General features: G+C 53.9%; 99 protein-coding genes, 2 tRNA genes and 1 pseudogene (1 of these 102 running past the window's edge). 67 read left to right on the top strand and 35 right to left on the bottom strand.

Annotated elements, in window-relative coordinates; translation table 11 throughout:
• Positions 1-68 precede the first annotated feature (68 nt).
• The 12 genes and pseudogenes from serC to OGX80_RS10340 all read left to right on the top strand — a co-directional run bounded on the left by serC (position 69) and on the right by OGX80_RS10340 (position 14,613).
• On the top strand, positions 69-1,157 hold the full coding sequence (gene serC / locus OGX80_RS10395) for a 3-phosphoserine/phosphohydroxythreonine transaminase (RefSeq protein WP_115181761.1): 1,089 nt from the start codon (positions 69-71) through the stop codon (positions 1,155-1,157).
• 70 nt (positions 1,158-1,227) lie between these two features.
• The gene (gene aroA / locus OGX80_RS10390; RefSeq protein ID WP_012133019.1) at positions 1,228-2,511 is read left to right on the top strand and encodes a 3-phosphoshikimate 1-carboxyvinyltransferase; all 1,284 of its coding nucleotides are present in this window, start codon (positions 1,228-1,230) and stop codon (positions 2,509-2,511) included.
• A 181-nt stretch (positions 2,512-2,692) separates the two neighbouring features.
• Positions 2,693-3,376 (top strand): (d)CMP kinase, encoded by a 684-nt coding sequence (cmk, locus tag OGX80_RS10385; protein ID WP_012133018.1) that lies wholly within the window; start codon positions 2,693-2,695, stop codon positions 3,374-3,376.
• 113 nt (positions 3,377-3,489) lie between these two features.
• The gene (gene rpsA / locus OGX80_RS10380) at positions 3,490-5,163 is read left to right on the top strand and encodes a 30S ribosomal protein S1 (RefSeq protein WP_012133016.1); all 1,674 of its coding nucleotides are present in this window, start codon (positions 3,490-3,492) and stop codon (positions 5,161-5,163) included.
• Positions 5,164-5,320: 157 nt separating this feature from the next.
• Positions 5,321-5,605 carry an integration host factor subunit beta gene (gene ihfB / locus OGX80_RS10375; RefSeq protein ID WP_000167332.1) on the top strand — a complete coding sequence of 95 codons (285 nt, stop codon included), beginning with the start codon at positions 5,321-5,323 and terminating at the stop codon, positions 5,603-5,605.
• A gap of 682 nt (positions 5,606-6,287) precedes the next feature.
• Entirely contained in the window at positions 6,288-8,552 is a 2,265-nt protein-coding gene (locus tag OGX80_RS10370) for a ComEC family protein (protein ID WP_115181760.1), read from the top strand.
• A gap of 36 nt (positions 8,553-8,588) precedes the next feature.
• Positions 8,589-10,337 (top strand): lipid A ABC transporter ATP-binding protein/permease MsbA, encoded by a 1,749-nt coding sequence (gene msbA / locus OGX80_RS10365; protein WP_104868839.1) that lies wholly within the window; start codon positions 8,589-8,591, stop codon positions 10,335-10,337.
• Positions 10,334-11,311: a tetraacyldisaccharide 4'-kinase gene (gene lpxK, locus OGX80_RS10360; protein ID WP_115181759.1), complete on the top strand. Its 978-nt coding sequence runs from the start codon at positions 10,334-10,336 to the stop codon at positions 11,309-11,311. The genes msbA and lpxK overlap by 4 nt, the downstream gene beginning before the upstream one ends.
• Positions 11,312-11,354: 43 nt before the next feature.
• Positions 11,355-12,588, top strand: a pseudogene (locus tag OGX80_RS10355) (winged helix-turn-helix domain-containing protein).
• A gap of 51 nt (positions 12,589-12,639) precedes the next feature.
• Complete coding sequence (gene ycaR / locus OGX80_RS10350; RefSeq protein ID WP_012133009.1) at positions 12,640-12,822, top strand: protein YcaR; 183 nt, start codon at positions 12,640-12,642, stop codon at positions 12,820-12,822.
• Positions 12,819-13,565 (top strand): 3-deoxy-manno-octulosonate cytidylyltransferase, encoded by a 747-nt coding sequence (kdsB, locus tag OGX80_RS10345; RefSeq protein ID WP_012133008.1) that lies wholly within the window; start codon positions 12,819-12,821, stop codon positions 13,563-13,565. Before ycaR ends, kdsB begins: the two co-directional genes overlap by 4 nt.
• A gap of 154 nt (positions 13,566-13,719) precedes the next feature.
• A complete protein-coding gene (locus OGX80_RS10340) occupies positions 13,720-14,613 on the top strand; it encodes a YcbJ family phosphotransferase (RefSeq protein ID WP_012133006.1) in 894 nt (297 codons plus the stop codon).
• On the opposite strand, the gene elyC is transcribed toward OGX80_RS10340, so the two are convergent.
• Positions 14,590-15,369 carry an envelope biogenesis factor ElyC gene (gene elyC, locus OGX80_RS10335; RefSeq protein WP_115181757.1) on the bottom strand — a complete coding sequence of 260 codons (780 nt, stop codon included), beginning with the start codon at positions 15,367-15,369 and terminating at the stop codon, positions 14,590-14,592. The two genes, OGX80_RS10340 and elyC, sit on opposite strands and share 24 nt — an antisense overlap.
• Before the next feature lie 135 nt (positions 15,370-15,504).
• Between elyC and cmoM the strand changes: the two genes are divergently transcribed.
• From cmoM to OGX80_RS10300, 7 genes are all read left to right on the top strand, one after another.
• On the top strand, positions 15,505-16,284 hold the full coding sequence (gene cmoM / locus OGX80_RS10330; protein WP_049009006.1) for a tRNA uridine 5-oxyacetic acid(34) methyltransferase CmoM: 780 nt from the start codon (positions 15,505-15,507) through the stop codon (positions 16,282-16,284).
• Positions 16,285-16,287: 3 nt separating this feature from the next.
• Positions 16,288-17,610, top strand: coding sequence for a chromosome partition protein MukF (gene mukF / locus OGX80_RS10325; protein ID WP_058668967.1), 1,323 nt, complete (start codon positions 16,288-16,290; stop codon positions 17,608-17,610).
• On the top strand, positions 17,591-18,295 hold the full coding sequence (gene mukE / locus OGX80_RS10320; RefSeq protein WP_024130476.1) for a chromosome partition protein MukE: 705 nt from the start codon (positions 17,591-17,593) through the stop codon (positions 18,293-18,295). Before mukF ends, mukE begins: the two co-directional genes overlap by 20 nt.
• Complete coding sequence (gene mukB, locus OGX80_RS10315) at positions 18,295-22,764, top strand: chromosome partition protein MukB (RefSeq protein WP_115181756.1); 4,470 nt, start codon at positions 18,295-18,297, stop codon at positions 22,762-22,764. Before mukE ends, mukB begins: the two co-directional genes overlap by 1 nt.
• Before the next feature lie 272 nt (positions 22,765-23,036).
• On the top strand, positions 23,037-24,899 hold the full coding sequence (gene ldtD / locus OGX80_RS10310) for a L,D-transpeptidase (RefSeq protein ID WP_047457756.1): 1,863 nt from the start codon (positions 23,037-23,039) through the stop codon (positions 24,897-24,899).
• Between the two features lie 180 nt (positions 24,900-25,079).
• Positions 25,080-25,628, top strand: a complete 549-nt coding sequence (gene mepK, locus OGX80_RS10305) for a peptidoglycan L,D-endopeptidase MepK (RefSeq protein WP_012132998.1) — start codon at positions 25,080-25,082, stop codon at positions 25,626-25,628.
• A gap of 28 nt (positions 25,629-25,656) precedes the next feature.
• Positions 25,657-26,304, top strand: a complete 648-nt coding sequence (locus tag OGX80_RS10300) for an MBL fold metallo-hydrolase (RefSeq protein WP_012132997.1) — start codon at positions 25,657-25,659, stop codon at positions 26,302-26,304.
• A 73-nt stretch (positions 26,305-26,377) separates the two neighbouring features.
• On the opposite strand, the gene aspC is transcribed toward OGX80_RS10300, so the two are convergent.
• From aspC to pncB, 4 genes are all read right to left on the bottom strand, one after another.
• Complete coding sequence (gene aspC / locus OGX80_RS10295; protein WP_047457753.1) at positions 26,378-27,568, bottom strand: aspartate transaminase; 1,191 nt, start codon at positions 27,566-27,568, stop codon at positions 26,378-26,380.
• Between the two features lie 184 nt (positions 27,569-27,752).
• On the bottom strand, positions 27,753-28,871 hold the full coding sequence (gene ompF / locus OGX80_RS10290) for a porin OmpF (RefSeq protein WP_047457749.1): 1,119 nt from the start codon (positions 28,869-28,871) through the stop codon (positions 27,753-27,755).
• Between the two features lie 595 nt (positions 28,872-29,466).
• On the bottom strand, positions 29,467-30,867 hold the full coding sequence (gene asnS / locus OGX80_RS10285) for an asparagine--tRNA ligase (RefSeq protein ID WP_104868834.1): 1,401 nt from the start codon (positions 30,865-30,867) through the stop codon (positions 29,467-29,469).
• Between the two features lie 215 nt (positions 30,868-31,082).
• Positions 31,083-32,285 carry a nicotinate phosphoribosyltransferase gene (gene pncB / locus OGX80_RS10280; protein WP_071258278.1) on the bottom strand — a complete coding sequence of 401 codons (1,203 nt, stop codon included), beginning with the start codon at positions 32,283-32,285 and terminating at the stop codon, positions 31,083-31,085.
• Between the two features lie 685 nt (positions 32,286-32,970).
• Here pncB and OGX80_RS10275 point away from each other — a divergent pair.
• Together OGX80_RS10275 and pepN are read left to right on the top strand one after the other, a co-directional pair.
• Positions 32,971-33,978, top strand: a complete 1,008-nt coding sequence (locus OGX80_RS10275) for a stealth family protein (protein WP_012132987.1) — start codon at positions 32,971-32,973, stop codon at positions 33,976-33,978.
• A 214-nt stretch (positions 33,979-34,192) separates the two neighbouring features.
• A complete protein-coding gene (gene pepN, locus OGX80_RS10270) occupies positions 34,193-36,805 on the top strand; it encodes an aminopeptidase N (protein ID WP_058668969.1) in 2,613 nt (870 codons plus the stop codon).
• A gap of 72 nt (positions 36,806-36,877) precedes the next feature.
• Here the strand turns inward: pepN and ssuB are convergent, their stop codons facing one another.
• Genes ssuB through ssuE form a run of 5 tightly spaced genes read right to left on the bottom strand, consistent with a single transcriptional unit; the run spans position 36,878 to position 41,129 of the window.
• Entirely contained in the window at positions 36,878-37,645 is a 768-nt protein-coding gene (gene ssuB, locus OGX80_RS10265; RefSeq protein ID WP_153258370.1) for an aliphatic sulfonates ABC transporter ATP-binding protein, read from the bottom strand.
• Positions 37,642-38,433, bottom strand: a complete 792-nt coding sequence (ssuC, locus tag OGX80_RS10260; RefSeq protein WP_012132983.1) for an aliphatic sulfonate ABC transporter permease SsuC — start codon at positions 38,431-38,433, stop codon at positions 37,642-37,644. The genes ssuB and ssuC overlap by 4 nt, the downstream gene beginning before the upstream one ends.
• 11 nt (positions 38,434-38,444) lie before the next feature.
• The gene (ssuD, locus tag OGX80_RS10255; RefSeq protein WP_114848413.1) at positions 38,445-39,590 is read right to left on the bottom strand and encodes an FMNH2-dependent alkanesulfonate monooxygenase; all 1,146 of its coding nucleotides are present in this window, start codon (positions 39,588-39,590) and stop codon (positions 38,445-38,447) included.
• Complete coding sequence (locus OGX80_RS10250) at positions 39,587-40,561, bottom strand: sulfonate ABC transporter substrate-binding protein (RefSeq protein WP_012132981.1); 975 nt, start codon at positions 40,559-40,561, stop codon at positions 39,587-39,589. Before OGX80_RS10250 ends, ssuD begins: the two co-directional genes overlap by 4 nt.
• The gene (gene ssuE, locus OGX80_RS10245) at positions 40,554-41,129 is read right to left on the bottom strand and encodes an NADPH-dependent FMN reductase (protein ID WP_012132980.1); all 576 of its coding nucleotides are present in this window, start codon (positions 41,127-41,129) and stop codon (positions 40,554-40,556) included. The genes OGX80_RS10250 and ssuE overlap by 8 nt, the downstream gene beginning before the upstream one ends.
• Positions 41,130-41,372: 243 nt before the next feature.
• Between ssuE and pyrD the strand changes: the two genes are divergently transcribed.
• Both pyrD and zapC read left to right on the top strand, forming a co-directional pair.
• Positions 41,373-42,383 carry a quinone-dependent dihydroorotate dehydrogenase gene (gene pyrD, locus OGX80_RS10240; RefSeq protein ID WP_049009865.1) on the top strand — a complete coding sequence of 337 codons (1,011 nt, stop codon included), beginning with the start codon at positions 41,373-41,375 and terminating at the stop codon, positions 42,381-42,383.
• Positions 42,384-42,553: 170 nt separating this feature from the next.
• Positions 42,554-43,096: a cell division protein ZapC gene (zapC, locus tag OGX80_RS10235; RefSeq protein WP_024130474.1), complete on the top strand. Its 543-nt coding sequence runs from the start codon at positions 42,554-42,556 to the stop codon at positions 43,094-43,096.
• Here zapC and OGX80_RS10230 read toward each other — a convergent pair.
• On the bottom strand, positions 43,093-44,202 hold the full coding sequence (locus OGX80_RS10230; RefSeq protein WP_115181754.1) for a YcbX family protein: 1,110 nt from the start codon (positions 44,200-44,202) through the stop codon (positions 43,093-43,095). The two genes, zapC and OGX80_RS10230, sit on opposite strands and share 4 nt — an antisense overlap.
• 153 nt (positions 44,203-44,355) lie before the next feature.
• On the opposite strand from OGX80_RS10230, the gene rlmKL reads away from it, so the two are divergent.
• The 6 genes from rlmKL to rmf all read left to right on the top strand — a co-directional run bounded on the left by rlmKL (position 44,356) and on the right by rmf (position 52,281).
• Positions 44,356-46,464, top strand: coding sequence for a bifunctional 23S rRNA (guanine(2069)-N(7))-methyltransferase RlmK/23S rRNA (guanine(2445)-N(2))-methyltransferase RlmL (gene rlmKL / locus OGX80_RS10225; protein ID WP_058668971.1), 2,109 nt, complete (start codon positions 44,356-44,358; stop codon positions 46,462-46,464).
• A 12-nt stretch (positions 46,465-46,476) separates the two neighbouring features.
• Entirely contained in the window at positions 46,477-48,384 is a 1,908-nt protein-coding gene (locus tag OGX80_RS10220; RefSeq protein ID WP_115181753.1) for an ABC transporter ATP-binding protein, read from the top strand.
• A gap of 14 nt (positions 48,385-48,398) precedes the next feature.
• A complete protein-coding gene (pqiA, locus tag OGX80_RS10215) occupies positions 48,399-49,652 on the top strand; it encodes a membrane integrity-associated transporter subunit PqiA (RefSeq protein WP_047457723.1) in 1,254 nt (417 codons plus the stop codon).
• Positions 49,653-49,656: 4 nt separating this feature from the next.
• Positions 49,657-51,297 carry an intermembrane transport protein PqiB gene (pqiB, locus tag OGX80_RS10210; RefSeq protein ID WP_047457720.1) on the top strand — a complete coding sequence of 547 codons (1,641 nt, stop codon included), beginning with the start codon at positions 49,657-49,659 and terminating at the stop codon, positions 51,295-51,297.
• Positions 51,294-51,857, top strand: a complete 564-nt coding sequence (gene pqiC / locus OGX80_RS10205; protein WP_104868829.1) for a membrane integrity-associated transporter subunit PqiC — start codon at positions 51,294-51,296, stop codon at positions 51,855-51,857. Before pqiB ends, pqiC begins: the two co-directional genes overlap by 4 nt.
• A 256-nt stretch (positions 51,858-52,113) precedes the next feature.
• The gene (gene rmf, locus OGX80_RS10200; RefSeq protein ID WP_012905338.1) at positions 52,114-52,281 is read left to right on the top strand and encodes a ribosome modulation factor; all 168 of its coding nucleotides are present in this window, start codon (positions 52,114-52,116) and stop codon (positions 52,279-52,281) included.
• A gap of 142 nt (positions 52,282-52,423) precedes the next feature.
• On the opposite strand, the gene fabA is transcribed toward rmf, so the two are convergent.
• The gene (gene fabA / locus OGX80_RS10195) at positions 52,424-52,942 is read right to left on the bottom strand and encodes a bifunctional 3-hydroxydecanoyl-ACP dehydratase/trans-2-decenoyl-ACP isomerase (protein ID WP_012132970.1); all 519 of its coding nucleotides are present in this window, start codon (positions 52,940-52,942) and stop codon (positions 52,424-52,426) included.
• 68 nt (positions 52,943-53,010) lie between these two features.
• Positions 53,011-54,771 (bottom strand): AAA family ATPase, encoded by a 1,761-nt coding sequence (locus tag OGX80_RS10190; RefSeq protein WP_104868827.1) that lies wholly within the window; start codon positions 54,769-54,771, stop codon positions 53,011-53,013.
• A gap of 185 nt (positions 54,772-54,956) precedes the next feature.
• Between OGX80_RS10190 and matP the strand changes: the two genes are divergently transcribed.
• Positions 54,957-55,409 (top strand): macrodomain Ter protein MatP, encoded by a 453-nt coding sequence (gene matP, locus OGX80_RS10185; protein ID WP_012132968.1) that lies wholly within the window; start codon positions 54,957-54,959, stop codon positions 55,407-55,409.
• A gap of 74 nt (positions 55,410-55,483) precedes the next feature.
• Here the strand turns inward: matP and ompA are convergent, their stop codons facing one another.
• Together ompA and sulA are read right to left on the bottom strand one after the other, a co-directional pair.
• On the bottom strand, positions 55,484-56,530 hold the full coding sequence (ompA, locus tag OGX80_RS10180; RefSeq protein WP_047463714.1) for a porin OmpA: 1,047 nt from the start codon (positions 56,528-56,530) through the stop codon (positions 55,484-55,486).
• A gap of 355 nt (positions 56,531-56,885) precedes the next feature.
• On the bottom strand, positions 56,886-57,395 hold the full coding sequence (gene sulA, locus OGX80_RS10175) for an SOS-induced cell division inhibitor SulA (RefSeq protein ID WP_012132966.1): 510 nt from the start codon (positions 57,393-57,395) through the stop codon (positions 56,886-56,888).
• Positions 57,396-57,611: 216 nt separating this feature from the next.
• Here sulA and OGX80_RS10170 point away from each other — a divergent pair, with 216 nt between their 5' ends.
• Positions 57,612-58,235, top strand: a complete 624-nt coding sequence (locus OGX80_RS10170; protein WP_071258272.1) for a TfoX/Sxy family DNA transformation protein — start codon at positions 57,612-57,614, stop codon at positions 58,233-58,235.
• On the opposite strand, the gene yccS is transcribed toward OGX80_RS10170, so the two are convergent.
• Complete coding sequence (gene yccS, locus OGX80_RS10165) at positions 58,204-60,351, bottom strand: YccS family putative transporter (protein WP_024130467.1); 2,148 nt, start codon at positions 60,349-60,351, stop codon at positions 58,204-58,206. The two genes, OGX80_RS10170 and yccS, sit on opposite strands and share 32 nt — an antisense overlap.
• 18 nt (positions 60,352-60,369) lie before the next feature.
• Positions 60,370-60,816, bottom strand: a complete 447-nt coding sequence (locus OGX80_RS10160) for a YccF domain-containing protein (protein ID WP_012132963.1) — start codon at positions 60,814-60,816, stop codon at positions 60,370-60,372.
• A 123-nt stretch (positions 60,817-60,939) separates the two neighbouring features.
• Between OGX80_RS10160 and helD the strand changes: the two genes are divergently transcribed.
• A complete protein-coding gene (helD, locus tag OGX80_RS10155) occupies positions 60,940-62,994 on the top strand; it encodes a DNA helicase IV (protein ID WP_115181752.1) in 2,055 nt (684 codons plus the stop codon).
• Positions 62,995-63,025: 31 nt separating this feature from the next.
• On the opposite strand, the gene mgsA is transcribed toward helD, so the two are convergent.
• Both mgsA and OGX80_RS10145 read right to left on the bottom strand, forming a co-directional pair.
• Positions 63,026-63,484, bottom strand: a complete 459-nt coding sequence (mgsA, locus tag OGX80_RS10150) for a methylglyoxal synthase (RefSeq protein WP_012132960.1) — start codon at positions 63,482-63,484, stop codon at positions 63,026-63,028.
• Positions 63,485-63,599: 115 nt separating this feature from the next.
• A complete protein-coding gene (locus tag OGX80_RS10145) occupies positions 63,600-64,262 on the bottom strand; it encodes a DUF2057 family protein (protein WP_012132958.1) in 663 nt (220 codons plus the stop codon).
• Between the two features lie 173 nt (positions 64,263-64,435).
• On the opposite strand from OGX80_RS10145, the gene OGX80_RS10140 reads away from it, so the two are divergent.
• Complete coding sequence (locus tag OGX80_RS10140; protein WP_049008447.1) at positions 64,436-64,849, top strand: CoA-binding protein; 414 nt, start codon at positions 64,436-64,438, stop codon at positions 64,847-64,849.
• Between the two features lie 60 nt (positions 64,850-64,909).
• Here OGX80_RS10140 and hspQ read toward each other — a convergent pair whose 3' ends face one another.
• Positions 64,910-65,227 carry a heat shock protein HspQ gene (hspQ, locus tag OGX80_RS10135; protein WP_012132956.1) on the bottom strand — a complete coding sequence of 106 codons (318 nt, stop codon included), beginning with the start codon at positions 65,225-65,227 and terminating at the stop codon, positions 64,910-64,912.
• 57 nt (positions 65,228-65,284) lie between these two features.
• Positions 65,285-66,475: a 23S rRNA (cytosine(1962)-C(5))-methyltransferase RlmI gene (rlmI, locus tag OGX80_RS10130; protein ID WP_049008455.1), complete on the bottom strand. Its 1,191-nt coding sequence runs from the start codon at positions 66,473-66,475 to the stop codon at positions 65,285-65,287.
• Between the two features lie 94 nt (positions 66,476-66,569).
• Here rlmI and yccX point away from each other — a divergent pair, with 94 nt between their 5' ends.
• Entirely contained in the window at positions 66,570-66,851 is a 282-nt protein-coding gene (gene yccX, locus OGX80_RS10125) for an acylphosphatase (RefSeq protein WP_058668976.1), read from the top strand.
• On the opposite strand, the gene tusE is transcribed toward yccX, so the two are convergent.
• Together tusE and yccA are read right to left on the bottom strand one after the other, a co-directional pair.
• Positions 66,848-67,177 carry a sulfurtransferase TusE gene (gene tusE / locus OGX80_RS10120; protein ID WP_115181751.1) on the bottom strand — a complete coding sequence of 110 codons (330 nt, stop codon included), beginning with the start codon at positions 67,175-67,177 and terminating at the stop codon, positions 66,848-66,850. The genes yccX and tusE overlap by 4 nt on opposite strands.
• 90 nt (positions 67,178-67,267) lie before the next feature.
• Positions 67,268-67,927, bottom strand: a complete 660-nt coding sequence (gene yccA, locus OGX80_RS10115; RefSeq protein ID WP_012132952.1) for an FtsH protease modulator YccA — start codon at positions 67,925-67,927, stop codon at positions 67,268-67,270.
• A 370-nt stretch (positions 67,928-68,297) separates the two neighbouring features.
• Between yccA and OGX80_RS10110 the strand changes: the two genes are divergently transcribed.
• Positions 68,298-68,385 (top strand) — tRNA-Ser (locus tag OGX80_RS10110).
• 135 nt (positions 68,386-68,520) lie between these two features.
• Here OGX80_RS10110 and pgtP read toward each other — a convergent pair.
• On the bottom strand, positions 68,521-69,912 hold the full coding sequence (pgtP, locus tag OGX80_RS10105) for a phosphoglycerate transporter PgtP (protein WP_115181750.1): 1,392 nt from the start codon (positions 69,910-69,912) through the stop codon (positions 68,521-68,523).
• 394 nt (positions 69,913-70,306) lie between these two features.
• Between pgtP and pgtC the strand changes: the two genes are divergently transcribed.
• From pgtC to OGX80_RS10070, 7 genes are all read left to right on the top strand, one after another.
• Positions 70,307-71,539 (top strand): phosphoglycerate transport regulator PgtC, encoded by a 1,233-nt coding sequence (gene pgtC / locus OGX80_RS10100; RefSeq protein ID WP_181899082.1) that lies wholly within the window; start codon positions 70,307-70,309, stop codon positions 71,537-71,539.
• An 11-nt stretch (positions 71,540-71,550) separates the two neighbouring features.
• The gene (gene pgtB / locus OGX80_RS10095; RefSeq protein WP_407057111.1) at positions 71,551-73,545 is read left to right on the top strand and encodes a two-component system sensor histidine kinase PgtB; all 1,995 of its coding nucleotides are present in this window, start codon (positions 71,551-71,553) and stop codon (positions 73,543-73,545) included.
• Positions 73,535-74,782 carry a two-component system response regulator PgtA gene (pgtA, locus tag OGX80_RS10090; protein ID WP_115181747.1) on the top strand — a complete coding sequence of 416 codons (1,248 nt, stop codon included), beginning with the start codon at positions 73,535-73,537 and terminating at the stop codon, positions 74,780-74,782. The genes pgtB and pgtA overlap by 11 nt, the downstream gene beginning before the upstream one ends.
• Before the next feature lie 125 nt (positions 74,783-74,907).
• A complete protein-coding gene (locus OGX80_RS10085) occupies positions 74,908-75,348 on the top strand; it encodes a DUF2946 domain-containing protein (protein ID WP_115181746.1) in 441 nt (146 codons plus the stop codon).
• Positions 75,349-75,432: 84 nt separating this feature from the next.
• Positions 75,433-77,487, top strand: a complete 2,055-nt coding sequence (locus OGX80_RS10080; protein WP_115181745.1) for a TonB-dependent copper receptor — start codon at positions 75,433-75,435, stop codon at positions 77,485-77,487.
• A gap of 164 nt (positions 77,488-77,651) precedes the next feature.
• Positions 77,652-78,230, top strand: a complete 579-nt coding sequence (locus OGX80_RS10075) for a PhoP regulatory network YrbL family protein (RefSeq protein ID WP_012132942.1) — start codon at positions 77,652-77,654, stop codon at positions 78,228-78,230.
• Between the two features lie 93 nt (positions 78,231-78,323).
• Entirely contained in the window at positions 78,324-79,430 is a 1,107-nt protein-coding gene (locus OGX80_RS10070; RefSeq protein WP_012132941.1) for an acyltransferase family protein, read from the top strand.
• Between the two features lie 55 nt (positions 79,431-79,485).
• Here the strand turns inward: OGX80_RS10070 and OGX80_RS10065 are convergent, their stop codons facing one another.
• The 3 genes from OGX80_RS10065 to OGX80_RS10055 are packed head-to-tail and all read right to left on the bottom strand — an operon-like array spanning position 79,486 to position 82,195.
• On the bottom strand, positions 79,486-80,352 hold the full coding sequence (locus OGX80_RS10065) for an ABC transporter permease (RefSeq protein WP_115181744.1): 867 nt from the start codon (positions 80,350-80,352) through the stop codon (positions 79,486-79,488).
• Positions 80,324-81,166, bottom strand: a complete 843-nt coding sequence (locus OGX80_RS10060; protein ID WP_101744364.1) for an ABC transporter ATP-binding protein — start codon at positions 81,164-81,166, stop codon at positions 80,324-80,326. The genes OGX80_RS10065 and OGX80_RS10060 overlap by 29 nt, the downstream gene beginning before the upstream one ends.
• A 21-nt stretch (positions 81,167-81,187) precedes the next feature.
• Positions 81,188-82,195 carry an ABC transporter substrate-binding protein gene (locus tag OGX80_RS10055; RefSeq protein WP_012132938.1) on the bottom strand — a complete coding sequence of 336 codons (1,008 nt, stop codon included), beginning with the start codon at positions 82,193-82,195 and terminating at the stop codon, positions 81,188-81,190.
• Between the two features lie 242 nt (positions 82,196-82,437).
• On the opposite strand from OGX80_RS10055, the gene OGX80_RS10050 reads away from it, so the two are divergent.
• The 6 genes from OGX80_RS10050 to OGX80_RS10025 all read left to right on the top strand — a co-directional run bounded on the left by OGX80_RS10050 (position 82,438) and on the right by OGX80_RS10025 (position 88,022).
• Positions 82,438-83,460 (top strand): malate/lactate/ureidoglycolate dehydrogenase, encoded by a 1,023-nt coding sequence (locus OGX80_RS10050; RefSeq protein WP_115181743.1) that lies wholly within the window; start codon positions 82,438-82,440, stop codon positions 83,458-83,460.
• 253 nt (positions 83,461-83,713) lie between these two features.
• Complete coding sequence (cuyA, locus tag OGX80_RS10045) at positions 83,714-84,727, top strand: D-cysteate sulfo-lyase (protein WP_115181742.1); 1,014 nt, start codon at positions 83,714-83,716, stop codon at positions 84,725-84,727.
• A complete protein-coding gene (gene cuyB, locus OGX80_RS10040; protein WP_012132933.1) occupies positions 84,724-85,443 on the top strand; it encodes a cysteate racemase in 720 nt (239 codons plus the stop codon). The genes cuyA and cuyB overlap by 4 nt, the downstream gene beginning before the upstream one ends.
• A gap of 28 nt (positions 85,444-85,471) precedes the next feature.
• A complete protein-coding gene (locus tag OGX80_RS10035) occupies positions 85,472-86,479 on the top strand; it encodes a taurine ABC transporter substrate-binding protein (RefSeq protein WP_115181741.1) in 1,008 nt (335 codons plus the stop codon).
• Entirely contained in the window at positions 86,476-87,246 is a 771-nt protein-coding gene (locus OGX80_RS10030) for an ABC transporter permease (RefSeq protein WP_047457674.1), read from the top strand. The genes OGX80_RS10035 and OGX80_RS10030 overlap by 4 nt, the downstream gene beginning before the upstream one ends.
• Entirely contained in the window at positions 87,246-88,022 is a 777-nt protein-coding gene (locus OGX80_RS10025; protein ID WP_115181740.1) for an ABC transporter ATP-binding protein, read from the top strand. Before OGX80_RS10030 ends, OGX80_RS10025 begins: the two co-directional genes overlap by 1 nt.
• Before the next feature lie 33 nt (positions 88,023-88,055).
• Here the strand turns inward: OGX80_RS10025 and OGX80_RS10020 are convergent, their stop codons facing one another.
• The 3 genes from OGX80_RS10020 to cbpA all read right to left on the bottom strand — a co-directional run bounded on the left by OGX80_RS10020 (position 88,056) and on the right by cbpA (position 90,622).
• Entirely contained in the window at positions 88,056-89,162 is a 1,107-nt protein-coding gene (locus OGX80_RS10020; RefSeq protein WP_115181739.1) for a 4Fe-4S binding protein, read from the bottom strand.
• A gap of 234 nt (positions 89,163-89,396) precedes the next feature.
• Complete coding sequence (cbpM, locus tag OGX80_RS10015) at positions 89,397-89,702, bottom strand: chaperone modulator CbpM (RefSeq protein ID WP_047457663.1); 306 nt, start codon at positions 89,700-89,702, stop codon at positions 89,397-89,399.
• Positions 89,702-90,622, bottom strand: coding sequence for a curved DNA-binding protein (gene cbpA, locus OGX80_RS10010; RefSeq protein ID WP_047457661.1), 921 nt, complete (start codon positions 90,620-90,622; stop codon positions 89,702-89,704). The genes cbpM and cbpA overlap by 1 nt, the downstream gene beginning before the upstream one ends.
• Positions 90,623-90,851: 229 nt before the next feature.
• On the opposite strand from cbpA, the gene OGX80_RS10005 reads away from it, so the two are divergent.
• The 14 genes from OGX80_RS10005 to agp all read left to right on the top strand — a co-directional run bounded on the left by OGX80_RS10005 (position 90,852) and on the right by agp (position 105,004).
• The gene (locus tag OGX80_RS10005; protein ID WP_047457658.1) at positions 90,852-91,217 is read left to right on the top strand and encodes a hypothetical protein; all 366 of its coding nucleotides are present in this window, start codon (positions 90,852-90,854) and stop codon (positions 91,215-91,217) included.
• 48 nt (positions 91,218-91,265) lie between these two features.
• Positions 91,266-93,152 carry a cytochrome c biogenesis protein CcdA gene (locus OGX80_RS10000; protein ID WP_115181738.1) on the top strand — a complete coding sequence of 629 codons (1,887 nt, stop codon included), beginning with the start codon at positions 91,266-91,268 and terminating at the stop codon, positions 93,150-93,152.
• The gene (locus tag OGX80_RS09995) at positions 93,149-93,772 is read left to right on the top strand and encodes a DsbA family protein (protein WP_115181737.1); all 624 of its coding nucleotides are present in this window, start codon (positions 93,149-93,151) and stop codon (positions 93,770-93,772) included. Before OGX80_RS10000 ends, OGX80_RS09995 begins: the two co-directional genes overlap by 4 nt.
• Positions 93,762-94,268, top strand: coding sequence for a protein disulfide oxidoreductase (locus OGX80_RS09990; RefSeq protein ID WP_115181736.1), 507 nt, complete (start codon positions 93,762-93,764; stop codon positions 94,266-94,268). The genes OGX80_RS09995 and OGX80_RS09990 overlap by 11 nt, the downstream gene beginning before the upstream one ends.
• Positions 94,269-94,450: 182 nt before the next feature.
• Positions 94,451-95,266 carry a Na(+)-translocating NADH-quinone reductase subunit C gene (locus OGX80_RS09985; protein WP_115181735.1) on the top strand — a complete coding sequence of 272 codons (816 nt, stop codon included), beginning with the start codon at positions 94,451-94,453 and terminating at the stop codon, positions 95,264-95,266.
• A 349-nt stretch (positions 95,267-95,615) separates the two neighbouring features.
• A complete protein-coding gene (locus tag OGX80_RS09980; protein ID WP_012132915.1) occupies positions 95,616-97,502 on the top strand; it encodes an FTR1 family iron permease in 1,887 nt (628 codons plus the stop codon).
• Between the two features lie 40 nt (positions 97,503-97,542).
• On the top strand, positions 97,543-98,070 hold the full coding sequence (locus tag OGX80_RS09975; RefSeq protein WP_012132914.1) for an iron transporter: 528 nt from the start codon (positions 97,543-97,545) through the stop codon (positions 98,068-98,070).
• A 103-nt stretch (positions 98,071-98,173) separates the two neighbouring features.
• A complete protein-coding gene (locus tag OGX80_RS09970) occupies positions 98,174-99,553 on the top strand; it encodes a Fe-S-containing protein (RefSeq protein WP_000119836.1) in 1,380 nt (459 codons plus the stop codon).
• Positions 99,554-99,555: 2 nt separating this feature from the next.
• Positions 99,556-100,839: an ABC transporter permease gene (locus OGX80_RS09965; protein ID WP_012132913.1), complete on the top strand. Its 1,284-nt coding sequence runs from the start codon at positions 99,556-99,558 to the stop codon at positions 100,837-100,839.
• A complete protein-coding gene (locus tag OGX80_RS09960; protein WP_000729219.1) occupies positions 100,829-101,959 on the top strand; it encodes an ABC transporter permease in 1,131 nt (376 codons plus the stop codon). Before OGX80_RS09965 ends, OGX80_RS09960 begins: the two co-directional genes overlap by 11 nt.
• 4 nt (positions 101,960-101,963) lie before the next feature.
• The gene (locus OGX80_RS09955; RefSeq protein ID WP_000117262.1) at positions 101,964-102,659 is read left to right on the top strand and encodes an ABC transporter ATP-binding protein; all 696 of its coding nucleotides are present in this window, start codon (positions 101,964-101,966) and stop codon (positions 102,657-102,659) included.
• On the top strand, positions 102,646-103,131 hold the full coding sequence (locus OGX80_RS09950) for a TlpA family protein disulfide reductase (RefSeq protein WP_012132911.1): 486 nt from the start codon (positions 102,646-102,648) through the stop codon (positions 103,129-103,131). Before OGX80_RS09955 ends, OGX80_RS09950 begins: the two co-directional genes overlap by 14 nt.
• Positions 103,132-103,155: 24 nt before the next feature.
• Positions 103,156-103,641 carry a hypothetical protein gene (locus tag OGX80_RS09945; protein WP_000874189.1) on the top strand — a complete coding sequence of 162 codons (486 nt, stop codon included), beginning with the start codon at positions 103,156-103,158 and terminating at the stop codon, positions 103,639-103,641.
• Positions 103,642-103,762: 121 nt separating this feature from the next.
• On the top strand, positions 103,763-105,004 hold the full coding sequence (gene agp / locus OGX80_RS09940) for a bifunctional glucose-1-phosphatase/inositol phosphatase (RefSeq protein ID WP_047457637.1): 1,242 nt from the start codon (positions 103,763-103,765) through the stop codon (positions 105,002-105,004).
• A 36-nt stretch (positions 105,005-105,040) separates the two neighbouring features.
• On the opposite strand, the gene OGX80_RS09935 is transcribed toward agp, so the two are convergent.
• Both OGX80_RS09935 and wrbA read right to left on the bottom strand, forming a co-directional pair.
• Complete coding sequence (locus OGX80_RS09935; RefSeq protein ID WP_047457633.1) at positions 105,041-105,268, bottom strand: YccJ family protein; 228 nt, start codon at positions 105,266-105,268, stop codon at positions 105,041-105,043.
• Positions 105,269-105,288: 20 nt separating this feature from the next.
• The gene (wrbA, locus tag OGX80_RS09930; protein ID WP_047457630.1) at positions 105,289-105,885 is read right to left on the bottom strand and encodes an NAD(P)H:quinone oxidoreductase; all 597 of its coding nucleotides are present in this window, start codon (positions 105,883-105,885) and stop codon (positions 105,289-105,291) included.
• A gap of 385 nt (positions 105,886-106,270) precedes the next feature.
• Here wrbA and OGX80_RS09925 point away from each other — a divergent pair, with 385 nt between their 5' ends.
• A complete protein-coding gene (locus tag OGX80_RS09925; RefSeq protein WP_012132907.1) occupies positions 106,271-106,444 on the top strand; it encodes a con-10 family general stress protein in 174 nt (57 codons plus the stop codon).
• A 201-nt stretch (positions 106,445-106,645) separates the two neighbouring features.
• The gene (rutR, locus tag OGX80_RS09920) at positions 106,646-107,284 is read left to right on the top strand and encodes an HTH-type transcriptional regulator RutR (RefSeq protein WP_012132906.1); all 639 of its coding nucleotides are present in this window, start codon (positions 106,646-106,648) and stop codon (positions 107,282-107,284) included.
• On the opposite strand, the gene OGX80_RS09915 is transcribed toward rutR, so the two are convergent.
• Positions 107,281-107,676: a lysozyme inhibitor LprI family protein gene (locus OGX80_RS09915; protein ID WP_012132905.1), complete on the bottom strand. Its 396-nt coding sequence runs from the start codon at positions 107,674-107,676 to the stop codon at positions 107,281-107,283. The two genes, rutR and OGX80_RS09915, sit on opposite strands and share 4 nt — an antisense overlap.
• 127 nt (positions 107,677-107,803) lie before the next feature.
• A complete protein-coding gene (gene putA / locus OGX80_RS09910) occupies positions 107,804-111,766 on the bottom strand; it encodes a trifunctional transcriptional regulator/proline dehydrogenase/L-glutamate gamma-semialdehyde dehydrogenase (protein ID WP_058668989.1) in 3,963 nt (1,320 codons plus the stop codon).
• Here putA and OGX80_RS09905 point away from each other — a divergent pair.
• The 3 genes from OGX80_RS09905 to phoH all read left to right on the top strand — a co-directional run bounded on the left by OGX80_RS09905 (position 111,765) and on the right by phoH (position 115,048).
• A complete protein-coding gene (locus OGX80_RS09905) occupies positions 111,765-112,031 on the top strand; it encodes a hypothetical protein (RefSeq protein WP_142757156.1) in 267 nt (88 codons plus the stop codon). The genes putA and OGX80_RS09905 overlap by 2 nt on opposite strands.
• Before the next feature lie 157 nt (positions 112,032-112,188).
• Positions 112,189-113,697: a sodium/proline symporter PutP gene (gene putP, locus OGX80_RS09900; protein WP_024130454.1), complete on the top strand. Its 1,509-nt coding sequence runs from the start codon at positions 112,189-112,191 to the stop codon at positions 113,695-113,697.
• 562 nt (positions 113,698-114,259) lie between these two features.
• On the top strand, positions 114,260-115,048 hold the full coding sequence (phoH, locus tag OGX80_RS09895) for a phosphate starvation-inducible protein PhoH (protein ID WP_012132901.1): 789 nt from the start codon (positions 114,260-114,262) through the stop codon (positions 115,046-115,048).
• Between the two features lie 200 nt (positions 115,049-115,248).
• Here phoH and OGX80_RS09890 read toward each other — a convergent pair.
• Positions 115,249-115,343 (bottom strand) — tRNA-Ser (locus tag OGX80_RS09890); it runs 123 nt beyond the window's last position.

Genomic DNA, 115,343 nt, shown 5'->3' with positions numbered 1-115,343 from the left:
ATCCGTCGTCCTGCCTTGCGCAGACGTCCGGGTGTTGAGGCGATAATAACGCAACGTGGTGAGGGGAAATGGCTCAGGTCTTCAATTTTAGTTCAGGTCCGGCAATGCTACCGGCGGAAGTGCTTAAACTGGCTCAACAGGATCTGCGTGACTGGCACGGTCTTGGTACGTCAGTAATGGAAATTAGCCACCGCGGCAAAGAATTTATCCAGGTCGCAGAGGAAGCGGAACAGGATTTTCGCGATCTCCTTAGCATCCCCTCCAACTACAAAATATTGTTCTGCCACGGCGGCGGCCGTGGGCAGTTTGCGGCAATTCCGTTAAATATTCTGGGCGATAAAACGTCGGCGGATTACGTTGATGCCGGTTACTGGGCGGCCAGCGCCATTAAAGAAGCGAAAAAATACTGTTCGCCAAACGTGATTGACGCCAAAGTCACGGTTGATGGTCTGCGTGCGGTCAAACCGATGAGCGAGTGGCAGCTTTCTGATAACGCCGCTTACGTTCATTATTGTCCGAACGAGACTATCGACGGTATCGCAATTGATGAAACGCCGAATTTTGGTTCGGATGTCGTTGTGGCTGCGGATTTCTCATCCACAATTCTTTCCGCGCCGCTGGATGTGTCGCGTTATGGCGTGATCTACGCCGGGGCGCAGAAAAACATCGGCCCGGCGGGGCTGACAATTGTGATCGTGCGTGAAGATCTGTTAGGTAAAGCGAACATCGCTTGCCCGTCTATCCTTGATTACACCGTGCTGAACGACAACGACTCGATGTTCAATACCCCGCCGACCTTTGCCTGGTATCTCTCTGGCCTGGTGTTCAAATGGCTGAAAGCGCAGGGCGGCGTTGCGGCGATGAACAAAATCAATCAGCAAAAAGCGGAACTGCTGTATGGCGTGATTGATAACAGTGATTTCTACCGTAACGATGTGGCGAAATCGAATCGTTCACGTATGAATGTGCCTTTCCAGCTAGCGGACAGCGCGCTTGATAAAGTCTTCCTGGAGGAGTCTTTCGCTGCGGGTCTGCATGCGCTGAAAGGTCATCGTGTGGTGGGCGGAATGCGCGCCTCTATCTATAACGCAATGCCGCTTGAAGGCGTGAAGGCGTTGACGGATTTCATGGTCGATTTCGAGCGTCGCCACGGCTAATTCGTTTTCTTTTTTCATCCCCACAGCCAGCCTGTGGGGTTTTTATTTCTGTTTTTGAGAGTTGAGTTTCATGGAATCCCTGACGTTACAACCCATCGCGCGGGTCGATGGCACCATCAATCTGCCTGGCTCCAAGAGTGTTTCGAATCGCGCTTTGTTGCTGGCGGCATTAGCAAGCGGTACCACTGTTCTGACAAACCTGCTGGACAGCGATGATGTTCGCCATATGCTGAACGCGCTGAGTGCGTTGGGGGTCAGTTATACCCTTTCCGCCGACCGTACCCGCTGTGAAATTACCGGGCAGGGCGGCGTATTACATGCCGAAGGCGCGCTGGAACTGTTCCTGGGCAATGCGGGAACGGCGATGCGTCCGCTTGCCGCCGCGCTGTGCCTGGGGGCAAATGATATCGTGCTGACCGGTGAGCCTCGCATGAAAGAGCGCCCGATCGGTCATCTGGTCGATGCGCTGCGTCAGGGCGGTGCGAAGATTGATTATCTGGAGCAGGAAAACTATCCGCCTCTGCGTCTGCGCGGCGGTTTTAGCGGCGGTCACGTTGAGGTTGATGGCAGCGTCTCCAGTCAGTTCCTCACCGCGCTGCTGATGACTGCGCCGCTTGCGCCGCAGGATACGACGATCGCAATTAAAGGCGATCTGGTGTCCAAACCGTATATCGACATCACGCTGAACCTGATGAAAACATTCGGCGTTGAGGTTGAGAACCAGAATTACCAGCGTTTTGTGGTGAAAGGGGAGCAGCAGTATCGTTCACCGGGTCAATATCTGGTGGAAGGCGACGCGTCATCCGCTTCTTATTTCCTTGCCGCTGGCGCCATTAAAGGCGGAACGGTAAAAGTGACGGGGATTGGGCGCAACAGTATGCAGGGCGATATCCGCTTTGCCGACGTACTGGAGAAGATGGGCGCCACCATCACCTGGGGCGATGACTTCATTGCCTGTACGCGCGGTGAATTGAACGCTGTGGATATGGACATGAACCATATCCCGGATGCGGCGATGACCATCGCCACGGCGGCGTTGTTTGCTAAAGGCACCACCACGCTGCGTAATATCTATAACTGGCGTGTGAAAGAGACTGACCGCCTGTTTGCGATGGCGACGGAACTGCGTAAAGTCGGCGCTGAAGTAGAAGAGGGGCATGATTTCATTCGTATCACGCCACCGGCTCAGTTGCAGTTCGCCGAAATCGGCACCTATAACGATCACCGTATGGCGATGTGTTTCTCGCTGGTCGCGTTGTCGGATACGCCGGTGACGATTCTCGATCCGAAATGTACCGCCAAAACCTTCCCGGATTACTTCGAGCAACTGGCGCGTATTAGTACGCCTGCCTGATAAAAGTAAAACATTGTCATCTTTTGGGCTGGTTCTTCGCCAGCCCGCTATAATTGCGCAAATCTTCCTCATCTGATGACAGACAAAATGGGTTTTTGCATACAAAGATAACGATTGTGAGCGTTGGCGCGTATAATGCGCGGCGTTCACGTTAACGGTATGCCTGTTTAAGGAGAAAAAGATGACGGCAATTGCCCCGGTAATTACCATTGATGGCCCAAGTGGTGCAGGTAAAGGCACCTTGTGCAAGGCAATGGCGGAAGCATTGCAATGGCATCTGCTAGACTCGGGCGCGATTTATCGTGTACTGGCGCTGGCGGCCTTACATCATCATGTTGATGTCACCTCTGAAGACGCTCTTGTACCGCTTGCGTCTCATCTGGATGTTCGTTTTGTCTCAACCAATGGCAATCTGGAAGTCATTCTGGAAGGGGAAGATGTGAGCGGGGAAATCCGCACGCAAGAAGTCGCGAACGCGGCATCTCAGGTCGCTGCATTCCCGCGCGTGCGCGAAGCGCTTTTGCGCCGCCAGCGTGCGTTTCGCGATGCGCCAGGGTTGATTGCTGATGGCCGCGACATGGGAACGGTGGTATTCCCTGATGCGCCAGTAAAAATTTTCCTGGATGCGTCTTCTGAAGAACGCGCTCACCGCCGTATGCTACAGTTGCAGGAGAAGGGCTTTAGTGTTAACTTTGAACGCCTTTTGGCCGAGATAAAGGAACGTGACGACCGCGATCGTAATCGCGCTGTCGCGCCGCTGGTTCCTGCTGCCGATGCTTTAGTTCTGGATTCTACCCGATTAAGCATTGAGCAAGTGATTGAAAAAGCGTTACAATACGCGCGCCAAAAACTGGCACTCGCTTAAGTGCGACCGAATTTGTAGTACCCCCGCTGCAATGGATTGACAGTGGGTATGTGAAACAACCCCATCCGGCATGGAGCCAGGTGGACGTTAAATATGAAACCTGAAGATTAAACATGACTGAATCTTTTGCTCAACTCTTTGAAGAGTCCTTAAAAGAAATCGAAACCCGCCCGGGTTCCATCGTTCGCGGCGTTGTTGTTGCTATTGATAAAGATATCGTACTGGTTGACGCTGGTCTGAAATCTGAATCCGCCATTCCGGCTGAGCAGTTCAAAAACGCCCAGGGCGAACTGGAAATCCAGGTTGGCGACGAAGTTGACGTTGCTCTGGATGCAGTAGAAGACGGCTTCGGCGAAACCCTGCTGTCCCGTGAAAAAGCGAAACGTCACGAAGCCTGGATCACGCTGGAAAAAGCTTACGAAGATGCTGAAACTGTTACCGGTGTTATCAACGGCAAAGTTAAGGGCGGCTTCACTGTTGAGCTGAACGGTATTCGTGCGTTCCTGCCAGGTTCCCTGGTAGACGTTCGTCCGGTGCGCGACACGCTGCACCTGGAAGGCAAAGAGCTTGAATTCAAAGTCATCAAGCTGGATCAGAAGCGCAACAACGTTGTGGTTTCCCGTCGTGCCGTTATCGAATCCGAAAACAGCGCAGAACGCGATCAGCTGCTGGAAAACCTGCAAGAAGGCATGGAAGTTAAAGGTATCGTCAAGAACCTCACTGACTACGGTGCATTCGTTGATCTGGGTGGCGTTGACGGCCTGCTGCACATCACCGACATGGCATGGAAACGCGTTAAGCATCCGAGCGAAATCGTAAACGTTGGCGACGAAATCACTGTTAAAGTGCTGAAGTTCGACCGCGAGCGTACTCGTGTATCTCTGGGCCTGAAACAGCTGGGCGAAGATCCGTGGGTAGCTATCGCTAAGCGTTATCCAGAAGGTACCAAACTGACTGGTCGCGTGACCAACCTGACCGACTACGGCTGCTTCGTTGAAATCGAAGAAGGCGTTGAAGGCCTGGTTCACGTTTCCGAAATGGATTGGACCAACAAAAACATCCACCCGTCCAAAGTTGTTAACGTTGGCGATGTAGTGGAAGTTATGGTTCTGGATATCGACGAAGAACGTCGTCGTATCTCCCTGGGTCTGAAACAGTGCAAATCCAACCCGTGGCAGCAGTTTGCGGAAACCCACAACAAGGGCGACCGTGTTGAAGGTAAAATCAAGTCTATCACTGACTTCGGTATCTTCATCGGCCTGGACGGCGGCATCGACGGCCTGGTTCACCTGTCTGACATCTCCTGGAACGTTGCAGGCGAAGAAGCAGTTCGTGAATACAAAAAAGGCGACGAAATCGCAGCAGTTGTTCTGCAAGTTGACGCAGAGCGTGAGCGTATCTCCCTGGGCGTTAAACAGCTCGCAGAAGATCCGTTCAACAACTGGGTTGCTCTGAACAAGAAAGGCGCTATCGTAACCGGTAAAGTTACTGCTGTTGACGCTAAAGGCGCAACCGTAGAACTGGCTGACGGCGTTGAAGGTTACCTGCGTGCTTCTGAAGCATCCCGTGACCGCGTTGAAGATGCGACTCTGGTTCTGAGCGTTGGCGACGAAGTTGAAGCTAAATTCACCGGCGTTGATCGTAAAAACCGCGCAATCAGCCTGTCTGTTCGTGCGAAAGACGAAGCTGACGAGAAAGATGCAATCGCAACTGTTAACAAACAGGAAGATGCAAACTTCTCCAACAACGCAATGGCTGAAGCTTTCAAAGCAGCTAAAGGCGAGTAATTCTCTGAAACTTCGGGTGTTTTATCCCGAAGTTTGATGAGTTTACTTGACAGATTACAAGATTCGTCCTGTAATCAAGCACTAAGGGCGGCTACGGCCGCCCTTAATCAATGCAACAACAGCAGCAGCCAATTTGCTTACAGGAACCGGAGGAATCATGACCAAGTCAGAATTGATTGAAAGACTTGCAACCCAGCAATCTCACATTCCCGCGAAAGCGGTTGAAGATGCAGTAAAAGAGATGCTGGAACATATGGCCTCGACTCTTGCGCAGGGCGAGCGTATTGAAATCCGCGGTTTCGGCAGCTTTTCTTTGCACTACCGCGCACCTCGTACCGGACGTAACCCGAAGACTGGCGATAAAGTAGAACTGGAAGGAAAGTATGTTCCGCACTTTAAGCCGGGTAAAGAACTGCGCGATCGCGCCAATATTTACGGTTAAGTTTTAACGAAAAACTTGATCCAGAAAAAAGCACCTAAATGGTGCTTTTTTCATTTCTGCATTCCGACCGGAAAAGAGACTTTAACGCCGCCATCAGGCATAAACCTATGCCTGATGGCGCTACGCTTATCAGGCCTACAGATATGTACCTGTGACTCCGTAGGCCGGATAAGACACTTTGCGTCGCCATCCGGCACAAAGCAGCGCCTGATGGCGCTACGCTTATCAGGCCTACAGATATGTACCTGTGACTCCCGTAGGCCGGATAAGACGCTTTGCGTCGCCATCCGGCACAAAGCAGCGCCTGAAGACGCTACGCTTATCAGGCCTACAGATATGTACCTGTGACTCCGTAGCCGGATAAGACGCTTCGCGTCGCCATCCGGCATAAAGCAGCGCCTGATGGCGCTACGCTTATCAGGACTACAGGTATGCTCCCGTGACTCAGTAGGCCGGATAAGACGCTTTGCGTCGCCATCCGGCATAAAGCAGCGCCTGATGGCGCTACGCTTATCAGATCTACAGATGCGTTCTCGTAGGCGTAACTGGAAAGCCCCTCTCATTTTTATGTGCATCTTGCATTCCTAACGTGAAAACCACGGAATTTGCGCCGAATAACCACAAATTGTCGCCAGACAAACGTTAGCTAAATCTGCACACTTCTTGTAACAGGGAGGTGTCTATGAAAATAACAACGGTCAGCGTGTGTGCATTATGCGGAATTCTTCCGCTAATATTCTTACCTGTACTTCCCGGTTCGTTGTGTCTCATTGGCATATTTTGTTTTGCCTGCGCGCTGTCCTTTGTTCCATATAAATATACGCAGTACGCCAGCTTGACCCTGCTGTTTTTTCTCTGGGGAATACTTGCTGCAAAGCAAGCCGTCTGGCCGGGTAATACCTTGCCTGGCGCAACACAAGAAGCCGTGGTGCAAATTACGGCGACCGATCATGCCACCACACATTACGGGCAAATTACCCATGTACAGGGGAAACGCCTGTTTCCCTCGGTGGGCGTTGTTCTTTATGGACAATATTTGCCCGGCGAGGTGTGTGCAGGTCAACGTTGGGCGATGAAACTAAAAGTCCGTGCCGTGCATGGTCAGCTTAATGAGGGGGGATTTGATAGCCAGCGTTATGCGCTCACGCAACATCAGCCTCTGAGCGGCCGGTTTCTGCATGCGACGGTCATCGAATCGTCATGTAGTTTACGCGCGCGTTATCTTGCCTCCCTCAATACCACGCTGGCGCGCTACCCCTGGCAGCAGGTTATCCTGGCATTAGGCATGGGCGAGCGTTTATCAGTATCGCAAGAGGTCAAAAATATTATGCGCGATACTGGTACAGCGCACCTGATGGCCATTTCAGGGTTGCATATCGCCTTTGCCGCACTGCTGGCCGGAGGATTGATTCGTGGCGCGCAATTTTTACTTCCCACCCGGTGGATTCATTGGCAAACGCCGTTAGTGGGAGGGATTGTGTGCGCGACGTTTTATGCCTGGCTCACGGGGTTACAACCCCCCGCGTTGCGTACGGTTGTGGCGCTGGCATCGTGGGGATTACTGAAGCTGAGCGGTCGGCAATGGAGCGGTTGGGAGGTCTGGTTCTGCTGTCTGGCGGCAATAGTGATTGCCGATCCGATTGCTGTTCTGTCGCAAAGTCTGTGGCTTTCGGCCTTTGCCGTCGCTGCGCTTATTTTCTGGTATCAGTGGTTTCCTGTACCGGCCTGGGCGTTGCCTTGGGCAGGGAAAGTCGCGTTGGACCTCGTTCACTTACAGTTGGGCATTACGCTTCTGCTCTTACCTGTGCAAATAGCGCTTTTTCATGGCGTAAGTGTGACCTCTTTTCTGGCGAATCTGTTTGCTGTTCCTTTGGTTACATTTATCTCTGTACCACTGATACTGGCGGGAATGATCGGCCATTTGATCGGGCCGCTGATGGCTGAAGAAGGCCTCTGGGCGCTGGCTGACGCCTCTCTGGACGTGTTGTTCCGGGCGCTGAAAAGTCTGCCGGAAGGGTGGATTAATATTGATTATCGCTGGCAATACTTGTCTTTGGCTCCCTGGTTAACGCTTATGGCGTGGCGATTGAATGCCTGGCGAACTTACCCGGTGATCTGTTTGTCTGGCGTGTTGCTGTTGAGCTGGCCGTTATGGCGTACGCCGCGCACGGAGGCGTGGCAGGTTCATATGCTGGATGTCGGACAGGGGCTGGCGATGGTTATCGCGCATAACGGGAAAGCGATACTTTATGATACGGGACGCGCCTGGCCGGATGGCGATAGCGCACAGCAGCTCATCATTCCCTGGCTACGCTGGCACAATCTGGAACCTGAGGGGATTATCCTGAGCCATGAACATCTGGATCATCGGGGTGGCCTGTCATCATTACAGAAGACGTGGCCTTCGCTCTGGATACGAAGCCCATTAGGCTGGAAGGGCCATCTGCCGTGCTTTCGTGCGGAGCAGTGGACGTGGCAGGGGCTATCCTTCAGCGCACACTGGCCGATTAAAGGAAACAGGGAAAAGGGCAACAACCATTCCTGCGTGGTTAAAGTGGATGACGGAAAGCAGAGTATTTTGCTGACGGGCGATATTGAATCTCCGGCTGAACAAAAAATGCTAAGTCGTTATTGGCGTCATTTGCAGGCGACAATCATTCAGGTTCCGCATCATGGCAGTAATACATCGTCGTCATTAGCGTTAATTCAACGGGTTGAGGGCCTGGCCGCGCTGGCGTCGGCATCGCGCTACAACGCCTGGCATCTGCCTTCCTGGAAGGTACAACAGCGCTATCAACAGCAAGGTTATCAGTGGCTGGATACCCCGCATCAGGGGCAAATTTCGGTGGATTTTTCCCCGCAAGGCTGGCGCATACGAGGTTTACGGGAGCAAATTTTACCTCGTTGGTATCATCAGTGGTTTGGCGTGTCAGAGGATAACGGGTAGAATATGCGGCTATTTCAACAAATGCTGGTTTTTTGAATGCATAACGATAAAGATCTCTCTACGTGGCAGACGTTCCGCCGACTGTGGCCTACCATTGCGCCTTTCAAAACTGGGCTGATCGTGGCGGGTGTCGCGTTGATCCTCAATGCGGCCAGCGATGCTTTTATGTTATCGCTCCTCAAACCATTGCTGGACGATGGTTTTGGTAAAACAGATCGATCGGTGCTGCTTTGGATGCCGCTGGTGGTTATTGGCCTGATGATATTACGTGGTATCACCAGCTATATTTCCAGCTATTGTATTTCATGGGTATCGGGCAAAGTGGTGATGACCATGCGCCGTCGTCTGTTTGGTCATATGATGGGGATGCCTGTTGCATTCTTTGATAAACAATCAACGGGGACACTGCTTTCTCGTATTACCTATGACTCAGAACAGGTTGCGTCATCGTCTTCCGGGGCGTTGATTACGGTCGTGCGTGAAGGTGCATCGATCATCGCTTTGTTTATCATGATGTTCTATAACAGCTGGCAACTGTCGATCATTCTGGTCATTTTGGCGCCTGTTGTGTCTATTGCGATTCGCGTGGTATCGAAGCGTTTCCGTAGCATCAGTAAAAACATGCAAAACACGATGGGGCAGGTGACCACCAGTGCAGAGCAGATGCTGAAAGGCCACAAAGAAGTGCTTATCTTTGGCGGTCAGGAAGTTGAAACGAAGCGTTTTGACAAAGTCAGCAATAAAATGCGTCTGCAAGGGATGAAAATGGTGTCTGCATCATCCATCTCTGATCCGATCATTCAGCTGATCGCGTCTCTGGCGCTGGCCTTTGTTCTCTATGCGGCTAGCTTCCCGAGCGTAATGGACAGCCTGACTGCGGGTACGATTACCGTCGTATTCTCATCAATGATTGCCCTGATGCGTCCTCTGAAATCGCTGACCAACGTCAATGCGCAGTTCCAGCGTGGCATGGCGGCGTGCCAGACGCTGTTTGCTATTCTGGATAGCGAGCAAGAGAAAGACGAAGGCAAACGCGTAATTGAACGTTCGACGGGCGATCTGGAATTCCGCAATGTGACCTTTACCTATCCGGGGCGTGAAACGCCAGCGCTGCGCAATATCAATCTGCACATTCCGGCGGGTAAGACGGTTGCGCTGGTTGGGCGTTCCGGTTCAGGTAAATCAACCATTGCCAGTCTGATCACGCGTTTCTACGACATCAATGAAGGGAATATCCTGATGGATGGACACGATCTGCGTGAATATACCCTGTCTTCATTGCGTAATCAGGTCGCGCTGGTTTCGCAGAATGTGCACCTGTTTAACGATACGGTTGCGAACAACATCGCCTATGCGCGTACTGAAGAGTACAGCCGCGAGCAAATTGAAGAAGCGGCGCGTATGGCGTATGCCATGGACTTTATCAGCAAGATGGATAACGGTCTGGATACGGTTATCGGCGAGAACGGCGTACTGCTTTCTGGTGGCCAGCGTCAGCGTATCGCGATTGCCCGTGCGTTGCTGCGTGACAGCCCAATCCTGATTCTGGATGAAGCCACCTCTGCGCTGGACACCGAATCCGAACGCGCGATTCAGTCCGCGCTGGATGAGTTGCAGAAAAACCGTACTTCGCTGGTTATCGCGCACCGCCTTTCAACGATTGAACAAGCTGATGAAATTGTCGTGGTGGAAGACGGGATTATTGTTGAGCGTGGAACCCATCGCGAATTGCTGGAGCAGCGCGGTGTGTATTCGCAACTGCATAAAATGCAATTTGGCCAATGATCGCCCGCATCTGGTCTGGTGAATCGCCCCTGTGGCGTCTGTTGCTCCCACTCTCCTGGCTGTATGGCCTGGTGAGTGGGGGGATTCGCCTGTGCTACCGGCTGGGAATTAAACGCGCCTGGCGTGCGCCGGTGCCGGTCGTTGTCGTCGGAAACCTTACGGCGGGAGGCAACGGAAAAACGCCGGTCGTTATCTGGCTGGTCGAGCAACTGCAACAGCGCGGCATTCGCGTGGGGGTTGTTTCTCGGGGGTATGGCGGTAAAGCGGCGTCTTATCCGCTGTTGCTTACTCCACAAACGTCCTCTGCGGAAGCGGGCGATGAGCCGGTACTGATCTATCAACGAACCGGCGCGCCTGTTGCTGTCTCGCCGGTTCGCTCAGACGCAGTAAAAGCGATTCTCGCGCGTCACGATGTACAAATTATCGTGACGGATGACGGGCTACAGCATTATCGTCTGGCGCGCGATATTGAAATCGTTGTCATCGACGGCGTGCGTCGGTTTGGCAATGGCTGGTGGTTGCCCGCAGGGCCGATGCGTGAGCGCGCCAGTCGGCTTAAATCGGTAGATGCGGTGATCGTCAACGGCGGCGTTGCCAGACCAGGAGAAATTCCGATGCAGCTGGCGCCAGGGCTGGCGGTCAATTTATGCACCGGTGAGCGCCGTCATGTCGCGGAGTTAAGTAACATTGTCGCGATGGCGGGGATTGGCCATCCTCCACGTTTCTTTGCTACGCTCGAAGCGTGTGGGGCGTCGCTACAGAAATGCGTTCCGTTGGCCGATCATCAGTCTCTCGCCTCTAACGATGTGAAGGCGTTAGTAACCGACGGGCAAACGCTGGTCATGACGGAAAAAGATGCCGTTAAATGCCGGGGATTTGCCGAGGACAACTGGTGGTATTTACCTGTAGACGCGCGTTTGTCGGGTGAACAACCTGACGCACTGCTTGAACAACTCATCTCGCTGGCTAGCTAGCACAAATTGATGTGGCGGCAGCGAACGATTCCCGGAGTTATACATGTCGTTGCCGCATCTCTCTCTTACGGATGTTCGTCATCTCCATCTTGCTGCGCAAGGTTTGCTGAAAAAGCCCCGCCGTCAGGCATTGCCTGCGGATATTCTCGCGACGATTTCGCGCATGTCTTTATTGCAAATCGATACGATCAACGTTGTGGCGCGCAGCCCCTATCTGGTGCTGTTTAGCCGCCTGGGGCCACTACCTGCAACAGTGGCTGGACGACTCGTTGTCGCGTGGCGAACTCATGGAATACTGGGCGCATGAGGCCTGTTTCTTACCGCGTAGCGACTTTACGCTAATTCGTCACCGTATGCTGGCGCCTGAGAAGATGGGCTGGAAGTACAAAGCATCGTGGATGCAGGAACATGCCGATGAGATCGCGCAGTTGATCCAGCATATTCACCATAACGGCCCTGTGCGCTCAGCGGATTTTGCGCATCCACGCAAAGGCGCCAGTGGATGGTGGGAATGGAAGCCGCATAAGCGCCATCTTGAAGGATTGTTCACTGCCGGGAAAGTCATGGTTGTAGAACGGCGCAACTTTCAGCGCGTGTATGACCTGACGCAACGCGTGATGCCGCACTGGGACGATAAACGCGATTTACTGTCGCAGGCAGAAGCAGAAATCGCCATGCTGGATAATAGCGCGCGCAGTCTGGGGATTTTTCGCGAGCAGTGGCTGGCGGATTACTATCGCCTGCGGCGACCTGAAGTGAAAACGTGGCGTGATATCCGCGTTGAACAAGGGCAACTGGTTCCCGTTCAGGCCGACAGGCTGGGGGCAATGTGGCTACACGCCGATCTGTTGCCGCTACTGGAGCAGGCGCTGAACAATAAGCTCACCGCTACGCATAGCGCGGTTTTATCCCCTTTTGATCCCGTCGTCTGGGACCGGAAACGGGCAGAGCAGTTGTTCGATTTTAGCTACCGCCTGGAATGCTATACCCCGGCGCCTAAACGCCAGTACGGCTATTTTGTTTTGCCGCTGCTGCATCGGGGGCAGTTGGTTGGGCGTATGGATGCCAAAATGCATCGCAAAACGGGCGTGCTGGAAGTCATATCGCTCTGGTTGCAGGAGGGGGTTAAACCGGGCCCGACGCTGCAAAAAGGGTTGTTACAGGCGATTAATGCGTTTGCTCGCTGGCAACAGGCCAGCCGCGTCACGCTAGGGAACTGCCCATCCGGCTTGTTTGCAGAAAATTGTCATGGCTGGGAAATAGACGCGGTCTCATAAACGATTATGTTAATATTGATGGATTCACAATCCGGTCCATCTGGAGGAACTATGGATCATCGTCTACTTGAAATCATTGCCTGCCCGGTATGCAACGGCAAACTCTGGTATAACCAGGAAAAACAAGAACTGATTTGCAAACTGGATAACCTGGCTTTCCCATTGCGCGATGGCATTCCGGTATTGCTGGAAACGGAAGCGCGTTCCATTACTGCTGATGAGAGTAAATCATGAGTTTTGTGGTCATTATTCCCGCTCGTTTTTCGTCCACGCGTCTGCCCGGTAAGCCTTTACTGGATATCAACGGCAAACCGATGATCGTGCATGTTCTGGAACGCGCGCGCGAATCTGGCGCTGAACGCATTATTGTCGCGACGGACCATGAAGATGTCGCTCGCGCGGTAGAAGCGGCGGGTGGGGAAGTCTGCATGACGCGCGCTGACCATCAGTCCGGGACGGAGCGTCTGGCGGAAGTCGTCGAAAAATGCGGTTTTAGCGATGATACCGTTATTGTGAACGTGCAGGGCGATGAGCCGATGATCCCGGCGGTGATTATTCGTCAGGTGGCGGAAAACCTGGCGCAGCGCCAGGTTGGTATGGCGACGCTGGCGGCGCCGATTCACGGTGCTGAAGAAGCCTTTAATCCTAATGCAGTGAAAGTTGTGCTGGACGCTGAAGGCTATGCGCTTTATTTCTCGCGTGCGACGATCCCCTGGGATCGCGATCGTTTTGCGAAAAGCCTTGAGACCGTGGGCGACACGTTCCTGCGCCATCTGGGAATTTACGGCTATCGCGCCGGGTTTATTCGCCGCTACGTGAACTGGCAGCCCAGCCCGCTTGAGCATATTGAGATGCTGGAGCAGCTTCGTGTGCTGTGGTATGGCGAAAAAATCCATGTCGCCGTCGCCAAAGAGGTCCCGGGAACGGGCGTTGATACAGCCGAAGATCTTGAGCGCGTTCGCGCCGAAATGCGCTGATATCCGCTATCGCACTCCTCTCGCAAATGGGAGGAGTGTCGTATCGTTACGATTTTCCCTTCATTTTTCTTTTCATCAATTGATCTCATCCGGGTGACATCTGTCCATACGGCGCTCATTATAAAAGCAGTGGCGTTTATGAGGGCAATCTGAAATGGAACAGCTGCGAGCCGAACTGAGTCATCTGCTGGGCGAAAAACTCAGCCGTATAGAGTGCGTGAGTGAAAAGGCGGATACGGCCTTGTGGTCGCTGTACGACAGTCAGGGAAACCCGATGCCGCTGATGGCGAGAAGTTTTACGACCCCCGGCGTGGCGCAGCAACTGGCATGGAAAACGACCATGCTGGCGCGTAGCGGCACGGTACGCATGCCGGTTGTCTATGGCGTGATGACGCATGAGGAACACCCCGGGCCTGATGTCCTGCTGCTGGAGCGTCTGCGTGGCGTCTCTGTGGAAGCGCCCGCCCGCACGCCTGAGCGCTGGGAGCAGTTGAAGGATCAGATTGTAGAAGGTTTGTTAGCCTGGCATCGACAGGACAGCCGGGGTTGCGTGGGCGCGGTGGATCATACGCAGGAAAATATCTGGCCGTCCTGGTATCGCCAGCGTGTTGAAGTGCTATGGACGACGTTAAACCAGTTCAACAACACCGGGTTAACCATGCAGGATAAACGCATTCTGTTTCGTACCCGGGAGTGCCTGCCTGCGCTGTTTGAAGGATTTAATGATAATTGCGTGCTCATCCACGGCAATTTTAGCCTGCGCAGTATGCTGAAAGACGCCCGCAGCGATCAGCTTCTGGCGATGGTGGGGCCTGGCGTTATGCTGTGGGCGCCACGAGAGTATGAACTGTTTCGGCTGATGGACAATGCGCTGGCGGAAGGGTTGCTCTGGCATTATCTGCAACACGCGCCAGTGGCGGAATCGTTCATCTGGCGGCGTTGGCTTTATGTGTTATGGGACGAAGTCGCGCAGCTGGTCAATACCGGGCGTTTTAGCCGCTCCAACTTTGACCTCGCGACAAAATCACTGCTGCCCTGGCTCGCCTGACGCGCCTTTCAGCCACTGCCAGATGCGCCCCAGCGTTTCATAACCGGCGCGATCGCTATGCATCAACCATACCGGGGAGGGAATTGCTCGCTCCCACGGATTTAACGGTGAATCTATCGCCAGTTGATTGGCTGGCGCAGGCAGCGGATGTAACCCAACATTCTGGAAGAAGATCATGGCGCGCGGTAAGTGGGAGGCGGAAGTGACCAGCAGGAAAGGGGAATCGCCGATGGCCTGTTTCACCGCTTCCGCCTCTTCTTCGGTATCTTTTGGCTGATCCAGCGTGATGATGTCGCTGCGCGGCACACCCAGCGATTGTGCCACTCTTGCACCCGCTTCTGCCGTACTCACGCGATTGGTTTTTGCCGCCGCGCCCGTAAAGATCAGTTTCGATCCCGGATTGACCAGCCAGAGGCGTACGCCTTCGTTCAGACGTGGGAGGCTGTTATTGATCAGATTCGAACTGGGCGCCCACTGGGGGTTCCAGGTGTAGCCGCCGCCCAGTACCACGATATAGTCTACTTTTTGCGTTCCCTGCCAGGTGGGGTAACTGTCTTCAATCGGTTTGAGCAAACGGTCAGCAACAGGTTGCAGGCTTAACAGAAATATTGCCAGCCATCCCAGGCTGATAAACGCCTTCCCGGTTTTCTGAAAGCGGCTAAACCATACCAGCGCCAGCCCCACGCCCATGATGAGCAGCATAAAGGGAAGCGGCAGCAACAGACCGCCAGTCACTTTCTTCAGAGTAAAAAGCATCCTTTTTGGTTCCTTTTTTGACCATACAGCAGGGGATCAGCAGGGATATTACACCAGACAGGTTAAATATCGCCGCGACTATGACAAAATAGCTTCTTTTTAAAAGCACACCTGAGCCAGCCTGTGGAGAGTCCGATGCGGGACCGCAATTTTGATGACATTGCTGAAAAGTTTTCCCGTAACATCTACGGAACCACCAAAGGACAGCTGCGACAGGCGATTCTGTGGCAGGATCTTGATCGGTTGCTGGCGGAATTCGGCGAGCAAAAACTGCACATCCTGGATGCTGGCGGCGGAGAGGGGCAAACGGCCATCAGAATGGCGGAGCGTGGGCACCAGGTTACATTGTGCGATCTGTCCGGCGAGATGATCGCGCGTGCGCAGCAGGCGGCAGAAGCAAAAGGTGTGAGCGGAAACATGCATTTTATACAATGCGCCGTTCAGGATGTCGCTTCGCATTTGGAAACCTCCGCTGATCTGATATTGTTTCATGCTGTGCTGGAGTGGGTGGCGGAACCGGTCGGCGTGTTAGAGACGCTTTGGTCAGTTTTGCGTCCCGGCGGAGCACTGTCGTTAATGTTCTACAATGCTAACGGCCTGTTGATGCATAACATGGTGGCAGGGAACTTTGACTATGTGCAGGTGGGGATGCCAAAACGCAAAAAGCGTACGCTTTCGCCAGACTATCCACGTAAACCCGAGCAGGTTTATCAGTGGCTGGAAGATATTGGCTGGCAGATTACCTGTAAGACCGGCGTACGCGTATTTCATGATTATCTGCGTGAGAAGCATCAACAGCGTGACTGCTATGAGATGTTAGTTGAATTAGAAACGCGTTATTGCCGCCAGGAGCCGTATATTAGCCTTGGCCGCTACATTCATGTCACCGCGCGCAAACCGCAGATGCAAGGATAACTTATGAGTGAATTTTCCCAGACAGTCCCCGAACTGGTTGCCTGGGCCAGAAAAAATGACTTTTCCATCTCTCTGCCGGTAGACCGACTTTCGTTCCTGCTGGCGGTAGCCACGCTGAACGGCGAGCGCCTGGACGGGGAGATGAGTGAAGGCGAACTGGTGGATGCGTTCCGCCATGTCAGTGATGCGTTTGAGCAAACCAGCGAAACCATCGGCGTGCGCGCCAACAACGCGATCAACGATATGGTACGTCAACGTCTGCTGAACCGCTTTACCAGCGAGCAAGCGGAAGGCAACGCCATTTATCGCCTGACGCCGCTCGGGATTGGCATTACCGATTACTACATCCGCCAGCGTGAGTTTTCCACGTTGCGCCTTTCCATGCAGCTATCCATTGTCGCGGGTGAACTGAAGCGGGCGGCGGATGCGGCAGATGAGGGCGGCGACGAATTTCACTGGCATCGCAACGTTTATGCGCCGCTGAAATATTCGGTCGCGGAAATTTTCGACAGCATCGACCTGACCCAGCGCATCATGGATGAGCAGCAGCAGCAGGTAAAAGACGACATTGCGCAGTTGCTGAACAAAGACTGGCGCGCGGCGATTTCGAGTTGCGAACTGCTGCTTTCTGAAACATCCGGCACGCTGCGTGAGTTGCAGGATACGCTCGAAGCAGCTGGCGATAAATTGCAGGCCAATCTGTTACGCATCCAGGACGCCACGATGGCGCATGACGACCTGCATTTTGTGGATCGTCTGGTGTTCGATCTGCAAAGCAAACTCGATCGCATTATTAGCTGGGGTCAGCAATCCATCGACCTGTGGATTGGCTATGACCGACACGTACACAAATTTATCCGTACCGCGATTGATATGGATAAAAACCGCGTCTTTGCCCAGCGACTGCGCCAGTCCATCCAGAGCTATTTTGATGAGCCGTGGGCGCTGACCTATGCCAACGCCGATCGTCTGCTGGATATGCGCGATGAAGAGATGGCGCTGCGCGATGAAGAGGTGACCGGCGAACTGCCGCCGGACCTGGAATATGAAGAATTTAACGAGATCCGCGAACAACTGGCGGCGATCATCGAAGAACAGCTGGCTATCTATAAATCCAGACAAGCCCCACTGGATCTCGGCCTGGTAGTGCGCGAATATCTGGCGCAATACCCACGAGCGCGTCACTTCGACGTGGCGCGTATTGTTATCGATCAGGCGGTACGTCTTGGCGTAGCGCAAGCAGACTTCACCGGACTGCCAGCCAAATGGCAGCCGATTAATGATTACGGAGCCAAGGTACAGGCGCATGTCATTGACAAATATTGAACAAGTGATGCCGGTTAAGCTGGCGCAGGCGCTGGCAAACCCGTTATTTCCGGCGCTGGATAGCGCATTACGCTCCGGCAGACATATCGGTCTGGATGAGCTGGATAATCATGCCTTCCTGATGGATTTCCAGGAGTATCTGGAAGAGTTTTACAGTCGCTATAACGTCGAACTGATTCGCGCGCCGGAGGGTTTTTTCTACCTGCGCCCGCGTTCCACGACGATTATCCCGCGCTCTGTCTTGTCTGAACTGGACATGATGGTGGGTAAAATCCTCTGCTATCTCTATCTCAGCCCGGAGCGGTTGGCGAATGAGGGGATTTTTACCCAGCAGGAACTGTACGATGAGCTGCTCGCTCTGACAGACGAAGCCAAATTGCTGAAACTGGTCAACAACCGCTCAACGGGGTCTGACGTGGATCGTCAGAAACTACAGGAGAAGGTGCGCTCGTCGTTAAACCGTCTGCGTCGCTTAGGGATGGTGTGGTTTATGGGCCATGACAGCAGCAAATTCCGCATCACGGAATCGGTGTTCCGCTTTGGCGCGGATGTGCGTACCGGTGACGATCCGCGTGAAGCGCAGCGTCGCTTAATCCGCGATGGGGAAGCCATGCCGGTTGAAAATCACCTGCAACTCAACGATGAGACCGAAGAGAATCAGCCGGACAGTGGAGAGGAAGAATAATGATTGAACGCGGTAAATTTCGCTCACTAACGCTGATTAACTGGAACGGCTTTTTTGCCCGCACCTTTGACCTCGATGAGCTGGTCACCACGCTATCCGGCGGGAACGGCGCCGGTAAATCCACCACGATGGCGGCGTTCGTCACGGCGCTGATCCCGGACTTAACCTTACTGCATTTCCGTAACACCACGGAAGCCGGGGCCACCAGCGGATCGCGCGATAAAGGCCTGCACGGTAAGCTGAAAGCGGGCGTCTGTTATTCCATGCTCGACGTCCTCAATTCCCGCCATCAGCGTGTTGTGGTGGGAGTACGTTTGCAGCAGGTCGCCGGACGCGATCGCAAAGTTGATATCAAACCGTTTGCCATTCAGGGCTTGCCGATGTCGGTGCAGCCGACGCAGCTGGTGACCGAAACGCTGAACGAGCGCCAGGCGCGCGTGTTGACCCTCGCGGAGCTGAAAGAGAAGCTCGATGCGATGGAAGGCGTGCAGTTTAAGCAGTTTAACTCGATCACCGATTATCACTCACTGATGTTCGATCTGGGCATCATTGCCCGCCGTCTGCGTTCTGCGTCCGATCGCAGCAAGTTCTATCGTCTGATTGAAGCCTCGCTGTACGGCGGGATCTCCAGCGCGATTACCCGTTCCCTGCGTGACTACCTGCTGCCGGAAAATAGCGGCGTGCGTAAAGCGTTCCAGGATATGGAAGCCGCGCTGCGTGAAAACCGTATGACGCTGGAAGCGATCCGCGTAACCCAGTCGGATCGTGACCTGTTCAAGCATTTGATTAGCGAAGCCACTAACTACGTGGCGGCGGACTACATGCGCCATGCCAACGAACGCCGGGTTCATCTGGATAAAGCGCTGGAGTTTCGTCGCGAGCTGTACACATCGCGTAAGCAACTGGCGGCGGAACAGTACAAACACGTCGACATGGCGCGTGAACTGGGCGAGCACAACGGTGCGGAAGGGGATCTGGAAGCGGATTACCAGGCCGCCAGCGACCACCTGAACCTGGTGCAGACCGCGCTGCGTCAGCAGGAGAAGATCGAGCGCTATGAAGCGGATCTCGATGAGTTGCAAATTCGTCTCGAAGAGCAAAATGAAGTGGTGGCTGAAGCCGCCGACATGCAGGAAGAGAACGAAGCCCGTGCGGAAGCCGCCGAGCTGGAAGTGGATGAACTGAAAAGCCAACTGGCGGACTATCAGCAGGCGCTGGATGTGCAGCAGACGCGCGCGATTCAGTACAACCAGGCGATCCAGGCGCTCGACCGCGCCAAAGCGCTTTGTCATCTGCCTGACCTGACGGCGGACAGCGCCGCAGAATGGCTGGAAACGTTCCAGGCGAAAGAGCAGGAAGCAACGGAAAAACTGCTTTCGCTGGAACAGAAAATGAGCGTGGCGCAAACCGCGCACAGTCAGTTTGAACAGGCATATCAGCTGGTGGCCGCCATTAATGGCCCGCTGGCGCGTAATGATGCCTGGAGCGTGGCGCGTGACCTGCTGCGCGAAGGCGTGGAACAGCGTCACCTGGCGGAGCAGGTTCAGCCGCTGCGTATGCGTCTGAGTGAGCTGGAACAGCGCTTGCGCGAACAGCAGGAAGCTGAACGTCTGCTGGCGGAATTCTGTAAACGTCAGGGCAAACATTTCGACATTGATGAGCTGGAAGCGCTGCACCAGGAGCTGGAAGCCCGCATCGCCGCCCTGTCGGATAGCGTTTCTAACGCCCATGAACAGCGTATGACGCTGCGTCAGGAGCAGGAGCAACTCCAGTCCCGCATTCAGCACTTAATGCAGCGCGCCCCGATCTGGCTGGCGGCGCAAAACAGTCTGAATCAGCTGTGCGAACAGAGCGGTGAAGAGTTTACCTCCAGCCAGGAGGTAACCGAGTATCTGCAACAGTTGCTGGAGCGCGAGCGTGAAGCGATTGTAGAGCGTGACGAAGTTGGCGCGCGTAAGAACGCGGTTGACGAAGAGATTGAACGTTTAAGCCAGCCGGGCGGCTCGGAAGACTCGCGTCTGAACGCGCTGGCGGAGCGTTTTGGCGGCGTGTTGCTGTCGGAAATCTATGATGACGTCAGCTTCGAAGACGCGCCGTACTTCTCCGCGCTGTACGGCCCGTCCCGTCATGCTATCGTGGTGCCGGATCTGTCGCTGATCGCCGAACAGCTTGAAGGGCTGACGGATTGCCCGGAAGATCTCTATTTCATCGAAGGGGACCCGCAGTCGTTCGATGACAGCGTCTTCAGCGTTGATGAGCTGGAAAACGCGGTGGTGGTGAAAACCGCCGAGCGTCAGTGGCGTTATTCCCGTTTCCCGACGGTGCCGATCTTTGGTCGCGCCGCGCGTGAAAACCGTATTGAAAGTCTGCATGCTGAGCGCGAAGGGCTGTCTGAACGCTTTGCGACGTTGTCCTTCGACGTGCAGAAAACTCAGCGTCTGCATCAGGCGTTCAGTCGTTTTATCGGCAGCCATCTGGCGGTCGCGTTTGAGGCCGACCCGGAAGCGGAAATTCGCCAATTGAATGGCCGTCGCGTTGAACTGGAACGCGCGCTGGCTACGCATGAAAACGACAACCAGCAGCAGCGTATTCAGTTTGAACAGGCGAAAGAGGGCGTCTCCGCTCTGAACCGCTTACTGCCGCGCCTGAACCTGCTGGCGGACGACACGCTGGCTGACCGCGTGGATGAAATTCAGGAACGTCTGGATGATGCGCAGGAAGCGGCGCGTTTTATACAGCAACACGGTAATCAGTTAGCCAAACTGGAGCCGATCGTCTCGGTTCTGCAAAACGATCCCGAACAGTTTGAGCAACTGAAAGAAGATTACGCATACTCCCAGCAAACGCAGCGGGATGCGCGTCAGCAGGCTTTTGCGCTGACCGAGGTCGTACAGCGTCGGGCGCACTTCAGCTATTCCGACTCGGCCGAAATGCTGAGCGGCAACAGCGATCTGAACGAAAAACTGCGTCAGCGTCTGGAACAGGCGGAAGCCGAGCGTACCCGTGCCCGTGAAGCGTTACGCGGTCATGCCGCGCAACTCAGCCAGTACAATCAGGTTCTGGCCTCACTGAAAAGCTCGTATGACACCAAGAAAGAGCTGCTGGGCGACCTGCAACGTGAATTACAGGATATCGGCGTGCGTGCCGACAGCGGTTCGGAAGAGCGCGCGCGTATCCGCCGTGACGAACTGCATACGCAACTGAGCAATAACCGCTCACGTCGTAACCAGCTGGAAAAAGCGCTGACCTTCTGTGAAGCAGAAATGGATAACCTGACCCGTAGACTGCGCAAGCTGGAACGCGATTATCATGAAATGCGCGAGCAGGTGGTCACCGCGAAAGCCGGGTGGTGCGCGGTGATGCGGATGGTGAAAGATAACGGGGTAGAGCGCCGTCTGCATCGTCGCGAGTTGGCTTATCTGTCGGCAGATGAACTTCGCTCCATGTCGGATAAGGCGTTGGGTGCGTTGCGTCTGGCGGTGGCGGATAATGAACACCTGCGTGATGTATTACGTATGTCGGAAGATCCAAAACGACCGGAACGTAAGATCCAGTTCTTCGTGGCGGTTTACCAGCATCTGCGGGAGCGTATTCGCCAGGATATCATCCGTACCGATGACCCGGTTGAGGCCATCGAACAGATGGAAATTGAGTTGAGTCGCCTGACGGAAGAGCTAACCTCCCGCGAACAGAAGCTGGCGATCAGCTCGCGCAGCGTGGCGAACATTATTCGTAAGACGATTCAGCGCGAACAAAACCGTATTCGTATGCTGAACCAGGGGCTGCAAAACGTCTCATTCGGTCAGGTGAACAGCGTGCGTCTCAACGTTAACGTGCGGGAAACGCATGCGACCTTGCTGGATGTTCTTTCCGAACAGCATGAGCAACATCAGGATCTGTTTAACAGCAACCGCCTGACCTTCTCTGAAGCGCTGGCGAAGCTGTATCAGCGCCTGAATCCGCAGATTGATATGGGGCAGCGTACGCCGCAGACCATTGGCGAGGAGCTGCTGGATTACCGTAACTATCTGGAGATGGAAGTCGAGGTCAACCGTGGTTCAGACGGCTGGCTGCGTGCGGAGTCCGGCGCGCTGTCTACCGGTGAAGCGATTGGTACCGGGATGTCCATTCTGGTGATGGTAGTACAAAGCTGGGAAGACGAAGGCCGCCGCTTGCGCGGAAAAGATATCTCCCCATGCCGCCTGCTGTTCCTTGATGAGGCTGCGCGTCTGGATGCGCGTTCCATCGCGACGCTGTTTGAACTGTGCGAACGTCTGCAAATGCAGCTTATCATCGCAGCGCCGGAAAACATCAGCCCTGAGAAAGGCACCACCTATAAGCTGGTGCGTAAGGTTTTCCACAATACCGAACACGTTCATGTGGTCGGACTGCGTGGCTTCGCCCCACAACTGCCGGAGACCCTACCTGGCACTGGCACCGAAGATGCCTCGTCGCAGGCCGCCGGGTAAGTAAGATGAAGACGGCCTTCGCGCCGTCTTTTTTCATCATAAAATCGATCAATAGAAGTCTGAAAAGCACCTTACACCAGGTGCTTTTTCTTTAAACTTCTTTACATTAGGTTAGGCAAAACCTTTTTGATGTTTATATACTGAAGGTAAGCCTGACGAGTAAGCAGGCTTGCTCGTCATACTTCAGAAGGTATTGGCGTTTTCAGGTTTTTACCCAATGTGAGCGGGCAACCTGGCTATTCAAAGTATGATAAAGAAACAGGGGGCAAGGGATGTTGCTTAACAAAATTTGTAGTCGTCGGCTGTCGGCAATCAGTTTATGCCTGGCCGTAACATTTGCTCCACTGTTCAGTGTGCAGGCCGATGAGCCTGAAATGATTCCTGGCGACAGTTCAGCGACCGTCAGCGAACAGCCTACCGCGTTGTCACAGCCGCAAGCGCAATCGCCTGCGACAGCGGTAATGGCGGGGATTCAGCCGCTGCCGGAGGGGATCTCTGCGGAGAAAGCCCGGGCTGAATTACAATCGCAACTTCCTTCTGGTTATACGCCGGTTTATCTGAATCAACTGGAACTGCTGTATGCCGCCCGCGATATGCAACCAATGTGGGAAAATCGCGATGCGGTGAAAGCGTTTCAGCAGCAGCTGGCGGAAGTGGCCATCGCCGGGTTCCAGCCGCAATTTACCACCTGGGTCGCGCTGCTGACCGACCCGTCAGTCACCGGTCTGGCGCGAGATGCTGTTTTATCCGACGCCATGATGGGCTATCTCCATTTCATCGCCAATATTCCCGTAAAAGGGACGCGCTGGCTGTACAGCGACAAACCTTATGCGCTGGCAACACCGCCGCTTTCGGTGATCAACCAGTGGCAGGTTGCGCTGGACAACGGTCAACTGACGACGTTTGTCGCCAGCCTTGCGCCACAGCATCCGCAATACGCCGCGCTGCATGATTCACTGAAAAAGCTGGTTAGCGACGCTCGTCCCTGGCCACAGTTGACCAGTACCGCGACGTTGCGTCCTGGTCAGTGGAGCAATGATGTGCCTGCGCTGCGTGAGATTTTACAGCGTACCGGTATGCTGGAAGGCGGGCCTAAGATAGCGCTCCCGGGGGATGACGTGGCGGCCGATGTGGTTGTCAGCCCTTCCGCCGTCGCAGTGGAGCCTGCCGCCGTGAAACCTGTCGCCCGGCAATCCACTCAGCGCAGCCAACCCGCTCCGGCAGTCCGTGCGGCTTATGATCGTGAGCTTGTTGATGCGGTGAAACGTTTTCAGACCTGGCAAGGGCTGGGGGCGGATGGCGCTGTCGGCCCGGCGACGCGCGAATGGCTGAATGTGACGCCTGCGCAACGTGCGGGGGTGCTGGCGCTGAATATTCAGCGTTTGCGTTTACTGCCAGGAGAATTATCAACGGGCATTATGGTCAATATTCCGGCCTATTCGCTGGTTTATTACCAGAACGGCAACCAGGTGTTGGCTTCCCGGGTGATTGTTGGCCGCCCCGATCGGAAAACGCCAATGATGAGCAGCGCGCTTAATAACGTGGTGGTGAATCCGCCCTGGAATGTGCCGCCAACGCTGGCCCGAAAAGATATTCTGCCCAAAGTCTGGAATGATCCGGGGTATCTGGAACGCCACGGTTATACCGTTATGCGCGGCTGGAACAGCAAAGAGACGATTAACCCGTGGCAGGTGGACTGGTCGACCATTACGCCATCGAACCTGCCGTTCCGCTTCCAGCAGGCGCCGGGCGCGCACAACTCGCTGGGGCGTTACAAATTTAATATGCCAAGTTCAGACGCGATTTATCTGCACGATACGCCGAATCACAATCTGTTCCAGAAAGATACGCGAGCGCTCAGCTCCGGCTGCGTGCGTGTGAATAAGGCCTCTGAGCTGGCAAATATGCTACTTCAGGATGCTGGCTGGAACGATACGCGGATTTCGGATGCGCTGAAGCAAGGTGATACCCGGTACGTCAACATCCGCCAGAATATTCCAGTGAATCTGTATTACCTGACGGCGTTTGTGGGAGCAGACGGACGCACTCAGTATCGTACAGATATTTACAATTATGATCTGACTGCGCGATCCAGCGCACAAATTGTGTCAAAAGCAGAACAATTAATCAGGTAAATGAAGAAGTTCTGATAAATCTGTTGTCGTAATATTGGTCATCGGCAGGGCTGATTCGCTGCAAGCCCCGCCGTTGCTGGGGATGGGCCACCTTGACGTCGGTTTTTTTGCCAGTTAAGGTGCCCCTCGTGCGCCAGAAGTGCATATTAACGAAAACATTTACCTGTAGACCTGATTATCATGGACAAATTTGACGCTAATCGCCGCAAGTTGCTGGCGTTTGGTGGCGTTGCTCTCGGTGCCGCCATCTTGCCTACGCCAGCATTTGCCACACTCTCCACCCCACGTCCGCGTATTTTGACACTGAACAACCTCCATACCGGAGAGTCAATTAAAGCGGAGTTTTTCGACGGAAGAGCCTATATTCAGGATGAATTAGCAAAACTAAACCATTTTTTCCGTGATTTTCGCGCGAATAAAGTGAAAGCCATCGACCCAGGATTGTTCGATCAGCTCTTCCGCCTGCAAGGCCTTTTAGGCACCCGTAAGCCCGTACAGCTCATCTCGGGTTACCGCTCACTGGATACCAATAACGAACTGCGTGCGCACAGTCGTGGAGTGGCGAAAAAAAGCTACCACACGAAAGGGCAGGCGATGGATTTCCATATTGAAGGCGTTTCGTTAAGTAATATTCGCAAAGCTGCGTTATCTATGCGCGCAGGTGGTGTAGGATACTACCCACGCAGTAACTTTGTGCATATTGACACCGGGCCGGCACGGCACTGGTGATCCGCAGACTTAACGAAACAGGAGCAGTATGAACTATCGTATTATTCCGGTCACCGCATTCTCCCAGAACTGTTCATTGATCTGGTGTGAGCAAACCCGTCTGGCCGCGCTGGTCGATCCCGGCGGCGACGCACAGACCATCAAACAGGAAGTGGACGCCAGCGGCGTGACGTTGATGCAGATCCTGCTTACGCACGGTCATCTCGATCATGTTGGCGCGGCGGCGGAACTGGCGAAGCATTATGGCGTGCCAGTGATCGGCCCGGAAAAAGAAGATGAGTTCTGGCTACAGGGTTTACCGGCGCAAAGTCGCATGTTTGGTCTGGAAGAGTGTCAGCCGCTGACGCCTGACCGTTGGCTGAATGAGGGAGATCGTATTAGCGTAGGGAATGTGACTTTACAGGTGTTGCATTGTCCTGGGCATACGCCGGGCCATATCGTCTTCTTTGATGAGTCTTCACGGCTACTGATTTCCGGTGACGTGATCTTCAAAGGCGGCGTTGGGCGCAGCGATTTCCCGCGTGGCGATCACGCTCAGCTGATTGATTCGATCAAGCGTAAATTATTGCCGTTGGGCGATGATGTGACGTTTATTTCGGGTCATGGGCCGATGTCGACGCTTGGCCATGAGCGGCTGCATAACCCGTTCCTGCAAGATGAAATGCCGGTCTGGTAAATTCTTGTCCGGTCTGCAATGGGAAACCACTGTAGGCCGGGTAAGCGCCAGGCACTACCTGGCGCTATGATACTTACAGTACGGCGACAATGGCTTCGCACAGCGGAGCCATGTTATCCGGCGTCATTCCAGCCACGTTGACGCGACCAGAAGCCACCGCATATACGCCAAACTCTTCACGCAGACGCAGTACCTGCTCTTTCGTCAGGCCGCTGAATGAGAACATGCCATTCTGTTTGGTGATAAAGCTGAAATCGCGATCTGCGCCTTTTTCCTGCAACGTATTGACGAACAACAGACGCATGCGCTGAATACGCTGGCGCATATCGGTCAGTTCCTGTTCCCAGATAGCACGCAGGGCATCGTTGCTCAGGATAGTCGCTACAACGGATGCGCCGTGTGCCGGAGGGTTAGAGTAGTTGGCGCGAATGGCGGATTTCATCTGGCTGAATGCGCGATCAACGGTTTCTGCATCTGCGGCAACCAGCGTACAGGCACCGACACGCTCGTTATACAGGCCAAAGTTTTTAGAGTAGGAACTGGCGACGATCAGCTCTTTATGCAACGCTGCGAACGCACGCAGACCTTCCGCGTCCTCTTCCAGACCGCGAGCAAAACCCTGATAGGCGAAGTCAAACAGCGGCAGCCAGCCTTTTTCGACAGAAAGCTGAGCCAGCGTTTGCCACTGTTCCAGCGTCGGATCGATACCGGTTGGGTTATGGCAGCAGCCATGGAACAGAACGACGTCACCAGCCTGCGCGTTATTGAGGCTTGCCAGCAAGGCATCGAAATCAAGCGCGTGGTTTTCTGCATCGTAATAAGCGTATTCGCACACTTCCAGACCGGCGGAATTAAACACGCCCTTATGGTTTGGCCAGCTTGGATTACTTACCCACACGCGTTTTACCGCCGTATTTTTTGCCAGGAAGTCCGCGGCAACACGGAGCGCGCCAGTACCGCCTGGCGTTTGCGCGGTGCGAGCGCGTTTGTCATTGATCAGCGCGCTACCTTTGCCAAACAGTAATTCCTGCGTGCAACGGCCGAATTCTGGAATACCATCAATACCGAGATAGTTTTTGGTGGTTTCATTTTCCAGTAAATACTGCTCGGCTTTTTTAACGCTGGTTAACACCGGCGTTTTGCCTGTCTCATCTTTATAGACACCGATACCAAGGTTAATTTTTCCGGGACGGTCATCGACACGAAACAGATCGGCCAGGCCCAGAATAGGGTCGGCAGGGGCGGCGGTAATGTTCTCAAACATGACGAGGTTCCATTGTGGTTACAGAAGGGAAATCCGTAATCAGGTTAACGGCAGATTTACAAAATGCCAACTGTTAGTGACAAAAAGCCTGAGTGTTTTTTTAAGACGCCAGATTTTGCTGGCAGACATAAAAAAACAGGACCGAAGTCCTGTTTTTTAGGCATTTAACAAAGAGGTCTGCTGATTAGAACTGGTAAACGATACCTACAGCAACCGTGTCGTCAGAGCCTACGCCCAGTTTGTTGTCAGAATCAATCTGGTTGATGATGTAGTCAACATAGGTGGACATGTTTTTGTTGAAGTAGTAAGTCGCGCCAACTTCTACGTAGTTGACCAGATCTTCGCTACCCACGCCTTCAACGTTTTTGGCTTTGGACTTGGTGTAAGCGATGGACGGACGCAGACCGAAGTCGAACTGATACTGAGCAACTAACAGGATGTCCTGAGTTTTGTTGGCGAAGCCGCCGTCGATAGCCGTGGCGTTACGGGTTTCACCGTAGTTGGCTGCCAGGTAGATATTGTTGGCGTCGTATTTCAGACCAGTAGCCCACTGCTCAGCGGTTTTACCACGACCAGCAAGGCGAGAATCTTGCTGAGCGTTGGTGCGGTCAGCGGCACCGTAAGCACCAACGATACCAAAGCCTTCGAATTCATAGCTCAGAGATGCACCCCAGCCGTCGCCGTTAGAGCGCTGTACGTCGCTGAAGTTACTGGAATCGTCTGCGTTAACAACGTAGTTGCTTGCGCGCTCGTTTTTGCCCAGATACTGAACGCCGAAGTTCAGGCCGTCAACCAGACCGAAGAAGTTGGAGTTACGGTAGGTTGCCACACCGCCAACACGGCCAACGAAGAAGTTATCGCTGTATGCGGTGTCACCACCAAATTCTGGCAGCATATCGGTGTAGCCCAGTGCATCGTAAACGATACCGTAGTTACGACCGTAGTCCAGAGAACCCGCATCGCCGAGTTTCAGACCCGCGAATGCCAGACGGGTTTTGTTGCCTTTCTGAGAGTCAGAACCACCTTCGGATCTGTTACCGCTGAACTGGTATTCCCACTGGCCGTAACCGGTCAGTTGATCGTTAATCTGAGTTTCACCTTTAAAACCCAGACGTGCATAGGTCTGGTCGCCATCACCGCCGTAGCTGTTTTTGCCGTTGTCTTTAGAGAAGTAGTGCAGACCTACCGCTTTACCATAGAGGTCCAGTTTATTGCCATCTTTGTTATACACTTCGGCTGCGTTTGCGGCGCCAGCTGCCAGCAGGGCAGGGATTACCACTGCCAGGATATTACGCTTCATCATTATTTATTACCCTCATTGGTTTTTATATGACACCTGCCACTGCCGCCAATAAATTCTGTCAATAAAAATTTACGGAACTATTGATGAGAGTTTGGTGTCTTTATGTGTCTGACAAGCATCTTTCCATTCAAACCACCGTTTCGCTACCGTGAAAGTGCTACAAAGATAAAGAATTAGTTTCAAAAAGAAAAAATATGTAACTAAATGTTTTATTTTTGGCGCTTTGTGAACGACTTCAAATTTCGGGCCAATTTCAGCCACCATTTCCCATTTTTATTTCTATTTATATGATTTCCTTATGTTTAATTTTTCTAAACATAGCACTTACTGCAAATGTGATTGAACACGGGTGTGATTGATAACTTTTTTCAGACGTCTGGAATGCCGTGCGATTGATTGAAAATTATGCTATCAGGTGAGGGAAAACTAATCCGCAATGATCGGAGGGATTATTTTTTGTACTGAGATGTTGCAATGAAATATCAGGTAACAGGAAGGGGGAGTTGAGGGGCTTGTTTTTAGATTTGTTTACTTCTTATCCATAAAACTTGACATTCTGAGAGAGAAAAAGGCCAGCAAAGCTGGCCTTTTAAAATCAGAAACTGGCGTTACGTGGAGTACGCGGGAACGGAATCACATCACGAACGTTTTGCACGCCGGTGACATAAGCGATCAGACGCTCGAAGCCGAGACCGAAACCTGAATGCGGAACAGTACCGTAGCGGCGCAGATCGCGATACCACCAGTAATCTTCTTTATTCAGGCCCATTTCCGCCATACGGGCATCCAGTACGTCCAGACGCTCTTCACGCTGGGAACCCCCAATGATTTCACCAATGCCCGGCGCCAGAACATCCATTGCCGCCACGGTTTTACCGTCTTCGTTAAGGCGCATATAAAACGCTTTAATGTCTTTCGGGTAGTTTTTCACTACCACTGGCGCTTTAAAGTGCTCTTCTGCCAGATAGCGTTCGTGCTCAGAGGAGAGATCCACACCCCAGTAAACCGGGTTTTCGAATTTCCTACCGCAGTTTTCCAGAATTGTGACCGCATCGGTGTAATCAACCTGGGCGAAGTCCGCATCAATAAAATGTTCCAGACGAGAAATCGCATCTTTATCGACACGCTCGGCGAAGAATTTCATATCATCCGCGCGTTCATCCAGTACGGCTTTGAAGACGTATTTCAGCATCGCTTCGGCAAGGCCAGCTACGTCATTCAGGTTGGCAAAGGCGACTTCCGGCTCCAGCATCCAGAACTCAGCCAGGTGGCGGCTGGTGTTGGAGTTTTCTGCACGGAATGTAGGGCCAAAGGTATAGATTTTGGACAGGGCGCACGCATAGGTTTCGCCGTTCAACTGGCCGGATACGGTCAGGAAGGACTCTTTACCGAAGAAGTCTTTATCAAAATCGACTTTGCCCTGGTCGTTACGCGGCAGGTTTTCCAGATCCAATGTTGATACACGGAACATTTCACCCGCGCCTTCGGTATCGGAGGCGGTAATCAACGGCGTCGAAACCCAGAAGAAACCCTGCTCGTCAAAGAAACGGTGCAGCGCTTGCGCCAGCGTATGGCGCACGCGCGCCACTGCGCCAATCATATTGGTGCGCGGACGCAGGTGCGCGACTTCACGCAGATATTCGATACTGTGGCGTTTCGCCGCCATCGGATAGGTATCAGGATCTTCAACCCAACCGGTTACTTCAACCGTGGTGGCCTGAATTTCAAAACTTTGCCCTTGTCCTGGAGACGCAACGACTTTACCCGTGACGATAACCGAGCAGCCGGTTGTCAGACGCAATACGTCTTCATTGTAATTGGGCAGAGAATTATTAATGACAGCCTGTACAGGATCAAAGCAGGAACCGTCATAAACGGCGAGGAAGGAGATGCCAGCTTTTGAATCTCGGCGGGTACGCACCCATCCGCGCACGGTGACTTCGCTGTCAACGGCTACGCGGCCCTGGAGTACGTCGGCTACAGGCACAACGCTCATAATATTCTCTCTGTTAATAGTCGGAAAAAATAAACACTTGTCCACCCTGCTTGGGGGGATACCTATGTTACCTGGCATCTGCAATCAGACAAGCAGAATTCGCAGCTGGAACGAAAGATTTCGGAAATAAACATGAAAAGGGAAGCAAAGTCGCGATAAGACGCGCTTTCTGTCGACCGGATAGCGGCGCAAGCGCGTTATCCGGCCAACAATGATTAACTGGCTTTCTTTATATGAGGAAGGTCAAAAGCTTTACGTAATGCACGCACAAAAGCTTTGTCATGACAGATTGTTTTCCCCGGGCTGTCTGACAATTTGGCGACCGGTTTGCCGTTACATTCCACCAGTTTGATGACAATATTGAGCGGCTTCACCTGCGGGATATCGCAGGTCAGACGGGTGCCAATACCAAAGCTCAACTGCACGCGTGAAGAGAAGTGACGATAGAGATCGACCGCTTTCTTCAGATCGAGGTTATCTGAGAAGACCAGCGTCTTACTCAGCGGGTCAATGCCCAGCTTCTGGTAATGGGCGATGGCTTTTTCACCCCATTCAACCGGATCGCCAGAATCGTGGCGTAAGCCCTGATAACGCGTGGCAAATTCGGTGCCGAAGTCGCGTAAGAAAGCGTCCATCGTGATGCAGTCCGTCAGCGCGATACCGAGCTGGTTAGGGTATTCATTCAGCCAGGCGGCGAGAGCTGCGCGCTGACTGGTTGCCAGATCCGGGCTGATTTGCTGATGTGCCTGGAACCATTCATGCGCCTGTGTGCCCATAGGCGTAAGCGACAGCCGACGGGCGAGATCGTAGTTACTGGTGCCGACAAACCACGGTTCCTGCTGAAGGCGTTTGACGATGGCCTGCTGCACTTCGCGAGAGAAACGGCGACGGGTGCCGAAATCCATCAGATGGAAGCGGGACATATCGAGATCGGCGGTTAATGCAGAGAAATCGACGAGTTTACTTTCCAGCGCATCAAGCGCCTGCGCCACACCCATTTCCGGCGAGCGGTAACGGTGCACCAGTTCGCTGATCACCGCCAACAGCGGGACTTCCCACATGATGACTTCGCGCCACGGACCGGTTAAGCGGATGTTTAGCTTCCCGTTATCGTTGGTCACGCAGACCTGTTCCGGGTTATAGCGGAAGTCACGTAACCAGTTGAGATAATCAGCTTTAAAGAAGGGCAGGCCGGAGAGCCACTGGAACTCGTCCTCCTGAAGTTGCAGGTGTTGCATTGCATTCACCTGCTCGCGAATAGCGTCGGCGTAAATACCGAGCAGGTCGTCACCACGGCAACGAAATTCAGCCGCTACATGCACATCATAGTAGTGGTGAAAAACGGCTTGCTGCATATGCAACTTATAAGCGTCTGTATCCAGCAACGAGTGCAGAACAGGAGAAGCGAATTGTGTCATAGGTGCGCAGTAGCATCCTCTCACGGGAGCGTTTAGTACAATAAACAACTAAGAAAACCGCTGGAGTATACCTTGTTTAGCGATTTATTGAACCCCGATCACAACATAAGCTGTCTTTGCGGTCGAGTGCATTTCGTGCCGCGTGTTATGAAAATGTAGAACGTATGCTATTAACTCTTTGAATTTAATCACTGTTAGCCCCCGATGCCGCGCCCTGAGGGGCTGGTGGAGACAATGTTCATCCCGCCCCCAATAATCAAATTGATCAGATCGTGAAATATCGACGCGTAAGAATCATCTCATCGTTTGTTTTTTCTTCAAAAATCATTCTGCATTACCGGATAACAGGGCGATTCTATGACTTCTGTCCTTGATTTCATCTGAATCCGTCATGTATCATTTTCGCGATAAAGTATCGCAGAGCCTGTTCGAACCCAGGAAAACCCTCTATTACCTGGGCTTATCAATATTGAATCTTTATTCTCAAAGGCTTAAAGGGTATGAAAACGTGCCCGGCTGATGCTTTTATTACCTGATTATTTATGCGCGACTCACCGCTCCGGCGGGTTCATCGTCAGGCAATTTAACCGTGCTCATCTTGTTTGCCTTTGCCTTGATGGGGTTAAAAATAGCCTTTCGGACTTGTTATATTTTATGAGCGCAATGATTATTTGAGATAAAAACGATGAGTGATATTGATTTTGTTGTTTTATGGGTTGATTCAACCGATGTAGCCTGGCAAGAAAAGTTTACTGAGTTCAAAGGAAAAGGTAGCCACGGTGAGAGAGCTGTCCACCCTGCGCGGTTCAGGGATATGGGTATCTTTAAATATTGGTTCAGATGTGTCGAAAAATATGCGCCATGGGTAAGAAAAGTACATTTGGTTACCTGTGGACAAATTCCGTCATGGATCAATGTTGAACATGAAAAATTAAATATTGTCTTTCATGATGAGTTTATTCCGTCGGAATATTTACCAACGTTCAACTCTAATACGATAGAGCTAAATCTTCATCGGATAAAAGATCTCAGTAATAAATTTGTTTTATTTAATGACGATACGTTCATTACCTCTCCTTTGCGGGAAGATTTTTATTTTGATAATGGCTATCCCAATGACTTCCTCATCATAAAAAAACAATCACCTAAAAATAAAGATGAGATCATAATGAGGTCGTCAGAATTTCTTAATGTCAGTGTTTTAAATACGCATATTAATAAAAAAACAATAATCAAAGAAAACAGACGTAAATACTATAGCTTACGTTATAAAAAAGGTCTGTTGAAAAATTTTATGAACCGCCGTGCAAGTTATTTTGAAGGCTTCTACGGTAAGCATCTTCCGCAGCCATTCCTGAAAAGTACATTCACTGAGATATGGCAGGCCGAAGAGGAGTTGTTGAAAAAATCATCAAGCAAAAGGTTCAGAGAGCCATTATGTTTAACGCAGTATTTATTCAGGTACTGGCAACTGGCCCACGGTAACTTTAATCCTAAGAACCCGGAAGGGCGTGGAGTATATTTCAATTTGTCGTCCAGTAACATAAACGAGGCCATCAAGACGCTGTCAAATGGCACCGCGCAGGCCTGTTTTAATGACACTGAAAAGTTACACGATTTTGAAAAGGTAACGACTACGCTAAGAAATGCCTTTGAAATGAGGCTTGGTCATAAATCAAGTTTTGAGATTTAAGCCTGTGGTTCTCATTGTACTGGCGATGTGACGTTTTCATTTGGCTGGTGGGCGCCTGAACGGCCTCCGTGATTTTAAACGTGACGCCTTTATGTTATAAAAATGTAGCAAAAAGAGTGTTTGTGTCTGAAAAGATGAACATTCTGCATAGCGCGATTTCGACAACAGGAATAGACTGGAGTCGGGACTCTACAAAAGATGCTAAAGGTTTTTTATGACACAACAGCCACAAGCCAAATACCGTCACGACTACCGTGCCCCGGATTACCAGATTACTGACATTGATTTGACCTTTGACCTGGATGCTGAGAAAACCGTCGTTACAGCACTGAGTCAGGCTGTCCGTCATGGCGCATCTGATGCGCCCCTTCGCCTGAGCGGTGAAGATCTGCGACTGGTATCCCTCCATGTAAACGATGCGCCGTGGACCGACTACAAAGAAGAAGAGGGCGAGCTGGTGATCGGCAGCCTGCCCGAGCGCTTTACCCTGCGCATTGTGAATGAGATCAGCCCGGCGGCGAACACGGCGCTGGAAGGCCTGTACCAGTCAGGCGACGCGCTGTGTACGCAGTGTGAAGCGGAAGGTTTCCGCCACATAACCTGGTATCTCGACCGCCCGGATGTGCTGGCGCGGTTTACCACCAAAATCATCGCCGATAAATCCAGATATCCGTTCCTGCTTTCCAACGGCAACCGTATTGCGCAGGGTGAACTGGATAATGGCCGTCACTGGGTGCAGTGGCAGGACCCGTTCCCGAAACCCTGTTACCTGTTTGCGCTGGTGGCGGGTGATTTCGATGTACTGCGCGATACCTTCATCACGCGTTCTGGCCGGGAGGTGGCGCTGGAACTGTACGTTGATCGCGGCAATCTGGACCGTGCGCCGTGGGCGATGACTTCGCTGAAAAATTCCATGAAATGGGATGAAGAGCGTTTCGGCCTGGAGTATGACCTCGACATCTACATGATCGTGGCGGTGGACTTCTTCAATATGGGCGCGATGGAGAATAAAGGTCTGAACGTCTTTAACTCCAAGTATGTGCTGGCCCGCACCGATACGGCGACCGACAAAGATTATCTCGACATTGAGCGCGTTATTGGTCACGAATATTTCCACAACTGGACGGGTAACCGCGTTACCTGCCGCGACTGGTTCCAGTTGAGTCTGAAAGAAGGCCTGACCGTTTTCCGCGACCAGGAATTCAGTTCCGATCTCGGCTCCCGCGCGGTGAACCGCATCAGCAACGTGCGCACCATGCGCGGTCTGCAATTTGCTGAGGACGCCAGCCCAATGGCGCATCCTATCCGCCCGGATAAGGTCATTGAGATGAACAACTTCTACACCCTGACCGTCTACGAGAAGGGCGCGGAAGTGATTCGTATGATCCACACGCTGCTGGGCGAAACGAATTTCCAGAAAGGGATGCAGCTTTATTTTGAGCGTCATGACGGCAGCGCCGCTACCTGTGATGACTTTGTGCAGGCTATGGAGGATGCGTCTAATGTCGATTTGTCTCACTTCCGCCGCTGGTACAGCCAGTCCGGCACGCCGGTTGTCAGCGTACGGGACGACTATAACCCGGAAACGGAACAGTACACGTTGACCATTAGTCAGCGTACGCCTGCGACGGCGGATCAGGCAGAAAAGCAAGCGCTGCATATTCCGTTCGCGATTGAGCTGTACGACAACGAAGGCAACGTTATTCCGTTGCAGAAGGGCGGTCATCCGGTCAATTCCGTGTTGAATGTAACCCAGGCGGAGCAAACCTTTGTCTTTGACAATGTGTATTTCCAGCCGGTGCCAGCACTGCTGTGCGAATTCTCCGCGCCGGTGAAACTGGAGTACAAATGGAGCGATCAGCAACTGACGTTCCTGATGCGTCATTCGCGCAATGACTTCTCACGTTGGGACGCGGCGCAAAGCCTGTTGGCGACGTATATTAAGCTGAACGTTGCGCGCCACCAGCAGGGGCAGCCGCTGTCGCTGCCGGTACATGTGGCGGATGCCTTCCGGGCGGTTCTGCTGGATGAGAAAATCGATCCGGCGCTGGCGGCGGAAATTCTGACGTTGCCTTCGGTGAATGAGATCGCGGAACTGTTCGAGATCATCGATCCGCTGGCGATTGCCGAAGTCCGCGAAGCGTTGACCCGCACGCTGGCGGCGGAACTGGCAGACGAGTTCCTGGCAATCTATAACGCGAATCATCTTGATGAGTACCGCGTTGAACACGCCGACATTGGCAAGCGTACGCTACGCAATGCCTGCCTGCGCTTCCTGGCCTTTGGTGAAACCCACCTGGCGGATACGCTGGTGAGCAAGCAGTACCATGAAGCCAATAATATGACCGATGCGCTGGCGGCGCTGTCGGCGGCGGTCGCGGCGCAATTGCCGTGCCGTGACGCGTTGATGCAGGAGTATGATGATAAGTGGCATCAGGACGGACTGGTCATGGATAAATGGTTTATCCTGCAATCCACCAGCCCGGCGGATAACGTGCTGGAAACGGTGCGTGGCCTCCTGAAGCATCGCTCTTTCAGTATGAGCAACCCGAACCGTATTCGTTCGTTGATTGGCGCATTTGCCGGGAGCAATCCGGCGGCGTTTCATGCTGAAGACGGCAGCGGCTATCAGTTCCTGGTCGAAATGCTGACGGACCTCAACAGCCGTAACCCACAGGTGGCATCACGCCTGATTGAACCGCTGATTCGTCTGAAACGTTACGATGCGAAGCGCCAGGAAAAAATGCGCGCCGCGCTGGAGCAACTGAAAGGGCTGGAAAACCTCTCTGGCGATCTGTTCGAGAAGATTACCAAAGCGTTAGCCTGATAATATTGCCGGATGCGTCCGGCCTACCATTTACGTGTAGGCCGGATAAGCAACTGCGCCATCCGGCATTTTTTAACCGTGCTTGCGTAGCGGAGCCTCATTTTCGCCACGTTGCATCACCCGACCCAACACTTCCGCTTCCAGTTCCGCTAAACGTACCGTCCCCAGACGGCGCGGCCTCGCGATATCCACCGTCAAGTCCAGACCAATTTTCCCGTCCTCGATCAACAGAACCCGATCGGCCATTGCCACGGCCTCGCTGACGTCATGCGTGACCAGCAGCACTGTAAAACCGTGCTCTTGCCATAACGAGACGATCAAATCCTGCATTTCCAGCCGGGTCAGGGCATCCAGCGCGCCGAGAGGTTCATCCAGCAGCAGTAATCCCGGCCGGTGGATCAGCGCGCGGGCCAGCGCGACACGCTGTTTCTGCCCGCCGGACAGCGCCACAGGCCACTCCGCCGCCCGGTTTTCGAGACCGACCGCCGCCAGCGCCTGACGCGCCGCATCCCGCCAGCCGCCTTTCAGACCCAATCCAACATTATCGATCACCGACTTCCACGGCAGCAGGCGCGCATCCTGGAACATCATACGCGTGTCGTCCTGGATCTCGGCCAGCGGCGTTGTTCCGGCAAGCAATTCTCCAGCCGTAGGGGATTCCAGACCGGCCAGCAGACGCAGCAGCGTACTTTTCCCGCCACCGCTGCGTCCAACCACCGCCACAAATTGCCCGGCGGGAATATGCAGATCCAACTGGTTCAGCACCGTGTTGTCAGCATATTGTTTGGTTACCGCGTTGAGCAGTAGCGGCGTTCCCTGATTAAGACGAGCGGTATTCATACGGTTGCCTCTTTCGTGTAATAAGCAGGATTCCAGCGCAGCCAGACGCGCTCTAACAGCTGCGCGCTGACGTCGGCGAGTTTACCGAGCAGGGCATACAAAATAATCGCGACCACGACGATGTCCGTTTGCAGGAATTCCCTGGCGTTCATCGCCAGATAGCCGATCCCGGCGTTCGCCGAAATGGTTTCCGCCACAATCAGCGTCAGCCACATCAACCCGAGCGCAAAACGGACGCCAACCATAATAGAGGGCAGGGCGCCGGGGAGGATCACATGCACAAACAGCGGGAAACCGGATAAGCCATAGCTGCGAGCCATCTCCACCAGACCCCGATCGATATTACGAATCCCATGCCAGGTATTGATATAAATCGGAAACAGCGTTCCCAGCGCTACGAGAAAAATTTTCGCGCTTTCATCGATCCCGAACCATAAAATCACCAGCGGGATCAGCGCCAGGTGCGGCACGTTACGCAGCATTTGTACTGAAGTATCCAGCAGACGTTCTCCCCACCGTGACAAACCGCTGATCAGCCCCAGCGTCAGACCGATAGAACCGCCAATTGAAAAGCCGATGAAAGCGCGCCACGAACTAATGGCCAGATGCTGCCAGAGTTCGCCGCTGGCGGAGAGTGTCCAGAATGCCGCGATCACCCCTTCAGGAGAGGGGAGTATGCGGGTTGACAACCAGCCCATCGAAGAGGCTATTTGCCAGACCGCCACGATGCCCACCGGTAAAAACCAGGGGGCAACGCGCAATAACCATTTGTTTGTGGGCGTTGCCATTGGCGTACTCCTTAACTCTGCGCGGCTTTACGGGGGATAAATTCATTGGCAACCGCTTCGCCTTGCTGATGCAGAGGCTGCGGCTGCGGAATTTCCGGGATGGCGACGTCCAGATGCGGGAACAGCAGTTCGCCCACGTTGTAGGCTTCTTCCAGATGCGGATAACCGGAGAGCACAAAACTGTCGATACCCAGCGCCGCGTACTCATTAATACGTGCGGCGACGGTCGGGCCATCACCCACCAGGGCGGTTCCCGCGCCGCCGCGCACCAGCCCGACGCCTGCCCACAAGTTAGGGCTGATCTCCAGTTGATCACGCTTACCGTTATGCAGCGCGGCCATCCGGTGCTGACCGACAGAATCCGTTCTGGCGAATGCGGCCTGTGCTTTGGCGATCGTATCGTCATCCAGGTGAGCAATCAGGCGATCGGCCGCACGCCAGGCCTCTTCATTGGTTTCACGCACAATGACGTGCAGGCGGATGCCGAAACGGATTTTACGCCCGCGAGCCGCCGCTTTGGCGCGTACCTGTTCAATTTTCTCTTTTACCTGCGCAGGCGGTTCGCCCCAGGTGAGATAGAGATCGACCTGCTCAGCGGCGAGATCCTGCGCGACATCCGATGAACCGCCAAAATAGAGCGGTGGATACGGTTGCTGAATGGCAGGGAAGAACAGTTTTGCGCCACGAACATGAATATGTTTACCGTTGAAGTCCACCGTCTCGCCTTGCAGCAGGCGTCGCCATACCTGCGTAAACTCGGATGAGGCTTCATAGCGTTCGGTGTGGTCAAGGAAGACGCCGTCACCGGCCAGTTCCTGCGGATCGCTACCGGTAACCAGATTAAACAGCGCGCGGCCATTGGAGAGTCTGTCCAGCGTTGCGGCCTGACGGGCGGCAACCGTTGGCGACGTGACGCTTGGGCGCAGGGCGACCAGGAATTTCAGTCGCTGTGTGACCGGAATCATTGAGGCGGCAACCAGCCAGGCGTCTTCGCAGGAACGCCCGGTTGGGATCAATACGCCCGTAAAGCCCAGGCGGTCCGCCGTTTGCGCGATTTGTTGCAGGTAACTGTGATCGACCGGGCGCGAGCCTGCTTCGGTTCCCAGATAATGCCCGTCACCGTGGGTAGGTAAAAACCAGAACATATTCAGGCTCATAATTTTGCTCCTTCTTGTTGAGTGGGCTGCCAGATACGCTGGCGAATATCAATTTTTTTCGGCACCAGACGGTTGTCGTAAAACAGATCGGCGGTTTGCTGCTGCAAGGTAGCGACAGAGGCGCTCACCGGCGTAATGGTGGTTGGCGGGCGATGATCCAGATAGGTGGCAATCACCGGTTCAGGCAATCCCATCGTTTTTGCCAGCAGGGTGATACTTTGTTCACGCTGGCTTATCGTTAACGCATCGGCCTGACTGAAGGTGTCCAGAACGCCCTGAATGAAGCTGCCGTTCTTTTCGGCATAAGGGCGCGCCGCCAGATAGAACGAACCGGTTTGTTTCAGGTCGGTCCCGTCTTTCAGGACGCGAACGCCACCCTGCAACAGCGCAGCGGAATAGTAAGGGTCCCAGATTGCCCACGCATCGACATTCCCTTGCTGGAACGCGGCGCGGGCGTCTGCTGGCGTCAGGTATGTGGCCTGGATATCGGTAAATTTAAGTCCGGCCTGTTGCAGTGCGCGCAGCAGCAGATTGTGCGAACTGGAACCTTTCTGGAAGGCGACTTTGTGTCCTTTCAGATCCGCGACGGTTTTTATCGGACTGTTTTCAGGGACGAGAATGACCTCGGCTTTTGGTTTGGGAGGCTCAACGCCAACATAAACCAGGTCCGCCCCGGCAGCCTGCGCAAAAATAGGGGGGATATCGCCGGTACTGCCGAGATCGATACTGCCGACATTCAATGCCTCCAGCATTTGCGGGCCTGCCGGGAACTCAACCCAGGAGATTTTGGTTTGCGGGTAACGCTTCTCCAGCAGTTGGTGGCTTTTCGCCAGCACCATACTGATGCTGCCTTTCTGATAGCCGATGCGCAGTGCGTCAGGCGCTGACTCTGCCGCGTGTGACCAGGCCGAAAGCGAGAGCAATCCGGCCAGCGCCAGCCATTGAGGACGATGTCTGAAAAATTTAAACATGGGCAACGCCTCGTGGTGAATGAATGACGGGAACCGGCACATCGCGGCGGTGCAACGCTTGCCAGAATGTTTCAAGCGCGCTGTCAAGGCGATGTTGTAAATTAGGGGTGAACTGCGGTTTATGCTGGTAATCAATCACCTGAGAATCGTCGGCAAACACGCCGTGCAGGATCTCTTGTGCTTTCAGCGCGCTCAGCACCGGCTTGAGCGCGTAGTCAACGGCCAGTAAATGGGCGACAGTACCGCCGGTTGCCAGCGGTAATACGGCTTTGCCTTCCAGCGCTCGTTCAGGAAGCAGGTCGAGCAACGTTTTTAACGCCCCGGAATAGGCGGCTTTATAAACCGGCGTTGCGACGATCAGCCCGTCTGCATCCTGTAATTGTTCTATAAATGTTTTTAACGCCGGGCTGTCGAAACGCGCATATAGCAAGTCTTCGGGGTCAAAGTTATGCAAATTCCAGTGGCTGACTTCGACGTCCAGACTGTTCAGTTTTTCCCGGGAATATTCCAGTAACGCACTGGAACGAGAGGGAAAGCGTGGGCTTCCCGCCAGAGTGATGACGCGCATAATCTCAATCTCCCCTTATAACCAATTATTCGATTTTCATTAACATTGATAACAATTTGTGCAGTCTGACAGAGAGATTTTGTTTACCGAAATGATTTATGCGGGATAGAAAAGTTGGAAATTGAATAAAAAGAGGACAACAAGGAAAACGATTGCTATTTATTGCCGCAAGTCAATTCCCTTTTCGCTGGATATCGCACATAATACGCCCCCGGTCTGCACACCGGGAATCCAGGAGAGTTCATGTACTACCCCTTCGTTCGTAAAGCCCTTTTTCAGCTCGATCCAGAGCGCGCTCATGAATTTACGTTTCAGCAATTACGCCGTGTAACAGGCACGCCGCTGGAAGCGCTTGTCCGACAGAAAGTCCCTGCGAAGCCAGTAAGCTGCATGGGGCTGACATTTAAGAATCCGCTCGGCCTTGCTGCGGGTCTGGATAAGGACGGAGAGTGCATCGACGCTCTGGGCGCAATGGGATTCGGATCGATTGAGATCGGAACCGTGACGCCGCGCCCTCAGCCAGGTAACGATAAGCCGCGCCTTTTCCGCCTGGTTGATGCCGAAGGGTTGATCAACCGGATGGGCTTTAATAATTTGGGCGTTGATAACCTGGTAGAGAATGTCAAAAAAGCGCATTTCGACGGTATCCTCGGAATTAATATCGGCAAAAATAAAGATACGCCGGTAGAGAATGGCAAAGATGACTATCTGATTTGTATGGAAAAAATCTATGCATATGCCGGTTATATCGCCATTAATATCTCTTCGCCAAATACCCCAGGGTTACGTACGCTACAATATGGCGAGGCGCTGGATGATTTGCTGACGGCAATTAAAAATAAGCAAAATGATCTCCAGACGATCCACCATAAATATGTTCCGATCGCGGTAAAGATCGCCCCGGATCTTTCTGAGGACGAATTGATCCAGGTGGCCGACAGTTTAGTTCGCCATAATATTGATGGTGTGATTGCGACAAATACGACGCTCGATCGTTCTCTGGTTCAGGGAATGAAAAATTGCGATGAAACGGGTGGTTTAAGCGGTCGACCATTACAGTTAAAAAGTACAGAAATTATTCGCCGACTGTCCCAGGAATTGAAAGGACAGTTACCGATTATTGGCGTCGGCGGGATAGATTCTGTCATCGCGGCGCGTGAGAAGATGGCTGCTGGCGCTACGCTGGTACAAATTTATTCCGGCTTTATTTTTAAAGGCCCGCAACTGATTAAAGAAATCGTTACCCATATTTGATTCTTTTCTCTCATTATCAGACAACCAGGGCTTTATTTCCGGCCCTGGTTGTTTTATATTCCTTCATTGTTGCTTATTTAAACATTTTAGGCTTTGCTTATTAAGGTAATAAACGAAGCGGTGAAAAAGGACATTTTTGCAACAGGGTGATGGAAACGGGAGAGAGTACAATGCGAATTAAACCTGACGATAACTGGCGCTGGTATTATGATGAAGAGCATGACCGAATGATGCTCGATTTAGCCAATGGCATGTTATTTCGCTCGCGCTTTGCTCGCAAAATGCTCACGCCGGATGCATTTTCGCCGTCTGGTTTTTGTGTCGATGATGCCGCGCTCTATTTCTCTTTTGAAGAAAAATGTCGCGATCTCGAATTATCGAAAGAACAAAAAGCGGAACTGGTGCTCAATGCGCTGGTGGCGATCCGTTATCTGAAACCACAGATGCCAAAAAGCTGGCATTTTGTCGCACACGGCGAGATCTGGACGCCAACGGTGGGTGATGCCGCCTGCGTGTGGCTTAGCGATACCGAAGAGCAGGTGAATTTACTGGTGGTTGAGCCGGGTGAAAACGCGGCGCTGTGCCTGCTGGCCCAGCCCGGTGTCGTCGTGGCTGGACGCACTATGCAGCTTGGCGATGCGATTAAGATCATGAACGACAGACTGAAGCCGCAACAGCGACTCGCCAGCTTCAGCCTTGAACAAGCGGTTTAATTTCCCAGCCTGAGCGCGGTTTTTGGCACGCAGCTACAGCTAAGAATCGTTCCGTCATCGTTAATCGCTGATTTTTTCAGCGGACTCACTTCGCCTTCCAGCAGCGTTATCCGGCAACTGCCGCAGATCCCGGCCCGACATGAATAAGGGATGCGGATACCCTGATTCTCCAGTTGTTCAAGCAGCACCTGTTGGTTATTCCCACGAAAGGTTTGCCCCTGCCAGTCGATAGTGACTGTTGTATCAGGCTGTTTTTCCGGCGCCACCGCATCATCAGAATTTGCGGCGCCATAAGGTTTGGCGGGGGCGGTTGCGAGAATGTCAACCTCATCGCCTACGCGAATGACGCCGCTGTTACGCGCAATCAGGTTCTGCCCGAAATCAACATCGCCGTTGTCCTGCGCCGTGCGAAAGGTTTGCAAGGTTGCCAGCGGCTCACCCGTTGGGTGCTTTTGCCCTTTCTCAGGGCTGACGGTGGTGAAAATACAACGGCTGCATGGTTTTGCGACATCAAAGACGACGTCGCCGATACGAATGACCTTCCAGGTGTCTTCTTCCCAGGGCGCCGCGCCGGAAACGACCAGATTGGGGCGAAACTGTTCTATTTTCACGCCAGCCGGGCAACGCTGCTGTAAGTCGCGCAGTGAGGCCTCGTTGGCCAGCAGAAAGGGATAACCATCGGCAAATGACAACGGCACATCGTCGCGGCGTTTGACTCTGCGCGTAAGTTGGGAGCCGACCCAGCGTAATTGCACGTCACGGGAAAAGAATCCGCTTAACCACTGATTTATCGCGTCCGGGGCGATACGGGCAGTAAAATGGTTTCCCCAGACTTCGGTTGGCGCATCCTGCGCGGCGAAATCAGCAAAGCGTACCACCACGCTGCTGCCATCCGGGGCGCTAAGATGTAATCCGTCGTGTAGCGGAGAAGGCGTAAAGCGCACCATTTGCGGAAACTGGCGGGCGGTAATAAAGGTGCCATCAGGTTCAGTAACCATAAAGATACGATCGAAAGCCAGGCCACTGATGTCTGCCAGCGCATGCGTCAGGCCGATGCCGCGCATCGATTTGACCGGATGAATAAAAAGCCGGGTTAACGTCACCACTGTACAGCCCTCGAACGAAAATAAGCTTTCAATCTTATGACATGAGCGCCAGATTAGCTATATAAGCCCCATCCTTCACGCTTGTCGCTGCGAGGCAACGCGAAAGATTTTGTGTATAATGCGCAGCAATTTTCTTAGAGTAAAAGTGACAATATGAATTCTCTGTTTGCCAGTACGGCCCGCGGGCTGGAAGAGCTGTTAAAAACTGAACTTGAAAACCTGGGCGCTGCGGATTGCCAGGTGGTTCAGGGTGGTGTCCATTTTCAGGGCGACACGCGGCTTGTGTACCAGAGTTTAATGTGGAGCCGCCTGGCCTCGCGCATTATGCTGCCGATGGGAGAGTGCAAGGTCTACAGCGATTTAGACCTGTACCTCGGCGTGCAGGCAATCAACTGGACAGAGATTTTTAATCCAGACGCCACCTTTGCCGTACATTTTAGTGGGCTGAACGACACCATTCGCAACAGCCAGTATGGTGCAATGAAAGTAAAGGATGCGATTGTTGATGCGTTCACGCGTAAAAACCTGCCGCGTCCTAATGTCGATCGTGAATCTCCAGATATTCGCGTTAACGTCTGGCTGAACAAAGACACTGCCAGCATTGCCCTCGATCTGAGCGGCGATGGTCTGCACCTGCGCGGCTATCGCGATCGTACCGGTCTGGCACCAATTAAAGAGACGCTGGCGGCGGCCATCGTGATGCGTTCCGGCTGGCAGCCGGGAACGCCGCTGCTCGACCCGATGTGTGGTTCCGGTACGCTGCTGATCGAGGCCGCAATGTGGGCGACCGATCGCGCGCCGGGTCTGCATCGTGGTCACTGGGGCTTTAGCGGCTGGGCGCAGCATGATGAGGCTATCTGGCAGGAAGTCAAAGCAGAAGCGCAAACCCGCGCCCGTAAAGGGCTTGCGGAATATAGCTCGCATTTTTATGGTTCTGACAGCGATGCCCGCGTGATTGAACGTGCGCGCAGCAACGCCCGTCGCGCAGGCATCGGTGAGTTGATTACCTTCGAGGTAAAAGATGTCGCCCAACTGAGCAACCCGCTGCCGAAAGGGCCGTACGGTACGGTAATCAGCAACCCGCCGTATGGTGAGCGTCTGGACAGCGAACCGGCGCTGATTGCGCTGCACAGCCTGCTGGGGCGCACCATGAAAAATCAGTTCGGCGGCTGGAGCCTGTCGCTGTTCAGCGCCTCGCCGGATCTGCTGAACTGCCTGCAACTGCGCGCGGATAAGCAATTCAAAGCCAAAAACGGCCCGCTGGACTGCGTGCAGAAAAACTATCATCTGGCGGAAAAAACGCCAGACAGCAAGCCTGCGACGGTGGCGGAAGATTACGCCAACCGCCTGCGCAAAAATATTAAGAAGCTGGAGAAATGGGCGCGCCAGGAAGGGATCGAATGCTATCGCCTGTATGATGCCGATCTGCCGGAATACAATGTGGCGGTCGATCGCTACGGCGAGTGGGTGGTGATTCAGGAATATGCGCCGCCGAAAACGGTTGATGCGCAGAAAGCGCGTCAGCGTCTGTTCGACATCATCGCCGCCACGCTGTTGGTACTGGAGATGGCGCCGAATAAACTGGTGTTAAAAACCCGTGAGCGGCAGAAAGGCAAAAGCCAGTATCAAAAGATGAACGAGAAAGGTGAGTTCATTGAAGTCAGCGAATATAACGCGCGTTTATGGGTTAACCTGACCGACTATCTTGATACCGGTCTGTTCCTCGATCACCGTATTGCGCGCCGGATGCTGGGTCAGATGAGCAAAGGCAAAGATTTCCTTAACCTGTTCTCCTATACCGGCAGCGCCAGCGTACATGCTGGGCTGGGCGGCGCACGCAGCACCACTACGGTGGACATGTCGCGTACCTATCTGGAGTGGGCTGAACGTAACCTGCGTCTGAACGGGCTGAGCGGCCGTGCGCATCGCCTGATTCAGGCCGATTGCCTGGGCTGGCTGCGTGAGGCGAATGAACAGTTCGATCTGATTTTTATCGATCCGCCGACGTTCTCCAACTCAAAACGGATGGACGAGTCGTTTGATGTGCAGCGCGATCACCTGGTGTTAATGAAAGATCTGAAACGTCTGCTGCGCAAAGGCGGCACGATCATGTTCTCCAACAACAAACGCGGATTCCGTATGGATCTGGACGGCCTGGCGGCGCTGGGACTGAAAGCACAAGAAATTACGCAAAAAACGCTTTCTCAGGACTTTGCCCGTAATCGTCAGATCCACAACTGCTGGCTGATTACCGCAGCCTGAAAGGAAAAGTAAATGTCATTAATCAGTATGCATGGCGCATGGCTGTCGTTTAGCGACGCGCCGCTTCTCGATAACGCAGAGCTGCATATCGAGGATAACGAACGCGTGTGCCTGGTGGGCCGTAATGGCGCCGGGAAGTCAACGCTGATGAAGATCCTCAACCGCGAACAGGGACTGGATGATGGACGCATCATTTATGAGCAGGATCTGATCGTCGCGCGTCTGCAACAGGATCCGCCGCGTAATGTCGAAGGCAGCGTTTATGATTTTGTTGCGGAAGGGATCGAGGAGCAGGCTGAATACCTGAAACGTTACCACGATATTTCCCGCCTGGTGATGACCGACCCCAGCGATAAAAATCTCAATGAGATGGCGCGGGTGCAGGAACAGCTCGACCACCACAACCTGTGGCAACTGGAAAACCGTATTAATGAAGTGCTGGCGCAGCTTGGGCTCGATCCTAACGCGGCGCTCTCTTCGCTTTCCGGCGGCTGGCTGCGTAAAGCGGCGCTGGGCAGGGCGTTGGTCAGCAACCCTCGTGTATTGTTGCTGGATGAGCCGACCAACCACCTGGATATTGAAACGATCGACTGGCTGGAAACGTTCCTGAAATCTTTCAACGGGACGATTATTTTCATTTCCCACGACCGTTCGTTTATCCGCAATATGGCTACCCGCATCGTCGATCTCGATCGCGGCAAACTGGTTTCTTATCCGGGAGATTACGATCAGTATCTGCTGGAGAAAGAAGAAGCCCTGCGCGTGGAAGAGTTACAGAATGCTGAGTTCGATCGCAAACTGGCGCAGGAAGAAGTCTGGATCCGCCAGGGCATTAAAGCGCGCCGTACCCGCAATGAAGGTCGCGTACGTGCTCTGAAAGCGATGCGCCGCGAGCGTAGCGAACGCCGTGAAGTGATGGGGACGGCGAAGATGCAGGTCGAAGAAGCGGCCCGCTCCGGCAAGATTGTTTTCGAAATGGAAAACGTCAGCTATCAGGTTGACGGCAAGCAGCTGGTAAACGATTTCTCCGCGCAGGTGCAGCGTGCCGACAAGATTGCTTTAATTGGCCCTAACGGCTGCGGGAAAACCACGTTGCTGAAACTGATGCTGGGTCAGCTTCAGGCGGACAGCGGACGTATTCATGTCGGCACGAAGCTGGAAGTGGCTTATTTCGATCAGCATCGCGCGGAACTGGATCCCGATAAAACCGTGATGGATAACCTTGCTGAAGGTAAGCAAGAGGTGCTGGTTAACGGTAAGCCGCGTCATGTGCTGGGCTATCTTCAGGACTTCCTGTTCCATCCTAAGCGCGCCATGACGCCGGTTCGCGCCCTGTCTGGCGGAGAACGTAACCGCCTCTTACTGGCGCGTTTGTTCCTGAAACCCAGCAATTTGCTGATTCTCGATGAACCGACTAACGATCTGGACGTTGAAACGCTGGAGCTGCTGGAAGAGTTGATTGACGGCTATCAGGGAACTGTCCTGCTGGTGAGCCATGACCGTCAGTTTGTGGATAACACCGTGACCGAGTGCTGGATCTTCGAGGGCGGCGGTAAGATTGGTCGCTATGTCGGCGGATACCATGATGCGCGTGGTCAGCAGGAACAGCATCTGGCGTTTAAACAACCCGTCGTCAAGAAAACTGAGGAAGTGGTTGCCCCGAAAGCAGAAATTGTAAAGCGCGGCAGTAACAAACTAAGCTATAAACTGCAACGCGAACTGGAACAGCTCCCCCAGTTACTGGAAGAGCTGGAGGTCAAACTGGAAGCGTTGCAGGCGCAGGTGGCGGATGCCGCCTTTTTCAGCCAACCGCATGATCATACGCAAAAAGTTCTGGCCGATTTGAGCCACGCAGAGCAGGAACTTGAACAAGCCTTTGAGCGCTGGGAGTATCTTGAAGCCTTGAAGAATGGCGCATAATTAAAGGAGCGCATATGTGCGAACATCATCATGCTGCGAAGCACATTTTATGCTCGCAATGTGACATGCTGGTGGCGTTGCCCCACCTTGAGCATGGGCAGAAAGCGGCATGTCCAAGATGTGGCACAACGCTGACGACCGAGTGGGACGCGCCAAGGCAGCGTCCCACCGCCTATTCGTTAGTGGCGTTGTTTATGCTGCTGCTTTCCAATCTTTTCCCTTTCGTGAATATGAACGTCGCGGGTGTGAGGAGCGAAGTCACGCTGCTTGAAATCCCCGGCGTCATGTTTTCGGAAAATTACGCCAGCCTTGGCACCTTCTTTTTGCTGTTTGTCCAGCTGGTTCCGGCTTTTTGCCTGGTGACGATATTATTGCTTGTGAATCGTGTCGAATTGCCGCTACGTGTGAAAAAGGTTCTGGCGCGCGTGCTGTTCCAGCTAAAAACCTGGGGAATGGCGGAGATCTTCCTCGCAGGCGTGCTGGTCAGTTTTGTTAAGCTGATGGCTTACGGGGATATCGGGGTTGGAAGCAGTTTTATTCCGTGGTGCTTCTTCTGCATCCTGCAATTGCGCGCGTTTCAGTGCGTCGATCGCCGTTGGTTATGGGACGATATTACGCCGATGCCTGTGCTGGCGCAGCCGCTGAAACCTGGCGTTACCGGCATCCGCCAGGGACTGCGTTCCTGCTCCTGCTGTACGGCCATTCTCCCGGAGAATGAATTAGTGTGTCCGCGCTGTCATGCAAAGGGTCATGTGCGACGCAAAAACAGCCTGCAATGGACGCTGGCCCTGTTATTTACGTCGATCATGCTTTATCTGCCCGCGAATATCATGCCGATCATGATTACCGATTTATTGGGATCGAAGATGCCTTCTACGATCCTCGCCGGGGTCGTTTTGCTCTGGAGTGAAGGGTCTTATCCGGTGGCGGCGGTTATTTTTATTGCCAGTATTATGGTGCCAACGCTAAAAATGATTGCGATTGCCTGGCTGTGCTGGGATGCGAAAGGGCATGGCACACGCGACAGTGAAAGAATGCACCTGATTTATGAGGTGGTGGAATTTGTTGGCCGCTGGTCAATGATTGATGTGTTTGTAATTGCCGTACTCTCTGCGCTGGTGCGCATGGGGGGGTTAATGAATATTTATCCAGCGATGGGTGCATTGATGTTTGCTTTAGTCGTCATTATGACAATGTTTTCTGCGATGACCTTTGATCCGCGTCTGTCGTGGGATCGTGAACCTGAACCAGGCCATGAGGAGTCCTGACAGTATGGAATCTAAAAATGGGGAAGCCAAAGTGCAGAAGGTAAAAAACTGGTCTCCCGTGTGGATATTCCCTATCGTCACTGCGCTGATTGGGGCATGGGTGCTGTTTTATCACTACAGCCATCAGGGGCCTGAAGTCACCTTGATCACCACGAATGCTGAAGGTATTGAAGGCGGTAAGACCACCATCAAGAGCCGTAGCGTGGATGTGGGGGTGGTGGAAAGCGCGACGCTGACCGACGATCTTACGCATGTAGAGATCAAGGCCAGACTGCATTCCGGCATGGAAAAACTGCTGCACAAAGATTCGGTCTTTTGGGTGGTGAAACCGCAGGTCGGGCGTGAAGGGATCAGCGGCTTAGGCACGTTGCTGTCCGGGGCTTATATTGAGTTGCAGCCGGGGACGAAAGGTAACAGGCTGGAGGATTACCAGTTGCTGGATTCCCCACCTCTGGCGCCGCCAGATGCAAAAGGCATCCGCGTTATTCTTGACAGCAAAAAAGCCGGGCAGCTCAGTCCGGGCGATCCGGTGCTTTTCCGTGGCTACCGCGTTGGCTCGGTTGAAACCAGCACCTTCGATCCGCAAAAACGCTCCATCAGCTATCAACTCTTCATTAATGCGCCAAACGATCGCCTGGTGACCAGCAACGTCCGCTTCTGGAAGGACAGCGGTATCGCGGTGGATCTGACTTCCGCCGGTATGCGGGTTGAAATGGGATCGCTAAGCACGCTGTTTGGCGGTGGCGTGAGCTTTGACGTGCCGGAAGGGCTTGAACTGGGGCAGCCGGTTGCGGAAAAAACCGCTTTCAGCCTGTATGACGATCAGCGAAGCATTCAGGATTCGCTGTATACCGACCACATCGACTATCTGATGTTCTTCAAAGATTCGATTCGCGGCCTGCAACCGGGCGCACCGCTGGAGTTCCGCGGGATTCGTCTGGGGACGGTCAGCAAAGTGCCTTTCTTTGCGCCGAATATGCGTCAGGTATTTAACACTGATTACCGTATTCCGGTGCTGGTACGCATTGAGCCGGAACGCCTGAAAGCACAATTGGGTGAAGAGACGGATGTCGGCGCGCATCTGGCCGAACTGCTCAAACGTGGCCTGCGCGGTTCACTGAAAACGGGCAATCTGGTGACTGGCGCGCTGTATGTTGATCTGGACTTCTATCCGAAAGAGCCGCCAATTACGGGCATTCATGAGTTCAACGGTTATCAGATCATCCCGACGGTAAGCGGCGGTCTGGCGCAAATCCAGCAGCGTCTGATGGAAGCGCTGGATAAAATTAATAACCTGCCGCTGAACCCGATGATTCAACAGGCGACCAATACGCTGTCGGAAAGCCAGCGGACGATGAAGCATCTGCAAACCACGCTGGATAATATGAACAAGATTACCTCCAGCCAGTCGATGCAGCAGCTCCCGGCGGATATGCAGAACACCTTGCGCGAACTGAACCGCAGCATGCAGGGCTTCCAGCCTGGCTCCGCGGCGTATAACAAGATGGTGGCGGATATGCAGCGTCTTGATCAGGTTCTCCGCGAACTGCAACCGGTATTGAAAACGCTGAACGAAAAGAGCAACGCGCTGGTATTTGAAGCGAAGGACAAGAAAGATCCAGAGCCGAAGAGGGCGAAACAATGAAAAAGTGGCTAGTGGTGATGATGGCGTTCTGGTTAACGTCATGTAGTAGTAGCGGAGAAAACAAGAGCTACTACCAGCTACCCGTCGCGCAAGGGGGCGTACAGAGTACGGCAAGCCAGGGAAACCGCTTATTGTGGGTGGAACAGGTTTCGGTGCCGGACTACCTGGCGGGCAACGGCGTGGTGTATCAAACCAGTGATGTGCAGTACGTGATTGCGAGTAACAATCTTTGGGCCAGCCCGCTGGACCAGCAGTTGCGCAATACGCTGGTGGCGAATCTGAGCGCCCAGCTTCCGGGCTGGGTGGTTGCCTCACAGCCGCTGGGCAGCGTGCAGGATACGCTTAACGTGACGGTGACGGGATTTCATGGCCGTTATGATGGCAAAGTTATCGTAAGCGGGGAGTGGCTACTGAACCATCAGGGGCAGTTGATTAAGCGCCCATTCCACATCGAAACCGCGCAGCAGCAGGACGGGTATGACGAAATGGTCAAGGTGCTGGCAGCCGCCTGGAATCAGGAAGCCACCGCTATCGCTCAGGCGCTGAAGCAAATACCATAAGTTAAAAATATTGTAAATTTAACCGCTTTCGGCACGTCGCCGGGGGCGGTTTTTTTGTTTTTCTGCCCGGTGAAAATAGCTGTTCTGGCTCACAATTTTTGTACAAATGATTTATTGAGTAGCTCACAAATATGACAATGGCGTGAATTTTGCGCATTGACGGGACAACTTTTTCGCGGTATTCGTTTACTGTGATTGCACATTTCGTAATCACTGTTTTCTTTTCCACCAGACATGAAGATGAGGGAAACGAGGCATGAAGAGACAAAAACGAGATCGCCTGGAACGGGCACATCAACGTGGATATCAGGCCGGCATTGCCGGACGCTCAAAAGAAATGTGTCCCTATCAGACGCTGAATCAGAGGTCGCACTGGCTGGGAGGTTGGCGAGAAGCCATGGCGGACAGGGTAGTAATGGCCTGATTCTGTCTCTTTAGAAAAAAGAAACCTCCGCACTGCGGAGGTTTCGCCTTTTTACAGGCAGGTCAGATAACGTGGTTATGCTGCCATCCGGCAATGACGCCGTGCTTGTGGCAACGCTTATCAGACCTGGAGATGTCCGCGATCAGAACGCTGACGTGTCCTGGAACAGACCTACTTTCAGGTCGTTGGCGGTGTAGATCAGACGGCCATCAACCAGAACTTCGCCATCCGCCAGACCCATGATCAGACGACGGTTAACGATACGTTTAAAGTGAATACGGTAGGTCACTTTCTTCGCGCTTGGCAGAACCTGACCGGTAAATTTCACTTCACCTACGCCCAGCGCACGGCCTTTACCTTCGCCGCCCAGCCAGCCGAGATAGAATCCAACCAACTGCCACATTGCGTCCAGACCCAGGCAGCCCGGCATAACCGGATCGCCGATAAAGTGGCATCCGAAGAACCAGAGATCTGGATTGATATCCAGCTCAGCTTCAACATAACCTTTGTCGAAGTTACCGCCAGTCTCTGTCATTTTGATGACACGGTCCATCATCAGCATGTTTGGTGCCGGCAGTTGTGGGCCTTTAGCGCCAAACAGTTCACCGCGACCAGAGGCAAGAAGGTCTTCTTTTGTATAGGATTCGCGTTTATCTACCATGTTCTCTGTAAGCCTTATTTTATTGAAGCACGCAGGATAGCTAACACGTGTACGCTGAACAAGTCCGATCAGTTCGGTATAAACCAGTTTAGCCAACGTAGCGGCCAGGGAAAACGATGACGTCCTTCCTGTTGTGTAGCCTGGGCAATACGTTCCTGGATGGTCTGCATCAATGTTGTCTGACCTTCGCCATCCCACACCAGATTAAGCAGAAGCGGCAGTGCGTCTGTTACGTCGTCTACTGCCCAGATGCTGAATTTCTCTTCTTCCACGGCCTGCAACAGCGCAGGCTGGAGGCTGAGGTGTCTTACGTTAGCTGCCGGAATAATAACGCCTTGTTTACCCGTCAGTTCACGCTGCTGACAAATTGTGAAAAAGCCTTCAATTTTTTCGTTCAGGCCGCCAACAGGCTGGGCGCGTCCAAACTGATCGACGGAACCGGTAATCGCGATATTTTGATTTACCGGCACATTGGACAGAGCGCTGATCAATGCACACAGTTCTGCCATTGAGGCGCTGTCGCCATCCACTTCACTATAGGACTGTTCAAAGGTCAGCGAGGCGGAGAATGGAATTTGCTGTTCAAGCTGTAGTTCCGACATCAGGAAAGCCTGCATGATCATCATCCCCTTGGCATGAATGTTACCGCCAAGCTCGGCTTTTCGCTCGATGTCCGTGAATTCACCGTCGCCAATATGAACGACGCAGCTGATGCGTGAAGGCTCGCCAAACGCGCGCGGATGGCCGGGAAATTCAATGACGGAAAGAGCGTTAATCTGACCAATGCGCTCGCCTTCCGTTTCAATCAGGATCTGCTCTTGCAGGATTTCGTCCTGCATGCGCTCCGCAAGATAGCCTTCACGCCATTCGCGTTGGGCAAGCATCAGGGCGAGCTGTTCGGCGCTGCATGTCCCGTCTTGGCACAGCGGCGCGGCTTCTCTGAACTGGCGGGAAATCCATAGCGGACACAGTGGAAGCGTGTCCTGTTCTCCCGTGTAGCGAACGGCTTCGCGTACCAGCACTTGCCAGGCATCAGGCGTTGGCGCTGGCAGATTATTGCGTTTAAGCGTGTGCTGAACCCACTGACACCACTGGGTCATGGTTTCGGCATCCACTATTTGCAGATTGTCTTCAAATTCGCTGTAAATCGCCTGTTCAGCCAGTTCCGGCTCCATTTCCTGGAAGTCAGCTAACGATTCACGCTCGCCAACCAATACGACTTTCAGCTTGAGCGGCATAGACGGCACAGAGACCGGCAACGGACGCGACTCGTCAAACGCGACCCAGTCGAATCGGTTATGGCTGACAATCGCCTTCAGACGCATCCACAGCAACGGCTGCGCCAGAAGGGTACGTAAGGAAATCACCAGAACGCCGCCGTTAGCCTGATGCACCAGACCCGGTTGCAGCGTAATTTCGCCGTTAAACTGGCGCAGACAGCCAAACAGCTGTTCGGCTTCAACCCAGTCAGCGCTGACAACCTGCGCCGACGTGGCAAAATTGTCTTCTGCTTTTTCTGCTGCGCGATAACGGATGGTGTGGCCCGAAATTTCGTAATGGCCCCCGGTCAGCTGACCGGCATCGGCTTGCAACGTTCTGGCCGCATCAGAAAGGAGAGTGAGATACTCGGGCTCTTCCGGCGCTTTCGCCAGCATAAAAGAGGACGACGCCCAGGGCTGGAGAAGTTGCTCCAGCGCAAATTGCAGTCGCGGTTGAGTATCGCTGAGTAGGGTGGCGCTTTCGTCAGTAAAGTGTGGCTGTGCAAATATTTCCTGATAACTGTCGGTATCAGGAACCAGATCACGCCATGCAAGTTTCGTAATGGTCAAAGTTGAGGTTTTTTAGTCTGTTGTAAAAAACGCGATTATACCGTAACAGGCAACGCTGCACACGCGGAAAGCGAATGTAAACGTGCAGGATGACGCGTGAGAGTTCACAGGCTGGATATTCTTTTCTTCAGATGCCCAAAAAACTGATATTCTGATAGGAGTTACACGGTAACGTTGAGAGCGCAATGAAATATCAACAACTTGAAAACCTTGAAAGCGGCTGGAAATGGAAGTATCTGGTGAAGAAGCACCGCGAAGGGGAGTTGATTACCCGGTACGTGGAAGCCAGTGCTGCCAAAGAAGCCGTTGATTTGTTGCTAACCCTCGAAAATGAACCGGTTCGGGTAAATGCCTGGATTGAAGAGCATATGAATCCTGCGCTGTTAAACCGTATGAAGCAGACCATACGAGCACGGCGTAAACGACACTTTAATGCCGAGCATCAACATACGCGCAAGAAGTCTATCGATCTGGAGTTTATTGTCTGGCAGCGTCTGGCGGGACTCGCGCAGCGACGTGGCAAAACGCTTTCAGAAACGATTGTGCAGTTGATTGAAGATGCGGAACATAAAGAGAAATATGCCAGCAAGATGTCGACCCTGAAGCAGGATTTGCAGGCATTACTGGGGAAAGAGTAGCGGTTTGTTTCTTCTTTCTTCTGGTTTCAGACGAAAAAAACCCCGCAGTGCGGGGTTTTTTATTAGACGGGAACTTAAGCCTGCGGCTGAGTTACAACGTCTTTAACGCCTTTAACTTCGATCTCAACGCGACGATCCGGGGCCAGGCAGTCGATCAGTGCAGCGCGAGCTTTCACGTTGTCACAGGTGTTGCCAGTAACCGGGTTGGATTCGCCCATACCGCGTGCGGAGATTTTGTCAGCCGGGATACCTTTGGAGATCAGGTAATCAACAACAGACTGAGCACGTTTTTCGGACAGACCCTGGTTGTAAGCGTCGGAACCGATACGGTCAGTGAAGCCCAGAACCACGACGGAACCGTCTTTCGGGTCCAGGTTGCTCAGCTGGCTGTACATCTGATCCAGAGCCTGCTGGCCTTCTGGTTTCAGCGTTGCTTTGTTGAAGTTGAACAGAACGTCAGACTTCAGAGTGAAGTGCTTGGTCTGTACTTCTGGAGCCGGTGCCGGAGCTGGAGCAACCGGAGCTGCTTCTTCCTGCTGGCCGAAACGGTAGGAAACACCAACGCTCAGCAGGCCGTTATCTGGACGACCGCCAACGGTGTTTGCGTCGCCGATGTTGTTAGTCCACTGGTATTCCAGACGGGTAGCGATGTCACGCGTTACAGCGTACTCTACGCCACCAGCGAATACTGGGGAAACACCGGTATCGTGATCTTTGAAGCCAGTGTTGTTCTGAGCGTCTGCGCGCCAAACCATACCACCCAGACGGGTGTAGACATCCAGATCGTCAGTGATCGGATAACCCAGTTTAGCAGTCAGCTGAACGCCCTGAGCTTTGAATGCACCGTTTTGAGTGTTGCCTTTGTATGGCATACGACCTAACCAGTCGTAACCCATTTCAAAACCAACGTACGGGTTTACCTGATAACCACCGAACGCACCGGCACCCAGTTGGCTTTCATGGGTCGGGCCGTTGTTGTCGATCTGGTTGTTGCCAACATCATGGAACTGAGACCAGCCCAGTTTGGCACCAGTGTACCAGGTGTTATCTTTCGGAGCGGCCTGCGCTACGGTAGCGAAACCAGCCAGTGCCACTGCAATCGCGATAGCTGTCTTTTTCATTTTTTGCGCCTCGTTATCATCCAAAATACGCCATGAATATCTCCAACGAGATAACACGGTTAAATCCTTCACCGGGGGATCAGCTCAATAGTTACTCTACCGATATCTGCGGCTTATGCCGAGCACCCCTGGCGATGTAAAGTCTACAACGTAGTTGAAAACTTACAAGTGTGAACTCCGTCAGGCATATGAAAAAAAAAGGCTTGTATACATAATATTTAACATTTCCTGCTGAGAAATCGCTCAGCGAAAATCGCGGAAACCGCTTCTGACAAGCATTCACACACAAAAAGTATTAAGCTTCAGAGCAGATGAAAGAGCAGAAAAAAAATTCCAGGATAAATCCTAATTTCACTCAATGATATAAATTTGAGTGAATTTTTAGCCCGGAATGGTGTCTCGTGGCATGAGCGTGTGCGCTCACAGGACGCATGATAAATCCCATCGCATTTCCCTCATCTGCCGCTTGCGCAAGCCGGGTGTGTTCTTCTTCGCTAAGCTCATCCGCCAGCCAGCCGATAACGACGCTGTAGTTGCCCGTCCGCAATGCGCGAATCATCGACTCCAGCGTATGGCATGGAGAAAGTTGGCTGATCTGCATCACTTTTGTTAAAGGCAGCCCCGCAGATTGAACCCATTCCCGGCTCAGCTTTTGTTGCGGCGTCAGCCAGAGCTGCCAGCGTGATTGCTGACCTAATTGTTGCAGCAGCGGTAAAAGCAGTAATTGCGTCATCATGGGCTGGTCCTCGCGATAGACCACTTCGCTAATAAGCCCGGCGGTGGTGTTCTCTGAAGAGACGCGCGCAATGCTGCCCGCAGTGGAAGAGAACAACGAAGAACGATTTGCATAGCCTGAAGTGTACATAATCAATCCAGCCCTGTGAGTTACTGTATGGATATACAGTAACCCTACCGCCAATAAAGATCAACCCTATTTTCGGAAACAGACTCGCAATTTTTATCTGTTGTCGCCGTAAAAATGAAATTCATCTTGCTCACTGAGAATAAGTTGCCTATTTTCGTCATTAACGGATCTGTTACTGCAAATCATTCTTTTACTTTATGATTTAAAAGGGATTTTATGAAATTACGTTCCTATGACAAGATCTATAAATCACAAGAATATTTAGCCTCTCTGGGCACGGTTCACTATCGTTCGCTGTTTGGTAGCTACAGCCTGACAATCGAGGATACGGTGTTTGCGATGGTGGCTGAGGGAGAGCTATACCTGCGCGCCTGTGAGCAAAGCGTCGCGTACTGCGTGAAGCATTCCCCCGTCTGGTTAACATTTATGAAACGTGGCCGTCCCGTTATGTTGAATTATTACCGGGTGGATGAAAGCTTATGGCGCGATCAACAACAGCTGGTGCTTTTATCGCAGTATTCGCTGGATGCAGCCATAAAAGAAAAACGTACCCGTTTTTCACAACGTCGATTGAAGAATCTGCCAAACGTGACGTTTCATCTGGAGAACCTTCTGCATGAGGCCGGAATTAATGATGAAAACACATTGCGGATACTCGGCGCAAAAATGTGTTGGCTGCGGCTAAGAGAGAGCAATAAGCTGCTGACGGTGAAAACTCTCTATGCGTTAGAAGGGGCAATCGCTGGCGTACATGAAGCGGCGCTCCCGGCGGTACGCCGCCAGGAGCTTGCTGAGTGGGCGCAGTCGCTTACGCCGGAGCACCAGAAGGCGACGGCGTGATTTGCCGCTGTAAACGACCGATCTCAGGCAGTAATGCAATGAGCAGGCCGACTTGTTGCACCACCAGGGGTTCTTTACTGTCTGGTTTTGGCTCCAGGTGCTGAATCCGCTCTTTCAGGCTTGCCAGCTCCTGGTGAACGCGCTGTTCATCGGCGGGTTGATGGTGAAGCGCATCATCGACATAACACACAGCATCATCCAGCAGCGCCAGAACATCCGGGTTGGTGAGCTGTTCGCGATGCGCGCCCAGAGCAGAGATATAGCTGGTAAAGGTATGATTGAGGCAGAGTAACCGAAACGCCGCCTCACGAGTTTCGGCAGTGACATCGGGTTCGCTGGACATATTCGACACCACCGAGGCCAGCTCGGCATCACGGTTGTGGGCGTCACGGCGGGCAATGCGGTAGGCCAGCCGGTTATCACGCCCCTGATGATACTGCTCAAGGATCGCGTCCAGGTAGCGGCAGTTCGCATCCGTGGCCCGTTGCAGGACACACGGCAGGTTACGAAAGCGCCAGTCGGGCCAGATAAAGCTGACGGCGGCCCACGCGATCGCACAGCCGATCAGCGTATCGATCACGCGCGGCAAGGCAACTTCGAAGCCTTCACCCAGCAGGTTAAAACAGAGTAGCACCAGCAGGGTGATGAACATCGTCGCATGGGCATACTGTACGTTTCGAAAAGCAAAAAACAGGACGCCGGTGATGACCAGCAGTATCAACTGGCCTTCAAGCGAGGGGACAAACCACAAGATTGGTATACCAATGGCGACGCCGACCAGCGTCCCGATGACTCTCAGCGCCAGCCGGTGCCGCGTGGCGTTATAGTTAGGCTGGCAGACGAACAGGCTGGTGAGCAGGATCCAGTAACCGTGAGTCATGCCGGTAATCTGGATCAGCGCGTAACCGACGCAGAGCACCAGCGACATACGCACCGCGTGGCGAAATAGCGCTGAATCGGGAGTGAAGTTACGGCTCAGACGTAGCCAGATATCACTGAATCCGTGAGGACTGTCGTCGGCAAGCAGGTTTTCTGATTCGCTGCGCGGCATTGCCTGCGCCTGCTCGGATTCAATCGTCGCCAGTTGCGCATCAATCGCCCGCAGATTGGACAATAAAAAACCCAGTGTTTTGAGTAAGTCAGCGGATGCTCCAGCGGCGCGCATACGTTCGAGCGCCGCATCAATATGGGTAAACGCGCGCTCAAAGTGTGGATCATGCTGATAAGGCGTACGCAGTAATATACAGCGTGAGAGCTGCATACAGGCTTGCCCCTGCATCGACATCAGGCGCTGGAAACGGAACATCACGTCGCTGTGGCGGAAATGATCGCGCAACGTCTGATACTGAATATGCGATGAGCTTGCACGCTCGTGAATATCCTGCGCGACAAAATAGTAGTGCAGCGTGCGACGGGTTCCCCGTTGCCCCCGGTCGCCGCGTAAGCGGGTAAGAAGAGAGACTTTCGTCTGATTCAGCGTCGCCATCAGTTGTCCGTTGGCCAGCGCTAAATCATACAGCGGCGCCTGGCTTTCATCCTCGATATCCGGGTCAAACAAGCGCGACTTCAACTCCAGGTAGCGTGCCAGCTGTTCGTAGCTGCGCGCCAGATTATCCTGTAAGGGGCGAATCGGGAAGAGCAGATGCCCGGTCAGCGTCAGCAGGTTGTACCATACGGCGCCAGCAAGGAGCAGAATGGGCTGTTGATACCACTGGTCGTAAAGCGAGGTGCCCAGCATCGTGTAAATAGCGATAAGCAGCGCCCCGAAAGCAATGGTGGCGTAACGCTGCCCTAAACCGCCGAGCAGAATGAATCCGCTGGTAGAGAGCGTTAATCCAATCGCGAACAGCCACGGCCAGGGAAAGAGCAGTTCCACGGAAGCGGAGGCGATAAAAAAACAGATTAATGTGATGATTAAATTGCGTAGACGCCCGGTGAGACGATCATCCAGATCGGTCAGGGCGGCGGCGACCATACCGAGCGTTAACGGTATGGTGAGTTTGACATCGCCCAGCCACCAGGGCAGGGCCGTTGTGCCGCACAGCGCGATAAAAATGCGAACGTAATACAGCCAGGTGCTGTTCCAGGTATAGCGTTTGAGCAAGGGACTTAACATAAAGGCCATCAGTCCTGATTACTCAAAGCGGCGACGCGCACTGGCTTCACGCGCCGCGCGAGCTGTCTCTACGGAAACCACGCGGCGTCCTACCGGCCAGAGCGCAATGGCGGCGATTTTAAAATTCGCGATGCCGACGGGAATGCCGATGATCGTAATGCATTGCGCAATGCCGGAGGCGATGTGCATCAGGCAGAGCCACCAGCCAAAGACGATCAGCCAGAAAACATTGAGTACCGTACCGCCGGTATTCAACAGCGTGCTTTTTCCTGCCGGGTTCAGCTCGTCAACATGAACGGCCTCATTGCCGTAGGGAAGCAGCGAAAGTTTTGTAATCTCCCAGCATGAGCGGGTTAACGGTAATGTGAAAATGAGCACGATGCTGACGAGTGTGGCCAGCAGCCAGGCCAGAGTGGTGGCAAAACCACCCAATACAAAATTTAAAATATTCAGAACAGTACGCATAAACCCTCGGCTAACTCTGGTTTTCTGTGATTGCAGGCAATTGTAACGTTTTTTTGGGCTGGAGCACGTTTTCTCTGGCGGTTACACTGACAAGAAATACTCTTCGTCTGGATTCGCTGAGTCATGGAACTGAAAGCAACTTCTCTTGGAAAACGTCTGGCGCAACACCCGTACGATCGGGCCGTTATTCTCAATGCCGGTATTAAAGTCTCGGGCGATCGCCACGAGTATCTTATTCCATTCAATCAGTTACTGGCTATTCATTGTAAACGGGGACTGGTGTGGGGGGAGCTTGAGTTTGTCCTCCCGGATGACAAAGTGGTGCGTCTGCACGGTACTGAATGGGCAGAGACGCAGCGTTTTCATCACTACCTGGATGCGCACTGGCAGCGCTGGAGCCAGGAGATGAGCGAGGTGGCGGCCCGGGTTTTACAGGAACAACGGGATCTTATTGCCGAGCGAACCGGAGAAAAACGGTGGTTAACGCGCGAGCAAACGTCAGGATTACAGCAACACATTCGCCGCGCTTTTGCTGCGTTACCGCTGCCGGTTAATCGCCTGGAGGAGTTTGAGAACTGCCGCGATGCCTGGCGTAGCTGTCTGGCATGGTTGAACGATATCGAGGGATGCCGCCAGCAGCATAACCAGGCCTATACCGAGGTGATGCTGACGGAATATGCCGACTTCTTTCAGAACATTGAGTCCTCGCCGCTGAATCCGGCGCAGGCCAGAGCAGTGGTCAATGGTGAACATGCTTTGCTGGTGCTTGCGGGAGCCGGGAGCGGTAAGACGTCTGTGCTGGTCGCGCGCGCAGGCTGGCTGTTAGCCAGGGGAGAAGCGGCGGCTGAGCAAATTCTGCTGCTGGCCTTTGGCCGCAAGGCCGCAGAAGAGATGGACGAACGTATTCGTGAAAGATTGCATACGGACGCGATCGCCGCCCGTACGTTTCACGCCCTGGCGCTGCATATCATTCAGCAGGGGAGTAAGAAAGTCCCGACCATCAGCAAACTGGAAAACGACGCTGCCGCGCGACATAAACTGTTTATCAAAACCTGGCGTCAACAGTGCAGCGAGAAAAAAGCGCAGGCGAAAGGGTGGCGGCAGTGGCTGGAAGAGGAAATGCAATGGCCGCTGCCTGAGGGCAATTTCTGGGATGATGAAAAGCTACAGCGCCGTCTGGCCTCCCGGCTGGACCGTTGGGTGAGCCTGATGCGAATGCATGGCGGCGCTCAGGCTGAGATGATCGCCAGTGCGCCTGAGGAGATTCGCGATCTGTTCAGTAAGCGCATCAAATTGATGGCGCCGTTGCTGAAAGCGTGGAAAGGCGCGCTGAAAGAGGAAAACGCCGTCGATTTCTCCGGGCTTATCCACCAGGCGATCGTTATCCTGGAAAAGGGGCGTTTTATCAGTCCCTGGAAACATATTCTGGTGGACGAATTTCAGGATATCTCCCCGCAGCGTGCGGCATTGCTGGCGGCGCTGCGCAAACAAAATTCGCATACCACGCTGTTTGCCGTTGGCGATGACTGGCAGGCGATTTACCGTTTCAGCGGGGCGCAGCTCTCTTTAACGACCGCGTTTCATCACACTTTTGGCGAGGGCGATCGCTGTGACCTCGATACAACCTACCGTTTTAACGGGCGCATTGGCGAAATCGCCAATCGTTTTATCCAACAAAATCCGCATCAGCTCAAAAAGCCGCTTAACAGTCTGACGGCGGGCGATAAGAAAGCGGTAACGTTACTGGATGAAAACCAGCTGGATGCCTTGCTGGATAAGCTTTCAGGATATGCGAAAGAGGATGAGCGCATTCTGGTGCTGGCGCGCTACCACCATCTGAAACCAGCCAGTCTTGAAAAAGCGGCGACCCGCTGGCCTAAGCTGCAACTGGATTTTATGACCATCCATGCCAGTAAGGGTCAGCAGGCTGACTATGTGATTATTGTCGGGTTACAGGAAGGCAGTGATGGTTTCCCGGCGCCTGCGCGCGAGTCGATTATGGAAGAAGCATTACTGCCGCAGGTGGAGGATTTCCCGGATGCGGAAGAGCGGCGACTGCTGTATGTGGCGCTGACGCGCGCCCGGCATCGGGTCTGGTTGTTATTTAACAAAGAGAATCCGTCGCGCTTTGTGGACGATCTTAAGCATCTGGACGTGCCGGTGGCGAGGAAGCCTTAAGAGCAGGCGGCTTGTGCCGCCTGTGGGAGCGTTATTTCAGGCGTTCAGCCAGGTAACGTTGATAATCCGGGATCAGGATATCCACGGCATCGTTAAAATGGGGAGACTGGACAATAAAGTCAGCCGTAGACGCGTTGGTGGCGACCGGAATGTTCCACACCGTAGCCAGACGCAGGAGCGCCTTCACATCTGGATCGTGCGGAACGGCATTGAGCGGGTCCCAGAAGAAAATCAGCACATCAATCTTCCCTTCAGAGATCAGGGCGCCGACCTGCTGATCGCCGCCCATCGGGCCGCTCAGCATCGCGTTAACGTTCATACCCGTGGCGCGTTGAATTAAGTTTCCGGTTGTGCCTGTGGCATAAAGCTCGTGCTTTTCCAGCAGCGGCTGGTGGCGTTCCACCCAGCTCATTAACATCTGTTTGCAGTGGTCGTGCGCCACCAGAGCAATGTGTTTGCGTGCAGGCAAGGTGCGAGTCGTCAGTTCCATAGTTCAATTCCGTAGTTAACCTTGCTACAGAGTACTGGAAGCGCTTGACGCTGCAAGAGAAAGACGAAAAAAATGCGCGCCGACTCGTCATACTCGCCAGCGTCGACATAAAATGTCAGGAGGGCGGTTGTTTTTCCGCCCATTGCAGGAAGTTATTACGCGTTTGCGGATCGGCTTGTTTGAACCAGTATTTGAGTCGCTGCTCCGTGAGTGCCTGAGACTGCGGCGGAACGGCGTCCAGCTCAGAGATCCCGGAAAGCAGCGTGCTGTCATCGGCCATCATCGTGGCGAACTGCGGCAAGGAGGCGCGTTTATCGGCTTTGTTGTAGCGCTCAGTTTCGGTTTCGTAATCAATGATTTTGGCGGTCGAGGTGATTGCCAGAATATCCAGTTTGACCGGAATCGGCATTGCGTCGCCGTCCAGCAGTTCCAGACGCGGCGTGGTGGAAAAATGCGCGGCTTCTCGTTCGGTTTCCAGATGCGGAAGATGAAAATTGACCTGGCTGATGAGTTGCGTGTTAAAGCTGATCACCAGCGGGGGAGAAATGTAGAGTCGTTCCTCGTGGCTGGACAGGCGAATGGTCTTCTCAACGCGAAACACAAGCTGATGCGGGCCATTGTCCAGTTCGATGCTGTCCGCGCCGCGCAGCAATGAACTGGAGACTTTTTTGCCGTCTAACACTAAAAGGTCAATGTCATTTGAAAGACGAAGGGTCGTGGCAAAGGCGGTTACCGGCAAATACAGAACGAATAACATGGTTATAATGCCGGTTTTCATAGGGTTCTCCTGTCCAAAAACCGCCCGGTTAATAATGTATCAAAATTTTTCGCTAATCATGTTTACTAACATATAGACATATTTTTAGCTTTTGCTCTCATACGTCCGTATGGGATGAATGGTTGCAATGTCAGGTTTGTCGTACACTTTGCAAAACAGCCTGGAGAAAGATGATGAAAGAGACCGATATCGCTGGCATTTTGACGTCCACGCGTACCATCGCGCTGGTGGGGGCAAGTGATAAGCCCGAGCGCCCAAGTTACCGTGTGATGAAATATTTACTCGACCAGGGCTACCACGTTATTCCTGTCTCGCCGAAGGTGGCCGGAACCACGTTGTTGGGGCAGAAAGGCTATGCGAAGCTGACTGACATACCGGAAAGGGTCGATATGGTTGATGTCTTCCGTAATTCAGAAGCCGCATGGGGCGTCGCGCAGGAAGCTATCGCCATTGGCGCGAGGACCTTATGGATGCAACTGGGCGTAATTAATGAGCAGGCTGCCGTGCTGGCGCGAAATGCGGGATTGAAAGTCGTGATGGATCGCTGTCCGGCAATAGAGATTCCGCGTTTAGGGCTGGCGAAATAAGGGCTCAGACATAGCGTGTAAGCCCGATAAGCGTCGCGCTATCGGGCATTTTACGTTGAATCAGTTGCGCAGACGCGGCGCTTGCAGCTGTTTGCGAATAGTGCGCGCCAGTTCATCCATCGAGGGTTGCTCGGGATGCTCATCTTGCGTTTCACTGCTTAACTGGGCTTCAGCCAGATAGGTATGTACAGGCTGGCCTTCATCATCTTCCATCACCACGTGATACCAGGGAGCGGCGCGAAGTTCGTCGTTAACCGCCAGCTCATCAGGTGACGGTTCATCAAGCGAATATTCCGGGTCGATATCCACGACCACTCCGAGGTAACCTAACAGGGAATGGCGGACCTGCTGGCCGATACCGAATTTGCTGGCAATCATAGTCACCTCCCGGGAAATAGATACTCTCAATATGAGGGTAACATTCCACTTTTCAAGTTACATGACGCGACAGGCAAACCCTTTCAGATACAGCCCTTCCGGGTAGGTAGCGATCACCGGATGATCGGCAGCCTGACGGAACTGCTCTATAAATTGTACATCACGACCGGCATCTATTGCGGCATCTGCAATGATTTTCTGAAATAAATCTGTGGTCATCAGGCCGGAACAGGAGAACGTTAACAGCACGCCGCCCGGATTCAACAACTGGATAGCCAGCATGTTGATATCTTTATAGCCGCGACAGGCCCCCATCAGCTGGCTTTTATTTTCGACGAACTTCGGCGGGTCCATCACGATGACGTCGAATTTCTCTCCACGATCGCGATAGGTGCGCAGCAGTTTGAACACATCGTCACGCACAAACTCGGCTTTGCTCAGATCCAGTTTGTTCAGCTCAACGTTTTGCTTCGCGATATCCAGCGCTTCCTGCGATGTATCAACGCTCACCACCTGACGGCAACCACCCATCAGTGCTGACACGGCAAATCCGCCGGTATAGGAGAAGCAGTTCAGCACGCGCTGGTTTTCCACATAGCGACGCGTCGCCAGGCGGCTGTCACGTTGATCGAGGTAATAGCCTGTCTTATGACCCCCCTGAATATCCACCAGCAGCTTCATGCCATGCTCTTCGATGGGCAGCAGGGCAGGCGGCAGTTCGCCGGTGACGGGCCCCTGGGTGAGTTCCATCCCCTCTTTTTTACGCACGGCGACGTCGCTGCGGTCGTAGATCGCACATTCGGGATACTGCGTTTGCAACGCGCTGATCAGCGCGGCGCGTTGATATTCCGCGCCAGCGCTCAATAGTTGCAGAACCAGGAAGTTACCGAAGCGGTCGATAGTGATGCCCGGCAAGCCATCGGATTCACCGGCTATCAGACGGTAGCTGTCCAGCCCGTCTTTTTTCGCCAGCCAGTCGCGCCACTGTTGCGCCTGGTGCAGACGACGAGTGAAGAACGCAATGTCGATGGATTCCGCCTGATCGAATGTCCAGACGCGTGCACGAATTTGCGAAGCGGGAGAATAGGCGCCGCGCGCTAACCATTTACCCTGATGGTCAACAATATCGATGGTTTCACCGAGGCTGGCTTTACCTTCCATTCGGGCTACGGCACCGGAAAAGACCCACGGATGGCGACGAAGTAAAGATTTTTCGCGCCCTTTGGCTAACACTAAACGTACACTCATAATTTGCTATTCTGTCGAATCAAAGAAATGGGCGCCATTGTCCTGAGTTTTGCGAGGATTTGCAACGCGCCCCGCGATGATAAGGAGCACAATAATGTCGAAAGTTTGCATAATCGCCTGGGTACACGGTCGGGTTCAGGGCGTTGGTTTTCGCTATACCACGCAGCATGAAGCGCAGCGTCTGGGGCTGACGGGCTATGCGCGCAATCTGGATGATGGAAGCGTGGAGGTGGTGGCCTGTGGCGAAAGTGAACAGGTGGACAAACTGATGAAGTGGCTGAAGGATGGTGGGCCACGTAGCGCCAGGGTAGAAAGGGTTCTGAGTGAGCCACATCGCCCTGGCGAGGAGTTAACAGGTTTCCGTATCCGCTATTAAATACATTTCACCGGTTTAGGCAGGCCAGCAATCTTCGTTGCCTGCTTTGCCGGGCCTTTCGGAAACAGGCGATACAGGTAGCGGCTGTTGCCTTTTTCTTCGCCAAACTTATTCGCCATTGCTTTCACCAGCATGCGGATGGCCGGAGACGTATTAAACTCCAGGTAGAAATCACGCACAAAACGCACCACTTCCCAGTGTTCAGGAGAGAGGGCAATACCTTCCTTTTCAGCAATCGCGACTGCCAGAGGCTCGCTCCATTCCGCCGTCTCTTTTAAATAGCCTTCGCTATCCGTACTGATTTCTTTGCCTTCAAAGATCAACATAAATTCTTCACAGCGTTAGTCAAACTGGCGCCAGTTTACCAAAAAACAAAGCCCCGCATAAGCGGGGCTTGGTTAATGCGTTCTTATATCTTAATCGCGGCTGGCGAAGCCCAGAATGCTCAGCAGGCTGACGAAGATATTGTACAGCGAGACATACAGGCTGACCGTTGCGCGAATGTAGTTCGTCTCACCGCCACGGATGATGTTGCTGGTCTCGAACAGGATTGCCCCGGAAGAGATCAGGATAAACACCGCGCTGATGGCCAGATGCAGCGCAGGCAGTTGCAGGAAGATATTCGCAACCATGCCAATCAGCACCACAACGATACCCGCCATCAGCATACCGCCCAGGAAGGACATATCTTTACGCGTTGTCAGTACATAAGCGGAGCAGCAGAAGAAGACCAGTGCCGTACCGCCCAGCGCCATGCCGATAACATCGCCCATACCCGCTGAGAGGTAGGCGTTGAGAATCGGGCCAAGAATGTAGCCCAGGAAGCCGGTAAAGGCGAACGCCGACAGGATACCGGTGGGTTTATTCGCCGTTTTATAGGTCAGGAACATCAGACCGTACATGCCTACCAGCGTCAGAATGAGACCCGGAGACGGCAGCATCAGTACCGTACTGGCGGTGGCGGTGATCGCAGAGAACGCCAGCGTCAGGCTCAGCAGGAAATAGGTATTGCGCAGCACTTTATGGGTGCTGAGTAGCGATGTGCGGTCGCGTGAAGAAGTAATAATACGATCCATGAGTCACTCTCTTATGACAGATGTAGTTAGCGAAAGAGGATAATAAAACCGCTGATAATCACACAGCGGTTTTACCCATCTTTACGCATTTGATCTCTAACAGGTTAAGCATGTTATTTCAGGCGTTGTCGCGAAACCCACTCGACATAAAACGTGACGGGGGAGAAGAGGCGGCAGTAAAGGTTGATGATGAGCGCATAATAAAAGAGGCGCAACGGAACATTTGCCGCCGGGCCTCTTTTTTATGCTGAATAAATGGTCAATTTGTTGTTATTTCAGGCTATTAACAGCTTTTTGACTGTTTTTCAGGCAAACGAACACATTCGGGCTTTACACGGCGCATCGGGATGTTTATAGTGCGCCTCATTCCGGAAGTGTGGCCGAGCGGTTGAAGGCACCGGTCTTGAAAACCGGCGACCCGAAAGGGTTCCAGAGTTCGAATCTCTGCGCTTCCGCCAGATTAAACAAGGGGTTACCGAAAGGTAGCCCCTTTGTTTTTGTGTCAAAAAATATCGTATCCCGCTTCTTTCAGATCATGCCGAACCCCGGATAACAAAAGCTATCCGGGATTTTCTTTTCCCTGGTGTGGGCGATTATTGTGCGTCGGCCAGTGTTAAAGGGGCGTCTTCCTGCTGAGTGTTCTTACGCTGTTGCTCAAGTTCCAGCGCGCCGCGATGAGAGAGATAGCAGAACAGAATGCAGCAGACGATCCCGCCCATCAGCAGATAGAAACCGCCGTGCCAGCCCATTTTATCCACCATCACGCCAAACAGGCTGGTGCCTAACGAGGCGCCAAAGATGTAGCTCATAAATCCGCGTAAGCCAACGGCTGAACCTACGGCAAAGCTGGGAACAATTTCCATCGTCTGGACGGAGGCCAGAAACTGCGGGACGTAAATCAGGCAGCCAACAATCGCCGCGAAAACCGTCACCATCAGCAGAGATTCACTTTTCCAGTAACCGATCAGGCAGACGAAGATCAGCGCCATACAGATCATGGCTAACGGCATCCGACGCCCTTTGAACAGTTTGTCGGAGAGCCAGCCGGCCAGTAGGGTAGAAGGAATGGCCGCCCATTCAAAAAACAGGAAAGCGACGCTCATCTGTTCCTTGGAAAAATGTTTCACCGTCAGCAGGTAGATAGGCAACCAGTTGATCATGCCGAAGCGCACCATATAGACGAACACGTCCACAAGGGAGACATACCAGGCGTTTTTGTTACGCAGCACGTACGTGCAGAAGATCTGGAATGCGCTCATGTTCTCCGGCGCTTTTACGGCGTGTCTGGTCTTTAGCACCACTTTCTCTTCCGGCATCATCTCTTCCAGCGCAGGCAGACCCTCCTCACGCGGCGAGCCTTTACCAAGCAGCAGTACAATCAGGGCGAAAACCACCGCCACGCAGGCCGGAACAATGTAGCTGGCGCTCTGCCAGTGTTCACTGCCGAGGATTGCAAACGCGGCACCTACGATCGGGGCGACAATCCCGCCGCCAACGTTATGCGAAATGTTCCAGAACGCCCCCACACGTCCACGCTCCCGACGCGGGAACCAGTTAGCGATAGTGATAAAAGAGGGGCCGACGCCCATCCCCTGAAACAGGCCGTTCAGGACAACCAGCGCAGCGAAGATCCAGAATGCGGTGCTGAACCCCAATCCGACGTTTACGATAGCGCACAGCACCAGGCCGCAGGCCATAAAGACTTTCGGGCTGGCTTTATCTGCGAGGCTGCTCATGACGCCTTTGCTGATTCCGTACGCAATGAGCATACAGCTACTGAGCAAACCGATCTGCGTGGCGCTCAGGTCTAACTGTTCTTTCAGGTAAGGCGTGGATAATGTGAAGTTATTGCGCACAATATAGTACGCCAGATAGCCCAGAAATACGCTAAGCAGCGCCTGCATACGGTATCGACCATAAGTTGCCTGAATTTTCTCAGCAGGAACTTTATTCGCCGATGGCCCTGTTTTAAATATTGATAACATGTCGTCACCTGTATTTTATATTGGTATGAACATCAGGAGTATTCGGCATGAAGAGTGAAATAAGCGGCCATGAAACTCAAGTCGATGAAATGTGTCAAAATTGACTCAAAATGATGAATTGAAAGGTTATTTTTGACACGTTTTGAATGAGTGAAATGCGGCGTAATTAATCAGGCGCTGAATTTATGTCTGGCTTGTGCGGATATTAACAAATTCCACATTCATTATCTGGTAATCTTTGCTGGTATTTTCGGATGCCAGCACGAATATTTTTACGATAGTGGTTATTCATCCGCTAATCGTCACAAACGGGTAAGTTTTGTCTCAACGCTATTTTTTCGATATCTCAATATTTATGAACGGGATCACAAACATGTTTCTTCGTCGGGGCGGGATGGTTAGCAAAACGTTCGCGTTGCTGCTGCTGACCGCGTTGTTCAGACCCTGTGCGGCGCAAAGCAATGAACTGGTGATGGCGACAACATTTTCCCCCAGCGCCACCGCGTGGATTATCCAGCGCTGGCAGACGGAGCCGGGGTCGGTGATGATTCGCACGCTCAATCGCACCAGCGCCTCGCTGGAACAGTTGCTTGATACGGCAAATGCAGAAAACGTTGATCTGATTCTGACCTCGTCGCCGATGTTGCTTCAGCATCTTCAGGAACATCAAAAACTGGCGCCGTTCAACGGTGCGCCGTCAGTCAGTCAACATCTGGTGCCGGAATCGATCCGTTCAACCTCCGTTGCCGTGGCTATATCGGGATTCGGTTTGCTGATTAATCGCTCGGCGCTGACTGCACGGCATCTGCCTTCGCCAACGGACTGGGACGACCTGACCGATCCCAGATATCAGGGGGCGCTGCTGATGAGCAGCCCATCGCGCTCGGATACCAACCACCTGATGGTGGAGTCGCTGTTGCAACAAAAAGGCTGGTCGCAGGGATGGGAAACGTTGTTGGCGAGTGCGGGAAACCTCGTGACGATTTCATCACGCAGCTTTGGCGTGGCGGATAAAATAAAAAGCGGGCTGGGCGTGGCCGGCCCGGTGATTGATAACTATGCCAATCTGTTGCTGAACGATCCTCATCTGGCCTTTACCTACTTTCCGCAGTCGGCCGTTTCGCCCACCTATGTCGCGGTACTCAAAAACAGCCAGCATGCCAGCGAAGCGCGGCGTTTTATTCGCTATCTGCTAAGCCCGGAAGGGCAGCGGATCCTCGCTGACGCCAATACGGGGAAATATCCGGTTACGCCGCTGGCGGCAGGAAACCCACGGGCAGCGCAACAGGCGGTGCTGATGAATCAACCGCCGTTAAATTATCGGCTGATCCTGAAACGTCAGCGTCTGGTTCAGCGTATGTTTGATACGGCAATCAGCTTTCGTCTCGCCCAGTTGAAAGATGCCTGGCGAGCGCTGCACAGCGCGGAAGCCCGTCTTAAGCGTCCGTTGCCTGAAATACGCGCGCTGTTAACCCGTGTGCCGGTCGATCCGGCAAGCAGCGAAGATGAAGCCTGGCTGGCGCAGTTCGACAATAAGAGCTTTGCGGAGCAGCAAATGATGGAGTGGCAGATCTGGTTTCTCAACAACCAGCGTCAGGCGATCAATAAACTGGAAGAACTGAAATGAAGGGCGGGTCAATGCTGCAACGTCTGCGGCAAATCAGCATCAGCAGCAGTTTACGGGGTGCTTTCCTGATGGGGGCGCTGCTGACGCTGATAGTCAGCAGCGTCAGCCTCTATTCATGGTATGAGCAAAGCTCGCAAATACGCTATTCGCTGGATGAGTATTTTCCCCGCATCCATTCTGCTTTTCTGATTGAAGGGAATCTCAATCTGGTGGTGGATCAGTTGAATGAGTTTTTGCTGGCGCCGAACACTACGGTGCGCCTGCAACTGCGCAACCAGATTATTCAACATCTGGATAGAATCGAGCGGCTGAGCCAGGGGCTGTCACCCGCAGAACGCCAGCAGCTGGCGGTGATTTTGCAGGACAGCCGCGCGCTGCTGTCGGAACTGGATCGCGTGCTCTACAACATGTTTCTGGTACGTGAAAAGGTGGGTGAGCTGTCTGCGCGTATTGACTGGCTTCACGACGATTTCACCACCGAACTGAATTCTCTGGTGCAGGATTTCACCTGGCAACAGGGAACGCTGCTGGATCAGATTGAAGCCCGGCAAGGCGATGCGGCGCAGTACCTGAAACGCTCCCGTGAAGTACAGAACGAGCAGCAGCAGGTCTATACGCTGACGCGCATCGAGAATCAAATTGTTGACGACCTGCGCGACAGGCTCAATGAACTGAAGTCTGGAAATGATGATGGCATGCTGGTTGAGACGCATATCCGCTATCTCGAAAACCTGAAAAAAACGGCGGATGAAAATATTCGTGCGCTGAATGACTGGCCGAGCACGATCACCCTGCGACAGACCATTGATGAGCTGCTGGAAATTGGCATGGTGAAAAATAAAATGCCGGACACCATGCGCGACTATGTCGCCGCGCAAAAAGCGTTAGTGGATGCCAGCCGCGCCAGAGAAGCGACGCTGGGGCGCTTCAGGACGCTGCTTGAGGCCCAACTGGGCAGCAGTCACCAGCAAATGCAGATGTTTAATCAGCGTATGGAGCAGATTGTCCGCGTTAGCGGCGGGTTGATTCTGGTGGCGACGCTGCTGGCGCTGCTGCTGGCGTGGGTGTTGAACCATTATTTTATTCGTTCGCGGCTGGTGAAACGCTTTACCGCGCTGAATCAGGCGGTGGTGCAGATTGGTTTAGGGCGGACGGATGCCACGATTCCGGTGTATGGGCGGGATGAGCTGGGGCGTATTGCGGGTTTGCTTCGCCACACGCTGGGTCAGCTTAACGCGCAAAAACAGCAACTTGAGCAGGAGATCGCCGAGCGAAAAGCGATTGAGGCCGATCTGCGCGCCACCCAGGACGAGCTGATCCAGACGGCAAAACTGGCGGTGGTCGGGCAGACGATGACCACGCTGGCGCATGAGATCAACCAGCCGCTGAATGCGCTGTCGATGTATCTGTTTACGGCAGGACGGGCGATTGAACAGGGGCAGACGGAACAGGCGCGAACGACGTTAAGCAAAGCGGAAGGGCTGATTAACCGCATTGACGCGATTATCCGCTCGCTGCGCCAGTTTACCCGTCGTGCTGAACTGGAAACGCCGCTGCATCCGGTTGATTTGCGCCAGACGTTTACGGCGGCGTGGGAACTGCTGGCGATGCGCCATAAGCCTCAGCAGGGGGCGCTCGCGATACCGGATGAAACCGTTTGGGTCAGCGGTGATGAAGTACGCATCCAGCAGGTGCTGGTGAACGTGCTGGCGAATGCGCTCGACGCCTGCCCGAACGCGGCGGCAATTACGGTGAGCTGGCAAATTCAGGGCGACACGCTGTGCGTGTTGATTGCCGACAATGGCCCCGGCTGGCCTGCGGCCTTGCTACCCTCATTACTGAAGCCGTTTACGACCAGTAAAGATGTGGGGCTGGGCATTGGGCTTTCGATTTGTGTTTCGCTGATGACGCAAATGGAAGGCGCGTTGCGCCTGGCGTCCACGTTGACGCGAAATGCCTGCGTGGTGCTGCAATTCAATGTGACGGATGTAAAAGATGTTGAGTAATGAATGTTCGATTCTGCTGATTGATGATGATGCCGATGTGCTTGATGCCTATACACAGCTGCTTGAGCAGGCGGGTTATCACGTCTGTGTCTGCAATAATCCCTTTGATGCGCGGGAGTGGGTGCAGAAGGACTGGCCCGGTATCGTGTTGAGCGATGTCTGCATGCCTGGCTGCTCCGGCATCGATTTGATGACGTTGTTTCATCAGGATGACGAGCAGCTGCCGATTCTGCTTATCACCGGACATGGCGACGTGCCTATGGCGGTGGATGCGGTGAAAAAAGGAGCCTGGGACTTCCTGCAAAAGCCGGTAGACCCGGGCAAGTTACTCTCGCTGGTTGAGGCGGCGTTACGCCATAGGCAATCGGTGATAGCGCGTCGCCAGTACTGCCAGCAGAAATTGCAGGTTGAGCTAATTGGGCGCAGCCAATGGACGCATCAGTATCGTCAGCGCTTACAGCAACTGGCAGAGACGGATATTGCGGTCTGGCTTTACGGCGAACCGGGAACCGGCCGCATGACCGGCGCGCGCTATTTGCACCAGCTGGGGCGTAACGCCGGGGGCCCTTTTATTTACTGCGAACTGACCCCTGCCAGTGCCCAAAAACTTAATGAGCTTATCGCGCAGGTTCAGGGCGGGACGCTGGTATTAAGTCACCCGGAAAATCTGACCCGCGAACAGCAGCATCAACTGGTGCAGTTGCAGAGTCTGGAGCGGCGGCCTTTTCGCCTGATCGGTATCGGCAACGCTTCGCTGGTGGAGCTGGCGGCCAGCAACCAGATTGTGGCGGAGCTTTATTACTGTTTCGCCATGACGCAAATCGCCTGTCAGCCCCTGTCACAGCGACCTGATGATATCGGGCCGTTGTTCCATCACTATTTGCAGAAAGCCTGTCAACGGCTAAATCATCCGGTGCCGGAGGTGGATAACGACCTGCTGAAGGGGATGATGCGCCGGGTGTGGCCGAACAACGTCCGTGAACTGGCGAACGCCGCCGAACTGTTTGCCGTGGGGGTATTGCCGCTCGCGGAAACGGCGAATCCACAGATGCACGTCGGTGAGCCGACGCCGCTTGACCAGCGGGTTGAAGACGTTGAACGGCAGATCATCACCGAAGCGCTGAATATCCATCAGGGGCGCATTAACGAAGTGGCAGGGTACCTGCAAATTCCCCGTAAAAAGCTCTATCTCAGAATGAAGAAATATGGCCTGAGTAAAGAGCACTATAAGTTTTAGCGCAGGTCAGGGGAGCGAGATGTGATGTGTGGGGCTATGAATCACCTGTTCCCCTGTAATTAGTTGTGATATTGCGAATGTAAATCAGTTACAATCTGGCAAACACCTCAACTCCGGGTAACGTTTTGCACGGGCGAACGCGAATCAACCGAATAACAGCATGGCTGGCATTATTTGCCGTCGCCATGTTGTTTATTGCGCCCGTTATTTCAAAATCAATTGCCCGCCAGGCCGACTGTGAGCACTCGTCGCACTCAATGGTGATGATGTCGTCAGGCTCGCACCATGACATGGCGGCTTCTGCGCCGTGTCAGACTTCTCTTTCGGTCGCTCACCAGATGATGTCCGGCAAAGCGATGTCGCCCGTGGAAGAGATCGTCTGCGGGTACTGCCAGTTGCTGGTACATCTGCCGTTTGTCCAGTTTGCGCTGGTGTTCTTGCTCTGGCTGTTGCTGCTGTTTGTTATCTGTTGTTCGGTACGGCCATTACACCTTTCCGTTATCTTCCGCCCGTGGGCGCCTCAGCGCGCTCGCGCGCCGCCTGCTGTATTTCCGTTTTCGTTTTAAACAATAAAAAAACAGACATTGCGTAGCGTTTTGCCCTTTTGACGGGCAATGCGTCGTTGCGCCTGAAAAACAGTAAGGAATGTTATGAAACGGCAATACTTCGGGCTTACTCCTCTGGCTTCTCTGGTTCTGATCGCGCTGACCGCAAAGGCGGCGTGGGCAAGCGAACAGCACGATCATGCAAAAATGGCGGATGATTCGGTAATGATTGTGACCGCGCCGGTCGCTTCTCCGCTGGAAATCGTCACGTCGCCAAAAACGCCTCGTCAGCCCGTTCCCGCCAGCGATGGCTCTGATTATCTGAAAACGATCCCTGGGTTCTCGCAAATTCGCAATGGCGGGACAAACGGCGATCCGGTCTTTCGCGGGATGTTTGGCTCTCGTCTGCGAATTTTGACCGATAACGGCGAAATGCCGGGAGCCTGCCCGGCACGTATGGATGCGCCGAGTTCTTATATCTCCCCGGAAAGTTTTGATGTGCTGACCCTGATAAAGGGGCCGGAAACCGTGCTCTGGGGGCCGGGTAACTCTGCGGGAACCCTCCGCTTTGACCGGGAACAGCCGCGTTTTGATAAACCCGGTATTCAGGGAACGGCCAGCGTCCTTGCCGCCTCGAATAACCGCTGGGATGAAAATGCGGACATCAGTCTGGGAAGTGAGGACGGCTATTTGCGGCTTATCGGCAACAAATCCCGGGCGGGTGACTACAAAGATGGCAATGGCGACCGCGTGCCGTCGAAATGGGATAAATGGAACGGCGATATGGCGCTGGGCTGGACGCCAGACAAAGACACGCTGCTGGAAATGACGGCGGGTAAAGGCGACGGTGAAGCTCGCTATGCCGGGCGCAGTATGGACGGTTCCCGGTTCAGGCGTGAAAGCCTGGGGATGCGGTTTGAGAAATCCGGCATCGGCGAGGTATTTGATAAGTTAGAAGCGAATATCTACTACAACTATGCGAATCACGTTATGGATAACTACTCGCTGCGCGCTCCCGGCATGAATATGTCAGGAAGCATGGGTTCGGCGATGGGTTCGGCAATGGAACACGGTTCTGCCATGCATTCGATGAGTATGCCAATGGCAATGCAGCTGGATCGCCGTACCGTTGGCGGACGGATGATGGGAACGTGGTTGTGGTCAGACTATGAGTTACGCAGCGGCGTTGATACGCAACTGAGCACGCATCGCAGTAAAGATGATGATCGCTGGGACAAAGACGCCCGTTTTCACGACTATGGTTTATTCAGTGAATTGACCTGGCTTGCGACGGAGCAAAGCAAAGTGACAGGCGGCGCGCGTCTTGATCGCGTGCTGGTGGACAATTTCACTGACACCGGCTCCTCGCAGCGCACTGATCTACTACCGGCCGGGTTTGTGCGCGTTGAGCATAACCTGGCGGAGACGCCCGTGATGTTTTACGCGGGGATCGGCTATACCGAGCGTTTCCCCGACTACTGGGAGCTTTTTTCTCCCACTTATGGCCCTGGCGGGTCGGCAGATGTTTTCGATAACGTCAAAACGGAAAAGACGACTCAGCTTGATATTGGCGCGCAGTATACCGGTAAGCGTCTTAACGGCTGGGTTTCTGCCTATATTGGCCGGGTTAATGATTTTATTCTGTTCCGTTACGACCCTCATCATCCCCGTATAAGTCAGGTTGATAACGTCAATGCGACCATCATGGGGGGAGAAGCGGGCATCGGCTATCAATTGACCGAAACATGGAAAACCGATGCCAGCCTTGCTTATTCCTGGGGGCGAAATACCGACGACCATCAGCCATTGCCGCAGATTCCACCGCTTGAAGCGCGCCTGGGTCTGACATGGGAACGCGGCGACTGGAGCAGTACCGGTCTGCTGCGTCTGGTCAGCAGCCAGCATCGCGTCGCGATTAACGAAGGGAACGTCGTGGGTAAAGATTTTGATAGCAGCGCGGGGTTCGCCATATTCTCCGCGAATGCGGCCTACCGGCTGAACAAGTCTGTGAAACTCAGCGCGGGCGTTGATAACCTGTTTGATAAAGCCTACAGCGAACACCTGAACCTTGCCGGTAACAGCAGCTTTGGTTACTCCGCGAATACGTCAGTGAATGAACCGGGAAGAACATTCTGGGGAAAAGTGAACGTGACGTTTTGATAGCCTTCCGGCGGACGTGAACCGTCCGCCGACTTCATGACTCATTGACCTGCCGTTTAGGTTATTAACATTAAACTGTCTCGGCTGTAACCAGGATATGACGTAACGCCATCTCTTCGTTTGCATGGGCCAGTCTGTTTTTTTCTTTTATGAGTCAACACTGTATGAAAAAGCTTACCTTGACCGAAAATGATTTACTGGCCAGAGGGAACGATCGTTACGTCTTTCAGCATCCGCACAATCATCAACTACTGATCAAAGTCGTCATCCCGAGCATTCCCAAATATAAAAGTAAGCTTCGTGAAGTCTATCGGGACGTCAAAGAGTGCAAGCCGCGCGACGAAACCGACTCGCTCTTCATCCAGAAAATTGAAGGGCTAGTGGAGACAGATAAAGGGATTGGGCAGGTTATCGTCAAAGAGCATGACCAACAGGGCAACATTGCCAGAACATTGTATGACCTTGCAAAGCACAACGAACTGGACGCAGAGAAATTCAGTAAGCTCAACGCTTTTTTAGCGTGGTTTATTCATACAGACGTCATTATCAACTCGCTGCATTGCAAAAATATTGTTTATGCCTGGGATGATGCTCGTCAGGAGTACCGCTTCAAAGTTATTGACGGCTTTGGGGATAAGACGCTCTTTCAACTGAGCAAGTTCTGGAGCGTTATACGGGATAAAAACAAACTTAAGTGCCTCAGAAGGATGCTGAGGGATCTGCAAAGTATCACGCAAGCGTAATCTACACGTTATCCTTGAACAGGCCTGGTCATTTTCCCAGTATGCAACCGGACCTTTGTCATGTTGTCTGCTGGCTTGTTAACAAGAAAGAGTATGCAAACAACACGTAATTATTTTTTTGATATTCTCCGCATTCTGGCTGTACTGCTGGTTGTTACCTCGCATTACAGCTACATGTTCGATACCAGTACCGTGTTGACGTTCCCGCGCGAATACCTGACCGGAGGAATAGGGCGGCTGGGCGTCTCTTTCTTCTTCATGATATCCGGCGCGCTGGCTTACCTGTCGCTGCGTAAATACTCTGTGCAGGAGTATTACCTGAAACGCGTCTATTCGATCCTGCTTCCCTACAACATCGCTTATTTCTCAATGGCGATCCTGTTCCTCATCCTGAGCGTGTTTTTCCTCTATCCCGGCAATCCGCTGGCTGACGTGCTCGCCGGGAAGCGTGCATTTCACTCGCTGCTGCCTTCCGTTCTCGGGTTTGACCATTATCTGCACGGTGTCTACGACATCAATACCGCGTACTTCACCGGAGAGTGGTTTATTGGCTGTATTATCCTGCTGTACGCCGTTTCTCCGGTGATCTACTGGGCCATTGTCCGTTTTCCTGTCTGTACGATGCTGGCGGCGGTCGTCGTTACGCTACTGGCATATGATAAAAGCATCGTGAACCCTTACTGGTCAGCACAGGTTCGGGTGAGTGATTTTACCTTCGGGATGCTGTTCATACACTTTCAGCCGTGGTTCACGCGCTACCGTCTTCAGGCGGCGTCAGTCAGCCTGCTGCTGGTGGTGACCGGGGTGATTGTGGCGCATATCGATCAGCTACCGGTTCGGGAAGTGCTGTTTCCTCTGAAACCCTCAAGCCTGCTGTTTGCTGCGGCATTCCTCTTCATTCTGCTGGCGGGATACCCGCTGATTCATCCTCTGTTTAATCTGGATCGCTTCCGGCAGGGGTTATCCAGCCTGGCGTCGCGGGCCTACATTATTATGCTGTTGCAGCATGTGGTGGTGATATTTGTCAGCGCCAATATCGATATGTCGGTACTGAATGCGACCCAGGCGGTGATGCTGTATTTTGGGATTCTGATTTGCATCGAAAGGCTGTCGTCTTTCATGAAACCGCTATCGGTAAAGTGTGAGCAGGTCTTGATCGCCAGAACGCCGTGGCTACGTGAAAAGCAAAAAGGGAACTAAGACCATTTCGCGCTAAGCCGGACAACGTCCGGCTGCAAAGAACGCGGGGGAGGGGTTAACGCTGCATCCCCCAGCGTTTCACCGTGATCTTTTCCAGACTGGCGAATACCACGCCTTCCACCAGCAGGCCAATCGCGATTACCGCTAACAGTCCTGCAAATACCCGGTCGGTGAACAGCTCATTGCGATTCTGGAAGATATACCAGCCCAGGCCTCCTTCGCCGCTGGACGCGCCAAATACCAGTTCGGCGGCAATCAACGTGCGCCAGGCGAACGCCCAGCCGATCTTGAGCCCGGACAGGATAGCGGGCAACGATGCCGGAATAAGAATCGTGATCACATAGCGTGGCCCGCTGAGGCCGTAGTTGCGCCCCGCCATGCGTAGCGTTTCCGGTACGCTGCTAAAGCCGGACCAGGTATTCAGCGCGATTGGCCACATCACTGAATGTATCAGCACAAATATCAGGCTGGCATTCCCCAGACCAAACCACAGCAAAGCCAGCGGCAGCAGCGCAATTGCCGGCAGCGGATTTAGCATCGCGGTTAATGTGCTGAGCAGATCGCGGCCAAACTGGGTGGTCACGGCCAGCGCGCTGGCAATCAGCGCCAGCGCACTGCCTGCCAGATACCCTTTCAACAGGGTACTGAGTGAGTTGACGATTTTTTCCGGCAGTTCGCCATTGCGCATGTCTTCGCTAAACGCCAGCAACGTCTGAAGTACTCCGGGCAACATCAGATCGTTTTGCTGGATGCGCGCGGCGATCTCCCATAGCGCCAGCACCAGGGCGACAATCAGACACTTGCGCAGCCACGTCTGATTCCACAGGCGCTGGTTTAAAGGCAGCGGCGTTTCCACCGGCAGATTGCGCAGCGGCGGTAATTCGCGTTCGAATTCAGGACGAATGTACGGTGGCTGGGACATACTCTGGCTCCTCGCCGGATGAGTGAGACGGACTGTTCCCGATTGTCGGGAATAACAGATGGTGAATATGACGCGCAGCGTGCTGAAACGCCTCGCTGCCGAAATCATTAAGCGTGAACTGATGACAGTTAAGCTCCGCCCTGACGCGCCCTGGATGCGGCGAAAGCACCAGGATACGGCTGCCCACCACCAGCGCCTCTTCAATCGAATGGGTGACGAACAGCAGGGTAAAGCGCTCTTCTTCCCAGAGCGCAAGCAGTTCTTCCTGCATTGTGCGTCGGGTCAGCGCATCCAGCGCGGCAAAGGGCTCGTCCATCAGCAGGATGCGTGGTTTCATCGCCAGCGCCCGCGCAATGGCGACGCGCTGCTTCATCCCGCCGGAGAGCATATGGGGCATAGCGTCGGCAAATTCTGCCAGCCCAACTTTGTGGAGAAAATGCAGCGCCGTCTCTTTTGCTTGTGAACGACTGGCTTTCCGGCTGGCCAGCAGAGGAAACATGACGTTTTCCAGCACGGTTTTCCACGGCGGCAGTTGGTCGAACTCCTGGAATACCATCATGCGTTCCGGGCCGGGAGCGCTAACCGGCGTTCCCGCAAGCGAAATGTGGCCGCTGCGCGGGGCGAGAAAACCGCCTGTGGCTTTCAACAGGCTTGATTTCCCGCAGCCTGACGGCCCAAGCAAAATAAAGCGGTCGCCAGGCCAGACATCAAAACTGACATCATGCGTCGCGCGCACTTGCCGTTCACGGGTACGGTATTCAATATCAACATTGCTGACCTGTAGCAGCGGGCCGTCGATTTGCTGAGTGACCATCAGAGCCTCCGGTGTCGCGGTTTAACTGCCTGGGTTTTCCCATGCTTCGTTAAAGAAATAGTCTTTCCAGGAGTCGGCCTTATTTTTCAGTACGCCAAGCTCATGGAGTTTTTCGGCATATACGCCAGTACGCTCAGGGAAAACCGTAAAGCTGATTTCTGGATCGTTAACAATTTTTTGTACCAGCGGTAAGGGCAGCCGTGATTTCTCGACGCGAATATACGTTTCAGCAGCCGCATTTTTGTCACGGTTAATGATATTTGCGGCTTCACTGAGGGCGCGATAAAACGCTTTATAGGTTTTTGGGTTTTCATCATGGAATTTCTGGGTGGTATAGAGAACATTAAATGTCGCCTGCCCACCCAGCACATCATAGGAACTTAGCACTTTATGCACGTTGCTGTGCTCCAGCGCCTGATACTGAAACGGCGGGCTGGAAAAATGCGTGGTAATTTCCGAGCCACCGGCAATTAAGGCCGCGCTGGCGTCCGGGTGCGGTAAACTGACGCTAATTTTATCGAAGCGTTTGAAGTCCTGGTCGCCATATAATTTCGCCGTCTCGATTTGTAATGTACGAGACTGAAAACCGACCCCAGCCGCCGGAACGGCAATACGGTCTTTTTCGGTCAGGTCTTTAATGCTTTTTACCGCCGGGTTATTACTCAATAAATAATTGGGCATCGATCCCAGCGAGGCTATCGCTTTCACATTTTGCTTACCTTTGGTGCGATCCCATAGGGTGAGTACCGGGGGAACGCCTGCTGACGCAACGTCCAGAGCGCCAGAGAGCAACGCTTCATTCATCCCGGTTGCGCCTGAAATCGTGCGCCACTCTACCTTGATATCCAGCCCCTCTTTTTGCCCCTCTTTTTCGATAAGCTGCTGGTCTCGCACCACATCAAGAATTAAATAACCGATGCCAAATTGCTGCGCGATACTAATGTTCCCTTCCGCAAATGCCGACTGGCTGACTCCGCCAAGGGCGGAAAACGCCAGCGTCCAGGCAAATACCCTGTTTCTTTTATTCATATCTGTTCCCCAGAAAGGTGTTTCTCAGCAAAAAATCATGGGCAGAGGCGAGAGGGAAAGGAAATGATTTAAATGGCAATGAATATCAGGAAAATGAATAACGATATTCATGGCGTGTTAGTTAATAAGCGGAAAAGCTTAGTTATTATTCATGGTTATGTAACAAATACATCCTCGCTATAGTCGGACTCACCTCTTTAATAGCCCCTGCCATTGCAGGGGCAATGTCCGTGAGTAGAATCATGCCATTATTTTCACATCATCACTTACGTTCGCTTTTACAACGCCATCTGGTACGGGCGGGTACGGGATTTGATATCGCGCAAAAAGTAGCGGATAACCTGGTCGAATCCTCATTAAAAGGCCACGACTCGCATGGTGTGACCCTGTTGCCTCGCTATATTCGGGCCATTCTGGCGGGAGATTTGAACCCTGGCGCCACGCTGACCACCTTGTCTGATGCCGGGCCGATTGTCTCTTTTGATGGGGGACATGGCTTCGGCCAGGCGTTGGGCGAACAGGCCATGAGCGTGGGTATTGAGCGTGTGCGCCAGTTTGGGGTGGCAATAATTGGCTTGTCTAATACCCACCATCTTGGGCGGATCGGCGCATGGGCAGAGCAGGTGGCGAGCGCCGGGCTGGTCTCGATCCATTTTGCTAACGTGGCGGCGCCGTCGGCCGTGTTGCCGTTCGATGGGCTACGCGCCAGGCTTGGTACAAACCCCTTTTGCGTGGGTGTACCGCTACAGAACCGCCCTCCGGTTATCCTTGATTTCGCGACCAGCGCCATTGCGGGCAATAAAGCGCGCATCGCCTGGAATGAAGGGCGCGCCATCCCGGCAGGATGCGCGGTAGATGCGAACGGGCAACCCACAACCGACCCTGCCGTATTGATGACTGAGCCGCTCGGCGCTTTGCTGCCTTTTGGCGGCCATAAAGGCGCGGGATTGTCGCTAATATGTAGCTTACTCGGCGCTGCGCTGACCGGCGGCGAGACCGAAAGCCAGCAAATTCCGCCGCGTGCCGGAATCATCAACAATATGCTGTCGATTCTATTTGACCCCGCGCGGCTGGGCGCGGAGGAGCGTTACTCACAGGCGCTGTTAGCGCAGGTTGACTGGGTTCGTAACGGGCAGGAAGGGCACGATGTGCAGATCCCCGGAGAACCGGAATTGCGCGCGTATGCCCGGCGCCAGGAAGAGGGCATCTGGATTGATGACGTCAGCTGGCAGGCGTTTGTCGCCCTGGAAGCATTAAATACCTGAGCGTGCCTGCGCACCAAAAGACATATTTGGTTATTTGTTTAAACGGATCGGCATGATGGTCAGTTAATGAATGCTGGCGAATAAATAAAGCGATCGTTTTTTGTTTTATCTTTTTTCCTCATATCCATAGCTGAAAAACTTGGTAAGCCGTGAGTGAGAAAATCAATATAGTCATTCTTATATTCCACGAACCTTTCTTACTCTCGCTGCCGAATTTTAATGTGCGGCGTCGTTATTCTTTACAGGAGTTATTATGCATCTGGCGCGTTTTCCCCGGCTTCATTTTGGCCATTTCCCGACTCCACTGGAGCCTCTCACTCAACTTTCACGTTTGCTGGGGGGGCCAAATATCTGGATAAAACGAGACGATTGCACCGGCCTTGCCACTGGCGGCAATAAAACCCGCAAACTTGAGTTTTTGCTCGGCGACGCCCAGGCGAAACAGGCGGATATTATCATTACCCAGGGCGCCACGCAGTCTAACCATGTGCGTCAGACCGTCGCGGCGGCGGCCAGACTGGGTCTGGAAGCGCATGTTTTTCTCGAACAACGCGTCACGACGCTGGGTGATGAGTATCAGCAATCCGGCAATGTGCTGCTGGACGGTTTGCTCGGCGGCAAAATTATTGCTCATTTGCCTGGCGGTACGGATATGCAGCAGGCAATGGAGCATCATGCGGAAAGCCTGCGTGCGCAGGGCCATACCCCTTATGTCATCCCCGGTGGCGGTTCGAACGCAATCGGGGCGCTGGGTTACGTATCCTGCGCGGAAGAGTTGCTTTGGCAGTCCAGCCAGTTACGGCTGCGTATCGATCATATCGTCCATGCCACCGGCAGCGCAGGCACGCAGGCTGGCCTGATTGCGGGTTTAACCGTCACGCACAGCGGCATTCCTCTCCTCGGGATTAGCGTACGCGCCCCGCGCGATAAACAGGAACACAACGTCTGGCGTCTGGCGCAGCAGACCCGGGAACTGCTCGGCGTGCCGGGTGAATTGCCGCGTGAGGCGGTGGTCGCCAACAGTGATTATGTGGGCGAAGGCTATGGTCTGCCCACCGAGGGGATGCTTGAAGCGCTGCAACTGCTGGCGCAGCACGAGGGGATTCTGCTCGACCCTGTCTATTCCGGTAAAGGCATGGCCGGATTGATTGATCTGATCCGTCAAGGCCATTTCCGCAAGGATGAGAATGTGGTGTTTATCCACACGGGAGGAAGCGCGGGTCTGTTTGGCTATCGTCAGGTCATCGCAGATTCTTTGTCATCATGAGCACACCTTTTCTGCTGGGGATTCTTGGCGGCATGGGGCCGCTGGCGACGCTTGATTTGATGCATAAATTGCTGCGCGCAACGCCCGCCAGCAGCGATCAACAGCAAATTCCCCATGTGGTGTGGAATGTGCCGCAAATTGCGGATCGCCAACAGGCGCTGGCGGGAACAGGGCCTTCGCCGTTGCCGCAGCTCTTGCTCGGTGTGGAACAGCTGAACCGCGCGGGCGCCAGCCACATTGTGATCGCCTGTAATACGGCGCACCACTGGTATGAGGCGCTGGCGCAGCACAGCGACGCGCCGTTGCTGCATATTGTGGACGCCACGCTGGCGGTATTTGAAGGGAAAGAGAAGCCCCGTCGGGTCGGGCTTATCGCCACGCAGGGTACGCTGGATGCTGGTTGGTTCCAGCACGGTTTCGCCTCTATGGGGATTGAAAGCGTGCAGCCGACGCCAGAGGAGCTGCGGCAGTGGTTTGTGCCGGGGTGCTATGCGGTAAAACGCGGCGAACTGCGTACCGGCGGTGAGCTGCTGAGTTTACAGGCTCAGGCATTGCGCGATCGCGGCGCAGAGAGGCTGGTGCTGGCCTGCACGGAAGTGCCGGTTGCGCTGGCGGAGGTGACATCCCCGCATTTAGCCGTGTCGATTGATCCCGCAGAAGCGCTGGCGCAACAGTGTGCCCGGTTATGGCTAACGCAGCGCGAAGCATGGCATTAATAACGTTATTATTTAAAGGATAAATTAAATGAAAAAAAGTCTCTGCGTATTACTTGCAGCGGGTGGCCTGTGGGTCAATACCAGCTTTGCCGAAGCACCCGCAGAAGTCCGCGTGGCATACAGCGGCGGTTCTCAGGTGCTGATGCTGGCAAAAGCCGATGGTTCTCTGGATAACGCTTTACACAGCAAAGTCAAATGGGTGCAATTTGCGTCCGGTGCGGATGCGTTAAATTATTTTGCCAGCAACGCGATTGATATTGCTAATTTCGGCTCCAGCCCGGCAACGGCAGGCATTGTCAGAAAACTGCCGGTGGAGATTGTCGGCGTCTCCGGGGTGATTGCCAGCTACGAGCGTTTAATTGGTAAAGATGGCATTACCCGTATTAACGATATTGAAGGCAAACGCGTAGCCTATCCGCCAAACTCGACGGCGCAATATGCGCTTGAAGCCGCCATCAGCGTTAACCATCTCGATCGCAGCAAAATAACCTTATTGCCGCTGCGTCCGGCGGAAATGGTCGCGGCCTGGAAACGCGGCGATATCGACGCGGGCTATGTCTGGGCGCCGTTTGCTCAGGAACTTGAAGCCTCCGGCGGGCATCAGGTATTCGCGACCAAAGATCTGCAAAAGGACGGCTACCTGATTTACAACAACTACGTCGTGCGTAAAGCCTTTGCCGAGCAGTATCCGCAAACCGTCAGCGCGTTCCTGCGCGTTCATCAGGAAAAAGTTGATGAGTTTAAGAAAGACCCGGAACGCGCGGCGGCGATTGTGGCGAAAGAGGTGGGCGCGCCGGTGACGACTGCCGTGAATACGTTGGGTGGGCTGGAATACCCAACCCTGACGCAGCAGGGTACGGCGGACTGGCTTGGCAATGGAACCCAGACGACTGACAGCGGTATTGGTAAAGCGCTGACCAAGACCTCTGACTTCCTGGCGGGGATTGGCGAGATCCGCAAACGTGATATCCCGGCGAACTGGGACAGCGCCATTAACTCCCGCTACATCCGTGACGCGGCGGTAGCAGCGCAATGAGATTGAGTTATCACATCGCCATCAGCGTCGTTTCGGTGGCTATTTTCTTTATCGTCTGGCAAGTGGCGACGATGCGGCAATGGGTGGACCCGCTGCTGCTGCCGTCGCTACAGGATATCGGTCTGACAACCGAAGAGCTGTTGGCTGATGGTTATCGTCAGGTGCCGTTGTGGGAGCATGTCGCAGTCAGCCTGGCCCGGGCCTTAAGCGCTTTTTCTGTGGCAATTATCATCGGCATCCCCCTGGGGTTGCTGATGGGGTTGTCGGAAGGTCTGGCGGCGGTACTGAATCCGTTCGTGCAGTTTTTGCGCCCGCTACCCAAGATTGCGCTTATTCCGCTGGCGGTCGTCTGGCTGGGGATCGGTGAGGCGTCGAAGTTCTTTCTGATCTTCATCGCCACCTTCCTGAGCGTGGTCGTGGGGGCATCTGCTGCGGTCGATCGTATTGGCCGCTCGCGCATTCGTGTGGCGCAAACGCTCGGCGCGTCGCGCAAACAGATTTTTCTGCGCGTGGTGTTGCCGGATGCGCTGCCGGAACTGTTTACCACGGTCAGGCTGTCGATAGGGATCGGCTGGACATCGCTCATCGCGGCGGAAATGGTGGCGGCCAGTTCGGGTCTCGGCTGGATGGTGATTAACGCCAGCTCGTATCTGCGAACCGATATCGTGATGCTGGGGATTCTGCTGCTCGGCGGTATCGGCTATTTACTGGATTTATTGCTGCTGGGGCTGCAACGCTTTTTTGTGCCCTGGGCGGGGAAAGAGTAATGAGTGCCATCACACTGGAAAACGTATCGCTCTCTTTTGCGGCAAAACCGCAGCCGTTCACGGTGCTGGACGATATCAGCCTGTCTCTGGAGAAAGGGGAATTTGTTGTTCTGTTGGGGCCGTCCGGCTGCGGGAAGTCCACGATCCTGAATCTGGTCGCCGGATTCAACAAGCCGGATCGCGGGCGCGTGGCGGCAGGCGGAAAGACAGTGAAGCTGCCAGGGCCAGACCGGGGAATGATCTTCCAGCAGCCAAATTTGTTTCCCTGGCTGTCGGTTCTGGAAAACGTCACCTTTGGCCCACGGCTGGGGAAATACCACAAAAATGAGGTCAATACCCAGGCGCTGGACTGGCTGACGCGGGTAGGGCTGAAAGGCTTTGAACATCATGCGCCCTGGCAACTCTCCGGCGGGATGAAACAACGCGTAGCGCTGGCCCGCGCCTGGCTGCCGGAGCCGGAGGTGTTGCTACTTGATGAACCGTTCGGCGCGCTGGATGCGCAAACGCGTCTGATGATGCAGGAACTCCTGCGCGATGCCTGGCTTGCCACCGGCACCACGCTGCTGTTTGTGACTCACGACGTAGAAGAGGCGCTGTTTCTGGCCGATCGTATTCTGATTATGTCGGCGAAGCCTGGAAAAATCGTTGAGGAGGTTATCCTGCCTTTTGGGCGCGAACGCGATATCGAAACCCTGGCTGAACACCCGGCTTACAGTGGGATCAAACATCACGTACTGCACCGGGTGCGCCAGGAGGCGAAGCGCCATTTAGGATGAAAACACCGCCAGCGTGGGCGCGTTATTTCTTAACTAATGCCCAATCATCCTCGCCTGGGGAATTAAGCGGAAATAAAGATGCTCCGGCACCGGGCTATCCCAGGCACCGGCATACATCGCAATCGCGACAGCGGCAAAAAGTATCCCGAGTATCAATATTGTCATGGCGACACCCGAGAGCGCGGCCTGTCGCCATAACGGTTTTATCGCCTCGCGTTTTCCTTCCGGCGCGCCAGAAGGCGTGCGTAGTGAAAAGTTGAGCGTCGAGGCAACCGGGCAGGACTCCACGCAGGTCATGCAGCCTGTGCATTCAACGGTTCTGACCTGAATCAGCGTGTCTACCGGGATACGGGAGGGACAATTTTGAGCGCACTTTCCACAATCAATACAGCTGTCGGCATTGCGGCGGATTTTAAAGGGAGAAAAAAACGAAAACAGACCGAGCAGAGCGCCGTAAGGGCACAGATAACGACACCAGAAATGACGAATAAATAAGCTGGCAACGGCGAAAAATATGACGCAGATAAGCGTGGTTGTTCCAATATTGCGGAAAAAATCGAGCATTTTAACGTCGATAATAATGCCATAAGCTGACATCAGGAACATCTGAATACCCTGAGCAGGCATGGATAACGCGATATAAAGAAAAAAGCTCAATAACAGATATTTCAGACCGCGCAGGGGAATATCCAGCCAGCGGGGCAGGGTAATCGCCGGGCCAAAGAGCGTTTCTCCGAGTTTGCCGATCAGCTCTGACAACGCGCCAACAGGGCACAGCCATGAGCAAAAAGATTTTTTTAGCAGCAGGCTGATGACGATAAATGCAACCAGAAGCAGCATGGAGGCGGCGTGAACAGGAGGGAGCAGACCGGTTTCCCAGGTGTATCGGATGTTCATCAAACCGGCGACAGGAAGCCAGCCTTCAATACCACCGGGTCTGGGGACATAAACGCTGGCGGCGGCAGTTTCGTAATACCGGACCCAAAAATAGAATGTGATGCCAATATAAATATTGATCAGCAGGAGCAGAAATTGTGTCGCCCTGCGCCAGGTCGATGCATTTCGCCAGTCATTCCACGGCAATTTACCGCCGATGGTGCCTGGTCGACGCTGCCAGCGCGTTCTTTTCATCCCACCCATGATCTTTATTTCCCTGTGAACATGTATTCAGAATGCCACTATGCTACGGCGGTTCCCGGGGGCAGGATTTGATTTATATCGGATTAACAGCTTTTGCCACGGAATAATAATGACGATGGATGTCGAAGTACCTATAAAGGATTATATTAAGGAGCGTGAAGGTGAAATGTTTTTTACCGTATCGCGGTGATAAAAATAAGGGGGTGGGCAGTGTGCCAACCCCCGTTTATTATTTTATGGGTGTTTGATAAAGCGGGAAAGACGCTGTATCAGCAAGCGGTTTTCCTGGCGTAGCCGGTCATTTTCTTCCAGCAAGGTCAGCGTCATCGCGATGCCCGGCCAGTCCAGCGCCAGCTCCTGGCGCAAGCGTAAAGCACGCTGCACGACGATCGCCGCATGATCGTCAAATAACCAGGATGCGGTTTCGTTCTCGCAGGGCTCGATCACCCCAAGCCCGACAATTTCGTTAAGCTCTTCCTCCGAAACCCCGGTATGCAGGCAAAATTCGGTAATTGTAAAGGTGACGGTTACGTTAGCCATTATGCTTTCCCCCACTCTTTGCGTGGATCAAAGGAGGACTGCGCGTCCGCCAGTTGCTGCCACAGGGCTGTGGCACTGTCGTCGGGTTTCGGCGGCATCACGATTTTGATCACAGCATACAGATCGCCCGTGTGTTTTTTACTGACCAGGCCTTTGCCTCTGATGCGCAGGCGCTGCCCGGCCTGACTGCCTGGCGGGATGGTCAGCAGAATCTTCTCTTTTAGCGTTGGTACGGCGACCTTCGCGCCCAGCGCGGCCTCCCACGGGGCGAGAGGAACCACAATCTCCAGATCCTGATTGACGATATCAAACAGAGGATGCGGCGCGATATGAATCACTAACCACAGATCGCCATTCGGCCCGCCGTTTTCCCCCGGCGTTCCCTGGCCTTTCAGACGAATACGCTGTCCGTTGCCAACGCCTGCGGGAATTTTCACATTCAGCGTTTTAGGGATCTCACGCTCCACAAGACCGAACGCGTTATACACCGGCAAGTTATAGCTGATTGTACGGCTGTGCTCGGCAAGGGTTTCCTCCAGGAACACCGCCACTTCAATCTCAATATCGTGGCCGCGCGTCGCCTGACGCTGGCGGGATTGTCGGCCGTGTTGCCCAAAGATGGACGAGAAAATGTCGTCAAAATCTTCGGCGTTATAACTCTGGCCTTCGCCCTGCTGGAACTGTCGGTTGAACTGCGGATCGTTGCGGTGTTGCCACAATTGGTCGTATTCGGCGCGGCGCTGTTCATCACTCAGCACTTCCCATGCTTCCGCCACCTCTTTAAAGCGGGCTTCGGCATCAGGCTCTTTGCTGACATCAGGATGGTATTTGCGGGCCAGTCGGCGGTAGGCGGTCTTGATAGTCTTGAGATCGTCCGTCGGTTTCACGCCCATAATGGCGTAATAATCCTTTAATTCCATAGCGTTATCTCGCGTAAATCAATACATACGGCAGGGAATCCCCGGAAAAGTCATCGTTGTTAAGTGTAGGGTAAACCCGAAAGATGCGTATGAAAACAGCAAAATCATTATTAAAACTAATGCGTTTCGCCTGTAATAAGCGGGGCGATGCCGACATAACTTTACAGCGCAAAGGTTGCTAAAACCTTGTCAGTGGCTAAGATAACTCGCGTCAATCAGTGAGGATGTCATGGCGAAACGTCAACAACTGGGATGGTGGTTCCTCTGCCTGGCATGTGTTGTGGTGATAGTGTGCACCGCGCAGCGCATGGCGGGTCTGCACGCCTTGCAGATGGCGCCAGCCGCGACGGCGGTCGTCACTCAGGCGGATAGCTCGTCTGCTGATGATGCCTCGCCCGTGACGCCATGCGAACTCAGCGCGAAATCATTGCTTGCCGCGCCGCCCGTGTTGTTTGAAGGGGCGATTCTCGCGCTGTGTCTGTTGTTGTCCCTGCTGGCGCCCGTACGCGCCGTACGCCTGCCATTCTTTCCACCGCGAGCAATCTCGCCTCCCACACTCAGAGTCCATCTACGCTTCTGCGTATTCCGTGAATGACAGTCTGGCCGTTGCTGACTGTTAATTACCTGTTCACGGAGAAAAAATATGATCACTGTTTTCAGGCAGACTTTGTGCTGTCTGTTATTGCTATGGCTGCCCGTCTCGTGGGCGGCAGAAAGCGGCTGGCTGCGCTCGCCGGATAACGACCATGCCAGCGTCCGCCTGCGCGCGGACACGTCCCCGGAAGGCGAAACCCGGCTACTGTTGGATGTAAAACTGGAAAACGGCTGGAAAACCTACTGGCGTTCGCCGGGGGAAGGGGGCGTGGCGCCCGCCATTGCCTGGAAAGAAAATATACCTGCGGTTGACTGGTTCTGGCCGACGCCGTCGCGCTTTGACGTCGCCGGTATGACCACTCAGGGTTATCACCACCGCGTGACCTTCCCGATGGCGGTTCGCGGTCCGTCACCCGCGATGCTCAGCGGCGTGCTGACCTTGTCTACTTGCAGCAATGTCTGCCTGTTGACCGATTACCCCTTTACCCTCAAACCTTCGGCGCATGACCCGGCGTTCGCGCATGACTATGCCCAGGCGATGGGGCAGATCCCGCTCTCCCGGGGGCTGACGCAGACGCTCAGCGTGGGCGCTCGTCCTGGTGCGCTGGTGGTTGAAGCCACGCGTGCCGGAGGCTGGTCATCGCCAGCATTGTTTCTCGACGCCGTTGATAACGCTGATTTTGGCAAGCCGCAACTGCGTGTTGAGGGCGAAAAACTGCTGGCGACGGTTCCTGTCAGCGACGGCTGGGGAGAAGGGGCGCCCGATTTGCGTGGTCAAACGGTCACGCTGGTACTGGTGAATGACGGCGTGGCTCAGGAAAGTACCCTGGCGATCGGCAGTACGACGGCAAAAATGGCCGATAGCGGCGAACTGCCGCTCTGGCAGGTGATGTTGATGGCGCTGGCGGGTGGGTTGATTCTCAACCTGATGCCCTGCGTGCTGCCCGTACTGGGGATGAAGCTCGGCTCGATTCTGCTCGTCGAAGAGAAAAGTCGTCAGCGGATACGGCGGCAGTTTCTGGCGTCGGTTGCCGGGATTATTGCCTCTTTTATGGCGCTGGCGATGCTAATGACCGTTCTGCGGCTGACCCATCAGGCGCTTGGGTGGGGCATTCAGTTCCAGAGCCCGTGGTTTATCGGGTTTATGGTGCTGGTGATGTTGATCTTCAGCGCCAGCCTGTTCGGGCTGTTTGAATTCCGTCTGCCTTCCGCGATGACGACCCGACTTGCCACCCACGGCGGCAACGGGATGGCCGGTCATTTCTGGCAGGGCGCGTTTGCCACGCTGCTGGCGACGCCGTGCAGCGCGCCGTTTCTCGGGACGGCCGTTGCGGTGGCGTTGACGGCCTCCTTTCCGGTGTTATGGGGGCTGTTTCTCGCGCTCGGGGTGGGGATGAGCCTGCCGTGGCTGTTTGTCGCGCTACGCCCTGGTCTGGCGCTGCGCCTGCCGCGCCCCGGACGCTGGATGAACGGATTGCGGCGCGTACTGGGCGTTATGATGCTTGGTTCGGCAATCTGGCTGGCGACGCTCCTGTTGCCGCATCTGGGATACGCGACAAGCAGCCCGGCGAAAGAGCGCGTCGTCTGGCAGCCGTTGAGCGAACAGGCGATCCAGGACGCGCTTGCGCAGCACAAACGCGTATTCATTGACGTTACCGCTGAGTGGTGCATTACCTGCAAGGTCAATAAGTACAACGTGTTACAGCGAGAAGAGATACAGGATGCGCTGCAACAGCCGGATGTTGTCGCATTGCGCGGCGACTGGACGCTGCCTGCGGATGACATCACCGACTTTTTGAAAAAACGCGGTCAGGTGGCTGTGCCGTTTAACCAGATTTATGGCCCCGGTTTACCGCAGGGTCAGTCATTGCCCACGTTGCTGACGCGCGATGCGGTGCTGCAAACGTTGCGCGATGCGAAAGGAGTTACGCCATGAAATATCTGATGATTATGCTGTTAGCGTTGTTTACCGGTCTGAGCGTGGCGAAAGAACCCGCGCCGTTTACGCCGGAGCAGGAAAAGCAAATTGAAGCGCTGATCCAGGAAGCGCTGTTTAACGATCCTGCCAGCCCACGGATAGGCGCGGAGAAGGCGACGCTGACGCTCGTCAACTTTACGGACTACAACTGCCCGTACTGCAAGCAGCTTGATCCGTTGCTGGAGAAAATCGTGCAAAAGTATCCGCAGGTCGCGGTAGTGATTAAGCCGCTGCCGTTTAAGGGCGAAAGCTCGGTACTGTCGGCGCGTACCGCGTTAACCACCTGGCGTGAGCACCCGCAGCAGTTTTTAGCGCTACATGAGAAACTGATGCAGAAAAAGGGCTACCACACCGCCGCCAGTATTAAACAGGCGCAGGAAAAGTCCGCCGCCACGCCGGTTACGCTGGATGAGAAAAGCATGGAGACGTTGAGCACCAATCTGCAACTCGCCCGGCTGGTTGGCGTTCAGGGGACGCCGGCAACCATCATTGGCGACGAGATGATCCCCGGCGCGGTATCGTGGGAGACCCTTGAGGCGGTGGTGAAAGAAAAACTGGCGGTGGCCCATGCTCAGTAAACTGCGCCGCTGGCTGCGTGAAGGCGCGATCTTACTGGTTCTGCTGGCAGGCGTGATAATCCTGCTGGATGTCTGGCGTTCTCCGCAGATGCCAGCCATGTTTGACAGCACGCCGCTGCATACGCTGGACGGGGAAGCCGTAACGCTGGCGTCGATCAGTGAAGAACGCCCGGTGCTGCTCTACTTCTGGGCGAGCTGGTGCGGTATCTGCCGTTTCACCACGCCGGATGTCGCCCGTTTGCAGTCGGAAGGGGAGAACGTCATGACCATCGCGCTGCGTTCCGGTAATGATGGGGAGGTTTCCCGCTGGTTATCGCGTAAAGGGGTGGCGTTCCCCGTCGTGAATGATAGCGGCGGTGAGATATCACGAAACTGGGAAATCAGCGTCACGCCAACGCTGGTGGTGGTGTCGAAGGGGCAGGTGGTAACTACGACCAGCGGCTGGACCAGCTACTGGGGCATGAAGTTACGTCTGTGGCGGGCAGCCATGTTTTGATAGCGTGCCGGGGAAACCCGGCATTTTTTAACCCATTGTAAGGATGTGTAAGACGAGCGGAGAGCGTGTTTTTTGTTATTTTTACTGCTTTTTTACTGACGCCAGTTATTATTTTTTACCGCTGCCTGACGTTGCAAACCTGAATTGATAATGGCATATCTGTTTTAATTGAATGAAAGTCTGTGATACGTTCAGGCGATTTTTTCGATTTCCATTTTGACAGGGATAACAATTCAATGCGCAAGGGTAAAATTATTGTTGCATCAATGATGGTGCTTTGTGTCCTTATTTTTGTTGCGGCGGCGGCATGGTTTATGCTGTTCCAGGGAGAAATGACGGAGCCGACAGGGGAGGAAAAACAGGCGGCGATTTTACACGCTGCGGGCCTGATGAAATCAGAGACCCAGGATAAAAAATCAGTCGAAACGCTCTATCATCGTTATATTATTCAACGCCATGTTAATTTAGATTCCGGCGAGCTGGTGGCTGAAAGCAGCATGGACGCCGCGCGCCAGAAGTGTGAAAAACTTGCCCCTGAACGCGACCCAGCGCAGGTTCGTCAGCGCTGTACGGTGGCGGATGTGTTCTTTGTGAAAGATAAAAATAATGAAATTCAGCAGGTTATCATTCCGGTTATCGGTAAAGGCGCGAAATCCATGATGCATGCGTTTCTTGCTCTGGGGCTGGACGGTCGTACGGTGAGAAATCTGTATTATTATCAGCAACGGGAAACGCCGTTTCTGGGGGCTAGGGTGGAAGACGCCAACTGGCGCAAACAGTGGCCAGGGAAACGATTATTAGATAACAGCGGACATCCTGCATTGAAAATAGTACAAGATAAACCTGAACATGCCGATGAATATACCGTTGACGGTATTTCCGGTGCGACGTTGACATCAACCGGCGTTGAGAAAAGTATTAACTACTGGATGGGGCCGCAGGGATATGGTCAATTCTTACAGCGTCTTGCCAGCGATCGAAATAACCTTAATCTTTGAATATTGCTGTACGCAATAACGCGTTTTATTTCTGCCTGCCGACAATGAATGACATCACTGTCGGCAGGGGAATTTATTCCTCTGTTACCGCGCCTGCCTTGCCGTTAATTCCATGAGAAAAACAGGGAGATAACGTCCCTTTTATCAACGCATAATGTGTGTGTTCATCACGATTTGATGAAATAAGTTTACATAACTTGTCGTCTGCTGACATTTTTATGATCCAGGTCATGTACAACGCGACAAAAAGATATAATGATAATAATTATCATTTGTATTCTTTGGCGGTGTGCACGTGCGTAACTTCCGTAACTCTTTGTTGGTTACTCTCTTTGGCTTGTTTATAAGCATGAGTGTCTGGGCGTCGACGAATTATGCGCCTTTGATTGAAGATATCGAACAACGTCTTGATAAAACAGCGGAACTTTATCAGCAACAGCATACCGACGAGGCGCGCCGCACGGTACAAATGGCCTATTTCGAGGTGTTCGAGAACCTGGAAGGGCCGATCCGCATCAACATTTCCGCGCGCAAAAGTTACGAGATGGAGAGCGCATTCGGCGAGATCCGTCGAATGATTGGCGAGAAAAAACCGCTCGCTGACGTTCAGGCGCGCATTGACTGGCTGAAAGCCGCACTGCGCGAAGTTGAACCGGTGCTGGATGGCGGACATCGTCTGGTGGCCGAAGAGCAGCACAACGCGCTGTCCAGAGACGACATTGCCGTTCACTGGCAGGAGAGTTTCAGGACGATCGACGATCTGCTGGCGCAGGCGGTCACTGAATATCAGGCCGGGAACTACAGCGTTGCCAGTCAGCACGTTCAACAGGCGCACTATCAGGGCTTTAAAAACTCTGAGATGGAGATGTCCCTCAGACAAAACCGTTCTGCAAAAGATGCCGCCGCCATTAACCAACAATTCTCATCCCTGATTGCGCTGACCGCGCAACCTGACCATCTCAACGATGTCTCTTATCAGGTCACTACGCTGCTACAGGATATCGAGGATATCTTACCCGGCTTGCCAACCACCCGTGACGATCAGCAGGTTGCCGCGGCGCAAAGCGCAGACAACATTCCGGCGGCGGACGAGGGAAATAACCGTACCGACTGGGCTGAGGTGACGACGGGAATTAACCAGAGCATTCAGGACGCGATAGCGCGCTATCAGGGCGGCGACGCGAAGAATGCGATTCTGGATATCCAGGATACCTACTTCGACCGCTTCGAAGCCAGCGGCATGGAAAACAAAATCGGCTCTCGCGATTCGGCATTTAAAACCACGCTGGAGGCGTATTTTACCCGCCTGGTCAGTCTGATGAAGGCCGGTCAGCCGGTTGAGCGCCTGAATGCGGAGGCCAGCGCGCTGGCGCAGGATTTGCAAAAAGCCGTGACGATGCTGGGCGAAGGCGAAGAAACCCAGTGGAGTCTGCTGCTCTATAGTCTGATGATCATCGTGCGCGAGGGGCTGGAAGCGCTGCTGATTGTGGCGGCAATCGTGGCCTACATGGTGAAAAACAACCATCAGGATAAGCTGCCGCTTATTCGTCAGTCGGTAATTGTGGCGCTGATCGCCAGCGTCATCACCGCCGCTATCTTCCAGATGCTGTTTACTAACTCCGGCGCCAGCCGTGAACTGCTGGAAGGCATAACGATGCTGATTGCCGTCGTGATGCTGTTCTTTATGAGTTACTGGCTGCTGTCCAAAGTGGAAGCGCGCCACTGGAAAGCCTGGCTGGAAGGCAAACTGTCTCATTCCCTGTCGCGAGGCTCCCTGGTCGGACTATGGCTGACCAGCTTCCTGGCGGTCTACCGCGAAGGGGCGGAAACGGTGCTGTTCTATTACGCTCTGATTGGCGATGCAAACACGGTGTCCGGCCATATGGCGATTGGCGCCGGTTTTGTGATTGGCTGCGTGGTGCTGCTGCTCGCCTGGCTGGTGATGCGTTACTCAGTGGTGCGCCTGCCGCTGAAACCCTTCTTTATGTTTACCGGCAGTTTCATGTATCTGATGGCCTTCGTCTTTGCGGGCAAAGGCGTCCTGGAACTGGTGGAAGGCAAACTGTTCCAGCCTACGTTGATTAACGGCTTCCCTGAAATCAGCTGGCTGGGGATTTATCCCTACGTGGAAACGTTGTTACCGCAGGTCGTATTGCTGCTCGCGGCGCTGGTGGCGCTGTGGGTGATGCGGCGCAAAAGCGCGGTTCCCGGGGAGACGATAAAAAATAACCCATAATCGTTGTATAGCCGTTGTTTTAGACGAGAGGATACGTTTGATGACCATGAAGAAAACCCTGATTGCCAGCGCAGTGATGGCCAGCATTTTCACTGCGCCAGCCGCGTTTGCTTTTAAAGAGTACCCGGCAGGCGAGCCTGTCACCATGAATGAAATGGAGCTGGCGGCCGTTTACCTGCAACCGATTGATATGGAACCGCGCGGCATGGGCTTACCGGCAGCAAAAGCCGATGTTCACCTTGAAGCGGATATCCACGCTGTAGAAGGCAATAAAAACGGTTTTGGCGCAGGGGAATGGATCCCGTACCTGACCATCAGCTACACCCTGGTCAACAACGACACGGGCGAAAAACAGGAAGGCACCTTCATGCCGATGGTTGCCAGCGACGGCCCGCACTATGGCGCGAACATCAAAATGATGGGCGTGGGCAACTATAAAGTGACCTACCACATTGAACCGCCGTCAAAAGCCGGGATGCATCGCCATACTGACAGCGAAACAGGCGTAGGCCGCTGGTGGAAACCGTTTGATGTGAGCTACGAGTTTAAATATGTCGGTCTGAACTAAAACCGACTAACCAACGCGCCTGGAGGATTCCCCCTTCTGGCGCGTTGGTCAGACCGATCATATGCCCGTCGCCTAATTCAACCCGCCGTACAGAGTCGAAGTTATGAGTTACTTTTTCGTCACGACGCTACAGGTCTTTTTCTGCATTGCGCTTCTTTCCGGTGTTCTCTGGAGTCGAAACGATCCTCCCTCTTTACGTCCACTGACCTGGACGCTGCTGACCGGGCTGATTGCCGGCGTGCTGGCGGGACTGTTTATTCACGGCAGCCAACCGGTACAACTGCTGCTGGTTGGGGCGGAGGTCATGGTATCGCTGCTGTTTGTCCTCAGTTTCTGGTGGGCTTCAACGCGTATCCGCTATCTGTGGCAGGGGATTCTGATTTTCGGCGCTGCCCGCCATTGGGCGCTGGACCCTAATCTGGGCGGGCTGACCAGTACGCATGTGCTGAATACTGACCTGCTGTTAAACCTGACGGCCGTCGTTCTCGCTTTTGCGATCCTCTGTCTGGCGGGCGTACTCTGCGCGATGCTGCTGCGGCGTATTCGCGGCCTGTACTGGCCGTTAACGCTGATTCTGCTGGTGATGATCTGGCTGCCGCTGAGCGGCAACCTGCTGTTGTTGCTGATGAAATTACAGGTTGTTCCGCTGGGAAAATCACTGCTGAGCTTCGTGGCGAAAGTCACAAATAACACGGCGCTGTATAACTGGGCGGGAGCCGCGCTGCTGCTGGCCCTGGCGCTGTGCTGGCTTCCGGCGCTGTTGCGGGCTTTTCGACAGACGCGGGAAACCGAAGAACCGATCGCTCACCGTCTGGCGCTGGCGCAGCGTCGCAATGCTTTACGGCTATGGCTGGTCACAATCGGCTGCGCGGTGGTCGTTATCGCAGGCCAGCTGTGGTGGGATAAAGTGGCCTCGCAGCCGCCGCAACTCTCTGAAGCCGTGCCCGTAACGCTGGGGAGCGATGGCATGGTGCGCCTGCCGGTCGAACAGCTTCGTGACGGTAAACTGCATCGTTTCGTCTGGGTGGCGGACGATGGCAAAGCGGTGCGCTTCTTCGTGATTAACCGCTATCCCGACAAGCTGCGTTTTGGCGTGGTGTTCGACGCCTGCCTGCTGTGCGGCGATCAGGGTTATGTCATGGAGGGCAATCAGGTTATCTGCGTCGCCTGCGGAGTGCATATTTTTATTCCGTCTATCGGCAAGGCTGGTGGTTGTAACCCGGTGCCGATTGAAAACTGGCACAATGATGAAAAAGAGCTGGTGATTCCCGGTAAAGAACTGGCGACAGGGGTGAACTACTTCTCAACGGTCATGACCATTAAAGTGACCGATCCGGTCGATGGTTCAACGTTGACCAATACCTCAGCCGATTACAAATACAGCTATGGCGGCAAGACCTGGTTCTTCTCGTCAGAGGCTAACTATGAACGCTTCCGTGAAACGCCGGAGCAGTTTGTTCCTGCCGACATGAGGGAGGAATAATCATGCTGTGGCGGATGTTACGACAATCCTGGGGGCGCAATTTACGCCGCAAAGTGCTGGCGATAATCACCGTTTTTCTGGCCTCCAGCCTGATCTCGGCGCTGCTGGCGGTGTCCATTGATATCGGCGACAAAATGTCCAGGGAGCTGAAGTCTTATGGCGCGAATATTTTGATTGAACCCGCCGGACAGGCTGCGCTGCCCGCGCTGTTTAGTGAGAGCAGTAATCCGCTTTCCGGTCAGGATTTTCTTGATGAAGCCGAACTGCCGAACATCAAAGATATCTTCTGGCGAAACAACATTGTCGGGTTTGCGCCGATGCTCGGCGGCGAAGCCAGCGTGGAGGGAGAACCGGTGCGGATTCTGGGCACCTTCTTCAGTCAGCCAGTGGATATTCCTGATGAAGAGGGATATGAGACGGGGCAGAAAACGGTCAGCCCTTACTGGCAGGTGACCGGCGACTGGCCGCAGGAACCGGCAGGCGCAGAGCCGCAGACCTTAGTCGGGCACGCGCTGGCGCGGCAAATGGGCTGGAAACCCGGTGATAAGCTGACATTACGTACCGAAGGCGAAGCGGTGCAGGTCACCGTCAGCGGTATCCTCTCCAGCGGCGGCGATGAAGATAACCAACTGGTGATGCCGCTAAGTACGGTACAGCACCTGCTGGGGCTCCCCGGAAAAGTGCAGGCGATTCGCGTCTCGGCGCTGACGGTGCCGGAAAACGAACTGTCCCGCCGCGCGCGGGAAAACCTGGACGCGCTCAATGCCGAAGAGTACGACCTCTGGTATTGCACGGCCTATGTGTCGTCGATCGCGCATCAGCTGGAAGAGGCGATTTCCGGCGCGGAAGTGCGCCCGGTATGGCAGGTCGCGGCGTCTGAAGGGGTGGTGATCGATAAAATTCAGCTGCTGATGGCGGTCGTTACCGTCGCGGCGCTGGCGGCTTCCGCAATGGGGATCGCCTCGCTGATGACCAGCACCATTATGGAACGCGCCAAAGAGATCGGTTTGATGAAGGCGCTGGGTGCGCGACAGTGGCAAATCATGCTGCTGTTCTACCTGGAAGCGGCGTCCAGCGGGCTGGCGGGCGGCGCGCTGGGATGTATTGCCGGGTGGGGGCTGGCGAAAGCGATTGGCGTCATGCTCTTCGATGCGCCGCTTAATTTTGCCTGGATTGTGGTGCCGTGCGTACTGGTGATTGCGGTATTGATTGCGTTGATCGGCACCTGGTTCCCGGCCCGGCGGATCGCCCGACTGTATCCTGTGGAGGTGCTGTATGGCCGCTAAACGTACCATGCTCTGGCTGCTGGTGTGGCGGGCGCTGCGTCTGCGTTTTCAGCGGGTCAGCGTGGTGTTTGCCGCGCTGATGGTGGGGGCGACCATCGTGACGGCGCTTTCTGCCGTCTGGTTCGACATTAATACCAAAATGAGCGAAGAACTGCGCACCTTCGGCGCGAATTTTTACATCGGGCCGGGGCACGGTTCCAGTATGCCACAGCAGGAGTTGCAGAGCATTCTCGATCAGGCGCCGCAGGGGCTGGTGCATGGCGCCAGTCCGTGGTTGTACGGCATGGCGCGCACCGAGCTGGAAAAAGTGGTGATGGTTGGCGTGTGGTTCGAGTCGCTGCAAAAACTGGTGCCGTACTGGCAGGTCACCGGTAGCTGGATTGGCGTCAGTTTTGACGACCGTAACGCGATGATCGGCGTCAAACTGGCGGAACGCCTCAACGTGCAGCCGGGCGACAGCATCACGCTGGTGGATCACAATCAGCGTAAGAATTTGCAGATTAAAGGCATTGTGGAGTCTGGCGATGCGACGGACAACATGCTGATCGTCAGCCTCGACGTGGCGCAGGCCTGGCTGCATCAGCCGGGCAAAATCAGCCACGGCTTGCTGAGCGTCAGTAACGATGTCGGCCAGGTGGAGAACTACGCCAGCCGGTTGCAGGCGCAGTATCCTGACCTGGAGATTCGTCCGGTGCGTAAGGTCTCTGCTTCCGAAGGGCAGGTGCTGGATAAAATTAAAGGTCTGATGGGGCTGGTCTCGATCGTGATTCTGGCGCTCTCTTCGCTGTGCGTGAATACCACGCTGATGGCGATTGTCGGCGAGCGGGCGCGCGAGTTTGCGCTGCAAAAAGCGCTTGGTTCCAGCAACGGCGATATCGTGCGGCAAATTCTGCTGGAAACCAGCATCATCGCGCTGGCGGCGGTGGCGTGCGGCTGGGTGCTGGGATATTTGCTGGCGCAACTGTTGGGGTTAACGGTGTTTAATGCCGCCATTTCGCTGCGTCTGCCGGTGTTGCCCATTACTCTGGTGTTGTCTTTACTGGTCGCCATTCTGGCGGCGATTGTTCCGGTGCGACGCGCGGTAAGCGTCGAGCCTGCTAAAGTGCTGAAAGGAGAGTAGCGCCATGTCCGTTACGCATATCCCTCAGGTGGCGATCGAAACCCGCCACTTATACAAACGGTTCGGTGACGTTACCGCCCTGGATGACATTAATCTGCGCATTGCGCAGGGTGAATTTGTCGCCATTATGGGCGCTTCTGGTTCTGGTAAAACCACGCTGATGAATATTCTGACGTGCCTTGATACGGCGACGGAAGGGCAGGTGTTTCTTGACGGCACCGATGCCGCCGCGCTGGATGAAGAGGGGCGCCGTCGCTTTCGCGCCGAGAAAATCGGCCTGGTATTTCAGCAGTTCCATTTGATCCCGTTCTTAACTGCGCTGGAAAACATCATGCTCGCCCAGCATTACCACAGCGTGGTGGATGAAGCGGCGGCGAGGAAGGTGCTGGAGCAGGTAGGGCTTGGGCATCGTGTGACGCACCTGCCGAGCCAGCTTTCCGGTGGTGAGCAGCAGCGTGTGTGTATCGCCCGGGCGCTGGTCAACGAACCGCCGGTTATTTTCGCGGATGAACCGACGGGCAACCTGGATGAAGAGAATGAGCAGCGGGTGCTGGATCTGCTCACCGATCTGCATCGTCAGGGGCGCACGATTGTGATGGTGACGCACAACCCTGCGCTTGGGCAGTTTGCCGACCGTATTCTGCGGCTGCAACACGGTAAATATCTGGGGGAGGAGGCCAATCAACATGCGCTGGCATAATGTGCTGTTACTCGCGGCGGCGATCCTGATAAGCGGGTGTAAAGAAGAAAAGCTGGCGGTCGGGGCACCGGCCCCGGCGCTGGCGGCGTTTGATCTGCAAGGCCAGGAGTCAGGCCTTGAACGCTGGCAAGGAAAGGCGGTGTACCTGAATTTTTGGTCTGCGGGATGCGGGGGGTGTCTGGCGGAAATGGACACGCTGGAAGCGCTGAGCAAAAAATGGGGCGATAAAGTGGTGGTTGTGGCGGTCAATACCGACCCTGAAACGGTCAGGATTAACGATCTGCTGGCAAAGCATCAGATAACCTATCCGGTGGTGCGCGATCAGCTCAACATTACCCAGGAACGTTATCAGGTGATCGGCACGCCGACTTCCGTACTGATTGACCCCGAAGGACGCGTTCTGGAGCTACACCAGGGTATGCGTAAGCCGCCTGAGTTAGAGGCCACGTTTGCGCGCCTGGCGGCGCGATGAACGACGCGTACGGAGAGATACCCAATGGCATTTATCTGGAACGACGAAAGCCTTGCGATTCTGCGGGAAAACGCGGGCATCCTCACGACAGAGCAGATAGCGCAACTGCTTCACACTAATATTACCGCCGTGCGGAATATGGCCTATCGGCTGAAACTGAGCCTTCGGGTAACGGCGTATAATCACCGACGCATAGCGCAGGTTCAGGCGCTTTATGCCTCTGAGACGTTGAGTCTCAAAGAGATCGCGGCGAAAACGGGGCTGACGGCCAGTACCGTGCAATATATCGTGTACGTGAAATCAAAAAATAAGCCCTACGCCACCACGGAATATGTCTCTTTTGAAACGGAGAACGCCGTTCATTACCGCGTGCAAAAAGAATTTGTCGATACGGAGCGTTCCCTGCTGGACAACATCTCTGATAACACGCGATTTCGTGAACTGTATCTGACGGACGGCACTTTTTATTGCGCCCGCAATATTAAGTATGAGGTTTTTATCTCGGAATAACCGGAACATGCTGACCTGCCGGTTATCTTCTGGAATCTCCCGTTTTGCGAAACCGTTCCCGGAAAAATGTCATATTTCTGTCACACTCTATGAGGATTGATAACAACAAGAGGTTGTAGGGATGAAAAAATCGATACTCGTCGCCGCTGTGGCAGGGGCTGTTTTATTGTCGTCCGCCGCGCAAGCGCAGACAACGCCGGAAGGTTATCAACTGCAACAAGTGTTGATGATGAGCCGACACAACTTGCGCGCGCCGTTGGCCAATAATGGCAGCGTGCTGGAGCAGTCCACGCCGAATCAGTGGCCGGAGTGGGATGTGCCCGGCGGGCAGCTCACCACGAAAGGCGGTGTGCTGGAAATTTATATGGGCCACTACATGCGAGAATGGCTGGCGGAGCAGGGGATGGTCACGTCAGGCGAATGCCCGACGCCGGACACGGTATATACCTATGCCAACAGTCTGCAACGCACCGTTGCGACGGCACAATTCTTTATCACCGGCGCTTTCCCTGGGTGCGACATTCCGGTACATCATCAGGAAAAAATGGGCACGATGGACCCAACGTTTAATCCAGTGATCACCGATGACTCTGCGGCGTTTAGCCAGAAAGCGGTGCAGGCGATGGAAAAAGAGCGCAGCCAGATGCAGCTTGACGACAGCTATCAACTGCTGGCGCAGATGACGGACTACAAAGATTCACCGTCCTGCAAAGAAAAACAGCAGTGTTCGCTGACCGAAGCCAAAGACGCCTTTAGCGCGAAGTATCAGGAGGAGCCTGGCGTTTCGGGGCCGCTGAAAGTCGGCAACTCGCTGGTGGATGCGTTTACGCTGCAATACTACGAAGGCTTCCCGATGGATCAGGTCGCCTGGGGCGAGATTAAATCCGATCAGCAGTGGAAAGTCCTGTCAAAGCTGAAGAACGGGTATCAGGACAGCCTGTTTACCTCGGGTGAAGTGGCGCGCAACGTCGCCAAACCGCTGGTCAAATATATTGATAAAGCGCTGGTGACTGACCGTAGCAGCGCGCCGAAAATTACCGTTCTGGTGGGGCATGACTCGAATATTGCTTCGCTGCTGACGGCGCTGGATTTCAAACCTTACCAGTTGCACGATCAGTACGAACGCACCCCGATTGGCGGCAAGATTGTGTTCCAGCGCTGGCATGACAGCAAAGGCAATCGCGACCTGATGAAAATCGAATATGTGTATCAGAGCTCGCAGCAGTTGCGTAACGCGGACGTCCTGACGCTGAAATCACCGGCGCAGCGCGTCACGCTGGAACTGGCAGGATGCCCGATAGACGCAAACGGCTTCTGTCCTCTTGATAAGTTCGATAACGTGTTGAACAGCGCGGCAAAATAGCAGAGGTTCTCCCCCGCGCAGGCGGGGGAGAAAAGGTCAGACATTTTTACGTTCGATGGTTTGTTCGCCCCAAAATAGCGAATCTTTATCCGTCTTCTCAAAGGCTTTAAGCAACACTTCGTCGCTGCCTTCCTCCCAAATTTTTTCAGCCAGTTTCTCGTCATACTTCGCGACTTCAAAAATGGCTTCGGCTATTTCTGGTGATGTATTACGCAGACTTGCCCATTCGCCGACGTGATGAGCCTTCGCTTCTTGAGTTGGCATTCGAATCCTCCTGTTGAAGATTAGCCGTTGAGTTTTACTGCCAGACCTGCAACATATTCACCCTGATAGCGAGCGATAGAAAGTTCTTCCTGGCTTGGCTGGCGTGAACCATCGCCCCCGGCAATTGTGGTGGCGCCGTATGGCGTACCGCCGCGAACCTGCGAGACGTCAAACAGTTCCTGCGCGGCGTAACCGATAGGGACAATCACCATGCCGTGGTGAGCCAGCGTGGTCCAGGTTGAGGTAATGGTTTGTTCCTGACCGCCGCCGGTGCCTGTCGAGCTGAATACGCTGGCGAGTTTTCCATACAACGCGCCGGATGCCCACAAACCGCCCGTCTGGTCCAGGAAGGTGCGCATCTGGCCTGACATATTGCCAAAGCGCGTCGGCGTACCAAAAATGATGGCGTCGTAATCAGGCAGTTCCTGCGGGGTTGCGACTGGTGCGTTTTGTGTTTTACCTCCGGCCTTTGCGAAGATTTCAGGCTGCATCGTTTCCGGTACGCGTTTGATAATGACTTCTGCGCCGTCCACTTTGTTTGCCCCTTCCGCCACCGCATGCGCCATAGTTTCGATGTGTCCGTACATGGAATAATAAAGCACCAGAATTTTTGCCATTTTGCACTACTCCTCGAGTTAACCGTGTCCGTAGCGATTCGCTACCTCTATTTAAAGATATGACGTCCTGGAGAGAGTGCAAATATCACAACCATTTCTTTGATTTATAACAAAATTTATCAGCGTCGTTTTTGTTGCAAAATGATACATTTTTCGCCGTTCGGATTTCTTTAACCATAAGAGAGGCTTATTGATTTCCTGGGGGGATTATTCCTGTCCCCCTGACGAACCTGTTGCAGAATATTACGATTTACTGGTCAGCCGGGGTAACTTCGCTAAGCTTAGTTCCGCGTGGCAATAATTGTGGCGTCTGCCATATGCCGCGTGAGGAGATCTTCCTCAACACCGATGCAATATGATGTCTAATCTATGACGGAGGTCAGTAATGGCAAACCATCGGGGCGGTTCCGGTAATTTTGCGGAAGACCGCGAAAGAGCATCAGAAGCAGGTCGTAAAGGTGGCCAGCACAGCGGGGGCAACTTTAAGAATGACCCGCAGCGTGCATCAGAAGCAGGCAAAAAAGGGGGCAAAAGCAGTCACGGTAACCGTAACAGCTAGCCTGTAAGTTAACGCCATAATGTTTAGCGCATGCCGCTGGTAAACGTTATGATGCCACCGCCGCCGGTTCCTCCGGCGGTTTTTTTGTCCGTAAGATTGAAGTGTCGCCGCAGGCGACGCAAACTAAGCGTTCTGACGTTCAAAAAGAAAAAAGCGCCGTTGCCACGGTATCCTGGCGGCAATAAAACAAGGAGAGGGCGCATGGTTCAACGCGCAGAGAAAAAAACAGGTAAACGTTCACAGGCCGTCAGCGCCAAGCGCCAGGCGATTTTAACCGCTGCATTAAACACGTTTTCCCAGTACGGTATTCATGGTTCACGTCTGGAGCAGGTGGCTGAGCAGGCGGGAGTGTCCAAAACCAATTTGCTCTATTATTACCCGTCGAAAGAGGCGCTTTATGTCGCCGTACTGCGGCAAATCCTTGATATCTGGCTGGCGCCGTTAAAGGCCTTTCGTGAAGATTTCGCGCCGCTGGTGGCGATCAAAGAGTACATCCGTCTTAAACTGGAGGTCTCCCGTGATTATCCGCAGGCTTCCCGGCTTTTTTGCATGGAGATGCTGGCGGGCGCGCCGTTGCTGATGGAAGAACTGACCGGGGATTTGAAGGCGCTGATTGACGAAAAATCGGCATTGATTGCCGGATGGGTAAACAGTGGAAAACTGGCGCCCGTCGATCCGCATCACCTGATCTTTATGATTTGGGCTTCAACGCAGCATTACGCCGATTTTGCGCCTCAGGTCGAAGCGGTAACGGGCGCAACGCTGCGTGATGAAGCCTTTTTCAATCAAACGGTCGAAAGCGTACAGCGGATGATTATTGAAGGCATTCGCGTACGTTAACCGGCAGGCGGCAACGGACAGCTCAAATCACCTTCCTCACATTGCAGCAGCGAAGCTAAAAACGCTTCGCGTTCGTCCGTTTTGTCCGTCATGCACTGGCTGGCGATCATCGGCTGTATACTGCCGCCTTCCGTGCCGGAACTGACCAGCGCGCAGTCGGCGTCCCGCAGGGCAATCCAGGCGATTTGCGCTTTTTTCAGCAAGTCACGCTGCGGCGGTTCGGCGCGTTTTAGCGCATTCTGGTACGTCTCATTGAGTTTTTTATCGGCGGTTTGAAATTGCGCGGCGGCGCAGGTGTTCATCTCCATTTGCGTGCTGGCGTTGGCGCAGTCATCGGCCAGTGCCTGAGCGCTGAGTAGCAGCGCAGCACATGTGAATATAATTCGCTTCATACTTCCCTCTGGCTCTAAAACATTGCCGGATGGCGGCTTTGCCTGATCCGGCCTACAAATGTGTTTTGTAGGCCCGGTGAGCCGTAGCGCCACCGGGCATTTTCCAAAGCCTTAATTAACCACAGCCTTAACCAATTGTCATCAGGCTGGCGTTACCACCTGCCGCAGCGGTGTTAACGCTGAGCGAGCGCTCGATATACAGACGCTCCAGCAGGATATTGGTTTCACCACGGGCAAAGCCCTGTACCGACACGATCGCGCCGTCACGGGCGGCTACCGCCTCGCACAGCGCCCGTAGCTGATCGGAATCGCCGTGGAAGATCACCGCATCGAACGGCTGCGAAGTCAGCGTGTCCGCTTTCGCAAACTGAATACGTTCACAAACCGCAGCAGGCAGGCGCTTCGCCAGTTCGCGATGGAAGGCATCGTCCGGCCACAAAATCAGACTACCGACCGCTGTCACGGCGGCGACCTGCACCAGAGCGTCCTGCTCGTCATCAGCCAGACACAATACGCGTTCACGCGGCAGTAACGTCCAGGTATTGCGCTCACCGGTAGGGCCAGGCAACAAACGCTGGGTTCCGGCCTGCGCCAGCTCGCTAAACTGCTGACAAAGCGTATGCAAAGCCGGGCGATCCGCCGCCCACCCGGTCAGCGCGTCAAGCGGCTGAGTCAGCGCGGCTTTAAGCTGGGCATCCACCGGGTAGTCCGCATCCTGACGGGCAAGCGTAATGCCCAGCGCGTTTTCCGGGCGATTTGCCAACAGACGGTAGAGATAGAGCGGACCGCCCGCTTTCGGCCCGGTGCCGGACAAGCCTTCGCCGCCAAATGGCTGGACGCCCACGACCGCGCCTACCATATTACGGTTGACGTACAGGTTGCCTGCGTGCGCTGAACCGGTGACCTGCGCAATGGTCTCGTCAATTCGAGTATGTACGCCCAGTGTCAGACCGTAGCCGGAGGCGTTGATCTGCGCAATCAGTTCGGGAAGGTGATTACGAGTGTAACGCACCACATGCAGCACCGGCCCGAAGATCTCTTTTTGCAGCTCATCAAAACTTTCCAGCTCAATCAGCGTTGGCGGAACAAAGGTGCCGGTTTGCCATTCGCGCGCATCATCGCTGTTTTCACGTACGGCCTGGAATACCGGACGACCTTTCGTACGCATCGCCTGAATATGGCGCTCGATATTGGTTTTGGCTTCGTTATCGATAACCGGGCCAATGTCGGTGGTCAGACGGCCCGGATTACCCATGCGGCATTCCGCCATTGCCCCGCGCAGCATTTTCAGGGTGTGGTCGGCGATATCATCCTGCAAGCACAGTATGCGCAGCGCCGAGCAGCGCTGCCCGGCACTGTCAAACGCAGATGCCAGCACATCCACAACCACCTGTTCGGTAAGGGCGGAGGAGTCCACGATCATGGCGTTCATCCCGCCGGTTTCCGCAATCAGCGGAATCGGGCGACCCTGCGCATCCAGACGGGTGGCGATGTTACGCTGCAATAAGCTGGCGACTTCGGTCGAGCCGGTAAACATCACGCCGCGTACGCGCTCATCGGAGGTTAACTGCGCCCCAACGGTTTCCCCCTGGCCGGGCAGCAACTGCACTACGCCCGGCGGAACACCGGCTTCCAGTAAGATGGCGATGCCCTGGGCGGCAATCAGCGGCGTTTGTTCCGCCGGTTTCGCCAGGACGCTGTTGCCCGCCGCCAGCGCAGCGGCAATTTGTCCGGTGAAGATGGCCAGCGGGAAGTTCCACGGGCTGATACAGACGACCGGGCCTAAAGGACGATGCGTTTCGTTATCAAAGTCATCGCGTACCTGCCCGGCGTAGTAGTGGAGGAAATCCACCGCTTCGCGTACTTCTGCAATAGCATTACTGAAGGTTTTCCCGGCTTCACGAACCAGAATGCCAATCAGCTGCTGCATTTGGCCTTCCATTAATACCGCTGCGCGTTGCAGGATGGCGGCGCGTTCCTGCGGTGGCGTCGCGAACCAGATAGGGGCGTTGTTAACCGCGTTTTGTAGCGCTTGTTCAACGTCCGCAGCGCTGGCTTCGCGCACGTAGCCGACGATGTCTTTCGGCTCTGCCGGGTTGATCACCGGCGTCATCTCTCCGTCAGCGACCGGCTGTTCCAGCATCGGTTTGGCCTGCCATTTTTGCAGCGCATTGTTCAACAGGGCGGAGGAGAGGGAAGCCAGACGGTGTTCGTTAGCCAGATCCAACCCGCCGGAGTTTTCCCGGCCTTGTCCGTAGAGGTCGCGAGGCAGCGGGATTTTCGGATGCGGCAAGCCGGTTTGCCCTTCTTGCTGCGCCAGTTTTTCCACGGCCTCCACCGGGTCGGCGACCAGTTCATCCAGCGGCAGCGTGGCGTCGGCAATACGGTTAACGAAGGAGGTGTTAGCGCCGTTTTCCAGCAGGCGGCGCACCAGATACGCCAGCAGCGTTTCATGCGTGCCGACCGGGGCATAAATACGACACGGACGGTTGAGTTTGCCATCCGCCACTTTACCGGTGACCTGCTCGTACAGCGGTTCGCCCATGCCGTGCAGACACTGGAATTCATACTGGCCCGGATAGTAGTTCTGCCCCGCCAGTTGATAAATCGCCGCCAGAGTATGGGCGTTATGGGTCGCAAACTGCGGGTAAATCAGATTCGGTACGGCGAGCAGTTTTTTCGCGCAGGCCAGATAAGAAACGTCGGTATAGACCTTGCGGGTGTAAACCGGGTATCCCTCCAGTCCGTCCATTTGGGCGCGTTTGATTTCACTGTCCCAGTACGCGCCTTTCACCAGGCGGATCATCAGGCGACGACGGCTACGCGTGGCGAGATCGATCAGATAATCAATCACAAACGGGCAGCGTTTCTGATAAGCCTGAATTACGAAACCGATGCCGTTCCAGCCAGCCAGTTCCGGCTCAAAACAAAGTTTTTCCAGCAGGTCGAGGGAGATTTCCAGACGGTCAGCTTCTTCGGCGTCGATGTTGATGCCGATATCATACTGACGCGCCAGCAGCGTCAGGGATTTCAGGCGCGGATACAGCTCCTCCATCACGCGGTCATACTGCGCGCGGCTGTAGCGCGGGTGCAGGGCGGAAAGCTTGATGGAGATCCCCGGCCCTTCATAAATTCCGCGTCCGTTAGACGCTTTGCCAATGGCGTGAATAGCCTGCTGATACGAGACCATATAAGCCTGCGCATCGGCGGCGGTCAGCGCCGCTTCGCCTAACATATCGTAGGAGTAGCGAAAGCCCTTGTCTTCCAGCTTACGCGCATTCGCCAGCGCTTCGGCGATGGTTTCGCCGGTGACGAACTGCTCGCCCATCAGGCGCATTGCCATGTCAACGCCTTTGCGGATCAGCGGCTCGCCGCTCTTACCGATAATCCGGTTCAGCGAGCGAGAGAGACTGGCTTCGTTGTGGGTAGAAACCAGCTTGCCGGTAAACAACAGACCCCAGGTGGCGGCATTAACAAACAGCGACGGGCTGCGGCCAATATGCGACTGCCAGTTGCCGTTGCTGATTTTGTCGCGGATGAGCGCGTCACGCGTCGCTTTATCCGGGATACGCAGCAGCGCTTCCGCAAGGCACATCAGCGCGACGCCTTCCTGCGAGGAGAGGGAGAACTCCTGCAACAGCCCCTGCACCATCCCGGCGCGACCGCTGGCCGTTTTCTGGTTACGCAGTTTCTCCGCCAGTTGATAGGCCAGCTTGTGGGCCTGCTCAGCCACCGGCTGCGGCAGACGCGCCTGCTCCATTAACATCGGCACCGCATCAGTTTCGGCGCGACGGTAAGCTGCGGTAATCGCGGCGCGGGAGACCGACTGAGGCAGGATCTGCTCGGCAAACTCAAGGAAAGGCTGGTGGTTTTCTTCCTGCTGTGCGGTTGACTCATCGCCTTCATTGGCGGCGCCAGCCAGCAGGGCGGGCAATTCCGGTAACGCCTCGTCGCTTTCCAGTTTTTCCAGATAATTAAAGATTGCCTGTTTGATCAGCCAGTGTGGGGTGCGATCAATTCGTGTTGCTGCTGTTTTAATACGTTCGCGCGTCGCGTCGTCCAGCTTAACCCCCATCGTGGTGGTTCCCATGCCGTCTACTCCTGTTGTTCTGATATGTGCTGCTGATAGTTATCGAGAAATATCCACCATGTTGCAACTTTGTGCAACCTCGTTAAATGTGACCTGCCTTGCAAGCTTAAAAATGAATGAAATGTTAAAAGAAGAGACGCTTCTGGATGGGATAAAAACAATAACCAAATCTTTTTCTCTGCGGCAGTTAACACTTTTGAAAGGTGCAACCTTAAAAAATGTGAGAGAGTGCAACCTGGAGAAAAATAGTATCCCATCCGAATAAAATTTGATGTAAATGATGTGTTAAATCGATTGTGAATGACCACCGCTTCCGGCAGGATACGGTCGCCCTGGTAAACATAAACACCATTGCCACGTTCCGGCAGGGTATAAAACGGCAGCTCTTATTATTGCCGGCACATAAAATCTGGAGACTTTTGATGGCTATTAGCACACCGATGTTGGTGACGTTTTGTGTCTATATCTTTGGCATGATATTGATAGGGTTTATTGCATGGCGTTCGACCAAAAACTTTGATGACTATATTCTCGGCGGCCGCAGCCTTGGGCCGTTTGTGACGGCATTATCCGCTGGCGCATCTGATATGAGCGGCTGGCTGCTGATGGGTCTGCCGGGGGCGATTTTCCTGTCGGGGATTTCTGAAAGCTGGATCGCGATTGGTCTGACGTTAGGGGCATGGATTAACTGGAAACTGGTGGCGGGACGTTTACGCGTCCACACTGAATTTAATGATAACGCCCTGACTCTGCCGGATTATTTTACCGGGCGTTTTGAAGATAAAAGTCGCGTTCTGCGCATTATCTCTGCCCTGGTTATCCTGCTGTTTTTCACCATTTATTGCGCATCGGGGATTGTGGCAGGGGCGCGTCTGTTTGAAAGCACCTTTGGCATGAGCTATGAAACCGCGCTGTGGGCGGGGGCGGCAGCCACCATTATCTACACCTTTATTGGCGGCTTCCTGGCCGTGAGCTGGACCGACACCGTCCAGGCCAGCCTGATGATTTTCGCCCTGATTCTGACGCCTGTTATGGTGATCATCAGCGTCGGCGGTTTTGGTGACTCCCTGGAAGTGATTAAACAAAAGAGCATTGAGAATGTGGATATGCTCAAGGGACTGAACTTTGTCGCCATTATCTCCCTGATGGGCTGGGGGCTGGGTTACTTTGGTCAACCGCATATTCTGGCGCGCTTTATGGCGGCGGATTCTCACCACAGCATCGTGCACGCGCGTCGCATCAGTATGAGCTGGATGATTCTGTGTCTGGCGGGGGCGGTGGCTGTCGGCTTCTTCGGCATTGCTTACTTTAACAATAACCCGGCACTGGCCGGAGCGGTGAACCAGAACTCGGAGCGCGTGTTCATTGAACTGGCGCAAATCCTGTTCAACCCGTGGATTGCCGGTATTCTGCTGTCCGCTATTCTCGCGGCGGTGATGTCGACGTTAAGCTGCCAGCTGCTGGTGTGCTCCAGCGCGATTACCGAAGATTTGTATAAAGCCTTCTTGCGTAAAGGCGCGAGCCAGAAAGAGCTGGTATGGGTAGGGCGCATTATGGTGCTGGTGGTTGCGCTGGTGTCTATCGCGCTGGCTGCTAACCCTGAAAACCGCGTGCTCGGTCTGGTGAGCTATGCGTGGGCGGGCTTCGGCGCGGCGTTTGGCCCGGTCGTGCTGTTCTCGGTGATGTGGTCGCGTATGACCCGTAACGGCGCGCTGGCCGGAATGGTTATCGGGGCGCTGACGGTTATTGTCTGGAAACAGTTTGGCTGGCTGGATCTGTACGAAATCATCCCTGGCTTCATCTTCGGCAGCATCGGGATTGTGGTCTTTAGCCTGCTGGGCAAAGCGCCGTCGTCGGCTATGCAAGAACGTTTTGCGAAAGCGGATGCGTATTACCACTCCGCACCGCCGTCGCGTTTACAGGCAGAGTAATCTGACCGCTGCCCGTTTACTTTCATAGCCCGCCATGCGCGGGCTTTTTATTCAGAATTGTGGCGTGTTTCTCTGTATGTCGATGAATGAAAGTATTAATTTTTACTATGAGCGTTCGGGTGAAATAATTTTGTAATATCTCTGTAAGAGACTATTGCCAGTGCAAAGGGGAACTTTGGTTAATGCATGGTAAATATGTTGTTGCATTAATGATAAATTATGTTGTACTAATACGTAATAGCGGTAGTTCCCGGCAGTGATGACACTTTTCACTATGGAGATCGCGAATGGTAAGGTCCTGTACTGGACACGTTTTTCGCAGTAACAGCAATAACTTATGCGGATGCCTCTCCTCCGGTAGCCCTGTCGTCACCGCTAAATTCCTCTCACTTCCTCTTTTTATCCCTGTTACTGACGCCGTATTCGGTGCGCGTAGCCGTGTAGGGCGTCTTTTCAAAAAACAAGCTATGGCTTACAAGGAAGCCAACCCTCAGATGTTCGTGCGCATAATCGTGCCGCCAACGGCGCGTGTGATGTATACCAACAACTCAAGGTGCTATCCATGGGAAGACAAAAAGCAGTGATCAAAGCTCGTCGTGAAGCAAAACGTGTGCTGAGACGGGATTCGCGTAGCCACAAACAACGTGAAGAAGAATCGGTCACCTCGCTTGTGCAGATGAGCGGCGTAGAAGCGATAGGCATGGCGCGTGATAGCCGTGACGCCACACCAATCGTAGCGCGAAATGAGGCTCAGGAGCACTACCTGAATGCTATCGAGAGTAAACAACTGATCTTCGCCACTGGCGAAGCCGGGTGTGGAAAAACCTGGATCAGTGCGGCAAAAGCAGCAGAGGCCCTGATACATAAAGATGTAGACAGGATTATTGTTACCCGTCCGGTTTTGCAGGCCGATGAAGATCTCGGCTTCTTACCAGGCGATATATCCGAGAAGTTCGCGCCTTATTTCCGGCCCGTCTATGACGTGCTGGTGAAACGCCTGGGCGCATCTTTTATGCAATACTGCCTGCGGCCTGAGATTGGTAAGGTGGAAATCGCGCCGTTCGCCTATATGCGCGGACGTACATTTGAAAATGCAGTCGTCATTCTTGACGAGGCTCAGAATGTGACTGCTGCGCAAATGAAGATGTTCTTAACGCGCCTCGGGGAGAACGTGACGGTTATCGTAAATGGCGACATTACCCAGTGCGATTTACCGGCTCATGTTCAATCAGGGTTAAGTGATGCGTTAGCTCGCTTTGAAGAAGATGAGATGATAGGTATTGTCCGTTTCCATAAAGACGACTGCGTGCGTTCGGCATTGTGCCAACGAACCCTTCATGCCTACAACTGAAGTGTCGTCAGATCTCATAGCCCGGGAAACCGGGCTTTGTTTTTTGTAGGCCGGATAAGGCGCTTGCGCTGCCATCCGGCGATGTGCGAGCGCCCGGTGGCGCTAACGCTTACCGGTCCTGGGGTGTTCTTGTAGGCCGGATAGCATGTGCAATAGGCGAAAAAAAAGCCCATACTTTCGTACGAGCTCTTTCTTGAATATGGCGGTGAGGGGGAGATTGACTCGCTTCGCTCGCCCTGCGGGCAGCCCGCTCTCTGCGTTCGCGGTCTGTCCAACTGGCTGCCGCCAGTTGTCG

Source organism: Citrobacter sp. CK194 (assembly GCF_030333395.1).
In the GTDB taxonomy this organism is placed as follows: Bacteria; Pseudomonadota; Gammaproteobacteria; order Enterobacterales; family Enterobacteriaceae; genus Citrobacter_B; species Citrobacter_B koseri.
This window is presented reverse-complemented; position numbering and strand designations above follow the sequence as displayed.

Coding starts and splice junctions, on each gene's coding strand:
- serC (WP_115181761.1), top strand. CDS start 69: ATGGCTCAGGTCTTCAATTTTAGTTCAGGTCCGGCAATGCTACCGGCG.
- aroA (WP_012133019.1), top strand. CDS start 1,228: ATGGAATCCCTGACGTTACAACCCATCGCGCGGGTCGATGGCACCATC.
- cmk (WP_012133018.1), top strand. CDS start 2,693: ATGACGGCAATTGCCCCGGTAATTACCATTGATGGCCCAAGTGGTGCA.
- rpsA (WP_012133016.1), top strand. CDS start 3,490: ATGACTGAATCTTTTGCTCAACTCTTTGAAGAGTCCTTAAAAGAAATC.
- ihfB (WP_000167332.1), top strand. CDS start 5,321: ATGACCAAGTCAGAATTGATTGAAAGACTTGCAACCCAGCAATCTCAC.
- OGX80_RS10370 (WP_115181760.1), top strand. CDS start 6,288: ATGAAAATAACAACGGTCAGCGTGTGTGCATTATGCGGAATTCTTCCG.
- msbA (WP_104868839.1), top strand. CDS start 8,589: ATGCATAACGATAAAGATCTCTCTACGTGGCAGACGTTCCGCCGACTG.
- lpxK (WP_115181759.1), top strand. CDS start 10,334: ATGATCGCCCGCATCTGGTCTGGTGAATCGCCCCTGTGGCGTCTGTTG.
- ycaR (WP_012133009.1), top strand. CDS start 12,640: ATGGATCATCGTCTACTTGAAATCATTGCCTGCCCGGTATGCAACGGC.
- kdsB (WP_012133008.1), top strand. CDS start 12,819: ATGAGTTTTGTGGTCATTATTCCCGCTCGTTTTTCGTCCACGCGTCTG.
- OGX80_RS10340 (WP_012133006.1), top strand. CDS start 13,720: ATGGAACAGCTGCGAGCCGAACTGAGTCATCTGCTGGGCGAAAAACTC.
- elyC (WP_115181757.1), bottom strand. CDS start 15,369: ATGCTTTTTACTCTGAAGAAAGTGACTGGCGGTCTGTTGCTGCCGCTT.
- cmoM (WP_049009006.1), top strand. CDS start 15,505: ATGCGGGACCGCAATTTTGATGACATTGCTGAAAAGTTTTCCCGTAAC.
- mukF (WP_058668967.1), top strand. CDS start 16,288: ATGAGTGAATTTTCCCAGACAGTCCCCGAACTGGTTGCCTGGGCCAGA.
- mukE (WP_024130476.1), top strand. CDS start 17,591: ATGTCATTGACAAATATTGAACAAGTGATGCCGGTTAAGCTGGCGCAG.
- mukB (WP_115181756.1), top strand. CDS start 18,295: ATGATTGAACGCGGTAAATTTCGCTCACTAACGCTGATTAACTGGAAC.
- ldtD (WP_047457756.1), top strand. CDS start 23,037: ATGTTGCTTAACAAAATTTGTAGTCGTCGGCTGTCGGCAATCAGTTTA.
- mepK (WP_012132998.1), top strand. CDS start 25,080: ATGGACAAATTTGACGCTAATCGCCGCAAGTTGCTGGCGTTTGGTGGC.
- OGX80_RS10300 (WP_012132997.1), top strand. CDS start 25,657: ATGAACTATCGTATTATTCCGGTCACCGCATTCTCCCAGAACTGTTCA.
- aspC (WP_047457753.1), bottom strand. CDS start 27,568: ATGTTTGAGAACATTACCGCCGCCCCTGCCGACCCTATTCTGGGCCTG.
- ompF (WP_047457749.1), bottom strand. CDS start 28,871: ATGATGAAGCGTAATATCCTGGCAGTGGTAATCCCTGCCCTGCTGGCA.
- asnS (WP_104868834.1), bottom strand. CDS start 30,867: ATGAGCGTTGTGCCTGTAGCCGACGTACTCCAGGGCCGCGTAGCCGTT.
- pncB (WP_071258278.1), bottom strand. CDS start 32,285: ATGACACAATTCGCTTCTCCTGTTCTGCACTCGTTGCTGGATACAGAC.
- OGX80_RS10275 (WP_012132987.1), top strand. CDS start 32,971: ATGAGTGATATTGATTTTGTTGTTTTATGGGTTGATTCAACCGATGTA.
- pepN (WP_058668969.1), top strand. CDS start 34,193: ATGACACAACAGCCACAAGCCAAATACCGTCACGACTACCGTGCCCCG.
- ssuB (WP_153258370.1), bottom strand. CDS start 37,645: ATGAATACCGCTCGTCTTAATCAGGGAACGCCGCTACTGCTCAACGCG.
- ssuC (WP_012132983.1), bottom strand. CDS start 38,433: ATGGCAACGCCCACAAACAAATGGTTATTGCGCGTTGCCCCCTGGTTT.
- ssuD (WP_114848413.1), bottom strand. CDS start 39,590: ATGAGCCTGAATATGTTCTGGTTTTTACCTACCCACGGTGACGGGCAT.
- OGX80_RS10250 (WP_012132981.1), bottom strand. CDS start 40,561: ATGTTTAAATTTTTCAGACATCGTCCTCAATGGCTGGCGCTGGCCGGA.
- ssuE (WP_012132980.1), bottom strand. CDS start 41,129: ATGCGCGTCATCACTCTGGCGGGAAGCCCACGCTTTCCCTCTCGTTCC.
- pyrD (WP_049009865.1), top strand. CDS start 41,373: ATGTACTACCCCTTCGTTCGTAAAGCCCTTTTTCAGCTCGATCCAGAG.
- zapC (WP_024130474.1), top strand. CDS start 42,554: ATGCGAATTAAACCTGACGATAACTGGCGCTGGTATTATGATGAAGAG.
- rlmKL (WP_058668971.1), top strand. CDS start 44,356: ATGAATTCTCTGTTTGCCAGTACGGCCCGCGGGCTGGAAGAGCTGTTA.
- OGX80_RS10220 (WP_115181753.1), top strand. CDS start 46,477: ATGTCATTAATCAGTATGCATGGCGCATGGCTGTCGTTTAGCGACGCG.
- pqiA (WP_047457723.1), top strand. CDS start 48,399: ATGTGCGAACATCATCATGCTGCGAAGCACATTTTATGCTCGCAATGT.
- pqiB (WP_047457720.1), top strand. CDS start 49,657: ATGGAATCTAAAAATGGGGAAGCCAAAGTGCAGAAGGTAAAAAACTGG.
- pqiC (WP_104868829.1), top strand. CDS start 51,294: ATGAAAAAGTGGCTAGTGGTGATGATGGCGTTCTGGTTAACGTCATGT.
- rmf (WP_012905338.1), top strand. CDS start 52,114: ATGAAGAGACAAAAACGAGATCGCCTGGAACGGGCACATCAACGTGGA.
- fabA (WP_012132970.1), bottom strand. CDS start 52,942: ATGGTAGATAAACGCGAATCCTATACAAAAGAAGACCTTCTTGCCTCT.
- matP (WP_012132968.1), top strand. CDS start 54,957: ATGAAATATCAACAACTTGAAAACCTTGAAAGCGGCTGGAAATGGAAG.
- ompA (WP_047463714.1), bottom strand. CDS start 56,530: ATGAAAAAGACAGCTATCGCGATTGCAGTGGCACTGGCTGGTTTCGCT.
- sulA (WP_012132966.1), bottom strand. CDS start 57,395: ATGTACACTTCAGGCTATGCAAATCGTTCTTCGTTGTTCTCTTCCACT.
- OGX80_RS10170 (WP_071258272.1), top strand. CDS start 57,612: ATGAAATTACGTTCCTATGACAAGATCTATAAATCACAAGAATATTTA.
- yccS (WP_024130467.1), bottom strand. CDS start 60,351: ATGTTAAGTCCCTTGCTCAAACGCTATACCTGGAACAGCACCTGGCTG.
- OGX80_RS10160 (WP_012132963.1), bottom strand. CDS start 60,816: ATGCGTACTGTTCTGAATATTTTAAATTTTGTATTGGGTGGTTTTGCC.
- helD (WP_115181752.1), top strand. CDS start 60,940: ATGGAACTGAAAGCAACTTCTCTTGGAAAACGTCTGGCGCAACACCCG.
- mgsA (WP_012132960.1), bottom strand. CDS start 63,484: ATGGAACTGACGACTCGCACCTTGCCTGCACGCAAACACATTGCTCTG.
- OGX80_RS10145 (WP_012132958.1), bottom strand. CDS start 64,262: ATGAAAACCGGCATTATAACCATGTTATTCGTTCTGTATTTGCCGGTA.
- OGX80_RS10140 (WP_049008447.1), top strand. CDS start 64,436: ATGAAAGAGACCGATATCGCTGGCATTTTGACGTCCACGCGTACCATC.
- hspQ (WP_012132956.1), bottom strand. CDS start 65,227: ATGATTGCCAGCAAATTCGGTATCGGCCAGCAGGTCCGCCATTCCCTG.
- rlmI (WP_049008455.1), bottom strand. CDS start 66,475: ATGAGTGTACGTTTAGTGTTAGCCAAAGGGCGCGAAAAATCTTTACTT.
- yccX (WP_058668976.1), top strand. CDS start 66,570: ATGTCGAAAGTTTGCATAATCGCCTGGGTACACGGTCGGGTTCAGGGC.
- tusE (WP_115181751.1), bottom strand. CDS start 67,177: ATGTTGATCTTTGAAGGCAAAGAAATCAGTACGGATAGCGAAGGCTAT.
- yccA (WP_012132952.1), bottom strand. CDS start 67,927: ATGGATCGTATTATTACTTCTTCACGCGACCGCACATCGCTACTCAGC.
- pgtP (WP_115181750.1), bottom strand. CDS start 69,912: ATGTTATCAATATTTAAAACAGGGCCATCGGCGAATAAAGTTCCTGCT.
- pgtC (WP_181899082.1), top strand. CDS start 70,307: ATGGTTAGCAAAACGTTCGCGTTGCTGCTGCTGACCGCGTTGTTCAGA.
- pgtB (WP_407057111.1), top strand. CDS start 71,551: ATGCTGCAACGTCTGCGGCAAATCAGCATCAGCAGCAGTTTACGGGGT.
- pgtA (WP_115181747.1), top strand. CDS start 73,535: ATGTTGAGTAATGAATGTTCGATTCTGCTGATTGATGATGATGCCGAT.
- OGX80_RS10080 (WP_115181745.1), top strand. CDS start 75,433: ATGAAACGGCAATACTTCGGGCTTACTCCTCTGGCTTCTCTGGTTCTG.
- OGX80_RS10075 (WP_012132942.1), top strand. CDS start 77,652: ATGAAAAAGCTTACCTTGACCGAAAATGATTTACTGGCCAGAGGGAAC.
- OGX80_RS10070 (WP_012132941.1), top strand. CDS start 78,324: ATGCAAACAACACGTAATTATTTTTTTGATATTCTCCGCATTCTGGCT.
- OGX80_RS10065 (WP_115181744.1), bottom strand. CDS start 80,352: ATGTCCCAGCCACCGTACATTCGTCCTGAATTCGAACGCGAATTACCG.
- OGX80_RS10060 (WP_101744364.1), bottom strand. CDS start 81,166: ATGGTCACTCAGCAAATCGACGGCCCGCTGCTACAGGTCAGCAATGTT.
- OGX80_RS10055 (WP_012132938.1), bottom strand. CDS start 82,195: ATGAATAAAAGAAACAGGGTATTTGCCTGGACGCTGGCGTTTTCCGCC.
- OGX80_RS10050 (WP_115181743.1), top strand. CDS start 82,438: ATGCCATTATTTTCACATCATCACTTACGTTCGCTTTTACAACGCCAT.
- cuyA (WP_115181742.1), top strand. CDS start 83,714: ATGCATCTGGCGCGTTTTCCCCGGCTTCATTTTGGCCATTTCCCGACT.
- cuyB (WP_012132933.1), top strand. CDS start 84,724: ATGAGCACACCTTTTCTGCTGGGGATTCTTGGCGGCATGGGGCCGCTG.
- OGX80_RS10035 (WP_115181741.1), top strand. CDS start 85,472: ATGAAAAAAAGTCTCTGCGTATTACTTGCAGCGGGTGGCCTGTGGGTC.
- OGX80_RS10030 (WP_047457674.1), top strand. CDS start 86,476: ATGAGATTGAGTTATCACATCGCCATCAGCGTCGTTTCGGTGGCTATT.
- OGX80_RS10025 (WP_115181740.1), top strand. CDS start 87,246: ATGAGTGCCATCACACTGGAAAACGTATCGCTCTCTTTTGCGGCAAAA.
- OGX80_RS10020 (WP_115181739.1), bottom strand. CDS start 89,162: ATGGGTGGGATGAAAAGAACGCGCTGGCAGCGTCGACCAGGCACCATC.
- cbpM (WP_047457663.1), bottom strand. CDS start 89,702: ATGGCTAACGTAACCGTCACCTTTACAATTACCGAATTTTGCCTGCAT.
- cbpA (WP_047457661.1), bottom strand. CDS start 90,622: ATGGAATTAAAGGATTATTACGCCATTATGGGCGTGAAACCGACGGAC.
- OGX80_RS10005 (WP_047457658.1), top strand. CDS start 90,852: ATGGCGAAACGTCAACAACTGGGATGGTGGTTCCTCTGCCTGGCATGT.
- OGX80_RS10000 (WP_115181738.1), top strand. CDS start 91,266: ATGATCACTGTTTTCAGGCAGACTTTGTGCTGTCTGTTATTGCTATGG.
- OGX80_RS09995 (WP_115181737.1), top strand. CDS start 93,149: ATGAAATATCTGATGATTATGCTGTTAGCGTTGTTTACCGGTCTGAGC.
- OGX80_RS09990 (WP_115181736.1), top strand. CDS start 93,762: ATGCTCAGTAAACTGCGCCGCTGGCTGCGTGAAGGCGCGATCTTACTG.
- OGX80_RS09980 (WP_012132915.1), top strand. CDS start 95,616: ATGAGTGTCTGGGCGTCGACGAATTATGCGCCTTTGATTGAAGATATC.
- OGX80_RS09975 (WP_012132914.1), top strand. CDS start 97,543: ATGACCATGAAGAAAACCCTGATTGCCAGCGCAGTGATGGCCAGCATT.
- OGX80_RS09970 (WP_000119836.1), top strand. CDS start 98,174: ATGAGTTACTTTTTCGTCACGACGCTACAGGTCTTTTTCTGCATTGCG.
- OGX80_RS09965 (WP_012132913.1), top strand. CDS start 99,556: ATGCTGTGGCGGATGTTACGACAATCCTGGGGGCGCAATTTACGCCGC.
- OGX80_RS09960 (WP_000729219.1), top strand. CDS start 100,829: ATGGCCGCTAAACGTACCATGCTCTGGCTGCTGGTGTGGCGGGCGCTG.
- OGX80_RS09955 (WP_000117262.1), top strand. CDS start 101,964: ATGTCCGTTACGCATATCCCTCAGGTGGCGATCGAAACCCGCCACTTA.
- OGX80_RS09950 (WP_012132911.1), top strand. CDS start 102,646: ATGCGCTGGCATAATGTGCTGTTACTCGCGGCGGCGATCCTGATAAGC.
- OGX80_RS09945 (WP_000874189.1), top strand. CDS start 103,156: ATGGCATTTATCTGGAACGACGAAAGCCTTGCGATTCTGCGGGAAAAC.
- agp (WP_047457637.1), top strand. CDS start 103,763: ATGAAAAAATCGATACTCGTCGCCGCTGTGGCAGGGGCTGTTTTATTG.
- OGX80_RS09935 (WP_047457633.1), bottom strand. CDS start 105,268: ATGCCAACTCAAGAAGCGAAGGCTCATCACGTCGGCGAATGGGCAAGT.
- wrbA (WP_047457630.1), bottom strand. CDS start 105,885: ATGGCAAAAATTCTGGTGCTTTATTATTCCATGTACGGACACATCGAA.
- OGX80_RS09925 (WP_012132907.1), top strand. CDS start 106,271: ATGGCAAACCATCGGGGCGGTTCCGGTAATTTTGCGGAAGACCGCGAA.
- rutR (WP_012132906.1), top strand. CDS start 106,646: ATGGTTCAACGCGCAGAGAAAAAAACAGGTAAACGTTCACAGGCCGTC.
- OGX80_RS09915 (WP_012132905.1), bottom strand. CDS start 107,676: ATGAAGCGAATTATATTCACATGTGCTGCGCTGCTACTCAGCGCTCAG.
- OGX80_RS09905 (WP_142757156.1), top strand. CDS start 111,765: ATGCCGTCTACTCCTGTTGTTCTGATATGTGCTGCTGATAGTTATCGA.
- putA (WP_058668989.1), bottom strand. CDS start 111,766: ATGGGAACCACCACGATGGGGGTTAAGCTGGACGACGCGACGCGCGAA.
- putP (WP_024130454.1), top strand. CDS start 112,189: ATGGCTATTAGCACACCGATGTTGGTGACGTTTTGTGTCTATATCTTT.
- phoH (WP_012132901.1), top strand. CDS start 114,260: ATGGGAAGACAAAAAGCAGTGATCAAAGCTCGTCGTGAAGCAAAACGT.